The 98,220-nt window shown below is 67.2% G+C and carries 88 protein-coding genes and 2 tRNA genes; 32 read left to right on the top strand and 58 right to left on the bottom strand.

Features of this window, described 5'->3' with window-relative positions; translation table 11 throughout:
- The 10 genes from HYG95_RS14490 to HYG95_RS14445 all read right to left on the bottom strand — a co-directional run.
- The coding region (locus HYG95_RS14490) for a glycogen debranching N-terminal domain-containing protein (protein ID WP_305082199.1) at window positions 1–461 on the bottom strand (461 nt) is incomplete at its 3' end.
- The gene (locus HYG95_RS14485) at window positions 458–1,621 is read right to left on the bottom strand and encodes a glycosyltransferase family 4 protein (protein WP_181698473.1); all 1,164 of its coding nucleotides are present in this window, start codon (window positions 1,619–1,621) and stop codon (window positions 458–460) included. The genes HYG95_RS14485 and HYG95_RS14490, both read right to left, overlap by 4 nt.
- Before the next feature lie 372 nt (window positions 1,622–1,993).
- On the bottom strand, window positions 1,994–3,502 hold the full coding sequence (locus HYG95_RS25160; RefSeq protein ID WP_181698461.1) for a substrate-binding domain-containing protein: 1,509 nt from the start codon (window positions 3,500–3,502) through the stop codon (window positions 1,994–1,996).
- A gap of 86 nt (window positions 3,503–3,588) precedes the next feature.
- Entirely contained in the window at window positions 3,589–4,617 is a 1,029-nt protein-coding gene (locus HYG95_RS14475) for a PHP domain-containing protein (RefSeq protein WP_181698460.1), read from the bottom strand.
- A gap of 2 nt (window positions 4,618–4,619) precedes the next feature.
- Window positions 4,620–5,201, bottom strand: a complete 582-nt coding sequence (locus HYG95_RS14470; protein WP_181698459.1) for a dihydrofolate reductase family protein — start codon at window positions 5,199–5,201, stop codon at window positions 4,620–4,622.
- Window positions 5,202–5,262: 61 nt separating this feature from the next.
- A complete protein-coding gene (gene mutM / locus HYG95_RS14465; protein ID WP_181698458.1) occupies window positions 5,263–6,171 on the bottom strand; it encodes a bifunctional DNA-formamidopyrimidine glycosylase/DNA-(apurinic or apyrimidinic site) lyase in 909 nt (302 codons plus the stop codon).
- A 1-nt stretch (window position 6,172) separates the two neighbouring features.
- Window positions 6,173–6,892, bottom strand: a complete 720-nt coding sequence (rnc, locus tag HYG95_RS14460) for a ribonuclease III (protein WP_225279164.1) — start codon at window positions 6,890–6,892, stop codon at window positions 6,173–6,175.
- Between the two features lie 22 nt (window positions 6,893–6,914).
- On the bottom strand, window positions 6,915–7,097 hold the full coding sequence (rpmF, locus tag HYG95_RS14455; protein WP_022565580.1) for a 50S ribosomal protein L32: 183 nt from the start codon (window positions 7,095–7,097) through the stop codon (window positions 6,915–6,917).
- Between the two features lie 2 nt (window positions 7,098–7,099).
- Window positions 7,100–7,786 carry a DUF177 domain-containing protein gene (locus tag HYG95_RS14450; RefSeq protein ID WP_067493375.1) on the bottom strand — a complete coding sequence of 229 codons (687 nt, stop codon included), beginning with the start codon at window positions 7,784–7,786 and terminating at the stop codon, window positions 7,100–7,102.
- Between the two features lie 76 nt (window positions 7,787–7,862).
- Window positions 7,863–8,636 (bottom strand): DivIVA domain-containing protein, encoded by a 774-nt coding sequence (locus tag HYG95_RS14445; protein WP_067493372.1) that lies wholly within the window; start codon window positions 8,634–8,636, stop codon window positions 7,863–7,865.
- 208 nt (window positions 8,637–8,844) lie between these two features.
- On the opposite strand from HYG95_RS14445, the gene HYG95_RS14440 reads away from it, so the two are divergent.
- Window positions 8,845–9,384 (top strand): GtrA family protein, encoded by a 540-nt coding sequence (locus HYG95_RS14440; protein ID WP_181698457.1) that lies wholly within the window; start codon window positions 8,845–8,847, stop codon window positions 9,382–9,384.
- Window positions 9,385–9,470: 86 nt separating this feature from the next.
- On the opposite strand, the gene coaD is transcribed toward HYG95_RS14440, so the two are convergent.
- Genes coaD through HYG95_RS14425 form a run of 3 tightly spaced genes read right to left on the bottom strand, consistent with a single transcriptional unit; the run spans window position 9,471 to window position 13,918 of the window.
- Complete coding sequence (coaD, locus tag HYG95_RS14435; RefSeq protein ID WP_181698456.1) at window positions 9,471–9,956, bottom strand: pantetheine-phosphate adenylyltransferase; 486 nt, start codon at window positions 9,954–9,956, stop codon at window positions 9,471–9,473.
- Between the two features lie 3 nt (window positions 9,957–9,959).
- The gene (rsmD, locus tag HYG95_RS14430; RefSeq protein ID WP_181698455.1) at window positions 9,960–10,523 is read right to left on the bottom strand and encodes a 16S rRNA (guanine(966)-N(2))-methyltransferase RsmD; all 564 of its coding nucleotides are present in this window, start codon (window positions 10,521–10,523) and stop codon (window positions 9,960–9,962) included.
- On the bottom strand, window positions 10,520–13,918 hold the full coding sequence (locus HYG95_RS14425) for a pyruvate carboxylase (RefSeq protein WP_181698454.1): 3,399 nt from the start codon (window positions 13,916–13,918) through the stop codon (window positions 10,520–10,522). Before HYG95_RS14425 ends, rsmD begins: the two co-directional genes overlap by 4 nt.
- A gap of 272 nt (window positions 13,919–14,190) precedes the next feature.
- Here HYG95_RS14425 and HYG95_RS14420 point away from each other — a divergent pair, with 272 nt between their 5' ends.
- Entirely contained in the window at window positions 14,191–15,615 is a 1,425-nt protein-coding gene (locus HYG95_RS14420) for a short-chain fatty acyl-CoA regulator family protein (protein WP_084456592.1), read from the top strand.
- Window positions 15,616–15,662: 47 nt separating this feature from the next.
- Here the strand turns inward: HYG95_RS14420 and recG are convergent, their stop codons facing one another.
- Window positions 15,663–17,924 (bottom strand): ATP-dependent DNA helicase RecG, encoded by a 2,262-nt coding sequence (recG, locus tag HYG95_RS14415; RefSeq protein ID WP_181698453.1) that lies wholly within the window; start codon window positions 17,922–17,924, stop codon window positions 15,663–15,665.
- Between the two features lie 3 nt (window positions 17,925–17,927).
- Entirely contained in the window at window positions 17,928–20,324 is a 2,397-nt protein-coding gene (locus tag HYG95_RS14410; RefSeq protein WP_181698452.1) for a DAK2 domain-containing protein, read from the bottom strand.
- A 250-nt stretch (window positions 20,325–20,574) separates the two neighbouring features.
- On the opposite strand from HYG95_RS14410, the gene rpmB reads away from it, so the two are divergent.
- From rpmB to HYG95_RS14395, 3 genes are all read left to right on the top strand, one after another.
- A complete protein-coding gene (gene rpmB / locus HYG95_RS14405) occupies window positions 20,575–20,766 on the top strand; it encodes a 50S ribosomal protein L28 (protein WP_011210730.1) in 192 nt (63 codons plus the stop codon).
- A gap of 81 nt (window positions 20,767–20,847) precedes the next feature.
- On the top strand, window positions 20,848–21,321 hold the full coding sequence (locus HYG95_RS14400; protein ID WP_181698451.1) for a GNAT family N-acetyltransferase: 474 nt from the start codon (window positions 20,848–20,850) through the stop codon (window positions 21,319–21,321).
- A 10-nt stretch (window positions 21,322–21,331) separates the two neighbouring features.
- Window positions 21,332–22,105: an enoyl-CoA hydratase/isomerase family protein gene (locus HYG95_RS14395; protein ID WP_181698450.1), complete on the top strand. Its 774-nt coding sequence runs from the start codon at window positions 21,332–21,334 to the stop codon at window positions 22,103–22,105.
- 139 nt (window positions 22,106–22,244) lie between these two features.
- Here HYG95_RS14395 and HYG95_RS14390 read toward each other — a convergent pair whose 3' ends face one another.
- The 3 genes from HYG95_RS14390 to HYG95_RS14380 are packed head-to-tail and all read right to left on the bottom strand — an operon-like array spanning window position 22,245 to window position 24,218.
- Window positions 22,245–22,496, bottom strand: coding sequence for a hypothetical protein (locus tag HYG95_RS14390; RefSeq protein ID WP_225279155.1), 252 nt, complete (start codon window positions 22,494–22,496; stop codon window positions 22,245–22,247).
- Between the two features lie 49 nt (window positions 22,497–22,545).
- Window positions 22,546–23,229, bottom strand: a complete 684-nt coding sequence (locus HYG95_RS14385) for a uracil-DNA glycosylase (protein WP_181698448.1) — start codon at window positions 23,227–23,229, stop codon at window positions 22,546–22,548.
- 11 nt (window positions 23,230–23,240) lie between these two features.
- Window positions 23,241–24,218 carry a thiamine-phosphate kinase gene (locus HYG95_RS14380; protein WP_370465796.1) on the bottom strand — a complete coding sequence of 326 codons (978 nt, stop codon included), beginning with the start codon at window positions 24,216–24,218 and terminating at the stop codon, window positions 23,241–23,243.
- A 147-nt stretch (window positions 24,219–24,365) separates the two neighbouring features.
- Here HYG95_RS14380 and HYG95_RS14375 point away from each other — a divergent pair, with 147 nt between their 5' ends.
- The gene (locus tag HYG95_RS14375; RefSeq protein ID WP_181698447.1) at window positions 24,366–25,040 is read left to right on the top strand and encodes a DUF3515 domain-containing protein; all 675 of its coding nucleotides are present in this window, start codon (window positions 24,366–24,368) and stop codon (window positions 25,038–25,040) included.
- Window positions 25,041–25,173: 133 nt separating this feature from the next.
- Here the strand turns inward: HYG95_RS14375 and HYG95_RS14370 are convergent, their stop codons facing one another.
- Entirely contained in the window at window positions 25,174–26,268 is a 1,095-nt protein-coding gene (locus HYG95_RS14370) for a D-alanine--D-alanine ligase family protein (protein ID WP_181698446.1), read from the bottom strand.
- 44 nt (window positions 26,269–26,312) lie between these two features.
- Entirely contained in the window at window positions 26,313–27,308 is a 996-nt protein-coding gene (locus HYG95_RS14365; RefSeq protein WP_067636818.1) for an NAD(P)H-dependent glycerol-3-phosphate dehydrogenase, read from the bottom strand.
- Window positions 27,309–27,339: 31 nt separating this feature from the next.
- Here HYG95_RS14365 and cofC point away from each other — a divergent pair, with 31 nt between their 5' ends.
- The 3 genes from cofC to HYG95_RS14350 are packed head-to-tail and all read left to right on the top strand — an operon-like array spanning window position 27,340 to window position 31,190.
- Complete coding sequence (gene cofC / locus HYG95_RS14360; protein WP_181698445.1) at window positions 27,340–28,011, top strand: 2-phospho-L-lactate guanylyltransferase; 672 nt, start codon at window positions 27,340–27,342, stop codon at window positions 28,009–28,011.
- Between the two features lie 60 nt (window positions 28,012–28,071).
- On the top strand, window positions 28,072–30,240 hold the full coding sequence (locus HYG95_RS14355; protein WP_181698444.1) for an RNA degradosome polyphosphate kinase: 2,169 nt from the start codon (window positions 28,072–28,074) through the stop codon (window positions 30,238–30,240).
- A 29-nt stretch (window positions 30,241–30,269) separates the two neighbouring features.
- Window positions 30,270–31,190: a bifunctional NUDIX hydrolase/histidine phosphatase family protein gene (locus tag HYG95_RS14350; protein WP_181698471.1), complete on the top strand. Its 921-nt coding sequence runs from the start codon at window positions 30,270–30,272 to the stop codon at window positions 31,188–31,190.
- Between the two features lie 117 nt (window positions 31,191–31,307).
- Here HYG95_RS14350 and HYG95_RS14345 read toward each other — a convergent pair whose 3' ends face one another.
- The 3 genes from HYG95_RS14345 to leuC all read right to left on the bottom strand — a co-directional run bounded on the left by HYG95_RS14345 (window position 31,308) and on the right by leuC (window position 34,190).
- A complete protein-coding gene (locus HYG95_RS14345) occupies window positions 31,308–31,964 on the bottom strand; it encodes an HU family DNA-binding protein (protein WP_181698443.1) in 657 nt (218 codons plus the stop codon).
- A 156-nt stretch (window positions 31,965–32,120) separates the two neighbouring features.
- Window positions 32,121–32,729 (bottom strand): 3-isopropylmalate dehydratase small subunit, encoded by a 609-nt coding sequence (leuD, locus tag HYG95_RS14340; RefSeq protein WP_181698442.1) that lies wholly within the window; start codon window positions 32,727–32,729, stop codon window positions 32,121–32,123.
- A gap of 36 nt (window positions 32,730–32,765) precedes the next feature.
- Window positions 32,766–34,190: a 3-isopropylmalate dehydratase large subunit gene (leuC, locus tag HYG95_RS14335; RefSeq protein ID WP_181698441.1), complete on the bottom strand. Its 1,425-nt coding sequence runs from the start codon at window positions 34,188–34,190 to the stop codon at window positions 32,766–32,768.
- A 63-nt stretch (window positions 34,191–34,253) separates the two neighbouring features.
- Between leuC and HYG95_RS14330 the strand changes: the two genes are divergently transcribed.
- The gene (locus HYG95_RS14330) at window positions 34,254–34,955 is read left to right on the top strand and encodes an IclR family transcriptional regulator (protein ID WP_067493334.1); all 702 of its coding nucleotides are present in this window, start codon (window positions 34,254–34,256) and stop codon (window positions 34,953–34,955) included.
- 42 nt (window positions 34,956–34,997) lie between these two features.
- On the opposite strand, the gene HYG95_RS14325 is transcribed toward HYG95_RS14330, so the two are convergent.
- The 4 genes from HYG95_RS14325 to HYG95_RS14310 all read right to left on the bottom strand — a co-directional run bounded on the left by HYG95_RS14325 (window position 34,998) and on the right by HYG95_RS14310 (window position 37,627).
- Window positions 34,998–35,073, bottom strand: a tRNA-Glu gene (locus HYG95_RS14325).
- A gap of 28 nt (window positions 35,074–35,101) precedes the next feature.
- Window positions 35,102–35,173: transfer RNA gene (locus tag HYG95_RS14320), tRNA-Gln, on the bottom strand.
- Window positions 35,174–35,360: 187 nt separating this feature from the next.
- Window positions 35,361–36,836, bottom strand: a complete 1,476-nt coding sequence (gene gltX / locus HYG95_RS14315; protein WP_181698440.1) for a glutamate--tRNA ligase — start codon at window positions 36,834–36,836, stop codon at window positions 35,361–35,363.
- Between the two features lie 17 nt (window positions 36,837–36,853).
- Window positions 36,854–37,627 (bottom strand): fumarylacetoacetate hydrolase family protein, encoded by a 774-nt coding sequence (locus tag HYG95_RS14310; RefSeq protein ID WP_067493329.1) that lies wholly within the window; start codon window positions 37,625–37,627, stop codon window positions 36,854–36,856.
- Between the two features lie 346 nt (window positions 37,628–37,973).
- On the opposite strand from HYG95_RS14310, the gene HYG95_RS14305 reads away from it, so the two are divergent.
- Entirely contained in the window at window positions 37,974–39,107 is a 1,134-nt protein-coding gene (locus tag HYG95_RS14305) for an MFS transporter (protein ID WP_181698470.1), read from the top strand.
- Between the two features lie 31 nt (window positions 39,108–39,138).
- On the opposite strand, the gene HYG95_RS14300 is transcribed toward HYG95_RS14305, so the two are convergent.
- Window positions 39,139–39,498 (bottom strand): metalloregulator ArsR/SmtB family transcription factor, encoded by a 360-nt coding sequence (locus tag HYG95_RS14300; RefSeq protein WP_181698439.1) that lies wholly within the window; start codon window positions 39,496–39,498, stop codon window positions 39,139–39,141.
- Window positions 39,499–39,597: 99 nt separating this feature from the next.
- Between HYG95_RS14300 and HYG95_RS14295 the strand changes: the two genes are divergently transcribed.
- Window positions 39,598–41,556, top strand: a complete 1,959-nt coding sequence (locus tag HYG95_RS14295) for a heavy metal translocating P-type ATPase (protein WP_181698469.1) — start codon at window positions 39,598–39,600, stop codon at window positions 41,554–41,556.
- 186 nt (window positions 41,557–41,742) lie between these two features.
- Here the strand turns inward: HYG95_RS14295 and HYG95_RS14290 are convergent, their stop codons facing one another.
- The gene (locus tag HYG95_RS14290) at window positions 41,743–42,750 is read right to left on the bottom strand and encodes a 3-isopropylmalate dehydrogenase (RefSeq protein ID WP_181698438.1); all 1,008 of its coding nucleotides are present in this window, start codon (window positions 42,748–42,750) and stop codon (window positions 41,743–41,745) included.
- 115 nt (window positions 42,751–42,865) lie between these two features.
- Window positions 42,866–44,464 (bottom strand): phosphoglycerate dehydrogenase, encoded by a 1,599-nt coding sequence (serA, locus tag HYG95_RS14285; protein ID WP_181698437.1) that lies wholly within the window; start codon window positions 44,462–44,464, stop codon window positions 42,866–42,868.
- Between the two features lie 133 nt (window positions 44,465–44,597).
- Between serA and HYG95_RS14280 the strand changes: the two genes are divergently transcribed.
- Window positions 44,598–45,401, top strand: a complete 804-nt coding sequence (locus HYG95_RS14280; protein WP_181698436.1) for a nucleotidyltransferase domain-containing protein — start codon at window positions 44,598–44,600, stop codon at window positions 45,399–45,401.
- A gap of 58 nt (window positions 45,402–45,459) precedes the next feature.
- Here HYG95_RS14280 and HYG95_RS14275 read toward each other — a convergent pair whose 3' ends face one another.
- Window positions 45,460–45,663, bottom strand: a complete 204-nt coding sequence (locus HYG95_RS14275; protein ID WP_014987157.1) for a cold-shock protein — start codon at window positions 45,661–45,663, stop codon at window positions 45,460–45,462.
- A 398-nt stretch (window positions 45,664–46,061) separates the two neighbouring features.
- Here HYG95_RS14275 and HYG95_RS14270 point away from each other — a divergent pair, with 398 nt between their 5' ends.
- The gene (locus tag HYG95_RS14270) at window positions 46,062–46,844 is read left to right on the top strand and encodes an MHYT domain-containing protein (RefSeq protein ID WP_067636832.1); all 783 of its coding nucleotides are present in this window, start codon (window positions 46,062–46,064) and stop codon (window positions 46,842–46,844) included.
- Here the strand turns inward: HYG95_RS14270 and HYG95_RS14265 are convergent.
- Window positions 46,841–47,047 carry a cold-shock protein gene (locus HYG95_RS14265; RefSeq protein WP_181698435.1) on the bottom strand — a complete coding sequence of 69 codons (207 nt, stop codon included), beginning with the start codon at window positions 47,045–47,047 and terminating at the stop codon, window positions 46,841–46,843. The genes HYG95_RS14270 and HYG95_RS14265 overlap by 4 nt on opposite strands.
- Window positions 47,048–47,236: 189 nt before the next feature.
- Between HYG95_RS14265 and HYG95_RS14260 the strand changes: the two genes are divergently transcribed.
- From HYG95_RS14260 to HYG95_RS14250, 3 genes are read left to right on the top strand one after another with little or no spacing between them, the layout of a single operon-like run.
- On the top strand, window positions 47,237–48,544 hold the full coding sequence (locus HYG95_RS14260) for a hypothetical protein (protein ID WP_181698434.1): 1,308 nt from the start codon (window positions 47,237–47,239) through the stop codon (window positions 48,542–48,544).
- Window positions 48,545–48,584: 40 nt separating this feature from the next.
- Entirely contained in the window at window positions 48,585–49,223 is a 639-nt protein-coding gene (locus HYG95_RS14255) for a hypothetical protein (protein ID WP_181698433.1), read from the top strand.
- Window positions 49,224–49,265: 42 nt separating this feature from the next.
- The gene (locus HYG95_RS14250; RefSeq protein ID WP_181698432.1) at window positions 49,266–49,913 is read left to right on the top strand and encodes a GNAT family N-acetyltransferase; all 648 of its coding nucleotides are present in this window, start codon (window positions 49,266–49,268) and stop codon (window positions 49,911–49,913) included.
- 141 nt (window positions 49,914–50,054) lie between these two features.
- Here the strand turns inward: HYG95_RS14250 and HYG95_RS14245 are convergent, their stop codons facing one another.
- The 8 genes from HYG95_RS14245 to HYG95_RS14210 all read right to left on the bottom strand — a co-directional run bounded on the left by HYG95_RS14245 (window position 50,055) and on the right by HYG95_RS14210 (window position 60,498).
- A complete protein-coding gene (locus HYG95_RS14245) occupies window positions 50,055–50,648 on the bottom strand; it encodes a hypothetical protein (protein ID WP_255495334.1) in 594 nt (197 codons plus the stop codon).
- A 257-nt stretch (window positions 50,649–50,905) separates the two neighbouring features.
- Entirely contained in the window at window positions 50,906–51,613 is a 708-nt protein-coding gene (locus HYG95_RS14240; protein WP_181698431.1) for a DUF6339 family protein, read from the bottom strand.
- A 113-nt stretch (window positions 51,614–51,726) separates the two neighbouring features.
- Window positions 51,727–52,623 (bottom strand): hypothetical protein, encoded by an 897-nt coding sequence (locus HYG95_RS24520; RefSeq protein ID WP_220139433.1) that lies wholly within the window; start codon window positions 52,621–52,623, stop codon window positions 51,727–51,729.
- Window positions 52,623–54,617 carry a hypothetical protein gene (locus HYG95_RS14230; protein WP_181698430.1) on the bottom strand — a complete coding sequence of 665 codons (1,995 nt, stop codon included), beginning with the start codon at window positions 54,615–54,617 and terminating at the stop codon, window positions 52,623–52,625. The genes HYG95_RS24520 and HYG95_RS14230 overlap by 1 nt, the downstream gene beginning before the upstream one ends.
- Complete coding sequence (locus HYG95_RS14225; protein ID WP_220139432.1) at window positions 54,614–55,630, bottom strand: PD-(D/E)XK motif protein; 1,017 nt, start codon at window positions 55,628–55,630, stop codon at window positions 54,614–54,616. Before HYG95_RS14225 ends, HYG95_RS14230 begins: the two co-directional genes overlap by 4 nt.
- Window positions 55,630–58,188, bottom strand: a complete 2,559-nt coding sequence (locus HYG95_RS14220; RefSeq protein ID WP_181698429.1) for a Z1 domain-containing protein — start codon at window positions 58,186–58,188, stop codon at window positions 55,630–55,632. Before HYG95_RS14220 ends, HYG95_RS14225 begins: the two co-directional genes overlap by 1 nt.
- A gap of 164 nt (window positions 58,189–58,352) precedes the next feature.
- Window positions 58,353–59,465 (bottom strand): DNA cytosine methyltransferase, encoded by a 1,113-nt coding sequence (locus tag HYG95_RS14215; protein ID WP_181698428.1) that lies wholly within the window; start codon window positions 59,463–59,465, stop codon window positions 58,353–58,355.
- A gap of 43 nt (window positions 59,466–59,508) precedes the next feature.
- On the bottom strand, window positions 59,509–60,498 hold the full coding sequence (locus HYG95_RS14210; protein ID WP_370465795.1) for a DNA cytosine methyltransferase: 990 nt from the start codon (window positions 60,496–60,498) through the stop codon (window positions 59,509–59,511).
- Window positions 60,499–60,986: 488 nt separating this feature from the next.
- Between HYG95_RS14210 and HYG95_RS14205 the strand changes: the two genes are divergently transcribed.
- The 6 genes from HYG95_RS14205 (at window position 60,987) to HYG95_RS14180 (ending at window position 67,430) form a co-directional block, all read left to right on the top strand.
- Window positions 60,987–62,840: an ATP-binding protein gene (locus HYG95_RS14205; protein ID WP_181698427.1), complete on the top strand. Its 1,854-nt coding sequence runs from the start codon at window positions 60,987–60,989 to the stop codon at window positions 62,838–62,840.
- Window positions 62,840–63,868 carry a DNA cytosine methyltransferase gene (locus HYG95_RS14200; RefSeq protein ID WP_220139431.1) on the top strand — a complete coding sequence of 343 codons (1,029 nt, stop codon included), beginning with the start codon at window positions 62,840–62,842 and terminating at the stop codon, window positions 63,866–63,868. The genes HYG95_RS14205 and HYG95_RS14200 overlap by 1 nt, the downstream gene beginning before the upstream one ends.
- A gap of 994 nt (window positions 63,869–64,862) precedes the next feature.
- Complete coding sequence (locus HYG95_RS14195) at window positions 64,863–65,078, top strand: hypothetical protein (RefSeq protein ID WP_181698426.1); 216 nt, start codon at window positions 64,863–64,865, stop codon at window positions 65,076–65,078.
- Window positions 65,075–66,346 carry a hypothetical protein gene (locus HYG95_RS14190; protein ID WP_255495332.1) on the top strand — a complete coding sequence of 424 codons (1,272 nt, stop codon included), beginning with the start codon at window positions 65,075–65,077 and terminating at the stop codon, window positions 66,344–66,346. The genes HYG95_RS14195 and HYG95_RS14190 overlap by 4 nt, the downstream gene beginning before the upstream one ends.
- A gap of 71 nt (window positions 66,347–66,417) precedes the next feature.
- Entirely contained in the window at window positions 66,418–67,092 is a 675-nt protein-coding gene (locus HYG95_RS14185) for a hypothetical protein (protein WP_181698425.1), read from the top strand.
- A 98-nt stretch (window positions 67,093–67,190) separates the two neighbouring features.
- Entirely contained in the window at window positions 67,191–67,430 is a 240-nt protein-coding gene (locus HYG95_RS14180) for a hypothetical protein (RefSeq protein WP_181698424.1), read from the top strand.
- Between the two features lie 34 nt (window positions 67,431–67,464).
- On the opposite strand, the gene HYG95_RS14175 is transcribed toward HYG95_RS14180, so the two are convergent.
- A complete protein-coding gene (locus HYG95_RS14175) occupies window positions 67,465–68,445 on the bottom strand; it encodes a YafY family protein (protein ID WP_181698423.1) in 981 nt (326 codons plus the stop codon).
- Between the two features lie 61 nt (window positions 68,446–68,506).
- On the opposite strand from HYG95_RS14175, the gene HYG95_RS14170 reads away from it, so the two are divergent.
- Window positions 68,507–69,031, top strand: coding sequence for a DinB family protein (locus HYG95_RS14170; protein ID WP_181698422.1), 525 nt, complete (start codon window positions 68,507–68,509; stop codon window positions 69,029–69,031).
- Here the strand turns inward: HYG95_RS14170 and HYG95_RS14165 are convergent.
- Window positions 69,015–71,486, bottom strand: coding sequence for a tetratricopeptide repeat protein (locus HYG95_RS14165; protein WP_370465794.1), 2,472 nt, complete (start codon window positions 71,484–71,486; stop codon window positions 69,015–69,017). The two genes, HYG95_RS14170 and HYG95_RS14165, sit on opposite strands and share 17 nt — an antisense overlap.
- A 176-nt stretch (window positions 71,487–71,662) precedes the next feature.
- On the opposite strand from HYG95_RS14165, the gene HYG95_RS14160 reads away from it, so the two are divergent.
- The 3 genes from HYG95_RS14160 to HYG95_RS14150 all read left to right on the top strand — a co-directional run bounded on the left by HYG95_RS14160 (window position 71,663) and on the right by HYG95_RS14150 (window position 73,336).
- Complete coding sequence (locus tag HYG95_RS14160) at window positions 71,663–72,118, top strand: carboxymuconolactone decarboxylase family protein (RefSeq protein WP_181698420.1); 456 nt, start codon at window positions 71,663–71,665, stop codon at window positions 72,116–72,118.
- Window positions 72,119–72,150: 32 nt separating this feature from the next.
- The gene (locus HYG95_RS14155) at window positions 72,151–72,591 is read left to right on the top strand and encodes a nitroreductase family deazaflavin-dependent oxidoreductase (protein ID WP_181698419.1); all 441 of its coding nucleotides are present in this window, start codon (window positions 72,151–72,153) and stop codon (window positions 72,589–72,591) included.
- 115 nt (window positions 72,592–72,706) lie between these two features.
- Complete coding sequence (locus tag HYG95_RS14150) at window positions 72,707–73,336, top strand: hypothetical protein (protein WP_181698418.1); 630 nt, start codon at window positions 72,707–72,709, stop codon at window positions 73,334–73,336.
- On the opposite strand, the gene HYG95_RS14145 is transcribed toward HYG95_RS14150, so the two are convergent.
- From HYG95_RS14145 to HYG95_RS14135, 3 genes are read right to left on the bottom strand one after another with little or no spacing between them, the layout of a single operon-like run.
- A complete protein-coding gene (locus HYG95_RS14145; RefSeq protein WP_181698417.1) occupies window positions 73,337–74,695 on the bottom strand; it encodes a VWA domain-containing protein in 1,359 nt (452 codons plus the stop codon).
- Window positions 74,692–75,570 carry a MoxR family ATPase gene (locus tag HYG95_RS14140; protein WP_181698416.1) on the bottom strand — a complete coding sequence of 293 codons (879 nt, stop codon included), beginning with the start codon at window positions 75,568–75,570 and terminating at the stop codon, window positions 74,692–74,694. The genes HYG95_RS14145 and HYG95_RS14140 overlap by 4 nt, the downstream gene beginning before the upstream one ends.
- A 51-nt stretch (window positions 75,571–75,621) precedes the next feature.
- Window positions 75,622–76,338 carry a TetR/AcrR family transcriptional regulator gene (locus tag HYG95_RS14135; RefSeq protein WP_181698415.1) on the bottom strand — a complete coding sequence of 239 codons (717 nt, stop codon included), beginning with the start codon at window positions 76,336–76,338 and terminating at the stop codon, window positions 75,622–75,624.
- A gap of 95 nt (window positions 76,339–76,433) precedes the next feature.
- On the opposite strand from HYG95_RS14135, the gene HYG95_RS14130 reads away from it, so the two are divergent.
- The gene (locus HYG95_RS14130; RefSeq protein ID WP_181698414.1) at window positions 76,434–77,108 is read left to right on the top strand and encodes a hypothetical protein; all 675 of its coding nucleotides are present in this window, start codon (window positions 76,434–76,436) and stop codon (window positions 77,106–77,108) included.
- On the opposite strand, the gene HYG95_RS14125 is transcribed toward HYG95_RS14130, so the two are convergent.
- From HYG95_RS14125 to HYG95_RS14110, 4 genes are all read right to left on the bottom strand, one after another.
- Complete coding sequence (locus HYG95_RS14125) at window positions 77,073–78,431, bottom strand: DUF2252 domain-containing protein (RefSeq protein WP_181698413.1); 1,359 nt, start codon at window positions 78,429–78,431, stop codon at window positions 77,073–77,075. The two genes, HYG95_RS14130 and HYG95_RS14125, sit on opposite strands and share 36 nt — an antisense overlap.
- A 134-nt stretch (window positions 78,432–78,565) precedes the next feature.
- A complete protein-coding gene (ilvC, locus tag HYG95_RS14120) occupies window positions 78,566–79,567 on the bottom strand; it encodes a ketol-acid reductoisomerase (RefSeq protein ID WP_174550273.1) in 1,002 nt (333 codons plus the stop codon).
- A gap of 72 nt (window positions 79,568–79,639) precedes the next feature.
- Window positions 79,640–80,143: an acetolactate synthase small subunit gene (gene ilvN, locus HYG95_RS14115; RefSeq protein ID WP_019048314.1), complete on the bottom strand. Its 504-nt coding sequence runs from the start codon at window positions 80,141–80,143 to the stop codon at window positions 79,640–79,642.
- 76 nt (window positions 80,144–80,219) lie between these two features.
- On the bottom strand, window positions 80,220–82,148 hold the full coding sequence (locus HYG95_RS14110) for an acetolactate synthase large subunit (protein ID WP_181698412.1): 1,929 nt from the start codon (window positions 82,146–82,148) through the stop codon (window positions 80,220–80,222).
- A 304-nt stretch (window positions 82,149–82,452) separates the two neighbouring features.
- On the opposite strand from HYG95_RS14110, the gene HYG95_RS14105 reads away from it, so the two are divergent.
- Window positions 82,453–83,262, top strand: a complete 810-nt coding sequence (locus HYG95_RS14105; RefSeq protein ID WP_370465793.1) for a PH domain-containing protein — start codon at window positions 82,453–82,455, stop codon at window positions 83,260–83,262.
- A 305-nt stretch (window positions 83,263–83,567) separates the two neighbouring features.
- Window positions 83,568–85,409 (top strand): dihydroxy-acid dehydratase, encoded by a 1,842-nt coding sequence (gene ilvD / locus HYG95_RS14100; protein WP_181698411.1) that lies wholly within the window; start codon window positions 83,568–83,570, stop codon window positions 85,407–85,409.
- Window positions 85,410–85,464: 55 nt separating this feature from the next.
- Here the strand turns inward: ilvD and HYG95_RS14095 are convergent, their stop codons facing one another.
- Entirely contained in the window at window positions 85,465–87,084 is a 1,620-nt protein-coding gene (locus tag HYG95_RS14095; protein WP_181698410.1) for an MFS transporter, read from the bottom strand.
- 85 nt (window positions 87,085–87,169) lie between these two features.
- Between HYG95_RS14095 and HYG95_RS14090 the strand changes: the two genes are divergently transcribed.
- Complete coding sequence (locus HYG95_RS14090) at window positions 87,170–87,688, top strand: MarR family winged helix-turn-helix transcriptional regulator (RefSeq protein ID WP_181698409.1); 519 nt, start codon at window positions 87,170–87,172, stop codon at window positions 87,686–87,688.
- A 76-nt stretch (window positions 87,689–87,764) separates the two neighbouring features.
- Here HYG95_RS14090 and HYG95_RS14085 read toward each other — a convergent pair whose 3' ends face one another.
- Window positions 87,765–88,610: a DoxX family protein gene (locus HYG95_RS14085; RefSeq protein ID WP_181698408.1), complete on the bottom strand. Its 846-nt coding sequence runs from the start codon at window positions 88,608–88,610 to the stop codon at window positions 87,765–87,767.
- A gap of 90 nt (window positions 88,611–88,700) precedes the next feature.
- Between HYG95_RS14085 and HYG95_RS14080 the strand changes: the two genes are divergently transcribed.
- Window positions 88,701–89,822, top strand: a complete 1,122-nt coding sequence (locus tag HYG95_RS14080) for a PQQ-dependent sugar dehydrogenase (protein WP_181698407.1) — start codon at window positions 88,701–88,703, stop codon at window positions 89,820–89,822.
- Between the two features lie 126 nt (window positions 89,823–89,948).
- Here the strand turns inward: HYG95_RS14080 and gatB are convergent, their stop codons facing one another.
- The 7 genes from gatB to HYG95_RS14045 form a co-directional block, all read right to left on the bottom strand.
- Window positions 89,949–91,454, bottom strand: coding sequence for an Asp-tRNA(Asn)/Glu-tRNA(Gln) amidotransferase subunit GatB (gene gatB / locus HYG95_RS14075; protein WP_181698406.1), 1,506 nt, complete (start codon window positions 91,452–91,454; stop codon window positions 89,949–89,951).
- Between the two features lie 44 nt (window positions 91,455–91,498).
- Window positions 91,499–92,878: a S9 family peptidase gene (locus tag HYG95_RS14070; protein ID WP_181698405.1), complete on the bottom strand. Its 1,380-nt coding sequence runs from the start codon at window positions 92,876–92,878 to the stop codon at window positions 91,499–91,501.
- A 56-nt stretch (window positions 92,879–92,934) separates the two neighbouring features.
- Window positions 92,935–93,969 (bottom strand): ATP-dependent 6-phosphofructokinase, encoded by a 1,035-nt coding sequence (locus HYG95_RS14065; RefSeq protein WP_067493464.1) that lies wholly within the window; start codon window positions 93,967–93,969, stop codon window positions 92,935–92,937.
- A gap of 28 nt (window positions 93,970–93,997) precedes the next feature.
- On the bottom strand, window positions 93,998–94,885 hold the full coding sequence (locus HYG95_RS14060) for a hypothetical protein (RefSeq protein ID WP_181698404.1): 888 nt from the start codon (window positions 94,883–94,885) through the stop codon (window positions 93,998–94,000).
- 109 nt (window positions 94,886–94,994) lie between these two features.
- Window positions 94,995–95,804: a formate dehydrogenase accessory sulfurtransferase FdhD gene (gene fdhD / locus HYG95_RS14055; RefSeq protein WP_181698403.1), complete on the bottom strand. Its 810-nt coding sequence runs from the start codon at window positions 95,802–95,804 to the stop codon at window positions 94,995–94,997.
- Window positions 95,805–95,876: 72 nt separating this feature from the next.
- Window positions 95,877–96,047 (bottom strand): hypothetical protein, encoded by a 171-nt coding sequence (locus HYG95_RS14050; protein ID WP_166655716.1) that lies wholly within the window; start codon window positions 96,045–96,047, stop codon window positions 95,877–95,879.
- A 68-nt stretch (window positions 96,048–96,115) separates the two neighbouring features.
- Window positions 96,116–97,753, bottom strand: coding sequence for a hypothetical protein (locus tag HYG95_RS14045; RefSeq protein ID WP_181698402.1), 1,638 nt, complete (start codon window positions 97,751–97,753; stop codon window positions 96,116–96,118).
- Window positions 97,754–98,220 lie beyond the last annotated feature (467 nt).

The following is a 98,220-nucleotide window of genomic DNA, read 5'->3' as shown; positions in this document are numbered from 1 at the left end:
CCACCCGCCCGACCCTCCTTCACCGAGAACAGGTCGACGAAGTCGGCGTCGACGTGCACCTCGAGCACGACCGCGGTGGCTTCGCGGCTCATGTTCTCGAGGGTGATCACCTCGTGCATACCCTCGGCGACGAGCCGGTCGCGCACCACGAGCAGGGTGCTGTCGGCCATGCCGGCCTGAGGCGGCCTGCGCAGCACGAAACGCGCTGCGAAAGCCTCCGGGCTCAGCACCGACAGCGGCTCGGGCTTCTTGCCGTCGACCAGCAGTTCCCAGCGTGAGATGACCCGCGCGTCACGGAAGAACAAACCCTGCGGTTTTCCCGGCTCCACGTCGCCGAGCCGGTCCGAGAGACAGAAGGTGCCGCCCTCGACCAGGGTCACATTGCCGCCGTGGCCGCCGAGCCCGGCCGGTTCACCCGCGTTCAGCGGAGTCGGGCTCGGCTGCGCGTCGCTGTGGCTCATGCGCGCCCGGTGGTCGCCGCGACGGACGGCATCGCGAAGGCGCTACCGTATCCGATCGTGGTGCGCGCCAGAATTTCCCGGTACACCTGTTCGTAGCCACGACCCAGGGTGTCGGCGCCGAAGTTCGCCTCCACGTGCGCCCGGCAGGCCGCCGGGTCGTAGGTGGCGACCTCGTGGATCGCGGCGGGCAGTTCGGCGGGATCCTCGCAGATGCGCGCGGTGACACCGTCGACCAGCACTTCGCTCACCGCGCCGCCGCGCAGGGCGACAACCGGTGTGCCACAGACCATTGCCTCGATCATCACCATGCCGAACGGCTCCTCCCAGCGAATGGGGAACAGCAGACACCGAGCTCCGGCCAACAGTTTACGCTTGGCGGTCGCGTCGGCGAGGCCGAATACATGATCGTCCGCGGTGAGCCGCGGGCGCACATATTCCTCGAAGTAGGCCTTTTCCGGCGGTTCGGAGCACTTGCCCGCCAGGATCAGCGGGATACCGGCCTCGTGGGCGGCGTCGAGGGCCAGGTGCGGTCCCTTGTCCATCGAGAAGCGGCCGAGGAACAGCGCGTAGTTGTCCTTCTCCGGCTGGAAGGGCCACTGATCCGGGCGAAGCGCGTTGTGCACGCGACCGGCCCAGCCCAGATCCGGCGCCAGCTCGCGCTGCCGATCGCTGATCGCGATCAGCGAGCACTCCTCACCGAGTTCGCGGTAGTAGCGGTAGCAGTCGTCCTGGACGGGGCCGTGGACGGTGACCACGGTCGGCAGGCCGAGATTGGCGTAGGCGGGGGCGTTGAGCGGTCCGGCGAACGTGTGGTCGTGCACCAGGTCGATGCCCTCGGTGTCGGCCAGTCGCTCGATCGCGCGGCGCACGCGCAGCGCGTGGACCACCTCCGGGAACGGGTCACCGAGCCGCTCGGGCACGATCCGGTCCCACAGCGGGACGAAATTCGCTTTGGTACCGGCCTCACCCGCACCGAACAGGGTGACGTGATGGCCGCGCTCACACAGGGAATCGACCAATTCGGCGACAACAGCTTCCACCCCGCCGTACGCCTTGGGGGGAACATCGAAATACGGTGGCACGACCATCGCAATTCGCAGTGGGCCACCATTGTGCTCGATCGAATAGAGATCAGAACTGGAGAACCCGGTCGGCGACATTGCCGACATATCTGTACTCATGACCTTCCTTCCAGGGACACAACCTCGCAACACTTGCGCGAACAAGAGATGGCCGCCTCGGCGGGGTGGAGACCGAGAGCTTCACCGCCGTCCATGGGGCATGGTTGGCCTGGCCAGGCGCGGAGCGCACCGCTGGGGTGCCCGCCTGATCAGAGGGGCCGTCAAGGAACGTACCCCGCTACCGGAAAGTAAACCAGCATGTTGCTGGTTTTGTTGTACGCGATTCCCTGCCGCGACAGCAGATTCCGCCGTCACGGCCGGTCTACGCCGTACAGAGAATTGTCACGGCCGAGTCGCGCTGCGGACTACCGACGGCCGTAGCGCACTGAGCGACCGATCAGCACACTTCGATTACGGTTCGCATTCTGATCGCCTGGCCAACTCCAGGCAGGCGATGCCACCGAATTCGGCGACGACGAGCCGCCCGTCACCATAGACGAGATAGTCGACGAATTTCGCGGCGAGCGACCCGGCGGGCATGTCGCCGCCCGGGTAGTCGTGGAAGGCGAATTCCACCGAGTAGAACGGGTAGCTGCGGTCGGCCACATGGGTTTTGGTCGCCGGCTGCCCATCGATGGTCACCGCGCGCAGCCCCTCGCCGACGGTCGTCGCCTCGAGGTAGCCCACCGCGCCCGGCGTCGCGGCGACAACCTCGGCCATCTCCCCGGTGGAGCCGACCTCGCAGTGCACAAGTCGCGATCTGCCCGCACAGAATTCGGGCTGGTAGAGCGGGCGCTGCCAGTCGAGCAGGCGGGCTTCGAGGGCGAACCGCGACCCGGATCCGTGCTGGCGATCCACCACGACCACGGGCAGATCCGGACCACCGAGCATTCGCCAGTTGTCGATCTCGCCGCGGAACAGGCGCTGGATCTGTGCGGTCGACAAGTCGGCGATGCCGAGGCCGGGGTGGGTGACCACGGCGAACGGGGCCACCGCGAACGGAGTCTCGAAGAGGTCGGGGAAGGTGTCGCGCTTGGGGCCCTCACCGATGGCGACGGTGTCGGGTGCGGGCTCGGGTTTGTCCAGCACGCGCAGACCGTCGCTCGTGCCGGCGAAGTCGAACGTGAATCCGGCACCGGAGCAGTGGGTTTCGTAGTTCTTCGCGGCCTCGCGAACCATCTTCTCCATGGCGGTGGAGCCGACGACAGTGAGGTTGCCGTCGGCACAGTAGCTCGGTTTGGGATCCGGCCGCACGATCGAGAGAACCAGCTGAACGACCACCACGGCGACCAGAAAGCCGCACAGCGCGAGCATCTTCTTACTCGGCCCGGAGTTGCTCTCTGTCACCGCGACAGAGCCACCCTTGATGCTGCCCTCGACGAACGGAGCTTCCGGTTCACCGGATCCGGTCTCCCGGCGCAGAACCGCGAGAATCTTGTAGTGCTGCCCCCGCTCCAGCGGCACCTTCGGAAGGTCGATGATGCCGCGCGGCTGCGCACGGACGACCTCGTCACGTTGCGCCAGTGCGGAATCGGCGTCGAAATTGTCACGCTGTACACCGTTGGACAGTTCGTTGACCGCGAGCCCGATCACCTTGCGTTCGGGGAAGACCAGATGCAATCCCACCTCGCTGTTGGTGCGCGTCACGTAGTCGTCGTCACCGATGCGCAAGCTGCCCGCGTTCTCGATCCGCACCAGAACCAACGACAGCCGCGCCAGCTGCTCGTTGCCGCCCGCGCCCGTCGTGAGGTTGTGGAGCGCCCCTGCGAGCACCGATTCGGTTTCGCCGGTCACCGGCGTGTCCATCTGTACCCGGTATCCGACGCGTTTGCGACCGACCAGTACGAATTGCAGCAGGAAGGTTGCGGTGGCGACGACGATACCGAGCACCGACAGCACGATCTCGATCGGAAAGTTCACCAGTCCCCCACACCACTCGTCCGAATCGAGTTGTATCAGAGGAGGACCCGCTGCCCGGCCGCCGACATCAGCTGTTGGGCAAACTTTCACCCACCGGATTCCGCCGTCCAGGCGAGCAGGTCGTCCAGCGGCCACGTGTTGACGACCCGATCGGCCGTCACCCCGTGCGCGACGGCACGTTCGCATCCGTAGCCCTGCCAGGACAATTGGCCCGGTGCATGAGCGTCGGTGTCGATGCTGAAGTAACAGCCGACCTCGACCGCGAGGTCGATCAGCCGCCCGGGCGGGTCGCGGCGTTCGGGGCGGCTGTTGATCTCCACGGCTGTGCCGTACTTGCGGCACGCCTCGAAGACGAGTTCGGCGTCGAAGCTGGATTCGGGGCGGGTGCCGCGTCCGCCTTCCACGAGCCGGCCGGTGCAGTGGCCGAGCACGTCGACATTCGGGTCGGCCACGGCGTAGACCATGCGTTTGGTCATGGTCGCGCTGTCGTCGCGCAGGTGTGAGTGCACGCTGGCGACCACGATGTCGAGCCGTTCGAGCAGGTCCGCGCGCTGGTCGAGGGCGCCGTCGTCGAGGATGTCGACCTCGATGCCGGTGAGAATGCGGAAGGGGGCGAGTTCGTCGTTGAGTTCGGCGATCACGTCGAGTTGGCGCAGCAACCGTTCGGCGGACAGCCCGTTGGCGACTTTCAGGCGCGGGGAGTGGTCGGTGAGCGCGCAGTACTCGTGGCCGAGTGCGGCGGCCATGCGCATCATCTCGCCGATCGGGCTGCCGCCGTCGGACCAGTCGGAATGGGTGTGCAGGTCACCGCGGAGGACAGTGCGTAGGGGCTCGCCCGCGGGGCCGATGGGTTCCGCGCCCGTGCGCAGGTCGGCCAGGTAGGCGGGGATCTCACCGGCGCAAGCCTGTTCGATGACCGTCGCGGTCTTGGGTCCGATTCCCTGCAGGTCCTGCCAGCTGTGTTCGGCCGCGCGCGAGGATCTTTCGTCCTCCGACAGCCCCTCGATGACGTCGGCGGCCCGCCGGTAGGCCTTCACGCGATGGGTCTGGGCGCGCGATCGTTCGAGCCAGAACGCGATCTCGCGCAGGGCGGCAACCGGATCGAGGCCCGTCATCGCTACCGGATCCGGCCGTACTTGAGGAAGGCGACACCGTCGGAGTACACCCGGCTGGTGATCACCCGGAAGCGTTCGGGCTCAGGCAGTTTCATGCCACCACCGAACAGCGGCCTGCCGGTGCCGAGCAGCACCGGATACAGCTTCAGGAACACCTGGTCGATCTCGGGCAGCAGGGTCTGGGCGAGTTCACCGCCACCGCAGAGCCAGATACCCAGGCCTGCTTGCTTTTTCAGATCGCGCACCGCCGCGATCGGATCGCCGGATATCACCTCGACGCCGGGTGCGGGCGGCTCGGGCATCGTGGTCGACACGACGAACTGGCGCAGATGCTCGTACGGACTCGCAGTGCCGGTGCGCACCCCGAAGTCGTGGGCCTTGCGCCCCATGATGACGGTGTCGAAGTAGATATTGCCCGCCGCGACCCCGCGCGCCTCGCGCACCTTGGTCGGCAGCGTCTCCGGGTATTGCGAGATGATCGATGGCACGTGATCACCGCCCACCGGGAAGAAGTCCACCGACCCGTCCTCGGCGGCGATGAAACCGTCGATCGTCGATGCCACGAAATACGTCAGCTTGCGCATACCCATCCTCCTGGGACCCCACCTGCGGCAGATCTGTCAGGGAAACGGTATCGCGCCGCGATCAGCGTCGACGCGGCTTCCGCTGACACGTCGGACAGGAAAACGACGACCGATTCATGAACTGTTCACGGATCAACAGGGCACCGCAGCGATCGCACGGTTCGTTCTCGCGGCCGTAGGCGGCCAGTGACCGGGAGAAATACCCGGATTCGCCGTTCACGTTCACATACAGCGCGTCGAAGGAAGTGCCGCCGACGGCCAGTGCCTCGGTCATCACGGCAGTGACCGCATCTAGCAGGGTGCGCAGCGCGGGACGGGTCAGGCTCGCGGCGATCCGGGTGCCGTGCAGCCCGGCCCGCCACAGCGCCTCGTCGGCATAGATATTGCCGATGCCCGACACCACGGTCTGATCGAGCAGCACCCGTTTGATCTCGGTGTTCTTGGCCCGGATCGCGGCGACGACAGCTTCGCGATCGAAACGCGGATCGAGGGGGTCGCGGGCGATGTGGGCGACGGTGTCGGGGACGATGCTCCCGTCGACCTCGACGAGACCGGCCAGCGACCACCCGCCGAACGTGCGCTGGTCGACGAACCGCAATTCGGCGCCGTCGTCGAGGATCGCCCGGATATGGGCGTGCTTCTCGACGGGCGCTGCGGCGGGTTGCACCAACATCTGACCGCTCATCCCCAGATGCACGACCAGGGCCAGATCCATTGCGGCTGCCGACGCGGGGTCGCCGCTGTCGGTCCGGTGTGGCCGGACCTCGTCGAAGGTGAGCCAGAGATACTTGCCGCGCCGGTGAGCGGCGTCGATTCGCAGCCCGGTGAGCTGCGCGGACAGGTCGGCCGGACCTGCCACATGCCTGCGCACAGCACGCGGATGGGTGACGGTCACGTCCTCGAGGACCCGGCCGACGGCGTGCTCGGCCAGACCGCGCCGCACCACCTCGACTTCGGGAAGTTCCGGCACGTCAGGCTTGGGCGGCTTCGTCCGCGGCGGCGGTCTTCTCGGTGAGCGCCTTGTAGGCGGCACCGGCGGCCTTCTGCTCGGCTTCCTTCTTGGAGCGGCCGACACCCGAACCGTACGGATTCCCGGCGATCACCGTGGTGGCGGTGAACTCCTTGTTGTGATCCGGGCCGGTGGAGGTGATCTCGTAGGCGGGCACGCCGAGACCGCGTTCGGCGGTGAGTTCCTGCAAGCTGGTCTTCCAGTCGAGGCCCGCGCCCATGCGTGGACCGCGCTCGAGGAGATCGGCGAACAGGCGAAGCACCACACCACGCGCGACCTCGATGCCGTGCTCGAGGTGCACCGCGCCGAGCAACGACTCCATGCCGTCGGCGAGGATGCTCGGCTTGTCGCGGCCGCCGGTGAGCTCTTCGCCCTTGCCGAGCAGCAGGTATTGACCGAGTCCGCCGTCGCCGAGGCCACGCGCCACTTCGGCGAGCGCGTGCATGTTCACCACACTGGCGCGCAGCTTCGCGAGTTCACCCTCGGACTTCTCCGGGTGCTCGGTGTAGAGGCGTTCGGTGATGCTCAGGCCGAGCACCGAGTCGCCGAGGAATTCCAGGCGCTCGTTGGTCGGCAGGCCACCGTTCTCGTACGCGTACGACCGGTGCGTCAGCGCGAGGCGCAGAAGCTCCGGTCGTACGTCGACACCGAGGGCGGCGAGGAGACTGGCGTGATCGGTCACGTCGCTACGTTTGATCGGGCGATCAGACAGCAGCGGTGACCTGGCGGCCCTTGTAGGTACCGCAGGACGGGCACGCGATGTGCGGGAGGGTCTTCTCACCGCAGGCACGGTTCGGGCAGGTGACCAGGGTCGGCGCAACGGCCTTCCACTGGCTGCGCCGCGACCGGGTGTTGGAACGGGACATCCGGCGCTTGGGAACAGCCACGGCTACTTCTCCTCTTGGTTTTCGCTGACCACACGGGCGTCGTCTGCCCCGGGAGCGGATCGGTCTTGGGGGGTGGAACCCTCGGCGGGATCGCCGGTGCCGGGCGCCTCGGTGGCGAACGATGCCAACTTGGCCCAGCGGGGATCCAGTATCTCATGCCCATGATCGGGACCGGCAATCGCCATCCGCACACCGCATTCGGGGCACAGGCCCGCGCAGTCCGGCGTGCACAGCGGCTGCAGCGGAAGCTCCAGCCCGATGGCATCGAGAATCACCGGCTCGAGGTCGATGAGGTCGTCTTCCATGCGGTAGACCTCGGCGTCCTCGGTCGTCTGCTCGGTCTTGCTGTCCGGATACGCGAACAGTTCCGTCAGACGAACCTCGACCCGGTCTTCGAACGGCTCGAGGCAGCGCGAGCACTCCCCGACCGTCGGCCCGGACACCGTGCCGGTGACCAGCACGCCCTCCGAGACCGCCTGCAGCTGCAGGTCGAGGTCCACCTCGGCGTCGGCCGGGATGGCGATCAGGTCGAGACCCATCCGCTCGTGCTCGGTGGCGGTGCGCCGCACCTCCCGCATGGTTCCCGGCCGACGGCCGAGATTGCGGACATCCAGCACGAAACCCGCGTCGGACACAGGACCGTTGCTGGTCTTGTGCGGACGCGAAGGCGAACCGGAACGGGCGGACATCACAAACTCACTTCTGCTGAGGGGATCGTGGGCAACCACTCAACAGTAATGCAGGACCCCGCCCGAATTCAAAACGTCACCGACGGTGCTCGGCGGCGTATTCGGGATAGTCGGGCGCCGGAGCGCCGCGCATGTGCCTGCGGCCCCGGGTGATCGTGCGCCGGGTGGTGGTGAGCGTCTCCTCGAGTGCGGCGAGTTTGCCGTCGAATTCGGCCATCCGCTGATCGACGTATTCGTCGCATTCGGCGCGGACCCGGTCGGACTCGGCCTGCGCCTCGTCGATCAGGCGCGCGGACTCGGCGTGCGCGGCCCGCACGACCTCGGTCTGCGAGACCAGGCGGGCCTGCTCGGCCTCGCCGTCGGCCACCGAGCGCTCGTAGGAGGCCTTGCCCGCCTCGATGGCCCGGTCGGCGTCGATCTGGGCGCGGCCGGTGAGTTCGTCGTATTCGGCGTTGCCGTCGGCGACCACCTGGTCGGCTTCGGCCTGCGCGGCCGCGACGAGACGGTCGGCGTGCGCGGTGGCCTCGGCGACCATGCGGTCGGCGTGGGCTTTGGCGTCGGCCAGGATCCGGTCGGCCTCGGCGCGCGCGTCCTCGACGGTGGTGCGGGCCTGCTCGTTGGCCGAGGTGATGGTGGTCTCGGCGCCCGCACGAGCGTCGCCGACGATCTTGTCGCGGTGGTCGAGTACGTCCTGGGCGTCGTCGAGTTCGCCGGGTAGGGCGTCCCGGACGTCGTCGAGCAGCTCGAGGACATCACCTCGGGGCACGATGCAGCTGCGGGTCGGCGGGATGCCGCGCGCCTCCTCGACGATGGCGACGAGCTCGTCGAGTGCTTCGAATACGCGATACATGCTCACTACCCTCCTGCGGACTCACGGCGAAAAACGGCTACCGCCGTGCCCAGTCTGCCCGTGATCGGCCGGTGTGCCGAATGTCGGCGCGGTGTGTCGCGACAGTGTCCGAGATCGCACAGATATCAAGTGGAGTGCAACCCTCCACTTCGCTACGATCGAAGGGCACGACAACGGCGTCGACGCCTGTACCGCGATCGGAGCGATCATGACCGTCCTGGAAACACCGAAGTATCCGGTGACGAGCGTTTTCACACCCTGGTTCGCCCCGTACCCGACGACGATGCCCGCCGCACCCGCGGCCCGGCCCCGGCTCGACCGTGCCCTCGAGTACCTACGCGGCGACCATGCCTTCCCCCAGCTCATCCGGTTCGCCCTGGTCGGCGGCGCCAGCAATATCGCCTATGTGCTGCTGTTCTTCACGATGATCGGCACCGGCCCGCTGGTGGCCAATGTGGCCGGCTCGATCGTGAGCACCGTGATCGCCAACGAACTGCACCGTCAGCTCACCTTCCACGCCACCGATCGCGTCGGCTGGTTCACCGCACAGTGGGAAGGTGGTGGGCTCGCCCTGCTCGGGCTGGTCATCACGACCGCGAGCCTCGGCGCGCTCGGCGTCTGGGCCCCCAGCCTCGGCGATGTCGCCCAGGCGCTGGCCGTCCTCACCATCACCGCCGCCGTCGGCGGCCTGCGCTTCCTGGCGCTCAGAGGCTTGTTCCGCCTCTCCGCGAATTCAGGCCAGGCTTAGGCACGGGCGGAATTGCGTCGGCGGCCAGACGAAGGTGAGTGGTCGCCGGAGCCGGTGCCCGGCGAGTTACCCATGTGCTCGCGAGATCAGTTCTTGCGTTCCGCGAGGCGGTCGAGGAGGCGCTTGTGGACCGCGGGTGGGAGCATGTCGCTCACGTCACCGCCCAGGGCCGCTACTTCCTTCACGAGGGAACTGGACAGGAAGCTCAGCGAAGGGTTGGTGGCGATGAAGAAGGTGTCGACACCGGCCAGTTTGTGGTTCATCTGCGCCATCTGCAGTTCGTAGCCGAAGTCGCCCGCGTCGCGCAGACCCTTCACGATCGCGCTCACGCCTTCCTTCTTGGCGAAGTCGACCGTGAGGCCCTGCCAGGAGGCGACGCGCACGTTCGGCAGGTGCGACACCGATTCGCGCAGCAGTTCCATGCGCTCCTCGACGGTGAACATCCCCTGTTTCTTGGGGTTCACGTTGACGGTGACGATCACCTCGTCGAACTGTGCGGCCGCGCGGGCGAACACGTCGAGGTGACCGTTGGTGACCGGATCGAAGGAACCGGGGCACAGTGCTGCAGCCATGACTCAGACGCTAGCACCGTATTCGGCGAGCTCGATCCTGGTCTCCCCGTATTTTCGTGCTTTCAGCACCGAATACCCTGCGGGCCAGGTGATTTCGGGTGAACGGATCGAGCGTTCCACCACGACCAGCGCCTCGGGTGCCAGCCAGCCGTGCTCGGCGAGGGCACGCAGGTCGGCGGTGACGTCGTCGGTGCTTACGTCGTAAGGCGGGTCGGAAAACACCACGTCGTACGCAACGGGAGCCGGACGAGCCAGTACCGAGGCGACGCTGCCGAGCCGCAGTTCGGCGCCGGGCAGGTTCAGCTCGGCGATATTGGCGCGCACCACCGCACCCGCTTTGCGATCGGCCTCGATCAACAACGCCTGGGACGCGCCGCGCGAGAGCGCTTCGAGCCCGAGCGCGCCCGATCCGGCGTACAGGTCGAGTACCCGTGCGCCGTCGAGATCGAGCCGGGCGTCGATGGCGCTGAACAGTGCCTCGCGCACCCGGTCGGAGGTGGGCCGGGTACCCGCGGGCGGCACCGTGAGGCGCCGCCCGCCGGCCACACCGGCGATGATGCGGGTCATTCCGACTCGCGCGCGGCCAGTTCCACCAGCAGATCCCCACCTTCGACCTGCTGCACCTTGGCGGTGGCGATGCGCCGGACCACACCGGCCCGCGGCGCGGTGATGGCCGCTTCCATCTTCATGGCCTCGATGGTGCCGACGGTGTCGCCTGCGTTGATGGTGTCGCCCTCGGTGACCGCGAGAGTGACCACGCCGGCGAACGGGGCAGCGATGTGGCCGGCGTTGTTCTTGTCGGCCTTCTCGGCGGCAGGCACCTCGGAGGCGACCGACCGGTCGCGCACCGCGATCGGGCGCAGCTGCCCGTTCATGATGCACATGACCGTCCGCATGCCCTTCTCGTCCGGCTCGGAGATGGCTTCCAGGCCGATGAGCAGGGTGACGCCCTTCTCCAGCTGCACCCGGTGCTCCTCGCCGCGGCGCAGACCGTAGAAGAACTGGTTCTCCGACAGGCCGGTGGTGTCGCCGTACTTCTCGCGGTGGGCCAGGAACTCGGCGGTCGGGCCGGGGAACAGCAGCCGGTTGAGGGTGGCGCGCCGTTCTTCGGAGGTGCCGTCGAGCCCGGCCTGATCGGCTGTGGTGAGCGGGGTTTCCGGCTTGGGTTCGTTGCGGCCGGCCAAGGCCTTGCTCCGGAACGGTTCGGGCCAGCCTCCGGCCGGTTCGCCCAGTTCGCCGCGCAGGAATCCGATCACCGAGTCCGGGATGTCGTAGCGGCCGGGGTCGGCGGCGAAGTCCTCGATGTCCACGCCGGAACCGACCAGAGCGAGGGCCAGATCGCCGACCACCTTCGACGACGGCGTCACCTTGATGAGGCGGCCCAGCAGCCGGTCGGCCGCCGCGTACTTGGCCTCGACCTCCTCGAACCGGTCACCGAGGCCGAGCGCGATCGCCTGCTGACGCAGGTTCGACAGCTGACCGCCGGGGATCTCGTGGGTGTACACGCGCCCGGTCGGCGCGGGCAGCCCCGACTCGAACGGCGCGTACACCTTGCGCAGCGCCTCCCAGTACGGCTCGAGATCGCACACGTTCTGCAGGTTCAGGCCGGTATCGCGCTCGGTGTGCGCGGCCGCGGCGACGATCGCCGACAACGCGGGCTGCGACGTGGTGCCCGCCATCGCGGCGCTCGCGCCGTCGACGGCGTCGGCGCCTGCCTGCCAGGCGGCGAGGTAGGTGGCGAGCTGACCGCCGGGTGTGTCGTGGGTGTGCACGTGCACCGGCAGGTCGAAGTTGCTGCGCAGCGCGGTGACCAGCTTCGCGGCCGCAGGTGCGCGCAGCAGACCGGCCATGTCCTTGATGGCCAGGACGTGGGCACCCGCGTCGACGATCTGCTCGGCCAGCTTCAGGTAGTAGTCGAGGGTGTAGAGCTGCTCGTCGGGGTTCAGCAGGTCGCCGGTGTAGGACATGGCAACCTCGGCGATCGAGGTGCCGGTCTCGCGGACCGCGTCGATGGCCGGGCGCATCTGGTCGACATTGTTGAGCGCGTCGAAGATGCGGAAGATGTCGATGCCGGTGGTGGCGGCCTCGGACACGAACGCCCGCGTCACCTGCTCCGGGTACGGCGTGTAGCCGACGGTGTTGCGGCCGCGCAGCAGCATCTGCAGACAGATGTTCGGCACCGCCTCGCGCAGCGCGGCGAGGCGCTCCCACGGGTCCTCGTGCAGGAAGCGAAGCGCCACATCGTAAGTCGCGCCGCCCCATGCCTCGATCGACAGCAGCTCGGGAGTGAGCCGGGCGACGTGGCCCGCCACACCGAGCAGGCCGTTGGTGCGCACCCGGGTGGCGAGCAGCGACTGATGCGCGTCGCGGAAGGTGGTGTCGGTGACGCCTACGGCCTTCTGCTCGCGCAGAGCCTTCGCGAAACCTTCCGGTCCGAGGGCGAGCAGACGCTGGCGCGAACCGTCCGGCGGCGGCACCGTCAGGTCGACGGCGGGCAGCTTGTCGTACGGGTACACCGTGGTCGGGCGGTCGCCGTTGGGCTTGTTGACGGTGACATCGGCCAGGTAGGTCAGGATCTTGGTGCCACGGTCGGCCGACCCACGCGAGGTGAGCAGCTCCGGTCGCTCGTCGATGAACGAGGTGGTCACCCGGCCCGCCTGGAAATCGGGGTCGTCGAGCACCGACAGCAGGAACGGGATATTGGTCGTCACGCCACGGATGCGGAACTCGGCCAGCGCGCGGCGGGCACGCGCGGCGGCCGCGGGCAGGTCGCGGCCGCGGCAGGTGAGCTTGACCAGCATGGAGTCGAAGTAGGCGCCGATCTCCGCGCCCAGGTTCGCGCCACCGTCGAGACGGATGCCCGCGCCGCCGGGCGTGCGGTAGGCGGTGATGCGGCCGGTGTCGGGACGGAAACCGTTGGCCGGGTCCTCGGTGGTGATGCGGCACTGCAGCGCGGCGCCGCGGATCGCTACCTTGTCCTGGCTCAGGCCCAGGTCGGCGAGGGTTTCCCCGGCCGCGATGCGCAGCTGCGACTGCACCAGGTCGACATCGGTGATCTCCTCGGTCACCGTGTGCTCCACCTGGATGCGCGGGTTCATCTCGATGAACACGTGGTTGCCGCGCTCGTCGAGCAGGAACTCGACCGTGCCCGCGTTGCTGTACCCGATCTGGCGGGCGAAGGCGACGGCGTCGGCGCAGATCCGCTCGCGCAGCGCCGGGTCGAGGTTCGGGGCGGGCGCGAGCTCGATGACCTTCTGGTGGCGGCGCTGCAGCGAACAGTCGCGCTCGAACAGGTGCATCACATTGCCGTGCTGGTCGGCCAGGATCTGCACCTCGATGTGGCGCGGATTCACCACCGCCTGCTCGAGGAACACCGTCGGGTCGCCGAAGGCCGACTCGGCCTCGCGCGAGGCGGCCTCGATCGACTCGCGCAGCTGCTCCGGCGCGGCGACCCGGCGCATACCGCGCCCACCACCACCGGCCACGGCCTTGACGAAGATCGGGTACTCGAGCTGCTCGGATGCGGCGAGCAGCTCGTCGATGTCGGCACTCGGTTCGCTCGACTTCAGCACCGGCAGACCGGCGGCCCGGGCGGCCTCGATCGCGGTCGCCTTGTTGCCCGCCATCTCCAGCACCTGCGCCGACGGGCCGATGAAGGTGATGCCCTCGCGTGCGCAGGCCGCGGCGAGGTCGGGGTTCTCCGACAGGAAGCCGTAGCCGGGGTAGATGGCGTCGGCGCCCGCGCTCTTGGCCGCGTCGATGATCGCCTCGATCGAGAGGTACGCCCGGACCGGATGCCCCTCCTCGCCGATCTGATACGACTCGGCCGCCTTCAGCCGGTGGACGGAATTGCGGTCCTCGTGCGGGAAGACCGCGACCGTTCCGATGCCGAGTTCGTAGGCCGCGCGGAAGGCACGGATAGCGATCTCGCCGCGATTGGCGACCAAGACTTTCGAGAACATTGGACCACGGTACCCGGCCGCACCGACCCGTCCGGCACGCAAGGTGGGTTCGCAGCATTCTTCACCGCCGCCCCCGCCCACCTGCGAACCGGCGGTTACGCGGCCGTCACATCTCACCGCCGCGCGCCGCCTCCGGTGCGATCGGCGCCCACGATCGCTTCGCATGTTACGCACGAGTAATCCGCGGCAGAATCCCTTGCGGGACTGCACTTCTCCTAGGGCATTCCCCACTTTCAGCGAACATTGCGAACCAGCGGCGCTAGGATCCTGGCGTGCGGAAGATGTACGCGGGGGCCAGACTTCGACGGCTACGCGAAGAACGACGGATGACCCAGGCCGCGCTGGCCAAATCGCTCGATCTCTCGCCGAGTTACCTCAACCAGCTCGAACGCGATCAGCGTCCGCTCACCATTCCCGTTCTGCTGAAATTGAATTCGACCTTCGACCTGGACGTGCAGTTCTTCGCCGCCGATTCCGACGCGCGGCTGGTCTCGGACCTGCACGAGGTGCTCGTCGAGGCGGCGGGCGGCGGCGACACCGCACCGATCACCGAGGTGGAGGAGCTGGCCACCCGGTTGCCGGAGGTGGCGCGGATCGTCATCGCCATGCACCGGCGGCTGCGCGCGGCCACCGATCAGCTCGATCTGCTCTCCTCCCGCGTCGACACCCCGACCGGCGCACCGGGCACACCGCTGCCCTACGAGGACGTCCGGGACTTCTTCTACGACCACCGCAATCACATCGCCACCCTCGATCACGCCGCCGAGCAGCTGTTCGAGGAATCGGGGCTGAGCATCGGTTCGCTGGACCGGCAGCTGGCGCGGATCGCCGAGGAACGCGCGGGCGTCACCGTGCTCGTGCGGGGCGACGGCGCCGACCCGTCCATCCCCAAACGCCACTACGACCCGGACACCCGCACGCTCACCCTGGCCCGGCGGTTGCGGCCCGGGCAGCGCGCGTTCCAGATCGCGTCCACTCTCGGCCTGCTGCTCTACGGCCGCGAGATCGACAATGTGCTCGCCGAATCCCGGGCACTGGTCGGGGAGTCGCGAACGCTGGCGCGGGTGGGGCTGGCCAACTACTTCGCCGGGGCGCTGATCCTGCCCTACGGGCGGTTCCTGCGGTCGGCCGAGGAACTGCGCTACGACGTCGATTTGCTCGGGTTGCGGTTCGAAGTCGGGTTCGAAACGGTCTGCCACCGGCTGGCGACGCTGCAACGACAGGGTCAGCGTGGGGTGCCGTTCTTCCTGGTACGCACCGACCGTGCGGGGAACATCTCGAAACGTCAGTCGGCCACGGCTTTTCACTTCTCCCGCGTCGGCGGCAACTGCCCGCTGTGGGTCACCCACGAGGCCTTCGCCCACCCGGGACGCATCCTCACCCAGGTCGCGGAGATGCCCGACGGGCGCCGCTACCTGTGGATCGCGCGCACCACACCCGCCACGGCACAGGGATACGGCACTGCGGCGAAGAACTTCGTCGTCGCGCTCGGGTGCGATATCGAGTACGCCGACCGGCTGGTGTACTCGCAGGGAATGCAGGTGGACGACCCGAATATCGCCGTGCCGATCGGGGCCGGGTGCAAGGTGTGCGAACGACCTGCCTGCCCACAGCGGGCATTCCCGCAGATCGGACGGCCGCTGGCGGTCGCCGAGCACACGGCGACCGATCTGCCGTACCCGCGTCTGCCGCGGTGAACCCTGGGCGGGCGCGCCGGGCAAACCGCGTGGTCCTCTCGGAACTCCTAAGACTTGGCGAGGTACTCGAGTCGTTCGCCGTCGACAGCGGCGTTCATCATGCCCGCCAGGCCTGGGTGTTTCACCAGGCCGGGGTCTTCGGCGACGATCCGGCGGGCCAGGTCCTGGGCGGCGGTGATGACCTCGAGGTCGTCGAGCAGGGAGAGCAGGCGCAGCGAGCGCGCGGTGCCGGACTGGGCCGAGCCGAGTACGTCACCTTCCCGGCGCTGACGCAGGTCCAGTACCGACAGTTCGAAGCCGTCGGTGGTGGCGGCGACCGCTTCCAGCCGGGCCATGGCGGTGCCGCCGGGTGCGGTATCGGTGACCAGCAGGCACAGGCCGGGGTGTTTGCCGCGGCCGATGCGCCCGCGCAGCTGGTGCAGCTGGCTCACGCCGAACCGGTCGGCGTCGACGATCACCATCACGGTGGCGTTCGGCACGTCGACACCGACCTCGACCACGGTGGTGCACACCAGCACGTCGATCGCGCCGTCGTTGAACTGTCGCATCACGTGGTCTTTCTCGTCGGACGGCAACCGCCCGTGCAGCAGGCCCACGCGCACACCCGCGAGCGGTCCGGTACTCAGCGTCTCGTACATGTCGACCGCGGCCTGGGTCGTGGGGCCTTCCTTCTCTTCGGCCTTCTTGCCCTTGGCCGGTGGCGCGTCCGGATCCTCGCCGATGCGCGAGCACACCACATAGGCCTGCCTGCCCTGGCCGACCTCTTCCACGATGCGTTCCCATGCCCGCTCCACCCAGGCAGGATGCAGTTTGCGCGCGACGACTTTCGACGTGATCGGCGAACGACCCTTGGGCAACTGGGTGAGCGTGGAGGTTTCCAGATCACCCAGGGTCGTCATCGCGATCGTGCGCGGAATGGGGGTGGCGGTCATGACGAGCAGATGCGGACTCACGCCGCCTTTCGCTTTGGCGCGCAGCGCGTCTCGCTGTTCCACGCCGAAACGGTGCTGTTCATCGACCACCACGAGACCGAGGTCGAAGAACTCGACCGCGTCCTGGATGAGGGCGTGGGTGCCGATGACGAGGCCCGCCTCGCCGGTCACCGCGTCGAGCAGCGCGGACTTCTTCGCCGCCGCCGACATGGAGCCGGTGAGCAACACCACCTTGGTGGAATTCTCGGCGGCGCCGAGTTCGCCCGCGGCGCCCAGATCGCCGAGCATCGCGCGCAGCGACCGGTAGTGCTGTGCGGCAAGAACTTCCGTCGGGGCGAGCAGGGCGCACTGGCGACCGGCGTCCACCGCCTGGAGCATGGCGTGCAGGGCGACGATCGTCTTACCCGAACCCACCTCGCCTTGCAGCAGGCGGTGCATGGGGCGGATGCGCGACATGTCGTCGGAGATCTCGTCGATCACCTGCCGCTGCCCTTCGGTGAGTTCGAAGGGCAGCCGCTGGTCGAAGTCGGCGGCGATGCCGTCGGTGCGTGGCGGGCAGGCGGGGGCGGTGCGGCCCTCCACCTCGTGACGGCGTTCGGCCAGCACCAGCTGCAGGGCGAGGGCCTCGTCGAAACGTAAACGGTCCCTTGCCCGCTCGATATCGAGCTTGTGTTCGGGCAGGTGGATCAGGCGAAGCGCGTCCGACACCTCGAGCAGGTTGCGTTCCTCGCGCAGCTCCGCCGGGAGCGGGTCGTCGATCGGGTCGAGCTGGTCGAGGACCTGGCGGATACAGGCGAGCAGATCCCAGCTCTGCACCTTCGCCGTCGCCGGATACACCGGGACGAACTCCCGCTCGAAGAACGAAGCATCCACTCCCCCGGCGCCTTTGGCGCTCTGGGCCAGCCCGCGCAACGCACCGCTGCCACGCACCGAGGTGAGCTGCTCCACGCCCGCCTCGGCTTTGTCGGGCAGGATCAGGTAGTCGGGGTGCGAGAGGTTCCAGCGGTCGGGGCGCCACCAGTGCACGGTGCCCGACATCATCGCCCGCACACCGTCTTTCACCAGGTAGCGAACCTTGTCACCGTTGAAGAAGGTGGCCTCGATGGGACGGGTGGCGCCGGTGTCGAGTTGCACCTTCAGCAGCGAGCCGCGGCGGTTCTTCATCGGGCGCAGTTCGGTTTTGGTGATCCGGCCGATGACGGTGATGTGGGCACCCTCTTCCGGTTCCTCCTCCGTCAGCGGCTGCCCCTGGGTGGCGTAGCGCGCGGGGTAGTGGCGCAGCAGGTCTTCGACGGTGGTCATGTCGAAGGCTTCGGCCAGGCGGTCGGCGGCCTTCACGCCGAGTACGTGGTCGAGCCGGTCGCTCAGTGTCGTCATCGTCTACTCGACCCCAATCTGCACCAGATCCGCTTGCTGCCCACCGGAATACACCACCACATCCACGCCGGGGAATCCGGCGCGCACATGATCGGCGAGAATCTGCCCCAGTTCGTGCCCGGCGCCCGCGCCCATCAGCAAGGTCACCAATTCCCCACCGAGACCGAGCATCCGGTCGAGCAGGATGCGTCCCGCGCCGACCACGTCCGGGTCGATCACCACCACGTCATCGCCGACCAAGCCCAAACCGTCACCGGGAGAACAGGTTCCGACCATCGTCAGCGCACGCACCCGGGCCGCCCGCAGCGCACCCCAGCGGGTGGTCGCCGCCGCCTCGGACATGGCGAAGGCGTCGTCGACGGCGATCCGCCCTCGATCGTGGACCGCGAGCGCGGCGAGCCCCTGCACCATCGAGGCGCTCGGCAACAACAGCACGTCGCGCGAACCGTCACGTGCGGCGACACCGACGGCGACCAGTTCCTGCGCGGGCAGGGCACCGTTGGGCAGCACAAGCACCTCGCGGTGCGGCATCGCCCGGATCGTCCGCAGCAGGATGTCGGCGTCGAAGGCCTCGTCCTCCCGCAACACCACCGCGCCCGCGTCCTCGAAAAGCTCCGCCGCATCGGCACCGGCGACGACGGCGACAACCCCTCGGTCAGCGAGCCCATCGGTGGAAAGGGTGGTTCGCCCCACCGAGCTCGCGTCGACCGGAGCCGACTCCGCGTGGTCGCCGACGCCGTTGTGCGCTGTGACGGCGAAACTTTCGACCCGGATGGCACTCAACGCCCCGACCGCAAGCCCAGCCTCGATCGCCGCACCCGCGTCACGGCAGTGCACATGCGCCGACCAGGTGCTATCCCCGTCGCCGACCACGACGACGGAATCGCCGAGCACCGCCAACCGCTCCCGCAACACCCCCGCGCCCGCGTCGTCGGTGCCGGAGATCACATACATGACCTCGAAATGCGGGTCGGCGCCGCGCCCCCGGTCCTCGTCCACTCGTAGACCGTCGCGTTCTCCGCGCACCCCGTCGCGGCCAGAAAACGACTCGTCCGGGTCGCCGCCCGGCCCGCCCTCAAGCCCGCGCGCCTCGCCATCCCGGCGTCTCGGCACTTCGCCATCCTGGCGCCCCGGCACTTCGCCATCCTGGCGCCCCGGCACCTCGTCATCCCGGCGCCCCGCCGCCTCGCCATCCCGGCGCCCCGGCCCCTCGCCATTCCAGCGTGCCGGCCCCTCGCCATTCCAGCGCCCCGGCGCCTCGTCGTGGTCACCGCACGTCCCGGCGTGTTCGCCGAACCCACGACCACCGAGCGCCGCACCGCGATCACACCGGGCATCGGCTCCACCCGCATGCGCGCCGACCGACCTGGGCAGCTGCCCCTCACCACGTCCGCGCTCGGAACTGCTGATCGACTGCCTGTGCCGACGCTCCGCACCCGTTGCCGGTGTCGCGCCGCCACTTCGCTCACGGGCGTAGGTATGGCGTTCGGGAGCCACACCACACACCTCGGCGACAAGGCAGTCAAGCAGTACCAGCAGACCGCGCGCACCGGCGTCGACCACGCCCGCAGCCCGCAGCACACCCAGTTGGGCGGGCGTCTCGTTCAGCGCACGGGCGGCACCATCGGCCGCTGCCTTCGCCACACTCTCCAGCGAGGAGTCGCCGGACTCGGCGGCAGCGACGGCGGCCCGGTCGAGCACCGTCAGAATCGTCCCCTCCACCGGCGCACTCAACCCCTGCCGCACCAGCACCGCCGCCCGCCGCAACGCCACCCGCAACCGCTCCCCGGTCAACGGCCCGGACACCACCGCCTCGGCGATCCCCCGCAATACCTGCGAAAGAATGATCCCGGAATTGCCCCGCGCCCCGGCCGTGGCGCCACGGGCCAGCGCCTTCGCCACCTCCCCGGCCCGACCATCGCCCAGCGCGCCGCCGCCCGCGATCTCCGATCGCTCCCCGGGAACCGGCGTCTGCACGCCACGATCACCTGGCACCGCATCAGCCGACTGCGCGCCGGTCGAAGCCGGCACACTCGGCGAAGAGTCGGCCGACATGGCCTCAGCCGCCCCACCCGAAACCGCTCCACCCACTGGCGCGACGGCTACCGAGTCGGTCGCATGACGCGTCTGCCCCAGCTCGGGCTGCACGCGCGACCACTCCTGCGCACCGTCGTCGGCCTCGGCGGCAGCGAGGGCGGCCCGCATCGTGGCCAGGAGGTTGGTTCCGGTGTCGGAATCGGCGATGGGGAAGACGTTGAGGGCGTCGATCTCGGATCGGCGGGACTCGAGGCCCGCGCGGCAGGACCTGGCCCATGACAGCAGCGCGGCGCCGTCGAGCGCCTCGGGCACCTGCGTCACCGTCACCTCGTTCCCCGTCGGCCGTGCTCGACCGCCGAGCATCGCAGCCAGGTTAGCGCCAGCGACCGACAGCAGTACCCTGACCACGGGCGCACCCCGTGTCCGCGTCGTCGAGCAGGACACCCGGTTTGGAAGTTCCCGGCCGGGCCCGCTACGCTTGCAGGGTTGCCTCGTGCGGCCTCGACAGGTCTGCGCTGGCCGATGCAAGTCGGCAAGGCATTTGACGACATCAGTTTCCGGTTCAGCGGCACACGTGCGCGCTGACCGCTTATGACATGAAGGAGCTCGCGACATGGCTGCCGTTTGCGACGTCTGCGCCAAGGGCCCCGGTTTCGGGAAGTCGGTCTCGCACTCGCACCGGCGCACCAACCGTCGCTGGAACCCGAACATCCAGACCGTGCGTGCGCAGGTTGCCCCTGGCAACACCCGCCGGATGAACGTGTGCACCTCCTGCCTCAAGGCGGGCAAGGTCGTCCGCGGCTGATTTCCGGCCCGTACATTCTGCCGACAGTGCCCCGGCACCCTTCGTGGGTTGTCCGGGGTTTTGTCGTCGAACGGGTGATTCGTGATTGAGTGGCGGATCGGCCCGGCGAGCGCCGCGCACATCACCGCGCTCGCGGCCTGCCACATCGCCAGCTGGCGGGAGGCCTACGACTCGCTGGTCCCCGCCCACCTGCTCGCCGCGTTCGATCTCGACAGCTCGGCGATCACCTGGGAACGCCGCCGCACCGACGGTCGTTATCGGCTGCTCGTCGCCTGTCACGGCGACGACCTGATCGGCTTCGCCGCCGCGTCACGGCAGCCGACCGGCAGCGAGCTGGAAGCGCTGTATGTGCGCGCCGCCTGGCACGGCACCGGCGTGGCCGACGACCTGCTCGCGGCCACCGTCCCCCACGCGGCCTGCAGTCTGTGGGTGCTCGGCAACTATCCGCGCGCGCACGCCTTCTACCGCAGGCACGGTTTTGCCGATACGGGTCTGCGCCGCACCGACCCGTTCACGCTGCTGCCCGAACAACACTGGCGGCGCGCCCCTAGCTAATGTGACGGGCATGAGTAGCGAACCGGTCGTCGTCGACGGCGTACTGCACCTGACCATCGCGACCGCGGCCGCGGGCACCTCGCTCGATTTCGACCTGATCAACGCGGGCACCGCCGCCCTGCGTTCGCTCGGCGACGAGGTGGGCGCGATCCTGATCACCGGTGCGGGCGCCAACTTCTGCGCCGGCGGCAATGTCCGTCACTTCGCCGGTGCCGACGACCGAGGCGCCTTCCTGCACGAGCTGGCCACCCAGCTGCACGACTTCGTGCGCGCCCTCGCCGCCGCCCCCGTCCCCGTCGTCGCGGCGGTGCACGGCTGGGCGGCCGGTGCGGGCATGAGCCTGGTGTGCGCGGCCGACATCGCCATCGGCGGTCCGTCGACCCAGATGCGTCCCGCCTACCCCGGCATCGGCTTCACCCCCGACGGCGGGATGTCGTGGTCGCTGCCGCGCATCGTCGGCGTGAGCCGGGCCCGCGAAATCCTGTTGACCGACGCCGTGATCGGCGCCGAACAGGCCGAACGACTCGGACTGCTCAGCCGGATCGTCCCCGACGACGAGATCCGCACCGAGGCCCTGCGCGTGGCCACCGACTTCACCACCGGCCCCCGCGCCGCCTACACGGCCATGAAAAAGCTGCTGGCCCAGTCGCCGACGGCAACATTGGACCAGCAGCTCGACGCGGAACGCGACAGCATCGCCGCCGCCGCGAACAGCAGCACCGGGCGCGAAGGCGTCGACGCCTTCGTCGCCAAGCGCAAGCCCGACTACACGAACCTCGCCTGACCGGCGCTCACGCCGGAACTCCGCCACCACGGATTTTCGGCCGCCTCGGATCCGAGGGGCGAGACGTAACGGCGAAGCCGAAGTATCGCCCCTCGGATCCGAGGCCCTCAGGGCCGAAAATACCGCGGCGCCAGCCGCTTTAACACACAGCGCCCAGGGCGCTGAAAGTGTTCTGCAGGATGCAGGTGACCTTGGCGTTGACGCCGGAGGAGATGGTCGAGGTGCCGGTGGAGGTCCATTCCTCGCCGACGGGGCTGGTCGCGACCGGGGTCGCCTGCTCGTTGTAGGGCTCGAGCTGCAGGCCCGCGGCCGAGGCCGAGCCCGCGCCCGCGGTGATGGCGGCGGCGACGGCGGCGGTCGCGAATGCGGCGCGAACGGTTGTGGTGTGCATCCGGTTGTGCTCCTTCATCATTTTCTTCTCGTGCGGGCGGCACCCCGGGTCAGGGCAACCGCCAGTCGACAGGATCGGCGCCGAGTTCGTCGAGCAGTTCGTTGACCCGGGAGAAGGGTCGTGACCCGAAGAACCCGCGTGAGGCGGACAGCGGCGAGGGGTGTGCCGATTCGATGTAGGGGATCTCGGCGGCGACCAGGGTCGGCTTCAGCGAGCCCGCGTCCCGGCCCCACAGCACGGCGACGAGCGGTTCGTCGCGGTCGACGAGCGCACGAATCGCCTGCTCGGTCACCGCTTCCCAGCCCTTGCCGCGATGCGAGGCCGGGCTGCCGGGCGTGACGGTGAGCACCCGGTTCAGCAGCAGCACACCCTGATCCGACCACGGGCTCAGGTCGCCACACTTGGGCGTATCGAAGCCGAGGTCCTTGGTGTACTCGGCGAAGATGTTGGACAGACTACGCGGGATCGGCGAAACATCCGGCGCGACAGAGAAACTCAGTCCCATCGCGTGGCCGGGAGTCGGGTAGGGATCCTGGCCGACGATCAGCACACGCACCGCGTCGAACGGGCGCCGGAACGCGCGGAGCACGTTCTCCCCGGCGGGTAGATATCCGCGTCCGGCGGCGTTCTCCGCGCGCAGGAACTCACCCATCTCGCTGATGCGGTCGGCAACCGGTTCCAGGGCCCGGGCCCAGCCCGGGTCGATGATCTCCGACAGTGGTTTGGCACCCATGACCGCACAACCTATCGTTCGCCGGGCGCGGCCGTGGCGCCTGCCCCACGGAACGATTCCCACCCGGTGGCACCGGCGGGCCGCGCACCGTCGACGGTGACGCCGCTGCCTGCGGCAACGACCCCGATGGGCCGCCAGCCCGGCGGCAGCGCGGTCGCGGGCGACCAGGTGCCGACGAAGGCGTGGTCCTCTCCCCCGGTCAGAATCCATTGCCCCGCATCGGCTTCGAGCCGGGCGGCGACCACGTCCAGTTCAGGGTCGGTGAGAGCGGCGGCGTGCACGTCGATCGCGACGCCGGAGGCGGCGGCGAGGTGGCCGAGGTCGGCGAGCAGCCCGTCGGAGACATCGGTGAGGGCGTTGGGGATGTGGACGCCGAACACGTCGATCACCTCGGCATAGGGCGGCTGCGGAACCCGGTGTGCCGTAAGCGCGTGTGCGAAGGCAGGATCGGAAACATCTGCTCCGCTGGACAATACGGCCAGCCCTGCGGCCGACCAGCCGAGTTCGCCTGCGACAGCGACGATATCGCCCTCGACCGCACCGGAGCGGGTGAGCGCACCCTGCCCACCGAGGTCGCCGAACGCGGTCACCGAGATCACCAACTGCTCGCTGAGCACCAGGTCGCCGCCCGCGATGGAACCGCCGGCACGCACGGCCTCGGCCCACATCCCGTCGGCGATACCCTCGACGACCCGTACCGGAGTGTCGGCGGGACAACCGAGCGCGACGACGAAACCGGTGGGCCGCGCCCCCATCGCCACCACGTCGGCGGCGTTCTGCGCGATCGCCTTGCGCCCGATCTCGGTCGGCGTCGACCAGTCGAGCCGGAAGTGCCTGCCCTCCACGAGCATGTCGGTGCTCACCACGAACCGGCCGTCGGGCGCGGCGAGCAGCGCGGCGTCGTCGCCCGGGCCGAGCAGCACGTGCGCGGCCTGCTCGCGACCGGCGTTGATCCGGTCGATCAAGGCGAATTCACCCAGCTCACGCACCGTCTGCGAACGGCTGTCCTCGCTGATGACCGACTCCTTCCCGCTGTGCTCCCGACCGACGAAATCGCCACGACGGTACCCTTTCGGAGGCGATCGGGCACCACCGACGGTGCGCGGCGCAGGCGACGAGGAAAGGACCACGCGGCTATGGCGGAATCGTCGGACCCGACAGCGGACGATCGCGACGAGGCGACCGGGCCCGAGGACACTGCCGAACCGTCAGCCCCCCGCAAGGCCCCTCCAGGAGCGGAATTGGCCGACGACGAGAGCCCTGACGACAAACCGGCCGCCGACAGCCAGTACTCCCCCGCGCTCATCGCCACCGCCGTGGCGCTGCCTATCGTGCTGATCGTCGGCGTCCTCGTGGCCGCCTTCCTGATCCTGCGCGCCCCCGTCGAACGCGAACCGCTCCCGCTCGGCCCGGTCCCCGCGCCCGCCGCCGACGGCCCCGCCTGCGCGGCCCTGCTGCCTGCGCTACCCGCCGACCTGGGCGACTACACCAAATCGACCCTCGCCGAACCTGCCCCGCCCGCCACCCGCGCCTGGCAGCTGCCCGAGGGCGGGGAGCCGATCGTGCTGCGCTGCGGCCTGGACCGGCCGCTCGAGTTCAACCGTGCCTCACCGCTGCAGGAGGTCAACGGGGTGAAGTGGTTCCAGGTTCGCGACGAGACGGCCAAGACGGGCACGTGGTTCGCCGTCGATCGCGAAACCTACATCGCCCTGACAGTGCCCGACGGGTCGGGCACAGCCGCTGTGCAGACGGTCTCCGACACGATCACCGCGAACCTCCCCGCCCAACCGATCAACCCTGGCGAGCTGTAATTTTGGCGGCTGGCGCCGCGGGATTTTCGGCCCGGAAGGCCTCGAATCCGAGGGGCGATACTTCGGCTTCGCCGTTACGTCTCGCCCCTCGGATCCGAGGCGGCCGAAAATCCGTGGTGGTTCCGCCGCCGGGTCAGCGCAGGCCGGTGCCTCGGGCTACGGCGGTTTCGATGAGGGTGGACACCAACGTCGGGTAGTCGATGCCGGTCGCTTCCCACATGCGGGGGTACTGGGAGATGGGGGTGAAGCCGGGCATGGTGTTGATCTCGTTGATGACCGGGCCGTCGGCGGTGAGGAAGAAGTCGACTCGGGCCAGGCCCTGGCAGTCCAGGGCGCGGAAGGCACGCACCGACAGGGCGCGGATCTCGTCGGCGACGGCGTCGTCGAGCTTGGCGGGTACGTCGAATTCGCACACGTCGTCGAGGTATTTGGTGGCGAAGTCGTAGAACTCGGGGGCTGCGGCGTCGGCGTCGGGCATGCGGATCTCGGAGACGACGCTGCCCCGCACGTCACCGTCGGCGAATTCGAGGACACCGCATTCGACTTCGCGGCCCACGATGCCCGCCTCGACGATCACCTTGGGGTCGTGGGCGCGGGCGGTGGCGACGGCGTCGTCGAGGGCCGACCAGTCGGTGATCTTGGTGATGCCGATGGACGAACCGCCGCGCGCGGGTTTCACGAAGGCGGGCAGGCCGATGCGGTCGCGTTCCTCGGCGGTCAGGGTCTGGGTGCCGGGACGTAACACCACCTGCACACCGACCGGAAGCGATTCGGCGGCCAGCAGTTTCTTGGTGAATTCCTTGTCCATCCCGGCCGCGCTGGCCAGCACACCGGCGCCCACATAGGGCACCCCGGCCAGCTCGAGCATGCCCTGCAGCGTGCCGTCCTCGCCGAACGGGCCGTGCAGGATGGGGAAGACCACATCGACGGTGCCGAGCGTGGCGGTCGGATCGTCCAGGGCGACGAGCGCGCCGGAACGGCCGGGGTCGGCGGCCAGGGTGAGCGCGGTGCCCGTGGCATCGACGGCGGGCAGTTCGCCGTGGCTGAGCGTGAGTTCGCCGATCCCCTCGGCAAGCACCCAGCTGCCGGTGGTGGTGATCCCGATGGGCACCACCTCGTAGCGTCGCGGATCGAGGTTGCGCAGGACGCTGCTCGCCGACACACACGAGACGGCGTGCTCGCTGCTGCGCCCGCCGAACACCACAGCTACCCTGATCCGTTCCGTCATGAACGTCACCGTAGTAGGTTCGCGCCGCCGCGGCGGCATCGGCCTTATTCGGGTTTCATGCGCCTGCCGAGCAGGCTGCCGACGGCCTCGTTCACCGAAAGCCCCTCGTGGCACACCTTGTGCACCGCGTCGGTCAACGGCATCTCCACCTGGTGTTCGGCCGCGAGTGCCCGCACCGATGTGCACGACTTCACACCTTCGGCGACCTGACCGTTGGTCGCCTCCTGCGCGGCCTGCATCGACCCGCCCTGTCCGAGCACATACCCGAAGGACCGGTTGCGCGACAGCGGCGAGGTGCAGGTGGCGACGAGGTCGCCCACGCCGGCGAGTCCGGCCAGCGTCACCGGTTGCGCGCCGAGCGCCACCCCGAGCCGCATCACCTCGGCCAGCCCGCGGGTGATGAGACTGGCCACGGAGTTGTCGCCGAGTCCCATGCCCGAGGCGATACCGCAGGCCAGGGCGATGACGTTCTTACACGCGCCGCCGATCTCACAACCCACCACATCGGTATTGGTGTAGGGCCGGAAATAGCCGGTGGCACAGGCATGTTGGGCCTGCTGTGCGCGTTCGGTGTCGGTGCAGGCGATCACGGTGGCCGCGGGCTGACGTTCGACGATCTCGTGGGCGAGATTGGGCCCCGACAGCACCGCGATGCGGCCCTGTTCGGCGCCGGTCACCTCCGCGATCACCTGGCTCATCCGCAGCAGCGTTCCGGTCTCGATGCCCTTGGCCAGGCTCATCAGCGTGGCGTCGGCGCCGATGTCGTCCTTCCAGTGGCCGAGATTGGCCCGCAGCGACTGCGACGGCACCGCGAGCACCACCAGATCCGCGCCGTCGAGCGCGATCCGGTGATCGTGGGTGGCCCGGACGGGCGGCAACTGCACGCCCGGCAGGTAGAACGGATTCTGATGCTCGGTGTCGAGCGCGCGAGCCACTTCTTCGCGCCTGGCCCAGATCGTCACCTCGGTACCCGCTTCGGCCAACACCTTCGCGAATGCCGTGCCCCACGACCCAGCACCCATAACCGCAGCCCTCGTCATCAGCCCAATATGCCATGCAAGGATCGAGACCATGCACACCGTGCACGCCGTGATGGCGGTCAAGCACCGAGACCGGGCCAAGAGCCGGTTGTCGGCCGTGCTCAGCGCCGACCAGCGCGCCCGGCTGGTGCTGGCCATGTTCGCCGACACTGTCGAAGCGGCCGCCGCCGTGCCCGCGATCGGTTCGCTGACCGTCGTCACCCCCGACGCCGTCGTCGCCGCCCGTGCACGCGAACTAGGCGCGCACGTTCTGGCCGAGCCGCCCGCCGACCGCGACCCCCTCAACACCGCACTCACCGCCGCGGCCGACGACGTACGCCACCGCAGTGGTCCGGTCCGCCTGCTCGCCCTGCAGGCCGACCTGCCTGCCCTGCGCACCGCCGAGCTCGTCGACTTCCTCGCCGTCGCGCCCGCCACCCGCGCGGTGGTGATCGATCACACGGGGACCGGCACTTCGGCATTGCTGGCCGGTACCGCACCGGACGCGCTCGCACCACGCTTCGGCCCCGATTCGGCCCGCGCCCACCGCGAACACGGCGCCGTCGTCGTGCCCGGCCACTGGCCGGGCCTGCGCTGTGACGTCGACACACCCGAGGATCTGGACGCCGTGCGCGCGCTCGGGGTCGGCGTCCACACCGCCGACGCGCTGCGGGAGTTCGGAATCACCACCCACCGAACCGATCCCGTCCGCACGGTGTGCTAGCCGGTCGCCGCACCAGGAGTTCACCCGATGTCATGCTGCGGACCACGCGGTCCGTAGGGGATGATTGACAGCGTGAGCGACACGGAAACCATCAAGTCCCTGCCCCCGATTTCCCCGCCACCTGCGGCCGCCATCGCCTCGGGCGCCGACGGCAGTTCGCAGCGATTGCCACGCGATCGCTACCTCAACCGGGAACTGAGCTGGCTGGACTTCAATGCCCGCGTGCTCGCCCTCGCCGAGGATGCCTCCCTGCCGTTGCTGGAGCGCGCGAAGTTCCTCGCGATCTTCGCCTCCAACCTCGACGAGTTCTACATGGTCCGGGTCGCCGGGCTCAAACGCCGCGCCGAGACCGGGCTCTCGGTGCGTTCCGCCGACGGCCGCTCACCGTCCGAACAGCTCGAGATGATCACGGCTCGCGCACAGGAACTCGCCGAGCGGCACGCGAAGGTCTTCATCGATTCGGTGAACCCGGCGCTGGCAGGCGCGGGCATCGACATCATCGGCTGGTCGGGCCTCGACGAAGCCGAACGGCAACGTCTTTCGAACTATTTCACCGATCAGGTCTTCCCGGTCCTCACACCGCTGGCCGTCGACCCGGCCCACCCGTTCCCCTACATCTCCGGCCTGAGCCTCAATCTCGCCGTGACGGTGAAGGACGCGGGCACCGGCGGCGAGCACTTCGCCCGCGTGAAGGTGCCCGACAACGTCGACCGGTTCGTCCGCGTGCGCCGCACCGGCGCGCCGTCGGCCATCGCGGCCTTCCTGCCGATGGAAGAACTCATCGCCGCCCACCTCGATCTGCTGTTCCCCGGCCTGAACGTGGTGGAGACCCATTCGTTCCGGATCACCCGCAACGCCGATTTCGAGGTCGACGAGGACCGCGACGAGGACCTGCTGCAGGCGATGGAACGCGAACTGGCGCGTCGCCGTTTCGGCAAGCCGGTGCGGCTCGAGGTCTCCGACGACATGACCGAGCACATGCTGGAGTTGCTACTACGTGAGTTAGAGGTCGACCCCGCCGATGTGATCCAGGTGCCCGGCCTGCTCGACCTGTCGTGCCTGTGGCAGGTCTACGGCGTCGACCGGCCCGAACTCAAGGACGCGCCCTACGTACCGGCCACCCCCGCCGCGTTCGGTGAGCGCGAGACCCCCCGCAATGTCTTCAGCGCGCTGCGCGAGGGCGACGTACTGGTGCACCACCCCTACGACTCGTTCTCCACCAGCGTGCAGCGGTTCATCGAACAGGCCGCCGCCGATCCGCAGGTGCTGGCGATCAAGCAGACCCTGTACCGCACCTCCGGTGACTCCCCCATCATCAACGCCCTGATCGAGGCCGCCGAGGCGGGCAAGCAGGTGGTGGCCCTGGTGGAGATCAAGGCACGTTTCGACGAGCAGGCCAACATCAAATGGGCGCGGGCGCTGGAACAGGCGGGCGTGCACGTGGTCTACGGCCTCGTCGGCCTCAAGACCCACTGCAAGACGTGCCTGGTGGTGCGCCGTGAGGGATCGACCATCCGCCGCTACTGCCACATCGGCACCGGCAACTACAACCCCAAGACGGCGCGCCTGTACGAGGACGTCGGGTTGTTCACCGCGGCACCGGAGATCGGCGCCGACCTGACCGACCTGTTCAACTCGCTCACCGGGTACTCCCGCAAGGAGGACTACCGCAATCTGATGGTCGCCCCGCTCGGTGTCCGGGCGGGCATCATCGAACGGATCGACCGTGAGATCGAGCTGGCACGTGAGGGTTTCGACGCTCGTATCCGGCTCAAGGCCAACGCGATCGTCGACGAGCAGATCATCGACGCCCTCTACCGCGCCTCTCAGGCAGGCGTGCCGGTGCAGATCGTGGTGCGCGGCATCTGCGGCCTGCGCGCGGGCGTGCCGGGCCTCAGCGAGAACATCGAGGTGCGCTCGATCCTTGGCCGCTTCCTCGAGCACTCGCGGGTACTGCAGTTCCAGGCCCAGGAACAGACCTGGATCGGCAGCGCCGACATGATGCACCGCAATCTCGATCGCCGGGTGGAGGTGATGGTGCAGGTGAAGGATCCGCGTCTGACCGAGCAGCTCGGTGTGGTCTTCGATTCCGCGCTCGACCCCATGACGCGCTGCTGGGTGCTGCTGCCCGACGGTTCCTGGCAGGCGAGCCCCACCGACGCCGACGCCAACCAGGTGCGCGACCACCAGGAATTCCTCATGCGGTTGCGTCGTCCCGAACAGCCGTGAGCAAGCACGCACAGGAGAAGCCCGAACCGATGCGCGACCCGCGGGTCCGGCCCAATATCCATGCCGCAGGGGCGGTTCTGTGGCGTGCGGGCGCCACCGGACCGGAGATCGCGGTGATCCACCGGCCCAAGTACGGCGACTGGTCACTACCCAAGGGCAAGCTCGATCCCGGCGAGACACCGGTGGTCGCGGCAGTGCGCGAGGTCGGCGAGGAGACCGGCCTGCCGTGCACGCTCGGGCGTTATCTCGGCCGGGTCACCTACCCGATCCCGGGGCATCGCCAGCTCAAGCGGGTGGACTACTGGGCCGCCGAGGCGGCCGAGGGCGAGTTCACCGAGAACTCCGAAGTCGACCAGCTGCGCTGGATTCCGCTCGACGACGTGATGGACGAGCTGTCGTACCCGATGGACCGCCAGATCGTGCGCGTCTTCGCCCGTCACCCACCGAAAACGGCCACCGTGCTGCTCGTCCGCCACGCCAAGGCGGGCAAGCGCTCCGAGTTCGACGGTCCGGACGACCAACGCCCGCTCGAGGCCGCCGGACGACGGCAGGCCGCGGCTCTCGTCCCGAATCTGCTGGCGTTCGGAGCATCCCGGATCTATTCGGCCGATCCCCTGCGCTGTATCCAAACCGTTACCCCGTTGGCGGAGCATCTGAACGCCGAAATCAATTGCGAGCCAATGTTTTCCGAGCAAGGTTACGATTCAGCGAAAGATGCGGCGCGGCAACGATTTCTGTCGTTGGTAACAGATCGGGGTGTACCGGTGGTCTGCAGTCAGGGCGGCGTGATTCCCGATCTGACACAGTGGCTGGCGCAGCGCGACGGACTCACCCTGCCGCCCGCTCGTAATCGCAAGGGCAGCGTCTGGGCTTTGTCGTTCATCGGGGACCGATTAGTCGCGGCGAACCATATGGATCGTGCGTTGTCTACGGGAATCGTCACCGGCTGAACAAAAGTTACCCCGCACAGCCGAAACGGCCCCGGAATTCCGGGGCCGTTCTCGGTCCAGTGGTGGGTGATGCGGCTTTACGTGCACATTCCCCGACCTGATCCCGCTGCGGCAGGATCAACGAGCACGACGGGTGGCTGTCTTCTTCGCAGCAGTCTTCTTAGCAGGAGCCTTCTTAGCAGCGGTGGTCTTCTTGGCCGCCGTGGCCTTGGTAGCGGTGGTCTTGGCGGCGGTGGCCTTGGTGGCAGTCTTCTTGGCCGGAGCCTTCTTTGCCGCCGTGGTCTTCTTGGCGGCGGTGGCCTTGGCCGCCGTCGTCTTCTTGGCGGCGGGAGCCTTGGTCGCGGCCTTGCGGGCCGTGGTCTTGGCCGGACCCTTCGACGGCGTGGCCTTCTTGGCCGCGGTCTTCTTCGCCGCGGTCTTCTTGGCTGCCGCCTTCTTCGCCGCCACGGGCGCATTCACGCCACGCTTCACGGCAGGGCCGGACGCGGCCAGCTTCTGCTTACCCGCGATCACCGCTTTGAACTGAGCGCCCGGCCGGAAGGCAGGCACCGAAGTCGCCTTCACCTTCACGGTTTCACCGGTACGCGGGTTACGGGCAACCCTGGGAGCACGCTTGCGCTGTTCGAACACACCGAATCCGGTGATGGTGACGCTTTGACCTTTGTGCACGGCACGGACGATGGTGTCGACCACGTTCTCGACAGCCGCAGTAGCCGTGCGCCTGTCCGTACCCAACTTTTCGGTCAGAACGTCGATCAGTTCCGCCTTGTTCATTGAATCCTCCGCAGACTAATGGCCCGTCGTCGGACCGACTAGGTACCACGGTAAACCCAGTTTGAGCAAGAGTCTATGTGCCACGCCAAAATTCATGTGGTTTAGCACACGTCCAGCTACCGCTCCCAGGGAAGCGCCCCTAAGCGCCCCAGCCGATTACGCCGGTGAAATAGGCTCCGGCAGCGTCACGGGTTTCCATGACGGCCTTCCCTTTTCGAACTCGGTGATCGCGTCGCCTTGCCGCAGCGTGAGGCCGATGTCGTCCAAACCCTCCAGCAGACGCCAGCGGGTGTAGTCGTCAATATCGAACGGCAACACGATGGTTCCCGCCGTGACGGTGCGCGCCGACAGGTCGACAACCAATTCGAGGCCGGGTTGTTCCTCGATGAGCTTCCAGAGCATTTCGACATCGTTCTGTGACATCTGCGCGGCCAGCAGACCACCCTTGCCCGCATTCCCACGGAAGATGTCGGCGAAACGCGAGGAGATCACCACTCGAAAGCCGTAGTCCGACAGCGCCCACACCGCGTGCTCACGCGAGGAACCGGTGCCGAAATCCGGCCCGGCCACCAGAACGCTGCCGCCGCGGTACGGCTCGGTGTTGAGAATGAAGTCCGGATCGGTACGCCAACCGGCGAACAGACCGTCCTCGAAACCGGTACGAGTCACGCGCTTCAGGTAAACGGCGGGGATGATCTGATCGGTGTCGACATTGGACCGGCGCAGCGGTACCCCGATGCCTTTGTGAACAGTGAAGGCTTCCATAACGATTCTCCTTCGATCGTGGTGGTTCGGGGCCGCTCAGGCCAGATCGGCGGGCGAGGACAGGGTGCCGCGCACCGCCGTGGCGGCGGCGACCAGCGGCGAGACCAGGTGGGTACGCCCGCCCTTGCCCTGTCGGCCTTCGAAATTGCGGTTGGAGGTGGAGGCGCAGCGCTGACCCGGTTCCAGCTGATCCGGATTCATCCCGAGGCACATCGAACAGCCCGCCTGGCGCCATTCCGCACCGGCCGCGGTGAAAATCTCGCCGAGTCCTTCTTTTTCCGCCTGCGCGCGCACCCGCATCGAGCCGGGTACAACCAGCATTCGCACACCGTCGGCGACGCGGCGGCCCTTCAAAACATCGGCGACGGCACGCAGATCCTCGATGCGGCCATTGGTGCAGGAACCGACGAAAACGGTATCCACGCTCACCTCACGCAGCGGCATTCCCGGCGTCAGGTCCATGTAGCGCAAGGCCTTCTCGGCGGACTCGCGCTCGGACTCGTCGGCGATCTGGGCCGGGTCGGGCACGTTCGCGCCGAGCGGCAGGCCCTGACCGGGGTTGGTGCCCCAGGTGACGAACGGGGTCAGCGTGCCGGCGTCGATGTGCACCTCGGCATCGAAAACCGCGTCCTCGTCGGTCTTCAGCGCCTCCCAGGCGGCCACGGCGGCGTCCCAGTCGGCGCCCTGCGGTGCGTGCGGGCGGCCCTTCAGGAATTCGTAGGTCACCTCGTCGGGGGCGATCATGCCCGCGCGGGCGCCCGCCTCGATCGACATGTTGCAGATCGTCATCCGCGCTTCCATCGACAGTTTGCGAATGGCCTCGCCGCGATATTCGAGCACATACCCTTGGCCGCCACCGGTGCCGATTTCGGCGATCACGGCCAGGATCAGGTCCTTGCTCGTGACGCCGGGCGCCAATTCGCCGTCGACGGTGATGGCCATCGTCTTGAACGGGCGAAGCGACAGCGTCTGGGTGGCCAGCACGTGCTCCACCTCGCTGGTGCCGATGCCCATGGCCAGCGCGCCGAACGCGCCGTGGGTCGAGGTGTGGCTGTCGCCGCACACCACGGTCATGCCCGGCTGGGTCAGCCCGAGCTGCGGACCGACCACGTGCACGATGCCCTGTTCGGCATCGCCCATCGGGTGCAGGCGCACACCGAACTCGGCGCAGTTGCGGCGCAGCGTCTCCACCTGGATGCGCGAGATCGGATCGGCGATCGGCTTGTCGATGTCGGCCGTTGGGACGTTGTGGTCCTCGGTGGCGATGGTGAGGTCGGGCCGGCGGACCGGCCGTCCGGCCGCGCGGAGCCCGTCGAAGGCCTGCGGGCTGGTCACCTCGTGCACGAGGTGCAGATCGATGTAGATCAGGTCGGGTTCGCGGGAAGTGCCGTCACCGTTGCCGGGGACGACGACGTGCTGTTCCCACACCTTCTCGGCCAGTGTGCGGGCGCGCTCGGCCATTGCTTGATCACCTTTCGACGGGCATACTTGGTATCTCAACATATGAGAAGTTAGTATCGTTCTATGAGACAGCATAGCGGTATCGGTGTTCTCGACAAAGCCGTGGCGGTGCTCTACGCCGTCGCCGACGAGCCATGCGGTCTCAACGACCTGTGCACCCGAACCGGCCTGCCACGTGCCACCGCGCACCGGCTGGCGGTCGGGCTGGAGACGCATCGGCTGCTGGCGCGCGACGCCAACGGCCTGTGGCGGCCGGGGCCCGCGCTCAGCGAGTTGTCGGCGGGGGCCGCCGATCCGCTGGTCGAGGCGGCAGGAGCCATTCTGCCCCGGCTGCGCGAGATCACCGGTGAGAGCGTCCAGCTGTACTGCCGCGACGGCAATGCGCGCGTGTGTGTGGCCGCGCTCGAGCCGCCCGTCGGCCTGCGCGACACGGTGCCCGTCGGCTCGCGGCTACCGCTCACCGCGGGCTCGGCGGCGAAGGTGTTGCTGGCATGGGCCGACCCGGAGCTACAGCGCACCGTCCTGGCCGACGCCGTGTTCGGCGAGCGGGCGCTGGCCGAGGTCCGCAGGCGGGGGTGGGCGCAGAGCGCGGCAGAACGCGCACAGGGCGTGGCGAGCGTCTCGGCCCCGGTGCGTGACGCCTCGGGCGTACTGGTGGCGGCGGTGTCGGTATCGGGCCCGATCGACCGGATGGGCCGCAGGCCGGGCGCGCGCTGGGCGGCCGATCTGGTGGCGGCGGCGGAGGCGCTGCACAAACGGTTGTGAAACGAAGAAGGCCCCCGGTCGGATTCGACCGGGGGCCTTTCTTGGTAGCCCCGACGGGATTCGAACCCGCGCTACCGCCTTGAGAGGGCGGCGTCCTAGGCCGCTAGACGACGGGGCCAGGACGATTTCACCGAAGTGAAACCTTGCTGGGGTACCAGGACTCGAACCTAGAATGGCTGAACCAGAATCAGCTGTGTTGCCAATTACACCATACCCCAAGGATGGAAACGCTCGGCCCTGCGCTCACCGAGTGGTTGTCGGTGTTGCGAGGCCGTGTTCCGCGGCGATGAGAAGATTACCAAACAGCAGGGGGTAAACTACAAATCGCCTGGTCAGCGGCCACTTTTCGAGCGATTTCCGGCCGCCGGGCGGGTGCGGCGCGTGCCGCACCCGCCTGCCGTACGGCTACTGCGCGGTGGGCTGCCAACCGCGTGCGGCACGCAAACGGTCGAGCGAGACCTCGCGGCCGAGCAATTCCATCGATTCGTAGAGCGGTGGGCTGATGTGCGAGCCCGTCACCGCGACCCGCACGGGCGCGAAGGCCTTGCGTGGCTTGAGGCCCAGATCGTCGATCAGCGCCTTCTTCAGGGCCTCTTCCAGGGCCGGTGTGGTCCATTCGGCCAGCGGCTCCACCGCGGCGATGGCGGCGTCGAGCACCTGGTCGGCCTCGGCACCGAGGTTCTTCGTGCCCGCGGCCTGGTCGATCGCGAACTCCGCCGGTGCCACGAAAAGGAACTTCAGCAGGTCCCAGGCGTCGCCGAGCACGACGATCCGGGTCTGCACGAGTTCGGCGGCGGCCAGGAACGTCTTCTCGTCGATTTCGGCACCGATATGCCCCTGCGCGGTCAGGAACTCACGCAAACGGTGGCCGAAATCACCCGGCTCGAGCAGACGAATCTGTTCGGCATTGATCGCGTCGGCCTTCTTCTGATCGAAACGAGCCGGATTCGAATTCACGGTGGAAATGTCGAAAGCGGCGACCATTTCCTGCATGGAGAACACGTCGCGGTCCTCGGCGATACTCCAGCCGAGCAGTGCGAGGTAATTCAGCAAACCCTCGGGAACGAATCCCCGATCGCGGTGCAGGAACAGATTCGATTCCGGGTCGCGCTTGGACAGCTTCTTGTTGCCCTGGCCCATCACGAACGGCAGGTGACCGAACTCCGGCGTGAAGTCGGCAACACCGATACGCTGCAGCGCGGCATACAGCGCGAGCTGACGCGGGGTCGACGAGAGCAGGTCCTCGCCGCGCAATACATGGGTGATCTTCATGAGCGCGTCGTCGACCGGATTCACCAGCGTGTACAGCGGATCACCATTTCCACGGGTGAGCGCGAAATCGGGAACAGTGCCCGCTTTGAAGGTGGTTTCCCCGCGAACAAGATCATTCCAGCCGAGGTCGGAGTCGGGCATGCGCAAACGCACCACCGCGGGCCTGCCCTCGGCTTTGTAGGCGGCGATCTGCTCGGGCGTCAGATCGCGATCGAAATTGTCGTAACCGAGTTTCGGGTCGCGACCGGCGGCGCGATGGCGGGCCTCGACCTCCTCGGGCGTGGAGAAGGCCTCATAGGCCTCGCCGGCCTCGAGCAGCTTGCGCACGACGTCGAGATGCTGGTCGCGGCGCAGCGACTGCCGGTACGGCTCGTACGGGCCGCCGACCTCCGGGCCCTCGTCCCAGGTGAGCCCGAGCCAGCGCAGCGCGTCGAGCAGCGCGCGGTAGGAATCCTCGGAATCGCGTGCGGCATCGGTGTCTTCGATCCGGAACACGAAGCTGCCGCCGTGATGGCGGGCGAACGCCCAGTTGAACAGCGCCGTGCGGATCAGGCCGACGTGCGGCGTGCCGGTCGGCGACGGGCAGAAACGGACCCGTACTTGTGTCATGACTCTCTTCTCCGCTATCAGCGCTTGGTGGCAACAGGATTGGTGAGGGTGCCGATGCCCTCGACGGTGACCGACACGTTCTGCCCGGCCGCCAGCGGGCCGACGCCTTCCGGTGTGCCGGTGAGGATCACGTCGCCGGGCAGCAGCGTCATCACCGAGCTGATCCATTCGATGATCTTCGGGATGTCGTGCAGGAACAGCGACGTGCGGCTGCGCTGGCGGACTTCGCCGTCCAGCTCGGTGGTGATCTCCAGATCGCTTGGGTCGATGGCGGTTTCGATCCACGGGCCGAGCGGGCAGAACGTGTCGTAGCCCTTGGCCCTCGTCCACTGCCCGTCGTGGCGCTGCTGGTCGCGCGCGGTGACGTCGTTGGCCACGGTGTAGCCGAGGATCACATCGGCGGCCTTGGCTGCGGGCACGTCCTTGCAGGGGCGGCCGATCACCACGGCCAGCTCGCCCTCGAAGTCGACCTGAGAGGAGCTGGGCGGCAGGATGATCGGGGCGTTCGGCCCGACGATCGAGGTGTTCGGCTTGATGAAGATCACCGGATCCTTCGGCGCCTCACCACCCATTTCGGCCGCGTGGGCGGCGTAGTTCTTGCCGATACAGATCACCTTGCTGGCCAGGATCGGCGCCAGCAGGCGGATGTCGGCCAGCGGCCAGCTCCGCCCGGTGAACGTCGGCGTGCCGAACGGATGTTCGGCGATCTCCTTGGCGACGGCGTCGCTTCCGTCGCCTTCGATGCTGACGAACGCGACTCCATCGGGACTGGCAACTCGACCTAAGCGCATGCCCGGGAGTCTATCGAGGCGGGCCCACCTGCCCGAACGCGCCCGTGATCGCCTCGCGCGGCCGAACCGGCAGGGCGAGCGAAGTCACATTCGTGTGATTTCGAACCTGCTGCCCGCGTTCGTGATTCGCATTACGCACAGTCGCCGCCGGATGTGATCCGTCAGACACCGACGCCAGGCACCGGAACCCGGGGTCACCGGTGTAGCGTGATCTTCGATGTTCACAAGATGAGACATCGATCTCAAATAATGAGATGCAATCGTGCAATTCGGCGAGGTGAGTATCGTGACGAAGGCGCGGCCGACGGCCGGGGTATCCCAGATCAGCAACGGCAGACGCTGGTCGATGCTCGCTCTCGGTGTGCTCGCGCAGACGTCGAGTGCCACTTTCGTGCACGGCACCCCCTTCCTGTTGCCCGCGCTCACCGATCGCGGTGATTCGCTGGCCGCCGCGGGTGCGCTCGTCGCCCTGCCGACCGTCGGCCTGGTGTGCACGCTGATCGCGTGGGGTTATGTCGTCGACCGCATCGGCGAGCGGATCGTGCTGGTCGCGGGCACCACACTGATGTTCGCCGCCGGCGTGGGCGCCGCCCTGGTCGAGGATCCGATCGCCTTCGGCGTGCTGCTCTTCCTCGGCGGTGTCGGCGCGGCCAGTTCCAACGGTGCGAGCGGGCGGGTGATCGTCGGCTGGTTCCCCCCGGACCGGCGCGGGCTGGCCATGGGCATTCGACAGACCGCCCAGCCCCTCGGTGTCGGCGTGGGCGCGCTGACCATCCCGTGGGTCGCCGACCGGTACGGCATCGCCGCCGCCCTGCTGGTGCCCGCGCTGCTGGCCGCCGCGGGTGCGATCGGTTGCCTGGCAGGCATTGTCGATCCGCCCCGGCCGCCCACGAAAGCTGCCGACCGGACCAACCCCTACCGTGGCGACTCCACGCTGTGGCGCATTCACGCGGTGTCCATCCTGCTGGTCTTCCCACAGGCCACCCTGTGGACGTTCGGGCTGATGTGGTTGCACCGCGATCTGGGCTGGTCGCCGGTGGCGGCGGGCGTACTGATGACGGTCACCCAATTGCTGGGCGCCGCTGGACGAATCGGCGCGGGCGCGTGGTCGGATCGGGTCGGCAACCGGCTCGGGCCGCTGCGTCAGGTCGCCGTCGCCGCGGTGTTGTCGATGGTCGCACTTGCGGTCGCCGCGGGGACGGGCTGGGGGTGGATCGCCGTGCCTCTGATGGTCGCGGCGTCGGTGATCTCGGTGTCGGACAACGGATTGGCGTTCACCGCGGTCGCCGAGATCGCGGGACCGTTCTGGAGCGGACGTGGTCTCGGCATTCAGAACACGGGCCAGAACCTCGTATTGGCCGCCATCCCACCGGCATTCGGCGCGCTGATCTCGGTGAGCGGGTATCCGACGGCGTTCGCGTTCGCGGCAGTGGCAGCCATGGCGGCGGTGCCTCTGGTACCGAGGGGCACCGGAAGGTAGGCGCCCGATCGAGGTTGTCCGGCCCGGCGGATCAGGCGGTGCCGGAGCGGTCGGACAGACCGAGGCGCAGGTGTTCGCTGTGGTAGACGGCTTCGTCGAGCAGTTGGGCGACGTGGTTGTCGTGCAGGCTGTAGACGATGCTGCGGCCCGCGCGGGTGCCGACGACGAGGCCGAGGTTGCGCAGCAGGCGCAACTGGTGGGAGACGGCCGACTGTTCCATCCCCACCGCCTCGGCCAGTTCGGTCACCGGGCGCGGTCCCTGCCGCAGTTCCGACAGGATCAGCAGCCTGCTCGGGGTGGCGAGGGCCTGCAGGGTGGTCGCGACGTGCGCGGCCGTATCGGCGTCCAGCCGGGTGGTCGGCCGGTCGCGGCCCTCCACACCGTGTCCCATGGCAGGAGTCTAACCGACCCGTTGAAATGAAGACCTCTTCATATGTTCTGTTATTCTCGGGTTGTTCCGTTCCCCGTCTCACGGAGGTTTCCCGTGGCCATGCCCACCGCCGTCGCGGTCCGTCCCGGCGCCGCCGCTCCCCCGCGCTCGCGACGGACCCGGCTGTTCGAGATCGCCGAAATCCGCTGGGCGGCCGCCTCTCTCGTGCTGTTCCTGGTCGGTCTGGCCGCGCAGCTGTCCGGGGCGCCGTCGTGGTCGTGGTGGGCGCTGTATCTGGTGTGTGCCGTCACGGGCGGTTGGGAGCCCGCACTCGGCGGGTTGCAGGCATTGCGGGAGAAGACGCTCGATGTCGATCTGCTGATGGTTGTCGCGGCGATCGGCGCCATGTCGATCGGGCAGGTGACCGACGGTGCGCTGCTGATCGTCATCTTCGCGACCTCCGGCGCGATGGAGGCGCTGGCCACCGCGCGGACCGAGGACTCCGTGCGCGGACTGCTCGACCTCACCCCCGATGCCGCCGTCGTCCTGCGCGACGGCGACGAACAGACGGTGGACGCAACAGATCTCGTCATCGGTGACGTGGTACTGGTCCGCCCGGGCGACCGCATCGCAGCGGACGGGACCGTGGTCGGTGGGGCGAGCGAGGTCGACCAGGCCACCATCACCGGCGAACCGCTGCCCGTCGACCGGACCGTCGGCGACGAGGTTTTCGCGGGCACCCTCAACGGCACCGGCACGCTGCGGATCCGGGTGGACCGGCGGGCGAGTGACTGGGTGGTCGCGCGGATCGCCGGCCTGGTCGACGAGGCCGTGCGCACCAAGGCGGGCACCCAGCTGTTCATCGAGAAGATCGAGCAGCGCTATTCGATCGGCATGGTGGCCGCCACCATCGCCGTGTTCGTCGTGCCGCTGCTCTGGGGTGAGCCGGTCCGCGAATCTCTTTTGCGCGCCATGACTTTCATGATCGTCGCGTCCCCCTGTGCCGTGGTTCTCGCGACCATGCCGCCGTTGCTGGCCGCCATCGCCACGGCAGGCCGCCACGGTGTGCTGGTGAAGTCCGCCGCCGTGATGGAACAGCTCGGTACCACCACGCGAGTGGCGTTCGACAAGACCGGCACGCTCACCCGCGGCACCCCCGAAGTCGCCGAGATCCGCGTGCTGCCCGGTACCGCACTCACCGAGGACACGGTCCTGCGGCTGGCTGCGGCAGCCGAGCACGGCAGCGAACACCCGTTGGCCGAGGCCATCGTGCGAGCGGCTCGTCAGCGCGGCCTCGGCTTGCCCGAGGCCGTGAACTTCACGTCCGAACCGGGGCGCGGCGTTTCCGCCACTGTCGACGGGCACGCGATCCGAATCGGTTCGCCCACAGCGCTACTCGCCACACCCACCCCGGATCGAGCTGTTGCCGTGGAGGTGACGACTCAGCAGTCGCGTGGCCATACCGCGGTGGTCGTCGTCTGCGACGGCTCCCCGGTAGCGGTCCTCGGCATCACCGATCGCGACCGCCCTGAATCAGCCGCCACCGTCGCCAGACTGACCGAATCGACAGGCACCTCACCGGTTCTGCTCACCGGCGACAGTCACGCGACCGCAAGCCATCTCGCCACCCGCGTCGGAATCACCGACCTGCGAACAGACCTGCTCCCCGAGGACAAGGTCACCGCCATCCGGACCCTGCAGTCCGGCGGCGACCGCATCACCATGGTCGGCGACGGCATCAACGACGCCCCCGCCCTGGCTACCGCCCACGTCGGAATCGCCATGGGCCCCACCGCCTCCGACCTCACACTGCAAACCGCCGACGCCGTGGTGGTCCGCGACGACCTCACCACCATCCCCACCGTCATCGCCCTGTCCCGACGAGCCCGCCGCCTGGTAGTCGCCAACCTCGCCATCGCCGCCACCTTCATCGCGATCCTGGTCACCTGGGACCTGGTCGGCCACCTACCCCTTCCCCTCGGCGTAGCAGGGCACGAAGGATCGACCGTGATCGTCGCTCTCAACGGGCTCCGCCTCCTCAGCTCCTCCGCTTGGCGCCGCGCCCAGTCGGGCCGCTAGCCTTCCGCGACCAAGGGACCTACCAAAGCAGCGCCGGACGATCCGCGAAGCTGAAAGACGCTCAAGACTTACGGATCCTTCGCCGCCGCAGCTGTTCACTGCACGAATGTCTCTCGGGCCGATCATCACACACAAAAGGGCCCGCACCGGCAAAGTTGCCGGTGCGGGCCCTTCTAGTCGGTTTCCTCAGACGGTGGCGGCGATGCGGTCGCCGATCTCCACGGTGGAGGCGGTGCCCGTGCGGGCGGCCAGATCCTTGGCGACGGCGGATTCGATGCGGGCGGCGCCTTCGGTGTTGCCCAGGTGGTTGAGCAGCAGGGCGACCGAGAGGATGGCGGCGGTCGGGTCGGCCTTGGACTGGCCCGCGATGTCGGGGGCGCTGCCGTGGACCGGTTCGAACATCGACGGGTTCACACCCGAGGCGTCGATATTGCCCGAGGCGGCCAGGCCGATGCCACCGCTCACGGCGGCGGCGAGGTCGGTGATGATGTCGCCGAACAGGTTGTCGGTGACGATCACGTCGAAGCGACCCGGATCGTTCACCATGTGGATGGTCGCGGCGTCGATGTGCTGGTAAGCCGTTGCCACATCGGGGAATTCGGCGCCGACCTCGTCGACGGTGCGCTGCCACAGCGACCCGGCGAAGGTGAGCACGTTGTTCTTGTGCACCAGGGTGAGGTGCTTGCGGCGGGCCTGCGCGGCGGCGAAGGCGTAGCGCACCACGCGCTCGATGCCGAAGCGGGTGTTGTTGGAGACCTCGGTCGCCACCTCGTGCGGGGTGCCGACGCGGATCGCGCCACCGGTACCGGTGTACGGGCCTTCGGTGCCCTCACGCACGACGACGAAGTCGATGTCCGGGTTGCCGCTGAGGGGGCTGGTGACACCCGGGTACAGCTTCGAGGGCCGCAGATTCACGTGGTGGTCCAGCGCGAACCGGGTCTTCAGCAGCAGCCCACGCTCGAGCACACCGCTGGGCACCGACGGGTCGCCGATCGCGCCGAGCAGGATCGCGTCGTGCTGCTTCAGCTCGGGCAGCACCGACTCCGGCAGGATCTCCCCGGTGCGGTGGTAGCGGGCGGCACCGAGGTCGTATTCGGTCTTCTCGACACCGGGCGACACCACGTCGAGCACCTTGAGCGCCTCGGCGATGACCTCGGGACCGATGCCGTCACCGGCGATGACTGCGAGTTTCATGAACAAGCTCCGTTCGAAGCCGGGGCGGTTCGCCACCGGGATACGAGCGCGCGCCGCCACCGTGGGGTGACGGCGCGCAGCTGCCGATGTCCCGGCGGTACCGGGACGTCACAACTCAGGCCAGGTCTACCAGCACGACCTTGGACGCACCGACGGCTTCGCCGATCGCGGTCTGCACCTCGGCGGGCACCTCGCGGTTGACGCGCAGCACGACGGTTGCGCCTTCGGCATCCACGTCCTGGCTCAGCTGAGCGGCCAGGATATCGATCTCGGCCTCACCGAGCAGCGTGCCGATCTTGCCGAGCGCGCCCGGCTTGTCGCCGTAGTTCAGCACGGCCAGGTTCAGGCCCTCGGCGCGCATGTCGTAGTTGCGGCCGTTGATGTTGACGATCTTCTCCACCTGGGCGGGCTCGGTGAGCGACCCGGCCACGTTCAGGGTGGAGCCGTCGCCGAACACGGCGCGCAGGTCGACCATGCTGCGGTGGTTGGGGCTCTCGGTGGCGGTGGTGACGGTGGCGGTGATGCCACGCTCCTTGGCCAGCGACGGCGCGTTGACGAAGGTGACCTGGTCCTCGACCAGCGCCGAGAACACACCGCGCAGCGCCGACAGCTCGAGCACGGCCACGTCCTGGGCGGCCAGCTCGCCGCGCACCTGCACCTCGATGCTGACGGGCAGCTCGCTGGCGATGGCGCCGAGCAGCGCGCCCTGCTTGCGGACGACGTCGAGCCAGGGGGCGACCTCGTCGTTCACGGCACCACCGGTGACGTTCACGGCGCCGGGCACGAACTCACCGGCCAGCGCGAGCAGCACCGACTTGGCGACATCGGTGCCCGCGCGGTCCTGCGCCTCCGAGGTGGACGCACCGAGGTGCGGGGTCACGACGACCTGCGGCAGGTCGAACAGCGGCGAGTCGGTGCACGGCTCGGTCTCGAACACGTCGAGGCCCGCGGCACGCACGTGACCCTTGGTGATGGCGTCGGCCAGCGCCTGCTCGTCGATCAGCCCACCGCGCGCGGCGTTGACGATGACGACGCCCGGCTTGGTCAGCGCGAGACGCTCGGCGTTGAGCAGGCCCTTGGTCTCGGGGGTCTTGGGCAGGTGCACCGAGATGAAGTCGGCGCGCTGGAGCACCTCGTCGAGCGAGAGCAGCTCGATACCGAGCTGGGCGGCCTTGGCCGGCGACACGTAGGGGTCGTAGGCGACGATCTTGGTCTCGAACGCGGCCAGGCGGGCGGCGAACAGCTGACCGATGCGGCCGAGGCCGATCACGCCGACGGTCTTGCCGAAGATCTCGACACCGTTGAACTTGCTGCGCTGCCAGGTCTTCTCACGCAGCGTCGCGTCCGCCGCCGGGATCTGGCGGGCGGCGGCGAGCAGCAGGGTGACCGCGTGCTCGGCGGCGGTGTGGATGTTGGAGGTGGGCGCGTTCACGACCATCACGCCACGCTCGGTGGCGGCGGGCACATCGACGTTGTCGAGGCCGACGCCGGCACGGGCGACGATCTGGAGCTTCTTGCCCGCGTCGAGCACCTCGGCGTCGACGGTGGTGGCGGAACGCACGAGCAGCGCGTCGGCCTCGGGGACCGCGGCGAGCAGCGCCGGGCGGTCGGGGCCGTCGACCCAGCGAACCTCGACACCGTCACCGAGCGCGTCGACGGTCGACTGGGCGAGCTTGTCGGCGATCAGAACTACAGGACGGCCTGCTTGGCTCACTGTGGGGTACTCCTGGGGAAGAAAGGGGTCGGCAGTTACCGCGGCCCAGAATAGTCGCCGGGGTTCGGGTCCCCTTACCCCCCTGCCCGAAAACCGGGTGAACCCTGGGAGCCACACCACTTAACATCACCGCATGTCGCTGCGCACCGTCCCCGAGTCGATGGATCCGGTCGTGGTGGCCGCCGTCGACGCCGAGCTCGACCGGGTCGCTGCCGAGCACGGTGTGCGCATCCGCCTGGCCATCGAAAGCGGCAGCCGCGCTTGGGGTTTCCCCTCACCCGATTCCGATTACGACTGCCGTTTCGTCTATGTCGCGGGCCTGGAGACGTATCTGTCGCCGTGGCGTACCCGCGATGTGATCGAGACGCCGCCGGCCGGCCTGCTCGATGTGAACGGCTGGGATCTGGCCAAGGCGCTGCGGCTGTTGGTGCAGGGCAACGCGGTGCTCGTGGAGTGGTTGATGTCACCCATCGTGTACCGCGGAGACGAGGATTTCCGCGCCCGTCTGCGTGAAGTCGCAGTTCAGGTGGCTGATCGCGACCGCATCGCCCGTCACTATCTACACCTGGGTGCCCGCCAGTGGGGGCTCTACGCGCGCAACGGCGGTTTGAAAAAAGTGTTCTACTCGCTGCGCCCGGCGATGGCGCTGCGCTGGTTGCGCGAGCATCCCGGCGCGGCGGTGGCACCCATGCACCTGCCGACATTGATGGCGCAGTGCGAGCTGCCCGCCGATCTGGTCGCGGCCATCACCGAACTCACGGACCTGAAGTCGCGCACCCGCGAGATGGGGGCCGGTGCACCGCCTGCCCTGATCCCGGCCTTCATCGACGACGAGTTCGCCAGGGCCGCAACAGAGTTCACCGCACGCATGCCGCGCGACCTCAGCACGGCGCGGGCGGTGACCGACGAGTTCTTCCGCGCGGAGGCCCTGAAATAGCAGAAACTCCGCACCATCCGGTGCGGAGCTTCACGTTCGTACGCTGGTTCGCGCAGAATCAGAGGACGCGAACGTCCTGAGCCTGGGGGCCCTTCTGACCCTGGCCGATCTCGAACTCCACACGCTGACCCTCATCGAGGGAGCGGAAGCCCGAGCCACTGACAGCCGAGTAATGCACGAAGACGTCGGGGCCTCCGCCGTCTTGCGCGATGAAGCCGAAGCCCTTCTCGCTGTTGAACCACTTCACAATGCCCTGAGCCATTTCAAAAACTTTCCTGTAGACGAGCCAGGTCCTAATAGTCCGGTCCCGGTCTCGCTGTTCAACAATGCCACGGTTTCGGAAATTCCTCCACACCTCCACCGGGGCGCTGTGAGCAAGCCAACCCTCGTAGCTGCCAGTTGGTGCTGTCACATAGTCGGCGAGGTGGATGCTGCGTGGATGCCGATGTGGTTGCCACAGGGATGCGGCGAATTGTCCGGAACACGAACCGAACCGACTGGCACGCATCACCATCGATAACCCTATTGCGCGGTGACCGACCACCGTCAGCGACCCTATACATTTTCGATAAAACCAGTACGGCAAATTTCCTACCAGCGTATTTTCCGTTTCGTGAGGGTGCACCCATCCCGGACGAGAAAACGCGCAAGGAGCTGAGCGTGCTGAACATCAACCATTTCACTTACGGCTGGCTGACCCCGTTGCTCGCCTATCTCATGTCGGTCCTCGGCTCGATGCTGGCACTGCGTTGCATGGTTCGCTCGCGCGCCTCCGGCATCCACGGCGGATGGCTCACCGCGGCCGCCATCGCACTCGGCGGAACCGGCATCTGGGTTATGCACTTCATCGCGATGCTCGGTTTCTCCGTGCAGGGCGCGACCATCCGCTACAACGTGCCGATCACGCTGTTCAGCGCCGCTGTCGCCATGGCCGTGGTGTGGCTCGGCTTGTCGATCGTCGTGCGCCGCAGCTGGGACACTGCCGCGCTCCCGGTGGGCGGCGCGATCACCGGTCTCGGCGTGGCAGCCATGCACTACGCCGGGATGTATGCGATGAAAACCGACATCGAGATCGTCTACGAGCCGACTGTCGTGGTCGCCTCACTGGTGATCGCCGTGGTCGCCGCCACCGCCGCCCTCTGGTTCGCCCTGCACATCCACGGTTTCCTCGCCACCATCGGCGCGGCCCTGCTGATGGGCGTCGCCGTCACGGGCATGCACTACACCGGCATGTTCTCCATGAGCGCCCACACCAGCGCGCACGTCGCCCATGCCACGGGCGCCACCGCGTCACAGCTGCTCACACCGCTGATCGTGGCGATCAGCATGGTCACCATGATCCTGCTCATGCAGGTCGGCATCACCGAGGCCGAGGATCCGAACCTGACCCGCCCGATCCACGGGCAACGCGCCAGCCGTTTCTGGCCGAGCGGCCAGAACTAATCGACGGCACGCACCCGCTGCGCCTCGGGACCGCGTCGCGTCTCGTGCACCGCGAATTCCACGCGCTGACCGGCCCGCAGTGTCCGGAATCCTTCGCCGACGAGTTCGGTGTACTCCACGAACACCTCCGGCCCGCCCGCGTCCGGGGTGATGAAACCGAACCCCTTGCCGCCGTCGAACCAGCTCACCACGCCGCCGGTCATCCACCGACCTTCCTAATCATTTGCCTGACATGCCGATTCGTTCATGGTCGCATGCCGGCGAGCGCGACACGAAAGCGCACGGACCGGTCGACGCATCCGAGCTGGATAAACTCCAGCCAGGCTCGTCCGCGAGAACGGAGATCCGGTGTCTCACCATCCTGCGCGACCCCCACTCCGACACGGCTGCTCATGATCCGCGTCGCGGCGAGGCCCGCCGCCGAGGCACTCACGGTCGTCGTCGCCACCTCCGTGGCGGTGCTCGCGATCATGATGCCGATCAGCTTCGCCGATCTGGGCGAATCCGCCCACGACGATCTGCTGGTGTTCAACATCCCGCGCGCGATGACCGGCGGCGCGTTCATCGCGGTCATCACCGCCGCCGTCACCGTGGCGGTGGGCAGTGTGCGCACCGCCCGCTGGACCGCACTGCTCGCGCTCGCCGGGATCCTGCTGAGCCACCTGCTCGCCGCGGGCGACAGCAGCGACGGCCGTCTCGACAGCGGTGTGTCCCTGGCGACCCTGAACTTCGTCGACGCGCTGCTGGCCGGGATGGCGCTCGGCGCCACCGCGGTGGCGGTGTGGAACGAGCCGAGGCTGCGCATCGCCTACCTGTTCGCCGCGATCGGCGCCACGGTCCTCGGTGACCTCACCCAGACGCCGACCGACGACACCACCGGCGGTTTCGACGGGGCGCTCGCGGGCTCCCTGCCGCTGTGGTTCATCGGGGCCAGCGTGCTCGCGCTCGCGTATTTCGCGGTCACCAGTGCCACGCCCGCCCCGGCTCACACCGATTCCGCGATCCCGCTCGCGCCGGTACTCGCCGCCGTTTTCGTCTACTCGGCGATCATCTTCACCTCGCTGAACGTGTCGCACCACAAGACCAGCCTGCGGCACGTGGTGATCGCCTCGATCATCGTGCTCGCCGCCACCGCGGCCGCCGCTTTCGTGCTGCCCGAGCGTGACGGCGTGCTCACGGTGTTGATGTCGTCGTTCTCGGTGGCGGGCAGCCTGGTCATCACCCTGCCCCGCAACGGCTGGGTCGATCTGGGCACCCTCGTCGCCATCGCCATCGGTCTCGGCCTCGGCATGCACCGCCCACGCCCCCTCGCCGCCGCCCTCTGGATCGTGGCGCTGGCCGGCCTCACCCTCGCCGCCGACATGACCGCACCCCCGGCGACCCTCACCGCCGCCGTGGGCTGCCTCGCGCTCGGCGCCATCTGCGGTTACGGCGTGGGCAGTGCGGTTCCGGTCAACTCCTCGTCGGCGGTCGTCGGCTTCTGCGTGCTGTTCGTCCCATCCCTCGGAGTCGCACTGAGCGACACCGAATTCGGCCACCTCGCCTACTCCTCGGCCTGGTACCGCACCGCCGAGGTGGACCGTGGACCCGTGCCCGGCACCGTCGCGGTGATCATCGCGCTCGTGTGCACGGCCATCGTCGCCCTGATCCTGCGCCGGCGTCAGCCCTCCTTGCCGGATTCGGGCCCCCAGTCCCTCTAGTCAGGGCCTGCCGCAACAGCTTTCGGGGTATACCCAGTTCATGAGTTTCCCGGTGTCCTTCGGGCTCCCCCAGATCGGCCTGCTCGTCCTGCTCGCGGTGGGCCTCGTCCTGCTCGTCGCGGCAGCCCTGCCAACCACCCGCCGCCGCGGCCTCAAATCCGTTCTGGGCCGCGCGATCCCCGGAACCGCCCTCCTCCTCGCCGCCACCCTGCTCCTCTGGATCGCCACCCTCCTCCAGACCTACCTGGGCCTCACCGGCGAGATCAAAGCCGCCCACGTGATCGCGAAAACCGTCGGAGACCAATCCCTGGAACTCGACGTCGCCACCTTCGACACCGACGGCACCGTCACCGACCGCACCACCCACCGCATCGAAGGCGACCTGTGGGTGATGCAAGCGGCCATCGTCGAACTGGAACCCTGGGTCAACGCCCTCGGCTTCCACTCCGGCTACACCCTCACCCGCCTCTACGGCCAGCGCCTCGACGGCCGACCCACCACCCAATCCCACATCTTCCTCAACGGCTCCGACCGCGACTTCTTCGAAGACATGCGCGAAAACCGCTGGTACACCTCCCCCTTCATCCGCTCCGCCTACGGAAACGCCGTCATCGCCTCCCCCGGCGAATACGACATCTGCATCTCCCGCGACGCCATCAAGATCTGCCCACCTCGCTGAAACCTCTGAGTCCGCAGGGTCTTTCGTGCGTACATTGGATCAGTGGAGATCCGCAGATACACCGAGGCCGACCGTCCCGAACTGACGGCCCTGGCCTCCCACGTCGGCGAGGGTTCCCCCACGGCAAGCCTCTGGGGCCACCCCGAATCCGAGAAAGCCGTGTACCTGACCCCCTACATGGACCTCGCACCCGACTCCCTCTTCCTCGCAGTGGACGACGGCCGCCTCGTCGGCTACCTCACCGGCTGCGTCGACAGCACCACCTTCCCGACCGAAGAAGCCCGCCTCGAATCCGCAATCCGCGACCACCGCCTGATCTTCCGCCGCAAGCCCGCCACCTTCTTCGCCCGCGCCCTCACCGACACCGCCCTCGCCAAACTCCGCCACCACCCCCTCGCCGCCGAACTCACCGACCCCCGCTGGCCCTCTCACCTCCACATCAACCTCGCCCCGTCCGCCCGAGGCACAGGCGCCGCCGACGCCCTGATGCACCAGTTCTTGGACCACCTGAGCGCGAGCGGCTCCCCCGGCTGCTACCTACAAACCCTCGTCGAAAACCCGCGCGCCGTCCGCTTTTTCGAACGCCACGGCTTCACCGCCCACGGATCCCCTGCCGCAGTCCCCGGCCTGCGCTACCAAGGATCAAAGGTCCACCAACAGACCATGGTCCGCCCAACCCCGTCCCTCTGATCACGAACTACTCTGCCAATCACATTCGGGCCGCTTCGATTTCATCGGCCAAGCGCCTGTCCAGATCAGCCGCATGCACATCGACTGGGCACCCGAGCAGATCGCGGAGCTCGGAGTCCAGGTCGAGGATGTCGAGTACCGTCATCCACCGTTCGCGGTTGATGCGACGGGGTTCGGGTTCGAAATCACGCCGAAACCCACGTTCTGAGGCAGCCACAGCCCGTCGCCGACCGGCAACTCACCGATTCGAACCCCGAGGTCGTTGCGGGCGCATTCGTAGAAAGCATTCCGTTTGTGCCCGGCTGCTTCGAACGCACGGATGTAGTCCTCATGACTGATTTCGGCGCCACGCGCCACAAGGCTCAACTCCCACACTGCCTTGTTCCAGGCCCGCGCGGCTGCCACAGCTTCGGGGGACCCGAGGAGCAACACCATCTCCCACTTCAGTGTCTTCTCGGAGTCGGCCTCGAGCAGCAGACCTTCCCCTTCTTCAGCCGGGATCGCCTGCCCAGAGCTCGGAAAACCCCTGGCGGCAGCCATCCGCATAGACACCACCGAATAATTCTTCAGCGCATGCGCGAACTCGCTGTAGGCAACCAGCCGCCGATCGTCCCACCGACTCTGCTGAGTGCGACGCCACTTCGCCCGTTCCGTCAAGGCAGCCCCCGCAAAGGTTGCCCCTGCACCCAGCAGTACACCGGCAACAGTAATCAGTTGCTGCACAACACTATTCATGAATCTATTATGCGCCGCATCTCATGCGCCGAACCGTTGAACAACTAGGACGCCGTCTTCTCCGATCACACCCTGACCAGTGCAGGCCAAACCAGATCGCGTCGGCGTGAGTTCGAGTCCCTTTCATCGACAGGCTGCCCGGCGCAACGATTAGAGGGCGGTCCCATCACCATCAGGTAATAATGCCGTAGCGGGACGAATCGAGTGGCTCGGCGAACAGATTGGAACCGCCAGCCGCACGACGGCGATCATGCGCCTCAGGAACCGGCGGCGAAGACCTGGGCTGTTCGGGCCCCGATCTCGTTCGGAGACACCCGACCACCGGACGACAAGTAGCCGATCACCGTTTCCTTGGCGATCTCGAGGAGTTCCTCGTCAAGTGCTCGACTATCGAGCGCTTCGAAAAGCATCAGAGGCGCGAGTCGGAGAAGACGTTTCAGGAAGTCTCGGAGTATGTCTCGTTCGGTGATATCGGGCCCCGCGAAATTCATCTGTTTCCAGGTGCGCAGGATCGACTGGATCAGATGGGGGCTGCCGCCCAGGGCCGCACGGCGCGCGTAGATCTGGTCGAACGCGGCCTCACCGAGCACATGGAGCGCAGCGTAGGGATCTGCATCACCGGGCGCGTATACGAGTTGGGATCGCCACCACATCCGTCCGAGGACGTGGCGGGTGAGGTCAGAGCCGAGCACTCGATCTGTCGGGGGTTTGGGATAGCGCCAGTGCGCGACATCGGGCAGGACGATCAGCGCGAGAAATGCCCAGACATCGCCGGAGGCTGCCTCGGCGGGCGAGATTCGCATCTCACGGTGCAGAGCAACTGCGAGTTGCAGGTCGAAGCTGGTCTTCTGCTTGGCGTCCGGGGGTTGCGGGAAACCGGATTCCTTGGCCAAGTCGACGACGATGTCGCGCAGGAGCTGGAGCTTGGCCGGATCGACACGCGTACCGCCGGTCGCGACGAACACAGCAGAACTGTCCGAGAGAGAGCAGCGGCTACTCAACTCGATCGGGCCGAGCTCCCGGTATTCCGCGGCAAGAGGTTTCGCGCGATGTCGGAGCAGTCGCGGATAGAGAAGTGTCATGCGATCCCCTCGAAGATCTTGACTGCCGCCTGCAGCTGCGAGGCGAAGAGATTCGGGGATTCCTGCGCGGCAAGGCGGACGTCTGTGATGGATCGACCGGGAAACAGGCGGCCGAACAGTTCCTGGAGAGTGGCTCCCAGAGTCTCGTCGAGATAGGTCGCGTCGTCATTGAATTCGCTGATGCTCAAAGCATGATCCACCATGGTTCGTGCCACGTCTGCGTAGAGCATGGACAGCGCCAGCTTGTCCTGCAGGCGAGGATTTGCCGCGCGCTGCAGTGCTTCTGCAATCAACGTCTTCTTCTCGTTGACCAACAGCAGCAGTGAACCCATTGTGGCAACGTCGAGGTCGCTGCCGATCTCGAGGTGCCAGGCGGCATCACCCGGATAGTTTGTCTGGTCGAAATCGACAATGGCGATGGGAAATTGCGGCGCATCGCCCTGCAGCCGGATTTGCGTGCGATCGCTCCACAGCACCGACCCACCACGACGAGGGGCCACCGGCCGATCGGTGCCGTGTCTGCGTCGCGCCAGCACCAGTGCAGTATCGAGCACGACAACCCCGCCGAGATCAACGCCGGCGAGTTCTGCCCGCAGCTCGACCTCACCGTTGGCGGGAACGATTACGCGAGACAGCGTCCCACGTAGCTTGGATCCAGTCGACGTCCAGACCCCCGCCAACGCCAATTCGGTTCCAGGTGCGAGGGTCGACTCCGCCAGTGCACGCTCGAGGTCGACGTGTACGACCCTGCGCAGTACCAGATTCGTCTGATAGTCCCAATGCGGAAGGTGGTCCGGTAATGAGATCTCCTCACCACCTATCGTGAGCAACCAGTCCCCAGCCTTGACAACGCCGGCGGTCGGCTTCCTATACGGCAGAACGCGATTAGGCATCAGGCAACCGCCGTTGTGAACAGAACGATGTCGGTCATCGTGTCAGCGGCAGGCTTGACAATCGCTTTCCACACTCGGCCGTCGCCGCCCTCGATCACGTATGTCGGTGTCTGATGAACCTCCCCGGCTGGATCCTCCCACCCCACAAGGTTGGGTATCTCGGCACCGGTCGGCGGATCCATTTCCAGACCACCATCACTGGCCAACGCGACGGCGACGTCAGCGCTGACCCGCTGGAGGACCGCGACCGGCAACTTGAACCGCTGCACCACAACACCGTGCCCCCACAGCTCGTCAGGTTCGGGGTCACCGACGTACTCGATCTTGGGACGGCGCCGCCGTGCCGCGGACTGCTTTGCACGAGATTCGAGCACATGGCCGTTCTCGCTGCCTCCGTAGGCATCACCAGCTCCGGAACCTAGATCGCCAAAGCCCTTGGACTCGATCGCATCGTACGATTCGAGGTCATCGGACTCCGCAGGATCCATTCGCCGACCACTGGGCCGCCGCTGCGGCGCAGGCCGTGGAGGTGGCGCAGTATCACCGGGCCTGCCGTAGTCGGTGGCCGAGCCGATGCCCCATGCACCACCGACCAGTGGAGACAGCCTGTCACTGGCCGCACCGAGCGACACCTGCGCAACCTCGACCCCGCTACTGCCACGAGGACCGATCACCTTGTCGATCTCTTCCTTCATCCTCGTGAACGCCATCTTCACGAACGAATATTCGGGGTGGTCGAGCGACTGATAATTCCAGTTGTCGTGCGTTGGGGGCTCAGCTCGCGCGAAAGCTACGTCGACCTCTCTGTCAGCGCGGAAAACAGCTGCGTAAGCAGATATTTCGCTGGCAGGCTTCGGACCGGGCCAATAGGTCACAACGAGTTCAGCAGGACGCATGAGACACACATGATGCACCATGCCGGTCTCGAAACCAGCCATGTATTCTGCCTCGCTCGGTTCGAATCGAAGCGCAACCGTCTGCTCGATTCCGAAGCGGCCGAGCAACTTCTTTGGGCGTCTGCAATACAGCTCCTCGGCGTCACTTCCGACCATCTTTCGATACGCATGGACGAACAGCTTCAGTGTCTTCATTTGCGCAGGGTCAGGCACGGGGTAGTCGATACCGTCACAGGTGACCGAAAACCGCATCGGAACGACACCATTACTGTCGGCCAGCATTTTCGGCCAGAGCTGGTACACGATGGTTTCGGCCAGGTAGCGAGCTATATCGGCCGGTTCTCCACCCTCGAGGTTGGGATCGAGAATGGAGATCGTCGTTCCGGTTTCGGTGGCACCGAACGGCCGCAGACCGAGTTTGCGGGCCATGTCATCCGCGTCCGCTCCCACCAGAGGTTCGATGACGTCGCCCGATACGTCGCCCCACCAGTGACGGCCGGTGTAGCGACGTTCGCGGTCTCCTTCGGTAGCGTCGTAGCTCTTCCAGAGCGCCGCCGCCATCAGTCGCGTCTCGAACCGACCCTCGTAGTGGCACCGCGTGTGGACAAGGATGGTGCCCGACCCTGATGCGAGATAGAGGATTCCCTTGCCGAACCCGTAGGTTCCACCGCCCAATTCCCGCTCACGCGGCTCACCGATATTGCGAAGGAACGCTACGAAGTCGCGACCTCGGTCGGTGACTGCGTCTGCTCTCGTCGGTCCACCGAGCCCACGAGTGCCGCGGTCGGATATCGAGAGAACTCGGATTGTGGGCTGTTGCAGAGCTTCCCGGAGCGGAAGACGATTCTTGGCCGGCGCCTTTCGCAGGAGGTTCTCACGCCACGCAGGCGCATCGGCCGCACTGACCGTCTGGAGATCGATCCGGTAGTCGACGGGGATTCCGTCGCCCTGGCGAGCGTCCCAACTGTTCTGTGCCGATTCGCGGACCAGGATCGTCAAGTGATCCAACTCGGGTTTGCCGAGCTGGTTCCTGATGCCTTCGGCCGCACTGGCGCCCTCGGGCGGAAACGGCTGGGAGACCCACGCGGGAGCCGTCATCGGAGTTCCTCCAGCATCGCTGTGATATGTCGCTCGACGTCGTGGGTCTTCATCGGTGCGGGAGAATCCCCTGACAGGTCGATCGTGTAATCGACGTTGTGTACGTTGGTGGAAATTGCCGCTGCTGCCAAGTCGACCGTTGTGAGCCTCGGAAACGCGACATCGACGTTGTACCAGCGTTGTTCGATGATCGAGTAGCGCGAGTGCGTGTAGTGATCGTTGTCCGCGGCACGATATCCGACCGCCGCCAACCGGGTCAGGGTTTCGCTCTCGTCGTCCGAAAGCTCCAGCACACGCTTGATCATGTCGAGGAAGCCGATGCCGCCCTGAACATCCATCTCCAGGCGTAGCCAAACCAAGCCGAGTTCACCGTCGAGCGGTGGCTCCAACTGGTCGAGGCCGTGGACACGCACTGATCGACCGTCCGGGTTCGTCGAAGTCTTCACCTCCAATGCACCCGCGCCCGTGGCGAAGTCGTGTCGATGTCCAGACGGACCTTTCCACGTTTTGATGGCACTGCTGTCGTGTTCGAGAAGGAGTTCCAGGACCACCAGCTCGCCGAAAAGGCCGGCGAGCTGCTGTGCTCCCAGTGGTGGGCCGGGACTGAGGAACAACGCCCGCCAACGGTCGAGGACCCGGTGCAGCACCTTCACCGGATTGTCGGGCGACTCCTCGGTCGCGCACAGGATGTCGGCACAAAGGGTCGCGAAAATATCGTTCAGGTCCGGTCGAAGGCACACGAGGTCGGCGAAGTCCTGAAGCTTCGAATCATGTTCCAGCGTCCGTTTACTCAGGCGCAGCACCGGGCCGTTCAGTCCTTTGCGGACTACCTGGTGCGCGCCGATCGGAACGAGCAGGTGCCGGTTCCCCTCTCCGTCCAGGCCGGCAACCAACGGCCCCTTCGGCGTTGGCACCGGCAGCTCGGAGACGATGACCACCGAGGAGTCAGCGCGCGGACGCCGTTGCAGCAGCCTCCAGTTATCGTCGAGAACCATCTTGAGGTCGTTCAGCATCAGACATCCTCGGAGTCGAGAGGGCTCAAGTCCTCCTCCTCGATCTCGACGCCGGACAGATCCGCAGAAATATAGTCGGACTCCCACGCGACGGTGCTGTCGTTGTCGGCGGGCGACGGAAACACGAGCCCGACACCGATCACGTGCTCCGGCGCATTCAACGGCACACGCTTGTCTTTGGCCGGCTCAGGCTCCGATACCTTGTCGATCGGATACAACACCAACAGACCCGCATCCGGTTGCTGAGCCTTGCGAGCGGTGACGATATCGACCTCAGTGCTTGTGCTGGTGATTCCGTCGAGATCCAAGCCTGCGTCTCGACGGCTCATCAACGTCTTTATATCGACGTGGTCAGGCCCGGAAGCGAACTGGGAGCGTGTGATTCGACCTACGCTCACTTGCGGTGCGAACTCGAACAAATCCTGTTCCGCCACAGCAGGTTTACCCAATACCGCCACGTTCCACCGGCGAAGCGTTCCCGCGTTTCGGATGCGCTTCTCGATGTAGCCGGACATCAAATCTGCGTCGCATTCAGTCGACTTCTCGTGGAATCGGTAGTTGCGCAGAAAGTCCAGGATCAGCTCGCTCGAAACGTCACGAATCAGATAGCGACCATCAGCTCCGTTTCCTTCGGCTCTGCTGACCGCGAGTGCCGAGGCCACAAGGGTCCGCGCCGCCGCTTGATTGTCCAACAGCCAGTCAGCGTCCTTATGGAAATACCGAGTCTGAACTCGCTGCCCACCGTAGGACGACTGTGCCCGCACCGCATCCTTCATCTTCGCTGCGGCGGTGACGCGCAGCGACGGGTGCGTCCGCAGGCGCACCGCGAACGTCATCGGCGTCTTGCCCTCGGTCATGTACACATCGATGTCGCGGCGCATCTCGGTCTCGACCGTGGCAAGGTGGCGGAACCAATCCTCGAGTTCCTCTGTCATCCAGATTCGGGGCAAGTCCGCGTATCCGCTGCGGTAGCCGAACCAACGACCCATCTGCAGCAGCGTGTCGTAGGTCGAAACTGCCCGAACGAAGTAGCTGACGGAGAGCCCTTCCAGGGTGAGTCCACGCGATAACGTGTTGCCGCCCACCGCGATAGCGACGACCGGCCCGTTCTCGTAGTCGAGACGATCAGTGCTCTGGAAGTTGTCCATGACGACGCGGCAATCGCGCAGCACGCCGGGGAGTTCCGTCAAGAGATCGTCGAACTCGACTGTCTTCTCGCCGAATTCAGCGGCGGGAACGCGCGCGGTCTCCGCCTCCCACAGCTTGCGCAGCTCGCGACGAAGGTCAGAATCAGTGAGGTTGCTGCCGACCTTGGCGCGAAGCAACATCAGCGGGTCACGGAAGCTGTTGTGCACGGCTGTTCGCACGCTGGTGTGAATCAGCATGGTGGAGTGCGGATTTCCCGTACCCCGCACTCGTCGAGCGGCTGTCGTCAACCAGAAGTACAGGACAGCACGCCGCAGCGTCTCAGTGATCGACGGATAGAAGTCTTCGGCATCGGCCCTGGTCTTCGGCCTGACCAACGCCACATCGTCGTCAGGCACGTTACGGATCATGTCATAGCCGTCATCGACCTCGTTCGGATCCTCCCCATCCAGGGCATATCGACCGAAGAGGACCTCTGTGCCGAAATGCCCATGCGGTTTGGGCAAGTTGACGATGAAGTGCTCGGGATAGAGGTCGTCTGCGGACGGATCGATGAGCAGATTGGCAAACGGCGAAGCGGTGTATCCAACATAGGCAGACTTGGGCAGTGTGTTGAGGATTCCGCGAATCAACGGGTTGATCGACTTGGTCGCCACAGTCGCCTGATCAGCCTCGTCGTCGATGATTAACGCAGGGCAATCCGCCAGGTACTCCGACGCATCGTCCAACCACTTGACCAGCTTCCGCAGGACCGTCGCGTTCTTCTTGACCACACACAGGACATGAGTCTTGTTCGACTTCCCGAAGAAACTTGCCGGGTTCGCAGTCGGCGAGAAGTCGCGATCGAGGTCGGTGATCTGCGTCCAGAGCGTCGGGTTCGGTTGCACCAGTTGCTGAATCAGCCGTGCCTGGGTTTGCCTGCGCAGCCCGTTGTGGATGCCGGCCAACACGATGAACAGCTTGTAGCCGCGGTCAGCAGCCTTCGCCATGACGGCGGTGAAGTTCGTCGTCTTTCCGGACTGCACGTAGCCGACCACTAGACCGCGTGTCGAGAATTCGCTCTTACGCGGGTGCTGCAGCAACGACACGATTCGCGTGGACGAGTCATCCAGGCTGTTGATGGCCGGATCCCTCGGCCAACCCTGTTTGACGAGGTCCCTTTCGATCGCAGGCCACAGCTTGTCGCCGGGATGCGGCCCGGCATACCAAGTTTCGTAGTTGTCGATGACCACGGTATGCGGCTCTCGCATCTCCTTGATCCGAACCATGTCTGCGTCGTAGCGCTCCATGATGCGCTTGATGACGTCATCCGACTTCTCGAACGTCCGGAGCAATTTGATCGCCTCGGCCGGGGAGTACTTGTCGAGGAGCGCCTTGTACACCTCGTACTGCCCATCAATCAGATCAGTCATCGAACTCCCACCTGCGCACAAACCACTCTGTCGACGATAGGAGGTTTCGCCCCCCTACCCTGTGGGTAACAGTATCGGCTCGATACGACCAGTTGGAATCGAGTTCACGAGTTGTTACCCGGTCGATGAGAGCTATCGGCGTGCAACGGCGAGTCGCTACACCCTCAGCTGAAGAGCAGGCCCATCCGCTGCAGGTGATCGAGAGGGGCGGAGTCACGGGTGTCGAGCCAGGGACGATCGACGACCTTCCTCGCATCCTCGGGGCTTATCTTGAAGCCGAGCGCGGCGGCAAGCACGTGCAACGCAAGAACTGGCGGAACCGCGTTGCCGATCTGCTGGGCGACATCCTTGCCCGACCAGGGATAATCAACGGGAAAGGTCTGCAACCGACCGGCTTCGTGCAAAGTCATCCGATTCAGCGGATTGTCGTCGAGGTCGACAACTCTGTTGCGCGACACTTTTCCCGTAACAGTCGCCGACGGCTCATCGAAACGACGAGTGCCTCTCAACTTCGGGTCCCCACCAGTGCCGTAATTCGAGATGACTCTGAACGGCCCACCGCGGTTCAACGCCTCACCCATCGATTCCCACGGGAACAGCTCCGGATCGCCCTCCAATTGGCCGACCCCCTTGCGGTACCGGCGGTGGGTGGCTTCGGGCAACTCCCGTTCGACTCCGAGGCTTGCGATGAGGATCGCCCGACGACGGGTCTGCGGCACACCGTGCTCCTCAGTACGGAGGACGCCGCAAACGGCGCGGTAGCCGAGCTTGTCTTCGAGGACGCGAGCCATGGCCTTCCACACGGGCAAAACCGCTTGGACCTGCTCCAACACGATCAGTTTGTAGGGATTCTCGGCCTTATGCGCTTCGATTGCCCAACGAAGTGGCTCGAGAACCAAGCCTGTTCGCACGTCGTCGAGCTGTGCGACCTCCTGGGTCACTGTCTCACCGTTCCCCATGCGCCGAACAAAAGACAGCACCTCGTCGAGCGCTCGTCGCCCTGCACCGGAGCCGGCGACTGTGAACGTCTGGCACGGCGGTCCGCCAGCCAGGATCCACGCGCCGGGCACGTCTGCGGGACCGAAGTCCCGCACATCGTGAGGTACGGAATTCAAGCCCGCTGCTGCCCGCGTCTCACACGCGTTCGGGTCCCATTCGAATCCATAGACATCCAGACCCAACCATCGCGCAGCAACGTCTAGCCCACCAGGGCCGGCAAACAGATCGACGACGTCCACTGACGGGATGGACAACTGCTCGTCGACATCTGATTGCATGGTTCGAGATCTTAGCCGGCGGATGAGCGTAGGGACACCGCGATCAGCTGTCCAGGGTTGCTCGAATGGCCACACCCAGAGCTCTCGCCACGGGCGGAGGGGTCGCATTCCCTAGCTGCCTGTACTGCTTCGTCTTCCGGCCGGCGAACATCCAGTTGGAGGGGAAGCCCTGGAGGATGGCGATCTGATCCAACGTGAGCTTCACCATGTCTTTTGCGTGGCAATACGGATCCCAAGCAAAGTCCGGTCCAGGGTACTCGTCCCCCACCGACGATCCGTTGACCGCGAACTGCTGTGCCCACTTCTTCTTCGAACCGGTTGGCCCGAGGTCGGCACCACCCCGGTCATATGACCCGCCCACGATCGTCGGAGCAACCTGGTCGGCATAGGCGGCCCACGCGTTCGCGTGGGGCCAACCGCGGCTACCCATCGACTGCCTGAGCGCAGAACCCACTGTCAAATGTGGCGATTGCTCGACGGGTCGTAGCTCCGTTTTGAATTCCGGAATGCCGCCATCTCGGAATGCGACAAGAATTCCGGACGCGCGGTCCTGCGCGACACCGAAATTCTTGGCATTCACAGCGAGCCAACCAGGCTCGTAGCCAGCCTCTTTCAGACTCTGGTCAATACTGTTCCTGATCGGAAGGTAATCATCCCCGTGCGCGAGGACAGCAACGTTCTCAATGAGCACAGCTCGAGGTCGAAGGTCAACGACTAGTTGGACCGTCTTCTCCAAGAGCTCGAACTCGATCGAGTTGCTGCGCTCGCGAGAAGCGGTTGCAGCCGACTTGACTCGCGGCAAACCGGCCGATAGCAAATCGATATCACCCCGGAGTGCAGCGTCTGGATCGAACCTCAGCAGGTCCATCTCTCGGACATCCCACTTCGGTCGGTTCATCCTCAACGTCTCGCACGCGATATCACGATTCTCGACCAGGATGAGCGGGTCGAACCCTGCCTGCTCCAGTCCCAGAGCAGACCCACCTGCGCCCGCGCACAGTTCGATCGATCGCATCCTGTTGGTTTCCGACACCTTGCTACCCCTCCACGAATGGTCGTCCACACGGAAACCCGCGAGCGTTCACTCCGACCACACGGAACGAATCCTACACGAATACCGTTGCACCGCAGCCCTATTGATCGCGCACAGAAGCGAGCAACACTCGTCACTTGGCGCGGACACCACCCCTCCTCCATCACGCCCAACGCCTATGACGTGACCCAAGCCCATCCCAGGCCGAGCAGTTCGCGACGGGTTTGCCAAACACGATAATCAAAGTGAATGACCGATCGGCGGACCGTGTGCGCCTGGCGGCCTCCTTCGCTCTCACCGCGGTTTGACGACACCCTCGAAGCAGACACCCGTCCCTCGGTGGAAGTTCGAACCGGCGAAGGCGCAGCGCGTCTCGGTCAGACAGAGGGTCGGAACGCCGAATGCCGTCGCTCGGAGGCACTTTCAAGCCAGTTTGCACCGGCATTCGGCTGCCAGGTGTACCTTCATGATCGCCATCCACTGCTGAGATGGCCAGCTTGATGGATCCAGGGGGCGTGATGCATTCGACCGTGCACGACACGTTGGCGCAGATGTGGAGGAAGGACGCCTTCGAGCCCGCCTTGACCCACATCCGGTTTCCGTTGTTCAGGAACCTGTCGACGAACCTGCGCATCGAGTTCAACCATCCAGTCACCGCCATCACGGGACCGAACGGTGCCAATAAGTCCGCGATCCTGCGGGCGTTGCAGGGCTGCCCTCGTGGCAATGACCCGGGGAACTACTGGTTCGGTACCGCGGTCGATCAGATCCCTCAGTCGGAGCGCCACCGCTTCATCTACGGGCGGCGCTCACCAACGACCGAGGGCGTCGTCGAGGTGATCAAGACCCGAATCGGCCGACGGCGCGCGACCAAAGATGGGCCGGTGCCCGATCCAGATCTGTTCGAGCCGAGTCGCCCGCTCACAAGCGAACCGGACTGTATGGAAAAATTCCCTGCAGAACTACCAAAAAAGCCAGGCGATGCGTCTCAAACGCGATGGTCGGCGATATCCAAGGACGTACTCTATCTCGACTTCCGATCGCAGTTGTCGGCTTTTGACTGGGCGATGAACCACTCGGAGGTTACTTTCGAAATTGGTAGCCAGCACGAAGAACTCAACCTGGTCAAAGCCCGCAAGAAGCGCATTAGATCTCGGACAGCAGCACTGTACAAGGCCATTTCTGAGACGCTAGTCACCGACAAATGGCACGTAAATGAGCGTATCGTAACACCAATCCATGAGATGACCGATGAGGAGCGCGGCTGGGTCGAGCGAATACTAGGCCGCGAGTACAAACGAATCCGCTTATTGCGACACCGCTATTTCGGCACAAAAGTCAGCGGGTGGACGGTACTGCTCGAGACGCCAGGGCTCCAATACTCCGAAGCCTTCGCCGGTAGCGGCGAATTCGCCGCTGTTTTGCTCGTGTATCAAATCAGCCGAGCGAAGCCGAAGTCGCTGGTGCTCCTCGATGAACCGGAAGTATCACTTCATCCGCGCGCGCAACGAGAGCTCAGCCAGTTCCTTGCCGACTCAGCCAAGCGTCACAAGCACCAAATCGTATTCACCACGCACTCACCGGAGATGATTCGTTCGCTTCCCGCGGCCGCGGTGAAGGTACTCACCTTCAGAGCTGATAACGGGCAGGTCGACTTGCCCATACAGGACTCCCCACCACAGTTCGCGTTCGACGCGATTGGCGCCGAGTACGAGCACCCAACAGTCGTAGTCGAGGACCGGCTCGCGAAGGACTTGGTCGAGCGCGCCCTGGCCAAGCACCCTTGCGAAACAACCGTCCATGTGAGCTACCTCCCCGGTGGTGCAGACACACTGTGGAGCTACTACGCGCCAATGTGGTCGCAGGAGAAGCGCACAAACATTCTATTGCTGCTGGACGGCGACCAGACACGGGAGGCGCCGCGGCCGGTGGACGAGATTCCGCCGAACGAGCTAGAGGCCGAGCTACGAAAAACCTTCCCAGGCAAGGACGGCCCTCACCTTAGCTTCAGCAGGTCCGATGTCGGGAGCGCCGGGCATCGGGAGGTTGCCGTCAAGGAGGTTCTCGAGTGGCGGCGCAAGTTCGTGCGATTTCTCCCCGGCTGGACACCTGAAAGGATCCTGTGGGATTACCGCATACGTGGCCCCGAGGACGAAACCGACCTTCCCGAACAAGACAACGCCAAAGATGCCTGGTGCAGGTACACCCATGCACAGACCGGGGAAACTGCGGGTGAGCGCATCTATACGTTCCAACTCCAAGCGCTGCAGCAGGTTCCAGACGACTGTGCGATACTGGCCACCATCACGTCCACCATCGACGATTTCGTCAGGAGTTTGTAATGGATCCGAAGGAGCTGTCGGTCATCGACTTCTTCTCCGGGTGCGGCGGTACCAGCCAGGGCTTCAAGGACGCTGGAATGAACATCGTCGCCGGGATCGACTTCGACGCAGACTCCGCGGCGACCTTCCGGACGAATTTTCCTGGAGCGGCATTCATCGAGGCCGACATTCGCACCGTAGAGATCGACCAGGTGCGCGCGCTCATGCCGAACTCGCCAACACTTTTCGCTGGATGCGCTCCTTGCCAGCCGTTTTCGCGCCAGAATAAGACGACAACAGCCCAGGATCCACGACGGAATCTGCTCTATGAATTTAGCCGGTTTGTCACAGAACTGCGACCCGAACTAGTAGTAATCGAGAATGTCCCCGGATTGCAGAATCCCAAAAAAGGTGGCCCTCTCGAGGATTTTCTCGCCGCCCTCGCCGCCGAGAAGTATGCCTACAAAGTTAAGGTACTTCGCGCACTAGAGTACGGCGTACCACAGGAACGGAAGCGGCTGGTTATCGTCGCCTCTCGCGTCGGCGAACCAGTCTTACCTGAAGCCACACATGTCACCAATGGCGTACCAGCAGCAACGGTAGGCGAGTTCATCTACGGCCTGCCCGCGATCGAAGACGGCCAGGTCCATCCCGATGATCCCGACCACGCGACTATGCGTCTGTCGGAGCTCAACAGAAAGCGCATCCGCGCCACTCCAGAGGGCGGTGATCGCCGAAACTGGACCAAGGACCTGGTACTGGAATGTCACACCAATCACGGCGGCCATACCGACACCTATGGCCGGATGTGGTGGAATCGCCCGGCCTCTGGCCTGACTACCCGTTGCATTTCGTACTCTAACGGCAGGTTCGGACATCCTGAGCAGCACCGAGCAATCAGCGTGAGGGAAGCCGCTCTGCTTCAGACTTTCCCTCGCGAATTCCGATTCTCCGGCACGATGACCTCAAAAGCCCGGCAGGTGGGAAATGCTGTACCACCGCTGATGGCGCAACGGATAGGTGACGCGCTCGTTGCCGGTGTGGGCTGATTCGACAACAGTACATACGACACCCCGGGGAGAGCACGGAATACGGCTGGCTTTGTGCTGCGATCCGGTCCGGCATCCATCGACGCCCGACGCTGCCGCAGTAACTGCAACTGGACCAAACAGCAGCGGCCGACGACCCACAAAGACAGTACGACTGGGCATACTGTGACCCGTGAACGATTGGGTGCCGACGCGGTACGTGTCGCCGGCGGAGTTGACTGCGAAGCAGACGGCGAGTGGTGGGTACACGAAGGCGGTATTGGCGCGGTGGGGTGTCCCCTGGCCTCCGCCCAAAGGGTGGAAAAGTGCTGTGTCGGACCGGGATCGATGGTCGGCGGATCTGACGACGTTTCTCGGATAGCCGACCGCTATGGTAGCGTCGCTCACACAAGTCAGGCCCCGGAGGTGCTACCAACACCGCCGAGGCCCTGGGCGAGAATCTGGGTTCAGCAGACTCACCGCCGTAGCAGGAGCCTACCGATGATTCTGGCGTCTCCGCCAATCTCCCCCTTGCCGCTGTGCGCCCGTAGCGAGCGAACGGGTGATGCGCCTTACTCGCGTAGTCGTCGCCCGTCAGAGGGGCCGCCGCGACTATTCCGATGACACAGGATCGGCCGGTAAAGGCGGACTCGGACGGCTCCACTGTTGTGGTGGCATGGATACCAGGGCTTCCCTGGGCGTTCCTGATCCTGTCCAGAATCCCAGTCCCGGCCCCGCCGAATAATTCCCGGATGGGGCGTGCATACCGAGCGACCGAGGCGACCGACCGACCGGCGGAACTCGCGTCATGGGCGCATCCGTATCTCGCGGTACGGGGGTACGCCTTCGCTCCCTCCGCTCCCTTCGCTCCCAGCGGTGCTCGCCCGTAAGCGTGGGTTACATGTATTTGGGCACGCATTTTCAGTGCTGCACACAGCTATTCGCGCAAACGCTGTCCGACACCGAGGTTAAGGCGCATCCTCGAACTGGTAGGACTGTGTATTGGGGAGCTCGTATGACCATCCGTCGTGGGGATGATGAGGGTGGGTCGGCTGGGTTGCCTGCGCTGCAGCGGTTGCCAGTGCGCGAGGCCAGGGATTTGTTCGAGCTGGTCAGCGCGGCGGGGGCGTTCGAGGCGGCGACTATGGACAGGTCGATCGACTCGTTGGTGGGGGCGTTGCCTCGGCCGTTGCGGCGGGTGGCCAAGAAGATCATGTTCGGTGGGCGATGACGGATCTGACTACGCGGGCGCAGTTGATTCTGCTGGCGCGGACGTTGCATGTGCATCCGCAGCGGGTGCATCATCTGCGGTATCTGGGGGCGGCGCGGTTGCACGAGTTGCAGGCGCAGGTGTCGGCGGTGTTGTTCGATCAGCACGCGACGACGTTTCGGCGGATCAGTGCGCTGGTGCCGTATATTCCGCTGACGATTTCGATTCCGTTGGTGCAGAAGCTGGTTCCACCGATGATGACCGGGCGGGCGGCGGGGGCTGTGGGGGTCGAGCATCCGCAGAAGGCTGTGGAGACCTTGGCGATGCTGGACACGAGCTACGCGGCGGATTGTGCCCCGTATCTGGATCCTCGGGCCATCGCGCAGCTGGCCGATCAGGCGCCCGCGCGGCCGGTGGTGCGGATCGTCAACGAGTTGTTGCGGCGGCGCGACTATGTGACGGCGGGGCCGTTCCTGTCCTGTGCAACAACGGAATTGATCGCGGCGGTCGAGGCCGGGGTGGGTGACGATGCGGGGCTGATCTACTCGGCGGCGTACTCGTTCGATGCCGAAGTGTTGAGTGCTGTTGTGCGCCAGCTACTCGACGGGCCGCATCACCGGATCCCGCGCATGCTGCAGACGGTGCTCAACGGGCCGCCAGGGTTGCAACATGCGGCGCTGTCGGTGTTTTCGCGTTGCGAGGACGACGTGGTGCGCCGTGTGGGCGACGTGCTGTTCGGCAATGCCCAGCCTGCCGACGTCACCAAGCTGGTACGGAACGCGCTGACAGTGGGTGCCGTCCCCGAATTCCTCACGCTGGTAGGGCATCTGACACCGCTCGGGTTGTGGTCGCTGGTTGGGAACCGGGTGTTCGACGAGCCGGGCGTCGGCGCGCGAGTGGTGTCGATGTTGGAACACCGCGACGATGTCGAGAGTTGGCGTGGGCTGTTCACCTTGGCTTCGCGCATGGACGAGCGGGCCAGGAACGAGGTCGGCAATACGCTGGCAGCACTGTCGGATACAGCGGTCGCGGAGCTGCCCGCTCGGGCGACCGAAACCGGGTGCTGGCCCGCGCTACTCGATCTCGTCGCCGCGTCGGGGCCCGAGGCGCAGAATCGTTTCGGGAAGGTGTGGGGCGGGCTGGGACCGGAGCGGCGCGCCCGGCTGCACCGGTGCATCACCGAGCATCGGTACGACACCAGGCTCGCGGAGATCACGGCGATGGTGGAACCGGTGGAAGTGGATCAGTTGTTCTTCGAACGGCGGCGGACGCAGCGGCATCGGGGGTGAGCGCGATGCGTGGCGCGACAGCGCGACGGGTATGAGTCAGAGTGGTGGCAGCCGACTCGAGGAGGACCCTGATGTATCCCGCGCCAGTCCAACGACCGCCCAGCGGCGGGACGGCGATCGTCGCCGGGATATCGGCACTGGTCGGCGGGCTCCTCGGAGTCGTCGGGATGATCGCCGCGATGGTGCGGATGGTGACGTCGGACTACCCGCTGTTCGCGTGGGGGTACGCGCCCGCGTGGGTTTCCATCGTCTCGGCAGTGCTGTTGGTGGTCGACGTCGTGGCGGCGGTGCTGCTGTTGATCGGTGCGATCATGCTGTTCCGGCGCGGGAAGTCCGCGCCGACGATGGTGGCGTTGGGCTGCGCGGGGGTCATCGGCGCCTATATGGCCGGGGTGATCACCTCCGTCGCACAGTTCGGGCACTTCGATATGGGCAGCCGTATCTTCCGTGAGGTGGTGTTCGGGCAGTCGGCCGTGAACTCGCTGCTCGGACCGCACGTCGATCTGCCGTGGTTCCTGCCGATCCTGCTGCTCGTGTTCCCCGCGGTGACGTTCCTGCTCGCTCTCCTGCCGTCGACGCGAAAGTGGTGCGGACGAGGGAATCAGCGGCCGACTTGGGCACCAGCCGCGCCCCGGATGCCGTATCAGCACCCCGGCATGCCGCAGGCGCCCGGATACGCGCCACCACAGGCACAGTGGGCACAGGGACACCCGCAGGCCCCGCGGCCGCAGGACGGATACCGATAACGAGCGCATTCCGGGTCCACCCCACTGAACATCGCGCGACAACGGCGACGAACTAGGCGAGAGTGGGTCCGAAGGCTTTCACCCGAGAGGATCTGCCCATGTTCGCCCGTTCTCCGCACCGCACCGCGATCCGGGTCGCCGTGATCGGTGCCCTCGTCGCCGCTCCCCTGGCCGGCGTGACCGCCCAGGCTTCGGCTGCGCCCGAGACACCCTCGCAGTCCATCGAATTCGTCGATCGGAACGGTCATCACGACAACGGCCTGCACCTCGGCCACCACCCGCTGCGAAAGCTGCTGCACCACCTGCTGCCGCACGGAGCCTTCGGCAGCGTGGACTGACCCACCGGGATCCGTGGGACAAGACCCGCGATCCTCATGCCGTCCCGGCCCGGTCCGGATCTGTCGCGCGGACGAACCGGGATCCCCAATCGCTCACGACGGCAATGAGTTCCGGCGGTCCGATGACGGTGAACTCGGCTTCCACCCGGCCGAGGAGGTAGGTGGGCCAGTCGAGGGAGTCGACGGTCTGCTCGACGCGGGTGCGGTTGCCCGGCAGAGGTGTGATGGTGCACCAGCGGCCCACCCGTGAGCGGACGTGCTCGGGAGGCGCTTCTATCTCGGCGACCACCGTGTAACCCGTTCGCGCACCGCCTATTCCGTTGCGAACGAAAGTGGCCGCATCGGGAGCGGGCAGCTCGCGAGAGCGGAAGTGGATGCCGGTGGCGTGGGAGTCGGTGAGGCGGTCCACGCGGAAGGATCGCCAATCGTGGCGGGTGAGGTCGTAGGCGACGAGGTACCAGCGGCGGCCGAGGGAGACCAGGCGGTGGGGTTCCACTTCGCGGGTGCTCGTCCGGCCGTCGGCGGCGGTGTAGGTGAAGGTGAGGCGCTCCTCCCGACGGCAGGTGAGGGCCAGGTCGGTGAGGACCGAGGGGTCGACGTCGGAGAGCGGGACGGCGTGCCAGCCGGCGGAAACGGTCATGGCGCGCAGGGCGTCGACGCGGCGGCGCAGCCGGGCGGGCAGGACGGTGCCGAGTTTGCCGAGAGCACGCACGGACGGTTCGGCAAGGCCGTCACCCGCGCCTTCGGAACCGGCCTGTAGACAGACGGTGATCGCGACGGCCTCGTCGTCGTCGAGCACCAGCGGGGGCATGGCCGCGCCCGCGGCGAGCTGGTAACCGCCCTCGATGCCGGGGCGAGCGTCCACGGGGTAGCCCAGGTCGCGCAGGCGGTCGATATCGCGGCGCAGGGTGCGCGGTGACACCTTCAGCCGCGCCGCGAGTTCGGTGCCCGGCCAGTAGCGGTGGGTCTGCAGCAACGACAGCAACCGCAGGGTGCGTGCACTGGTATCAGCCATATTTCCAGTATCCGTCCATTGCGGACAGAAACTGACCGCAATACCTTCTACCTTGGGATTCATGACCGAAACAGTGCTCGACACCGAACGCGCCGACCTCCTCGAGATGCTGGCCAAGCACCGCTACTTCCTGCGCAACACCACGCGCGACCTCAACGACGAACAGGCCGCGCTGCGCACCACCGTGAGCGAACTGTGCCTGGGTGGGCTCATCAAACACGTGGCCGCGGTGGAAGCGAACTGGGCGAAGTTCATCGTCGATGGCCCCGCGGCGGGCCCGAGTTTCGACTCGATGACCGAGGAGCAGCTCGCGGAATGGAGCAATGCCTTCCGCATGCTGCCGGGCGAGACGCTCGCGGGACTGCTCGCCGAATACGACCAGGTCGCGGCCCGCACCGATGAACTGGTGCGCACGCTGCCCGACCTGAACGCGACCCAGCCGCTGCCCGAGGCGCCCTGGTTCGAACCCGGTGGGCGGTGGAGCGCGCGACGCACGTTCATGCACATCATGACCGAGACCGCGCAGCACTCCGGCCACGCCGACATCATCCGGGAGGCCCTCGACGGGGCTAAGTCGATGGGCTGAGTTCGCTCAGCAACTCCTCGGCTGCCGCGCGATGCTCTTGCGCGGCAGCCGGATCGGTGTGGTCGAGGACATCGGCGATGCCCTGGTTCGCTCGGGCCTGCTCGAACCGGTACCCGAGTCGTGGTGCGAGGTCGAGGGTTTCGTTGTATAGGCGTAGTGCCTCGTCGGAAAGCCCTGCCAGTCGGCATGTTTCGGCGTAACCGTTGAGGAAGTGGATCTTCCAGTGCGGCTCGAACAAGTCGTCGAGCAGGGCGAAGGCCTCGCGGTGGCTGTCGAGGGCCTCGTCGTAGCGGCCCATTTCCCGCAGGGCGACACCGCGACAGTTCAGGCACCACGCCTCGTTGTGTTTGTGACCGTCGGCGCGGGCGGCGGCCAGCGCGCTGTCCAGATGCCGCAGGGCCGCGTCGGGTTCGTCGGGGGCGATCGAGACGCCGAGGGCGATCTTGGCCTGCAGCGACGGCGGCTGGTCCGGGTCGTCGGCGGAGATGTCGAGCGCGCGTCTGGCCAGCTCGGCCGCCTCGTCGCGTTTGCCGAGCTGCAGCATCGCCCAGGCCTCGCCCGCGAGCGCGTCGGCGGCGCTCATCGGACAGCCGCTGCGCGTGTACAGGTCGTGGGCCTGGCGGAACAGTTCGAGCGGTTCGGTGACATCGCCTTCGTCCCAGCGCAATTGGGCGCAGCGCATGGTGAGTTCGGCGCGGGGCAGTGGGTCGCCCGCCTCGGCGACCAGTGGGGCGGCGGCGGCATAGGCGGCGGCCGCCTCGGCCATGCGGCCGGCGTTGTAGCGGGCGAATCCCAGATCGCTGTGGGCTTCGGCCAACTGGCGCGGATCGCCGAGTCGCTGTGCTGCGCTGAGGGATTGCTCGAACAAGGCATTGAGGTGGGTGGTGCCGCAGCGCCGTGCGAAGAAGGTGCGCAGGAAGCGTGGCAGTTCGCAGACGTGCTCGTTGGCGCCGATCTCCACGGCGGCGTAGAACACCGCCATCAGATTGGTGTACTCGCTGACGAACCAGAAGAAGGCGACGTCGCGATTCGGGAAGTGCGGCAACGCTTTCGGGGCGGGACCGGCCGACACGGGACGGGTCGGTGACAGGAACGGCATGGCGGCGTCGGCGGCGGCCGCGGTGTGCACGTAGTAGTCGAGGATGCGGCGCAGTGCCCGTTCGCGGTCGGCGTCGGTGTCGTGTTCGGCGCTTGCCTGACGGGCGTGCCTGCGCACCAGGTCGTGCAGCCGGTAGCGACCCTCGGCGGGTTGCTCCACGAGGTGGGCGTCGAGCAGGTCCTCGAGCATGTCGCGCGCGGCGCGCAACGGCACATCGGCCACCGCCGCGGCGACGTAGTCGGTGAAGGTGGAGCCGGGCACCAGGCCGAGCAACCGGAACAGGCGACGCTGGTCGCGATCGAGCTGACGCACCGACATGCCGAACGCGGTGTCGAATTCCGTTGCGCCTTCGGCCATTCGCTCGACCAGGATGCCCACCGACCAGCCGGGCCGATGCCGCAATCTGGCTGCCGCGAGCCGCAGGGCCAGGGGCAGATTGCCGCACAGCCGCAACACTTCCGCCGCCTGCTCGGGTTCCCTGGCCAGCCTGCCGTCGGGGCCCCGCGAATCGCCGCTGGCGCGGGCGAGCAGCTCGGCGCTCTCCTCGGGTGTGAGCACGTCGAGGGTCACCGGCGGCACCTCGTCGAGTTCGAGCAGGCGGTTGCGGCTGGTGATGATGGCGACCGATTCGCCTGCGCCGGGCAGCAATTGGCGCACCTGGGCGGCGTCGACGGCGTTGTCGAGCACGATCACCGCCCGCAATCCGGCCAGTTCCGAACGCCAGCACGCCGCGCGCAGTTCGACTCCGCCGTCCTGCGGCACCTTTTCCGACGGGACGCGCAGCGCCGAGAGCAGGGCGCGCACGGCGGCGTCGGGGTCGAGGGGCTGACGGCCGTCGGTGAAGCCGTGCAGGTCGAGATACAGCTGGGCATCGGGGTATTCGGCGGTCAGCTGGTGTGCGGCGTGTACGGCCAGCGACGATTTGCCGACACCGGCCATGCCGTCGATGGCCACCACCCGATTCGTTCGGACGGCGGCGAGCACCTCGGCCAGAGCTTCTTCGCGACCGGTGAAGTCGGGGACGTCGCGGGGCAGGTCGTTGCGTGGGGGGACGGCTTCGGCGGGCAGGTTGGGCGGGGCCACCTGGCGGCTCGTCTTGGGCGGCGCGGGCAGCGGGTTGTTGGCGCGCTCCCACAGCGGGCGCAGCGGGCGCGGGTCGCGCTTCACCAAGCGGCACAGTTCCAGCACGGCAGGCCACGGCGGCACGGTCTGCCCGTTGAGATAGCGCGACAGCGACGACGAACTCAGTCCCGTGTCGCGCGCCAGCGCCCGCACCCCGCGCCCGGACAGCTCCTGGAGCATGCGCAGCCGCGCGGCCAGCTCGTCCTGCGGGTATGCCCGCTGTTGCACCACCACTGTTCCGCACTCCGTGTCCCGGTATGAAACGACAATTTTCCCGCCGGAAATCCGAAGGTCAGAGCCGTTTTCCACTGTCCCAGAGTGTCCCACAGACCTCGTTTCGAAGCACGCGGCGGGCTGTTATGGAGGCACACCGCGAACAGCGGAAAGCAAGCGAAACCGAGGAGAACATCATGCAGTCCCGTATGCAGAACCCCGCGATGATCCTGACCGGCGCGATGGGCCCGATCCAGGAGATCTTCGGCGCGATCAACAGCGGTGGCGTGGAGGGCGAGATCCTGGAGCTGGTGCACCTGCGGGTCAGCCAGATCAACGGCTGCAGCTCCTGCGTCGACGCGGGCACCAAGACCGCACGCAAAGCCGGTGTCAGCGAGGAGCGCCTCGCCACCGTCGTCGCCTGGCGGGAAACGCCCTACTTCAGCGACGAGGAACGCGCCGCACTGGAACTGGCCGAGGCCGCCACCCGGATGGCCGACCGCCCCGACGCCGTCACCGACGAGGTCTGGGACCACGCCGCCAGCTACTTCGACGAGCGCCAGCTCGCCGCCATCGTGCTGATGATCGGCATCACCAACATGTTCAACCGGCTCAACGCCACCACCCGCCAGATCGCCGGAGCCTGGGGCTGAGCCCCCTCACACCACCCGAAAGGACCACTGCGATGAGCACCAAGCAGCAGACCCACAGCGGATTCTCCCGTTGGATGCAGCACAAGATGAACGCCCGTATGAACCGCAAGATCCGTGGCGGCAACGGCACCTTCATGGGCATGGACGTGCTCATCCTGCACACCGTCGGCCGCCGCAGCGGCGAGCCGCGCCAGACCCCGATCTCCTGGTTCGCCGACGGCGAGGGCGGGTGGCTGCTCGTGGCCTCCGGCAGCAAGAACGGCGACCCCGACTGGTTCCGCAACCTGATGGCCCACCCCGAGCACGCGACCATCGAACTGCCCGGTGACCAGCCGATTCCGGTCACACCGCGTGTGCTCACCGGTGGCGAGCGGGCGAGCGCCTGGGCGGCGATCACCACCGCTGCGCCGCGCTACGGCAAGTACCAGGACAAGGCGGGCCGGGAGTACGCGGTCGTCCGGCTCACCGCGTGAGGATGCGGTTGCGCAACGAAACCCCGACGGCCCGTCGACCGGTTCTAGACTGATCGAGGGGCCGGGGCCGGGTGCCCGAGACGGACGCACCGGTGACACGAGGCCGGAGGCGATCGTGGGCTATCCAGGATATCCACCGGGCGGACCGTATCCGCCCCGCCCGTCGCCGTGGCCGTGGATCCTCGGCGCGCTCGTGGTCGTGGCCGCGCTGGCGGTCGGTGTGATCGCGGCGGGCATCTTCGTCGTCACGCAACGCGACAAGAACACCGAGGCAGCAACCGTCCCGCCCCCGAGCGCGCAGACGATCGCCGCAACCAACGCACCCCCGGAAGCCGCCGTCGACCCGCAAGCCGCGGCGTTCGCCACCTTGCGCGCCCGCGCCGACAGCGACCGGCCGTTCGTGAGCGTGAACCTGAGCGAACGATGGGTGCCACAGATCTCGGCCAAACGCACCGGACTTGTCGCGCCCGATGTCGACGGACGGGTTGTCACCTGGACGAACACCGAAATTCTCGCCCAGCATCAGCGGCTGCGTCAGCAGTACCCCGGGACTCGCCTGATCTGGAGCGACGAGTGGAACACCTTCGATCTGCGGGGTTGGTGGGTCACCCTGGCCGGTGCCACCTTCGCCGAACCCGACTCGGCCAACGCCTGGTGCGATGCGATGGCCATCTCGGCCGACGAATGTTTCGCCAAGCTCGTCAGCAATTCCCGCGGCCCGGCGGGCACCACGAAGTACCGCTGATCAGGCGGGCAGCAATCGGGAGATCACCTCGGTGAGCTGACGGACATTGCGGCACTCGTGCATGGTGACGATGTCGGTGTAGGTGTCGGCGGCCGAATCGCCCGTCGACCACGAACTCGACGGCTCCGGATTCAGCCAGTACACGGCCTTGGCGCGCTCCGACATCGCTTCCAGCGCAGCCAGATTCGGGTCGGTGCGGTTGGTGCGGGCATCACCGAGGATCAAAACGCATGTCCGCGGGCCGAGGGCGTCGAGATAGTGGTCGACGAAACCCTGGAAGGCCTCGCCGTAGTTGCTCGACCCGAACCGGGCCACCCCACCCTCGCGCACGATGTTCTGCGCGAAACCGGACGGCGGGGGCTCGCCGGGGGTGAAGAAATGGGTGATCTCGGCACAGGTGTCGACGAAACCGAAACTGCGGACCTTGCTGAACTGGTCCTGCAACGCCTGAACCAATTGCAGAGTGAACTCGGAGAACCCGGTCACCGAGCCCGAAACATCCGCCAGCACAACGAGATCGGGGCGACCGTGGCGGCGGGCGCGCAGCACCGGGTCGACGGGCACGCCACCGGTCGCCATCGAACGGCGCAGGGTGCGGCGCAGATCGATCTGACCACGCACCGCCTTCTTGCGGCGCACCGCCAACCGGGTGGCGAGTTTGCGAGCCAGCGGGTGCACGAGCCTGCGCATCTCGGCGAGGTCCTGTTCGCGGGCACCGAGGAAATCCGTTCGGTCCGCGGAGTTCTCGACACCACGGCGGGCGATGTAGTCGGTGCCGCGCAGCTCGGCCGAGCGCAGGCGGGCCTCATTCTGCACCGCCGTCCGGAACTGGTCGACACGGCGTCGCGCTTCGATGGTGTGCACGGCCGTATCGAATTGCCCTGTGCCACCCATTGTCTGAGCTACTTGTTCGGAGATCTCCTCGGGGCGTAGAGATTTCATCGTCAGATACGACGACCAACCCGCACCCGACGCCTGCGTCACCCGGCCCGCGCTCTCCCCCGCCCCGCCGTAGGCGCCGAAGGTGTCGAGGGCTTCCCTGGCCAGTTCCGCCGTGTCGGCGCCCTGGACGAGGGTGGCGATCAGGCGGTCGCGCAAGGAATCCTGGTCGTCGCTCGGACGCGGCGCGGGGAGTTCGGTACCGAGGAAATACAGGTCGAAGAGCTGGTCGAAGACCGAACGCTGACCGTTGCGGCGCAGCAGGCAGGCGGCCAGGCCCGACCGCAGGCGCGCGGTGTCGTCCATGCCGAGGGCGACGATCGCCGAGGCGGCGTCGACGGTCTCGCTCGGACCGGCGAAGATGCCGTGCTCACGCAGCAGACCGACGAAATCCACCAGGCGATCGGTGGGCGCGGTCATGGGCGCGGACTCTCCCCGTCCAGAGCCAGACGGTCGACGGCGAGGCGATGGTCGGACTGATATTTAAGCAGCACACCGAGCGTCGAGCGCACCACCGACGAGGTGATCTCTCGGGTGCGCAACGCCACCAATGTCTTTGCCCAATCCACTGTTTCGGCGATCGACGGCGCTTTGCGCAACGGCAGCTGACGCAGCGCGGCCACTGCACGAACCACGGGCTCGGCCAACGTCTCGTCCAGTTCCGGCACCTTCAAGCGGACGATCGAACGCTCCAGCTCCGGGGTCGGGTAATCGATGTGCAGATACAGGCAGCGCCGTTTCAGGGCTTCGGACAGGTCGCGGTTGGCGTTCGACGTCAGCACGACGAACGGGCGGCGCACGGCCTTGACCGTGCCCAGTTCGGGAATCGAGATCTGGAAATCACCGAGCACCTCGAGCAGCAGACCCTCCAGCTCCACATCGGCCTTGTCGAGTTCGTCGATGAGCAGGACGGTGGGGTCCGGATTGCGGATGGCCGCCAGGAGCGGCCGGGCAAGCAGGAACTCCTCGGAGAACACATGATCGCGCGTACTGTCCCACCCCTCACCCGAGGTGGCGGTGATGCGCAACAGCTGCTTGGCGTGATTCCACTCGTACAGCGCGCGGGCCTCGTCGATGCCCTCGTAGCACTGCAGCCGCAGCAGATCCGCGCCCGCCGCGGCGGCGACGGCCTTGGCCAGCTCGGTCTTGCCGACACCGGCGGGGCCCTCGATCAGCAGGGGCTTGCCGAGGTGATCGGCGAGGAAGACCGCCGTCGCGATGTCGAGGGACGGCAGATAGCCGGCCGCTGCCAGCCGGTCGGTCACCTGGTCCACCGAGGGAAAGAAGTTACTCATCAGTAATGAGTATATCGAGGGGTTTCCGACGGCTGCGGCAGCGGCCCGGAGTCACGCCGACCTGGCGATGGCGGCGGCGATCCCGTCGAGGATCAGCTCCAGACCGAAGGTGAAATCGTCGTTCGCCGATTCGTCGTCCGGCGGGATATCGGCGAAGGCCTGGGCGGTGAAGAGAGCCGCAATCTCGGGCAGACCGGACAGGTCGACGGCCGACACATCGCGCTGATAGGCGTCGAGGTCCTGTGCCTCGCTGCGCTGGTCGGCGCCACGCCGTTCGGCGATGCTCCGGTCGGTGACGAACGCCTGGCGCACATATCCACCGACGACGGTGATCGCCCCGATCTTCGCGCGCCAGTCCAGGCCGGTGTCGCGCAGCGCGGCGAGCCCGGCGTTCATCCAGGCCAACGCGTTGCTCCCGCGCGGCGGTCCGGTGACGGGGATCCGAGTGATCCAGGGGTGGCGGGCGAAGACGGCGCGCTGGCCGTTTGCCCACTCTCGCAGGGCCGGACGCCAGTCACCGGCAATAGTCGGCGGCGGGCCGAACGCGGTATCGACCATCAGGTCGGTGAGGCCGCCTTTGGAACCGATGTGGCGGTAGAGCGACATCGGGGTGACGTCCAGCGCGGCAGCGACTTTCGTCAGCGATGCAGCACCCAAACCCGCCTCGTCGGCGAGGGCGATGGCGGTCGCGACGATGCGCGGCGCGTCCAATTCGGCTGGACGGCCGACGCGTGGTCGTGGCTTGCCGGTCACCGTCTCCTCATTCATCTGGGCAACCGCCAATTTAACATAGGCCTTATAGTTTAAGGCTTATACTAACGTGGTGGCCGGGGCATACGACCTGGCAGTGAGGTCGGATAGCTATGGGTATCAGGACAATTCAGCGCATCACCGGCGCCGCCGCAGTCGCCGGCGCGGGATGTACCGTGGGCGTGCTTCCGCTGTATTTCGTCTACTCAGGGGCGCCCCCGGACGCCAATGTGCTCACCAGGTGCCTGCTCGGCCTGATCGGCGCGACCCTGTTCCTGGTGTTCATGAGCGGATTCGCGTACCTGGTCAAGCAGCGCGATCCGGAACGGGAATGGTTCGGATCACTGGCCGCCGCGGCCGGAACAGCATGGCTCGTAATCGCTCTCGTCTCGACCGGACTCGAGATAGGTGCGGTCATCGCGGCTCCCGACCCGATCGACCCCACGATCACCGTCAGTGGAACCTACGTGCTCTACGGGTCCATCTCGCGACTGCTCGAGGGGTTGTTCCTGGTGGCGTTCGCGATCGCGGCCGCGCGGTTGCTCCCCCGCTGGTGTCGCGTCGTCAGCGGGGCGCTCGCGGCGGTGAATTTCGCCTTCGTTCCGTCGTTGTACTTCGGGAACACACCGGCCGAGTTCTACGCGGCCAACGGGTGGGGCACCACCGCGACCGTCGGTGGTCTCATCACGCTGTGGTTCCTCGCGATCGGCATCGCACTGCTGCGGTCGACGGACGCCGATCGACCTGGACAGTCAGTACGGGTCGGCGGCGGCCGGTACCCGGCCTGAATCGATCGCGGCGAGTAGGGAATCGCGGTCGGCGGCGGTCTGGTCGGCGTAGGCGAGGGCGAATTCGCTCATCGCCTTGTCGAACTTGTCGCTGTCGCCGAGATAGGCGTTGATGGCGAGGGGGTCACCGGAGCGGGCGTGAGCGCGGGCGAGCACGCCACCGCACAGGGCGGCGTACCCGGCGAGCTCGTGGTGGGTGAGGGCGCCGATGTCGACCGAGCCCTTCATGTCCTTGAGCTGACGCCAGTAGAAGTAGTTGCCCGCCGGACCGGTCGCCCAACCGAGGAAGATGTCGCTGGCGGCCTGCATCAGCCGCTGCCCCACCACTACCCGATGGCCCTGGTGCTGATACTTGCTCGGCTTCGTATGCGCGGCGAGCACCGACTTCTCCGCCTGCTTGACCTGCAGGAACAGCGGGGCGCCCGATTCCTTGTCCATGAAGAGCACGATGAAACACCGGGTACCGACGCTGCCGACGCCGACCACCTTCATCGCCATGTCGACCACGGTGTGGCGATCGAGCAGGATGCGGCGTTCGTCGGGCAGGCTGCGGCGGTAGTCGTTGAGGACCTCCTTGACGTCCTTCTCGGTGAGTGTCTCGATGGGGACGAGCAGCGGCGGCTGATTCTTGATCCGAGGGCGGCCGTCGGAATCGGGTTCGGTGAGCTTCTCCAGCGCGTCGAGGCTGGTGCGGGTGCGGGCTGATTTGATCGTCTTCTCTGCGATCTTGCGGCGCTTCTCCTTCGGGATCGTCGCGGTGACCTCGTCCGCGTCGACGCGTTCGTACCAGATGGACAGCGAATCGAGCTCGGCCATCGCGGCGATCGCCTCCCGGTACCCGCGCGCGGCGGCCTCTGCGGCCCGCCCGGCCTGATGATCCGGGCACTCGTTGTCGCGGGCGGCGACGGCGACGCTGGCAGCCAAGCGTTTGACATCCCATTCGAACGGACCGGGCAGGGTTTCGTCGAAGTCGTTCACGTCGAAGACGAGATTGCGTTCCGGCGAGGCGTACAACCCGAAATTGGACAGGTGCGCGTCACCACAGAGCTGCACGGTCAGCCCGGTATCCGGACCGCTCGCCAGGTCGGCGGCCATGATCGCGGGCGCCCCACGCAGAAAAGTGAACTGCGAGATGGCCATTCGCGCATACCGGATCGGCAGCAACTCCGCCACCCGCGACTCCCCCTGCCGCTCCAGAATCGTCACCGGATCCTCCCGCCCCGGCCCCGCACCCCACTCCCCCAACCCCGACCGCGAAACCATCTTTCGCGCCGCACGCCCCAACTCCACCGCATCACGATCGAATTCCTCGACGGTTGTCATCGGGCAAGTCTGCCGCTACCTGCCCGCGACGGCAAGGACCAGTGCTCCGATACCTCGATCCTCGACCCCGCAAACCTCATGCAAACCGAAAGGGCCCGTCCGCATTTCGGCGGACGGGCCCTTCACGAAACGACTTACGCGGTTTCGGTGATGGGGCGGTCGACCCAGCTCATCAGGCCGCGCAGCTTGGCGCCGGTGACCTCGATGGGGTGCTCGGCGTTGGCCTTGCGCAGGCCCTCGAGCTCGGTGTTGCCGTTCTCGACGTTGGCGACCAGGCGCTTGACGAAGGTGCCGTCCTGGATGTCGGACAGGATCGCCTTCATGCGCTCCTTGGTGCCTGCGTCGATGACACGCGGGCCCGACAGGTAGCCACCGAACTCGGCGGTGTCGGAGACCGAGTAGTTCATGCGGGCGATGCCGCCCTCGTACATGAGGTCGACGATCAGCTTCAGCTCGTGCAGCACCTCGAAGTAGGCCATCTCGGGGGCGTAGCCCGCCTCGACCATGACCTCGAAACCGGTCTTGACCAGTTCCTCGGTGCCACCGCAGAGCACGGCCTGCTCACCGAAGAGGTCGGTCTCGGTCTCTTCCTTGAAGGTGGTCTTGATGACGCCGGCGCGGGTGCCGCCGATGCCCTTGGCGTAGGACAGCGCCAGGGCCTGGCCCTCGCCCTTCGGGTCCTGGTCGACGGCGATCAGGGCCGGAACGCCCTTGCCGTCGGCGAACTGACGACGCACCAGGTGGCCGGGGCCCTTCGGGGCGACCATGGCGACGGTGACGTCGGCCGGGGGCTTGATCAGACCGAAGTGGATGTTGAGGCCGTGGCCGAAGAACAGCGCGTCGCCGTCCTTCAGGTTGGGCTCGATGTCGTTGGTGAAGATCGACGCCTGGGCGGTGTCGGGCGCCAGGACCATGATCACGTCGGCCCACGCGGAAACCTCGGCGGGGGTGCCGACGGTGAGCCCGGCCTCTTCGGCCTTCGGGCGCGACTTCGAACCCTCGGCCAGGCCGACGCGCACGTCGACACCCGAGTCGCGCAGGCTCAGCGAGTGCGCGTGACCCTGGCTGCCGTAGCCGATCACGGCGACCTTGCGGCCCTGGATGATCGACAGGTCAGCGTCGTCGTCGTAGAACATCTCGACTGCCACTTGATTGGTCCCTTCTGATGATGGTTAAGAAAAGTTATCGCGGAGGTCGCTGAGGTCGGCTCAGCGGGTGGCGGTGATGGACTTGGGACCGCGGCCGACGGCCACGACACCGGACTGCACGATCTCGCGGATCCCGTACGGCTCGACCATGCGCAGCAGCGCGTCGAGCTTGGAACGAGTGCCGGTCGCCTCGATGGTGAGCGCGTCGGGCGACACGTCGATCACCTTGGCGCGGAACAACTGCACGGCCTCGATCACCTGCGTGCGCACCGAGGCGTCGGCCCGCACCTTCACCAGGATCAGCTCGCGGGCCACCGACGCGTCGGCGTCCTGCTCCACGATCTTGATGACGTTGATCAGCTTGTTGAGCTGCTTGGTGACCTGCTCGAGCGGCAGATCGTCGACGGTGACGACGATCGTCATGCGCGAGATCTCGGGAATCTCGGTGCCGCCGACGGCAAGAGACTCGATGTTGAAGCCACGGCGCGAGAACAGGCTCGCGACACGCGCCAGCACGCCCGGCTTGTCCTCGACGAGAACGCTCAGCGTGTGGGTGGTGCTCATGCCGCCACCTCGCTGTCGCTCGGCGTCGGCACGATCACCATCGTGGCTGTGCCCATTCGGCGCTCGCTGCGCTCGCTCATGCTTCGGTGCCCTTCTCGAATGCCGCCTGCTCACGTTCCATCGCCTCGTGGATGACGGCGGGTTCGGAGACCTGCTCGTCGTCGTCGAACAGCGGGCGGATACCGCGGGCGAACATGATCTCGTCGTTGCTGGTGCCCGCGGCGACCATCGGCCACACCTGGGCGTCCTTGCCGACGATGAAGTCGATCACCACCGGGCGGTCGGTGATGGCCTGGGCCTGCCGGATGGCGTCCTCGACCTCGTCTTCCTTCTCCACGCGGATGCCGACGCAACCCAGCGCCTCGGCCAGCTTGACGAAGTCGGGGATGCGCAGGGTGTGCGTGCCAAGATCGGTGTTGGAGTAGCGCTGTTCGTAGAACAGGGTCTGCCACTGGCGGACCATGCCGAGGTTGCCGTTGTTGATGAGCGCGACCTTGATCGGCACACCCTCCACCGCGCAGGTGGCCAGCTCCTGGTTGGTCATCTGGAAGCAGCCGTCACCGTCGACCGCCCAGACCTCCTTCTCCGGAGCACCCATCTTGGCGCCCATGGCCGCGGGCACCGCGTAACCCATGGTGCCGAGGCCACCGGAGTTGAGCCAGGTGCGCGGCTTCTCGTACTTGACGAACTGCGCGGCCCACATCTGGTGCTGACCGACGCCGGCGCAGTACACCGCGTCGGGCCCGGCCAGGCGGCCGAGGGTCTCGATGACGTATTCCGGCGACAGCGAACCGTCGCTCGGGGTCTTCCAGCCCAGCGGGTAGTTGTCGCGGATGTCGCTGAGGTAGGCCCACCACTCGGTGAGGTTCAGCAGCGGCGCCGCACCGGACTGCGGGTCGGCCTTGAGGGTCTCGATGAGCTCGATGATGACCTCGCGCGCGTCACCGACGATCGGGACGTCGGCGTGGCGGTTCTTGCCGATCTCGGCCGGGTCGATGTCGGCGTGGATGACCTTCGCGTCGGGCGCGAAGGAGTCCAGCTGACCGGTGACGCGGTCGTCGAAGCGGGCGCCGAGGGTGATCAGCAGGTCCGACTTCTGCAGGGCGGCAACAGCACCGACGGTGCCGTGCATGCCGGGCATGCCCATGTTCAGCGTGTGGCTGTCGGGGAACGCGCCACGCGCCATCAGGGTGGTGACCACCGGGATGCCGGTCAGTTCGGCGAGCTCGAGCAGTTCGGCCGAGGCGTCGGACTTGATGACACCGCCGCCCACGTAGAGCACGGGCTGCTTGGACTCGAGGATCATCCGGGCCGCTTCGCGCACCTGCTTGCCGTGCGGCTTGGTGACCGGACGGTAGCCGGGCAGACGCATCTCCGGCGGCCACGAGAACGTGGTCTGGGCCTGCAGCGCGTCCTTGGTGATGTCGACAAGCACCGCACCCGGACGACCGGAGGCGGCCAGGTAGAACGCCTCGGCCAGGATGCGCGGGATGTCGGCGGGATCCTTGACCAGGAAGTTGTGCTTGGTGATCGGCATGGTGATGCCGGAGATGTCGGCTTCCTGGAAGGCGTCGGTGCCGACCAGGCTCGACGGCACCTGGCCGGTGATCGCCACGATCGGGACCGAGTCCATCTGGGCGTCGGCCAGCGGGGTCACCAGGTTGGTCGCGCCGGGGCCGGATGTGGCCATACACACACCGACCTTGCCGGAGGCCTGCGCGTAACCGGTCGCCGCGTGACCGGCGCCCTGCTCGTGGCGCACCAGCACGTGGCGGACCTTCTTCGAGTCGAAGAGGGGGTCGTAGACGGGAAGGACCGCACCGCCCGGAATACCGAATACGGTGTCGACGTCGAGCTCTTCGAGGGACCGGACCACCGACTGCGCGCCGGTGACGCGCTCGGGCGCGACCTGGCGACGGGCGGGGGTGGTCGCCGGGTTAGCGGCTCCCGTTGAAGGCGCTGACCTGCGGGCCGATGGCCCGGGTCGTGCGGTAGGTGCACTCACCGTCTTCGTTCCTAACTGTGTTGTTCTGACTCCGGACTGGCGCGGAATTCGCCGGAACACAAAAAAGCCCCCGATCAGCGCATGGCTGTTCGAGGGTGGCGCGTCGCAACGCGAGCTGACGTATTCGACTCAGGCAGTCAGGCTCAACGCTGGACGCGCCGGCCGAGTACGAGCTCGCTTCGATTCACGGCTACGACGTTATTCGTGTGTGAACCGATGAGTCAAACAGGCTACCTTTCGTGTCCCATTATGTGGGACACGAGTGGTTGCGTGGGTCCGTATACCGAGATGCGAGGATGGTGGGGTGTCATCACCGCATCAGTCCGTGCCACCGGCTAAATCGTCCCACACCGCCGACGAGACGACCGCGACGGGTCGGCCCGCGCGACCCGGTGGCCTGCGCGCCGCCGGTCCCGGCAGGCTCGCGGCCATCGCCGCGGTGGTACTGGCGTACCTGATCTTCGTTGTCGTCGGCACCGTGCAGGACTGGTCGCTCGGGCTGCGGATCGGGCTCGTCGTACCCGCGGCGGTCGTCGTGTGGTTGCTGATTCCGCGCAAGGAGAACCAGCCGACGCCGGGTGTGCACGTGATCGGGGTGCCGCGGCTGGCCTACATCGGCGTGCTCGTGCTGGCGTTCTGCGTGTTCTTCGCGTTCGTCGGCTGGCCGATCGCCCTGTGGTGGCTGCTGCTGGCGCCGGTGATCGCGGTGTGGTGGGTGATGCGCACGCACACAACGGTTTCCGATGCGGGGCTCGACCTCTCCACGATGGTCTCCTCGAAGCACCTCGACTGGGCACAGGTCAAGGGCATCAGCATCCCCAAGCGTGGTTACATCCGGGCCCGGCTCGTCGACGACTCCGAGGTGAAACTGCCCGCCGTGGGTTACGACCGGTTGCGTGAGCTGATCGAGGCATCCGAGGGCCGGCTGCCCGATGTCTTCGCGGCGGCCGAGGAGGCCGAGGCCGAGCGGATCGCGGCCGAGCGGGCACAGGCCGAGGCGGATGCGTCGACGGATGTCGCCCCCGCGACAGAGTCGGCGGCTTCGCCCGACACCGACCCCGCGCCCGAGAAGAAGGCCGGTGCCGAACCCGAGGAGCCGGACGCGCCACGGTGACGTCGGCGGTATGACCGCGAGCACTGTGGGAATCCACACGATGCCGCACAGAGTTGCACCGGTAAGCTGACGGCACCGGGCACCCTCGCGCCGACGGCACCACCGCGGCGACACCCTCCGGAGCGACACTCCCGCCTCGAGCCCGGTTCCCCACCCCAGCACCGACGACCGGCGCGACGCGACCACCGCCCGCCGGAGTAACGTGCAGGGTTGCCGGACGCACCGCGCCCGCGCTCTGTGCCGCGCAGGTCAGCCCCCTGCGCGCCCGCCGCGAGCGCACCCAGCGACATTTGACGAGGACTCCCATGCCACCGCTTCGCTCACGCACCACCACCATCGGCCGCAATGCCGCGGGCGCTCGTTCGCTCTGGCGCGCGACCGGCATGACCGACTCCGATTTCGGCAAGCCGATCATCGCGATCGCGAACTCCTACACCCAGTTCGTGCCCGGCCACGTGCACCTGAAGAACATGGGCGACATCGTCGCCGAGGCCGTGCGCGCCGCCGGTGGCGTGCCGCGTGAATTCCACACCATCGCCGTCGACGACGGCATCGCCATGGGCCACGGCGGCATGCTCTACTCGCTGCCGTCGCGCGAGATCATCGCCGACTCGGTCGAGTACATGGCCAACGCGCACACCGCCGACGCGCTGGTGTGTATCTCCAACTGCGACAAGATCACTCCCGGCATGCTCAATGCCGCGATGCGCCTCAACATCCCCGCCGTGTTCGTCTCCGGTGGACCGATGGAGGCCGGTAAGGCCGTGGTCGTCGACGGTGTGGCGCACGCACCGCTCGACCTGGTGAGCGCGATCTCGGCGAGCGCGAGCCAGGCGGTGTCCGACGAAGGCCTCGACGAGGTCGAGCGGTCCGCCTGCCCCACCTGTGGTTCGTGTTCGGGCATGTTCACCGCGAACTCGATGAACTGCCTCACCGAGGCGCTCGGCCTCGCACTGCCCGGCAACGGTTCCACTCTCGCGACGCACGCGGCGCGCCGGGCGCTGTTCGAGCGGGCGGGCACCGTGATCGTCGATATCGCCAAGCGCTGGTACCAGGACGACGACGCCTCCGTGCTGCCCCGAAACGTCGCCAACGCCAAGGCCTTCCGCAACGCGATGGCCCTGGACGTGGCGATGGGCGGTTCCACCAACACCGTGCTGCACACTCTCGCCGCCGCTCAGGAAGGCGAGATCGACTTCGATCTGCAGACCATCGATGAGATCAGCCGCCGGGTGCCGTGCCTGTCGAAGGTGTCGCCCAACTCCGACTACCACATGGAAGATGTGCACCGCGCGGGCGGCATCCCCGCCATCCTCGGTGAGCTGCGCCGCGGCGGGCTGCTCGAGCTGGACGTGACCACCGTGCACACCGCGAGCTACGAGGAATTCCTCGACACCTGGGACATCCGCTCGGGCAAGGCATCCGAGGAGGCCCTGGAACTGTTCCACGCCGCCCCCGGCGGGGTGCGCACGGTCGAACCGTTCTCCACCAGCAACCGCTGGTCCTCGCTCGACACCGACGCCGCCGGTGGCTGCATCCGCGACATCGAGCACGCGTACACCGTGGAAGGCGGGCTGTGCGTGCTGCGCGGCAACATTGCCCCCGACGGCGCGATCCTCAAGACCGCGGGCATCGACGAGGAACTGTTCACCTTCGAGGGCCCGGCCGTGGTGGTCGAGTCGCAGGAGGAGGCGGTGTCGATGATCCTCGGCAAGAAGATCCAGCCCGGCGACGTGGTCGTCGTGCGCTACGAAGGCCCCGCCGGTGGTCCCGGCATGCAGGAGATGCTGCACCCCACCTCGTTCCTCAAGGGTCTCGGCCTGGGCAAGGTGTGCGCGCTGATCACCGACGGCCGCTTCTCCGGCGGCACCTCGGGCCTGTCGATCGGTCACGTCTCCCCCGAGGCCGCCTCCGGTGGTGTCATCGGCCTGATCGAGAACGGCGACCGCATCCGCATCGACGTCCACACCCGCGCCCTCGAGGTGCTGGTGTCCGACGAGGTGCTCGCCGAACGCCGCGCGAAGATGGAGGCCTCCGAGCACCCGTGGCAGCCGGTGAACCGTGACCGCCCGGTCACCACCGCTCTGCGCGCGTACGCCGCGTTGGCCACCTCGGCCGACAAGGGCGCAGTCCGCCAGCTGCCGTAGTCGAAACCAGTCAGGCCCCTCACGGAGTCCGTGAGGGGCCTGACTCGTTCCCACCCTAGGCGAGGGCGGGTTGTTTCGGTTGCGTCGGCGACTCGTCGTCGCGGCCGGTTCGGGCGGGGATCAGGGCGGTGGCAACCAGGCCGAGCAGGACGAAGCCCGCCGCGAGGTAGGCGCCGGTGTGCACGCCCGAGGTCATCGCGGTGCGACCGACTTCGGCCACCTGCTGTGTATCCGGTTGGGCGGCAAAGCCTTCGATCGCCGCGCCCGCACTGCCGGTGACGGCGTGGGCGTACTGCCGAGCTTCGGCCGCGGGCACGCCGGTTGCGGTGAGGTCGTCGTCGACCCGCGCGCTCAGGGTGGTGAAGAAGACCGTGGTCAGCAGGGCGATGCCGAGGGCGGAGCCGAGTTGACGGAAGGCGCTCTGGATGCCGGAGGCCTGACCGTTGTCGGCTTCGGGAATGTCGGCCAGGACCACATTGGTCACCTGGGCCGTCGCGAAACCGACGCCGATGCCGTACAGGAACAGCACCAGCGCGACCGACCACCACGAACTGTCGGTAGCGGCGAAGAAACCGAGCGCGGCCAGCCCGATCACCTCGAGTCCGAGGCCGAGCCGGACCAGGTTCAGCGGTGACGCCGACCCGGCCATGCCGAAGCTCACGCCGCTGGCGACGAAGCTGCCGATGGCGATCGGCACCAGGGCGAGTCCGGCTTGCAGCGCGCTGTAGCCGAGGGTGAACTGCATCCACAGCGGCAGCACGGCGACGATGCCGAACTCGCCGAGACCGATGATCAGGGTGGCGATATTGCCGTTGCGGAACGAGGCGAGCGCGAACAGGCTCAGGTCCATCAGCGCCTTGTCGGCATTGCCGGTGCGGCGCAGCAGCACCTGTCGCACCACGAATCCACCCAGCGCGAGCGCACTGAGCACAAGTGCGACCAGAACGGGCGAAGGACCGCTGCCCCAGCTGAATCCGCCGATCTCCATCGGCTGCACGGTGCTGATCCACCCGTAGGTGCGGCCTTCGATGAGACCGAAGGCGAGCAACCCGAGCCCGAGCACCGACAGCAGGGAGCCGAACACATCGAGGCGGCCCGCCACCTTCGGCGACGGCGCGATACACGTCAGCACACCGATCACGATCAGCACGGCCAGCGGCACGTTGATGCCGAATGCCCAACGCCACGAGGCGTGTTCGGCCAGCCACCCACCGAGCAGCGGGCCGAGTGCCGCCGCCGCACCGATCGTGGAACCCCAGACGGCGAACGCCTGACCACGCGCTTTGCCGGTGAAGGTGGCGTTGAGCAGGGCCAGCGAGGTGGGCAGGATCATCGCCGCGCCCGCACCCTGCAGGAACCGGGCGACGACCAGCAGGCCGCCGTCCGGTGCGAGCCCGGCCAGGATGCTCGTCGCACCGAACACCACCACACCGGTGACGAACATCCTGCGCGCACCGACGATGTCGGCGACCCGGCCCACCACCAGCAACAGCGCCGCGAAGACGATCGCGTAGGACTCCTGAATCCATTGCGCCTCGGCAGAACCCGTCCGCAGGTCTTCGATGATCGACGGGATGATCACGTTCACGATCGTGGTGTCGACCACGATCAACGCCACGCCGAGGGCGATGGCGATCAAGCCGAGCCATCGGCGAACGGACGAATCCTGACTCATCGTCACTCCTATTTCCATGATGGAATATTTCCATCATCAAAGTAGATTCTGGGCAATAGGATGTCAAACGATGCGAAAGGAACCCATGAGCCAGTCGGAGGCGTACGGCCGGTACGAACGGATCCACGAGGGCATGCGGGCGTACGGCGCGAACTATCGTGAGTTCACCCGCCGCTTCGCCGGCTGGCTCGGGTTGCACTCCACCGACGCCGAGGCATTGATCGAAATCCTCAGCGCCGAGGAACGTGGCAGCACGTTGTCACCGGCGCGCCTCAGTGAGCGGATCTCGTTGTCCAACAGCGCGACCACCGCGCTGCTGAACCGGCTCGAGCAGGCCGGTCACATCGTCCGCAGCCGCGAACACGACGACCGCCGCGTCATCACGCTGCGCAGCACCCCACGCATCCACGCCCTCGCCAACGACTTCTTCGGCCCGCTGGGAACGAAGGTCGAAGAATCGGTCATGGGAAAGTACTCCCCCGAGGACCTGCGCCGATTCGAGGCGTTCCTGGCCGATATCCACGCCACCATGACCGCCCACCTGTCCGAACCCGCTCCGCCGCCTCCAGGCAAGGACATGGGTAACTCACCGGGTACCGGCTGACTCCACGCACCTCCTGCGGCCGCGTACCGAATCAGACCTGAGTCCGGATCGAATTGGACCAGCGAGGCGTATCAGCTCAGAAGGGGCCGATGCCCTTCAAGGGGTTGCCGCCGTGGAGGAACCAGTAGGTGCCGATGGCGGCGGCGATGGCCAGCAGGACCACCACGAAGGAGCCGTACGCGGGGCGCGTGGCCCAGCCTCGGGTGCGGTCGAGGGACCAGCGGCCGGGGCCCGTGAGAATGATCGCCAGGGCCGCGCCGGCGAGAATGGTGTCGATCTCCACGCCGGACTTGGTCGCCGCGTTGTACTGGAAACCAGGGATCATGCCCTGCTTCCACATCCAGGCGTTCGAGATGGTCGCGAGGACGGCGCCCGCGGCGAGCGGGGTGGCCAGGCCGAGGACAAGCAGCACGCCGCCGCCGAGTTCACCGGCGATCACCAGGGCGGTGGCCAGCGACGGGTGGTCCCAGCCGCCACCGGCCATCATGTCCTTGGTTCCGTCGATGCCGGGACCGTGGAACCAGCCGGTCAGCTTCTGCAGACCGTGGTAGATGAAGGTGCCGCCGACCACCAGGCGCAGCACGAACAAGCCGAAGTCGAGGGTGCCGCGCCGGGCCTCGCGGTTACGGCGCTGCAGGCGAACCGATTCCGCCGATGCCGCCGTCGCAGGTGGGATCGTCGCGTAGCCGTAGTCGTCGTCGCGGTCGGCGCCGGTCTTGGCGCTGCTCGCGGTGGGGACCTCGTCGCCGGGATCCAGGCCGAGGTCCTCGTCGGTGCGCGGCACGTCCTTGGGGTCGGGCTTGCGCATCTGCGTGGTCGGCGAATCGTAGGGGCTGGTCACCGGCCGACCCGCCGCGGATACGGCCTCTCCGGCCCGCGCCGTCGCGTCGTCGGGGGAAGTGTCGTTCGACTTGTCGGTCACGGTCTCACCTTAGGACGTGGGCTCGCGGTGCGCCGCCCTTCGCCGCATCAGGCGTGTCAGCCCCGCTCGACTGCCGGTAACGTCTGCACCATGAGTTCGGTATTCGCGGGCCGCGTGGCAGTCGGGTTGGCGCTCGGCACGATTCTGGTCGCCGGGTGTGCCCGTTTCGACGAGTCGGCGTCGAGCCCGTTCACCACCGAGCCGTCGATCGGCGGTGCCAACGCGGAACCGAAGCCGCCACAGGACTCGCCCTCGCAGGCGCCGCGCCCGACCGGACCGTGTATCGACCCCGATCCCAATGTCATCGGCACCTGCCTCGATTCGGCCGCCGGACTGATCGCGGTGGGTGACAGCGCGCTGGTCGCCGAGCGCCGCACCGGTCGCATCCTGTCGGTGACGCCGGTCGACGCGAGCACTCCGCAGCCGCCGCCGGAGGAGGTCGCGGTGCTGCCCGTCGACGGGTCGGGCGACGGTGGCATCTCCGATATCACCTTGTCGCCCACCTTCTCCGAGGACGGGCTGATGTACGCCTACATCACCACCGGCAGCGACAACCGGGTGGTCCGCCTGTCCCGCGACGGCGCGCCGAAGGAGATTCTCACCGGAATCCCCAAGGGCGCCACCGGGAATCGCGGCGCGCTGGAATGGGCGACACCGAACCAGTTGCTGGTCCTCACCGGTGACGCGGGCAACCCCGGCGCCGCGGCCGATCCGGGCTCGCTCGGGGGGAAACTGTTGCGGTTGGACTCACCGTCCTCGGGCGCTAACACTCCGCAGGTGGTCGCCTCAGGCATCGGCAGCGCCGGTGACCTGTGCCGTGACGGCAAGGACGGCATGTGGGTCACCGACCGCACCGCCGCCGAGGACCGCCTGCAGCATCTCGGCACCGACGGCACCGTCACCGTGTCGTGGACCTGGCCCGACCGTCCCGGTGTCGGCGGGTGCGCGGCGACCACCGACGGCGTGGCCGTCGCCCTCACCGAGGGCAAAGCACTGGCCGCCGTCACCGCCGATCCGAGCACCTTCGCGGTCACCACGGCACCCACCCTGATCGCCCAGGACAAGTACGGCAAGCTACTCGGCGCCACCGCCGGTGCCGACGGCAGCGTGTGGGTGAGCACGGTCAACAAAACCGACGGCACCCCGGGCGAATTCGACGACCGCGTGGTGCGCATCCCACCGCCGCAGGGCGGTGCGGGCGGCCCGGACTAAAGCGTTCCGCGGCCGACGGGGCGTGCCGCCGAAAGCCGCACGCCCTGGCGACACACGCGTCCGGTCGACGGCAGGGCGCCCAACCCCCTCACCTGGACGGTGAGAGTAGTTGGGCTACCGCGGTTTTCAGCTGCAGGCGGCGAGGACCAGTTCGCGGACCTTGGCGGCGTCGGCCTGGCCACGGGTGGCCTTCATGACGTCGCCGACGATCTTGCCCGCCGCCTGGACCTTGCCCGAGCGGATCTTGTCGGCGATATCGGGGTTGGCGGCGAGGGCCTTTTCGACCTCGGCCTGCAGGGCGGTGTCGTCGCTGACCATGCCGAGGCCCTTGGCCTCGACGATCTGAGCGGGTTCGCCCTCGCCGGCCAGCACGAAGTCGACGACCTGCTTGGCGACCTTGTTGTTCACCGTCTTGGCCTCGACCAGGGCGATCACAGCGGCCACCTGGGCTGGGGTGATCGGCAGATCGGCGAGGGCGACCTCGCGTTCCTTCGCCTTCTCGGTGAGGTAGGCGACCCACCACGAGCGCGCCTCGTTGGCCGGGGCACCAGCCTCGACGGTGGCGATGATCAGGTCGAGCGCACCGGCATTCACCAGGTCGCGCATCACCTCGTCGGACAGGCCCCAATCGGCCTGGATGCGCGCGCGGACCAGCCACGGGTACTCGGGGATGGTGGCGCGCAGTTCCTCGATCCACTCGGCGGCCGGGGCGACGGGCTCGAGGTCGGGTTCGGGGAAGTACCGGTAGTCCTCGGCGGTTTCCTTGCGGCGACCCGCCGACGTTGACCCGTCGGCCTCGTTGAAGTGGCGGGTCTCCTGCACGATCTCCCCGCCCGCGGTGAGCACCGCGGCCTGACGGCGCATCTCGTAGCGCACCGCGACCTCGACGCTCTTGAGCGAGTTCACGTTCTTGGTCTCGGTGCGGGTGCCGAATTCCTTGGCACCGATCGCCATCAGCGACACGTTGGCGTCGCAGCGCAGCGAGCCCTGCTCCATCTTCACGTCGGACACGTTGAGCGAGCGCAGCACCTCGCGCAGCGCGGTGACGTAGGCGCGAGCCACCTCGGGGGCGCGTTCGCCCGCCCCGGTGATCGGCTTGGTGACGATCTCGATCAGCGGCACACCCGCCCGGTTGAAGTCGAGCAGCGAGTGGCTCGCGCCGTGGATGCGGCCGGTGGCACCGCCCACGTGCAGCGACTTGCCGGTGTCCTCCTCCATGTGGGCGCGCTCGATGTCGACGCGGAATGTGCTGCCGTCGTCGAGCACCACGTCGAGGAAACCTTCGGTGGCGATGGGCTCGTCGTACTGGCTGATCTGGTAGTTCTTCGGCTGATCCGGGTAGAAGTAGTTCTTGCGCGCGAACCGGCCCCACGGGGTGATCGAACAGTTCAGCGCCAGGCCGATGCGGATGGCCGACTCGACGGCCTTCTCGTTCACGACCGGCAGCGAGCCGGGGAGCCCGAGGCACACCGGGCACACCTGGGTATTGGGTTCGGCGCCGAACTCGGTGGGGCAACCGCAGAACATCTTGGTCGCCGTGGACAACTCGACGTGGACCTCCATGCCGAGCACCGGCTCGTACCGGGAGATGACATCGGCGTAATCCATCAACTCGACCGTGGGTGCGCTCATGCCTAGCAGTCTATGTAAGCCGCTCACGGCGGCGGCCGGTGGTCCTAGCGCGGCGGGACACGGCGGGTGAGCCAGTCGGTGACGTAGGTGAGAACGGCCGGATCGACGGTGGTTTCGATGCTCGAGTATTCGCTGGGGTTGCCGGTCTCGGTGGGCTGCATCAGGTGGTTGAGGCCGGGGAAGGTGTGCACCGTCGGGTCGGGCGCGCCCGCCAGCGCCTCGCGCATGGGCCCCTCGCTCTGGGCGGCGGGAACCTGCAGGTCCTTGCCGCCGAAGAAGGCGAGCACCGGCACGCGCAACGCACGCAGTGACGGCTGTGGGTCGAAGGTCATGAACGAGGTCATGTAGGGGGTGTTGAACGAGTCGACGGCTTCCTTCGGTGCGCGCTCGTTCTCGGGTAAGGACTCGTTGTGCTGCTGGGAGTACACCTGGGCGCCCTCGAGGTCACCGGCGCGCAGCATCGCGGTCCACTTCGTGAGGTAGTCGACCTGCTGGTCGATCTTGTCCTGGGGCGCGCCCGAGGCGGCCATGATGACCTTGTTCTGTTCGATCAGCACGTCGGCGCCGGGCACCGACGGGCCCGCCATCAGGATCGCGAAAGCGATATCGCTGCCGGGCCGAGCCGCGACCAGCGGTGCGAGGTAACCGCCCTCGCTGTGGCCGAACAGGCCGACCTTCGCGTCGTCGATCTCGGGCCGCTCGCGCAGGAACGCCGCACCGGCCGCGGCATCACCGGCGAGGGTGTCGTAGGTGGCGTCGTCGAGTTTGCCGCCGGTACCGCCGACGCCGCGGTCGTCGGTGCGCAGCACGGCGTAGCCCGCGCGGGTGAGGGTGTCGGCGAGCACCAGGAACGGGCGGTGCCCGAGCAGTTCCTCGTTGCGGTCCTGCGGGCCGCTGCCGGTGATCATCAGCACCGCCGGGAAGGGGCCTGGCCCTTCGGGTTCGGTCAGCGTGCCCGCGATGGTGATGTCGCCGCTGCGATAGGTGACGTCCTCGCTGCGGTAGGGAAACGGCGGCTTCGGGTCCTGCGGACGGGCGACGTTCTCGATCTTGCCGCGCCGCAGCGTGAGTGGCGCCGACTGGCCCGATTGCGACCAGTCACCGGTGATCTGCTCCCCCTCGAGCTTGCCGCGGAACCGAGGGTCGCCCGGCGCGTCGGGGAGGGCGAACTCGACTCGATCCGGCTCGGCGACAACATCTTTCAGCGGCGCGTCACGCAGCCCCTGGATGGGGATGTCGAGGGTGGCCGAACCGTCTTCGGCGAAACTCACCCCGATCGGGATCGTCTGCCCCGGCACCTCGATCCCGCCGTTCCAGTTGCCGTGCACGGTGGTTTCCCCGGAATCCGATGTGGACCCGGAGCATCCGCCGACCAGGGCGGTGAGGACTGCAAGAACCGAAACGAACACTCGACCGGTGCGCATGAAACCACGGTACCGACGCCCACCGACAACTCCACGCAACGCCTCGCCAGGCAGCCTCAGCCGAAGAAGGCCTGCGCCTCGCTGAGCCGTTCGGCCGGAACCCGTTTGAGCTGCTTGGTCGCCTCCGACAGCGGGACCAGACCGATGGTCGTGCCGTGCAGGGCGACCATCATCCCGAAATGTCCGGCATGCACGGCCTCTGCCGCGTGCACGCCGAAGCGGGTGGCCAGGATCCGGTCGTAGGGTGTTGGGCTGCCGCCGCGCTGGACGTGGCCGAGCACGGTGGTGCGGACTTCTTTGCCGATCCGGCGCTCGATCTCGGAGCCCAACTGCTGGGCGACACCGGTGAACCGTTCGTGCCCGAATTCGTCGATCCCGCCTTCCCGCAACGTGAACCCGGAATCCGGTGCGGGGTGGGCGCCTTCGGCGACGACACAGATGAAGCTCTTCTCGCCGCGCTGGAAGCGGGACTTGATCATCGCGCACACCTGCGCGACATCGAAGGGCTCCTCGGGTACCAGCGTCAGGTGCGCACCCGCGGCGATGCCGGAGTTCAGGGCGATCCAGCCCGCGTGCCGTCCCATCACCTCGACGAGCATCACCCGCTGATGCGATTCGGCGGTGGTGTGCAGGCGGTCGATGGCCTCGGTGGCGATCGACAGCGCCGTGTCGTGGCCGAAGGTGACATCGGTGCAGTCGATGTCGTTGTCGATGGTCTTGGGCACGCCGACCACCGGCACACCCTCCTCGGCCAGCCAGCTGGCCGCGGTGAGGGTGCCTTCGCCGCCGATCGGGATCAGGGCCTCGATGCCGTTGTCGTCGAGGGTCTGCTGGATGCGTGGCAGCCCGGCGCGCAGGACGTCGGGGTTGGTGCGGGCGGTACCGAGCATGGTGCCGCCCTTGGTGAGCAGCCGGTCGGTGCGGTCGTCGTTGTGGATGCGGATCTTGCGGTCCTCGAGTAGGCCTCGCCAACCGTCCTGGAACCCGACGATCGCGTCGCCGTAGCGGCCGTTCGCGGTTCGGACCACCGCCCGGATCACCGCGTTCAGCCCTGGACAGTCTCCGCCTCCGGTCAAGACTCCGATGCGCATGGCGTTCATCTTGCCGCACCGGGACGGATCAGGGGCAGTGGCCTCCGGCGAGCTCGTCGAGGTGACCCGAGAGCAGGGTCGCCAGCTTGTCGAGCATGGTCATACCGTCGGCGAAAGCGCCCGAATCGGGTTTGGCGGCAAAGGCAACCGCGATGCGGCCCGAGGGCGAATCGATCAGCCCGAACTGGCGGACCAGGTATTTTCCGGCCGTATCCGGTCCCCACCCGCCTTTGAACTCGGCGCTGGTGAATGCCCCGAGGCCCCAGCGGTGGCTGACCACGATCTGCTGCATCAAACCCACCACCCGCTCGCTCTGTGGCAGGCACGGCAGCTGGGCGGCGAACCGGACCTGATCGGCCAGCGCCCACTCGGCCTGGCCGTAGATGGAGGCGTCCGAGCGGGTACGCACGGTCGGCACGGTCGTCGTGGCGTCGCCGCCCTCGCGCAGGACCCCTTCCACCGCGGCGGCCGCGTCGGCGTTGTCGCCGAAGGTCGACCACAGAGCATCGGCGGCGGCGTTGTCGGAGGCGGTGATGGCGGCATTCACCGACGAGTTGTAGGCGCTGCTGCGACGCGAGACCGCGATGGCGAGCGGCACCTTGATCGTCGACCAGGCGGGGCCGGTCGTCCAGTCGCCGAAGGTGACCATCTTGGTCCCGGCGACCGGCATGATCGCCATCCCCACGCTGCCGCGGAGCCCGCGTTGCAGATCGGCGAAGTCGGCGGCCAGGCTGCCTGGCACCGCGACGGAGACCTCGGCTGTCACCGGACCGCCCGGCAAGGTGGCCGGGCTCTTCGTGGTGACCTGCGGTGCGGCGGGGCTGCTGTCGGAACCACAGCCCGCGGTGACCAATACGGCAACGCCCAGCAGTGCTGACAGCGCCACCCGTATCGGGTGGCGTCGGTTGTTCGTCATGATGTGAAGCATTTTCGTTTGTGAACTCCCCCGGGCTTTCGGTGCTGGGTAGCCGTGTCCGACACCGTACTGGGCTGTATGGCCCAACGCCCACTTCGTCCGTAAACCGTCAGGTCACACGGTTTTCACCCGAGTAGATGTTCATCGATTCGCCACGTACGAATCCGAGCAACGTCGATCCGGACTCCACGGCGAGGTCGACGGCGAGGGCACTCGGCGCCGATACCGCGGCCAGCATCGGGATGCCCGCCATCACGGCCTTCTGGACCAGTTCGAACGAGGCCCGGCTGCTCACCACGAGCACCAGGTCGTGCGCGGGGATCCGGTTCTCCCGCACCGCCCAGCCGATCACCTTGTCGACGGCGTTGTGCCTGCCGATGTCCTCGCGCAGGGCGAGCAGCGTGCCGTCGGTGGTGAACAGGCCCGCCGCATGCAGGCCGCCGGTGGCGTCGAAGAGTTTCTGACCTTCGCGCAGCAGGCCGGGCAACCGCGTCAGCACCTCGGTGCCGATGGCCGGAACCGCGGGCGGCAGCGGGAAGCGGGTGTGGGTGCGCACCTCGTCGAGGGCGCTCTTGCCGCACAGGCCGCAGCCGCCGGTGGTGACGAGGTTGCGCGGGTGCAGCGGCACGGGATCGCGCAGTCGCACGTCGAGCACGTTGTAGGTGTTGCGGCCCTCGCTGTCGGTGCCCGCGCAGTAGCGGGCGGTGACGATGTCGTCGGCGGCGCCGATGATGTTCTCACCGAGCAGGAACCCGTGCACCAGGTCGATGTCGTTGCCCGGTGTCCGCATGGTGACCGAGAGCGACTGCCCGTCGACCCGGATCTCGAGGGGCTCCTCGACCGCGAGGGTGTCGGGGCGTTCGACCCGCCCGGCCGGTGACAGCCGGACGGTCTTGCGCCGTGCGGTGACTCTGCTCATCAGGTGTGCCGATCAGTCGGTGACGAGTGGTGCTCGTCGTCGCCGGAACGACGGTAGGCGAACCGGCCGGGTCTAGTCGTCTTCGTCGTCGGCGGCCTTGTTGCGTGCCCGCGCGATCTCGAGCGCCCGCTCGGCCGTCGCCTGGTCCGGGTACGGCCCCATCCGATCGCCGTACCAGCAGGACTTGCCCTGCTCGGCCTTGTGATGCTTGAGGCAGTAGTACCACTGGTCGTCATCAGCCATACCGACAGTATGCAACGATTCGCATATCTGCGTCCGCAGGTCGGCGCGGCGTGGTGCGAAGCCGGTCGTCAGTACACGTAGACGACCGCGTTCTCGCCACCGGTGCAGGTGACGAGCTTGCCCGCGGGCGTGCACGTCATCGTGTAGGTGCGTCCGGTCACCGGGCTGGTCGCCACCACCTCGCGGGCGCCGCTCGCGCTGCCACCGCCCGCGTACGCCTCGCGGACAGCCTGTGCGAACGGGCAACTGGTGACGGTGTTGCCGACCGCGGCCTTGCTGAAACTGCCACTGGCTGAGCCGGATTCGCACGGTTGCGCACCCGCGGGCAAGGTGACCGGGCCGGCCGAGGTGGTCGGTGCGGCGGTGGTCGCCCGTGGCGCGGTGGTGCCGGTGGGTCCGGCGGGTACCAACGCTGTGGACGGCGCGCCCGCGGTGTCACTGGAGTCGGTGGCCGACATCAGCCGCCAGCCGATCGCCCCGCCGATGGCGACGACGATGACGGCGAGCACGCCGACGAGGACCGGCAGCAGCATGGATCGACGGTTCGAGTCCTGTTGGGACCAGGTGGGTTCCGGGACATAAGCCGGTTCGGGGCCGTAGGGGCCGTCGTTGTCGCGGTAGGCGTGGTCGCCGTAGGCCTGCTGGTCGTCGTACTGGGAGTAGGCGGCCTGCTCGTTGTACGGATTCGCCGGGTCGACGGCATTGTGCGCACCGAAGGGCGCCGCGCCACCACGGTATTGGTGGGTGGGCTGGGAACGCTGGGGATCCGGGTCGTCGAAGCCGTAATGCTCGGTCGGCTGAGAGCGCTGTGAGTCAGGCCCGTCGAATCCGTAGTGCTCGGTCGGAGCAGAGCGGCGCGCCTCCGGGCCACCGGGGTAGTGCTCGGTGGGCGCGGAGCGTTGGGCGTCCGGGTAGTGCCGGGTCTGCGCGGACCGCTGGTCACCGATGTCCGCCGGGTCGAATTGTTCGGTGGGCGGGCTGAATTGATCGTTCTGGCCGTAGTGCTCAGTGGGCGCCGACCGCCGATGCTCCGGACCGAATACTTCGGTGGGCGGGGCGAAGTGGTTGCCGCTGCCCGGCTGGGCCGGGTCCCGACGGTCCCCGGGCCGGTCTTTTCGCTGGTCGTCGGCGGACCGTGGGTCGTACTGCTCGGTCGGCGGACCGAAGGCGTCCGGACGCCGCGGCACTCCCGAAGCCGGGTCGTCGTCGGGCGAGAACCGGTCACCACTGTCCGGACCGAACCGATCACCACCGTGCGCCGAACTCGCCTCCGCCGCATACGGACCGAACGGATTGGCCGCGCCACCGGACCGGGAATCCGGTGCGTGATCGGACCCCGGGAATCGCTCGTCGTCGAATTGCCCGGCGGCAGGGCCGAATCGATCCGCGTCGAACTTCTGGGTCGCGGGCGCGTTCGAACTGTCGCCCGGTCGCGGCCCGTACGGCTGACCCGGACGTGGTTCCGGGCCGTTCTCGGCACCGAAAGGGGCTGCGGGAGAGCCGAAGCCGGGGTTGCGATCGGGGAGTTCGGTGCCGGGGAGCGGGTTCGGCCCGGTGCCACCCGGGACCGGCGGGGAGACCAGCCGGGCAGGTGGAGCCGGACGGTCACCCGGGCTCTGGTGGGAACCGAAAGCAGCGGGCGGCTGCCCACCCGGCACCGGGTACTCCCCGGAGTAGCGCTGGGTCGGTGCACTGCGCGGCGGCACCAGCGGGCCGCGCTGGGCGTCGCCGGGACCACCGAATTGCGGGACAGGCGAAGAGGTTTCACCAGGACGACCGCCGCCGTAAGCAGGACCGGAATGAGAAGCGCCGGGTTGCGGGACCGGCGACGAAGTCTCGCCCGGCCGACCGCCACCGTACGCGGGACCGCCGGGATGGGAGCCCCTCGCGGCGCCGGGGAGCGGGACAGGCGAGGAGGCTTCGCCCGGTTGACCGCCGTACGCGGGACCGCCGGGGTGCGAGCCCCTCGCGGCCTGCGGGACGGGCGAGGAGGTTTCGCCTGCTTGGTTGTCGCCGTAGAGGTGCTGGCGCCCCTTATACACATCTGACGCTGCCCACGAATAGAGAGGTGTATACATATCTATGCGAATACGTAAAATACATCTGCTAGAGACACGTTCTAGCAGCCACAGTAACATACACAAATACTCTGGTGTATGTTACATAACTCATT

Source organism: Nocardia sp. GTS18 (genome assembly GCF_013839555.1).
In the GTDB taxonomy this organism is placed as follows: Bacteria; Actinomycetota; Actinomycetes; order Mycobacteriales; family Mycobacteriaceae; genus Nocardia; species Nocardia rosealba.
Note: the sequence above shows the minus strand (reverse complement) of the source record. Positions and strands in the feature narration are given on the sequence as shown.

What these genes read in the sequence shown, in the direction of transcription:
- cofC (WP_181698445.1), top strand. Translation starts at nt 27,340, where the DNA reads ATGCACACCGTGCACGCCGTGATGGCGGTCAAGCACCGAGACCGGGCC.
- HYG95_RS14215 (WP_181698428.1), bottom strand. Translation starts at nt 59,465, where the DNA reads ATGCAATCAGATGTCGACGAGCAGTTGTCCATCCCGTCAGTGGACGTC.
- HYG95_RS14200 (WP_220139431.1), top strand. Translation starts at nt 62,840, where the DNA reads ATGGATCCGAAGGAGCTGTCGGTCATCGACTTCTTCTCCGGGTGCGGC.
- HYG95_RS14305 (WP_181698470.1), top strand. Translation starts at nt 37,974, where the DNA reads ATGCTCGCTCTCGGTGTGCTCGCGCAGACGTCGAGTGCCACTTTCGTG.
- HYG95_RS14300 (WP_181698439.1), bottom strand. Translation starts at nt 39,498, where the DNA reads ATGGGACACGGTGTGGAGGGCCGCGACCGGCCGACCACCCGGCTGGAC.
- HYG95_RS14065 (WP_067493464.1), bottom strand. Translation starts at nt 93,969, where the DNA reads ATGCGCATCGGAGTCTTGACCGGAGGCGGAGACTGTCCAGGGCTGAAC.
- HYG95_RS14375 (WP_181698447.1), top strand. Translation starts at nt 24,366, where the DNA reads ATGGCGGAATCGTCGGACCCGACAGCGGACGATCGCGACGAGGCGACC.
- HYG95_RS14485 (WP_181698473.1), bottom strand. Translation starts at nt 1,621, where the DNA reads ATGTCGCCGACCGGGTTCTCCAGTTCTGATCTCTATTCGATCGAGCAC.
- HYG95_RS14060 (WP_181698404.1), bottom strand. Translation starts at nt 94,885, where the DNA reads ATGACGAACAACCGACGCCACCCGATACGGGTGGCGCTGTCAGCACTG.
- HYG95_RS14185 (WP_181698425.1), top strand. Translation starts at nt 66,418, where the DNA reads ATGTATCCCGCGCCAGTCCAACGACCGCCCAGCGGCGGGACGGCGATC.
- recG (WP_181698453.1), bottom strand. Translation starts at nt 17,924, where the DNA reads ATGACGACACTGAGCGACCGGCTCGACCACGTACTCGGCGTGAAGGCC.
- leuD (WP_181698442.1), bottom strand. Translation starts at nt 32,729, where the DNA reads ATGGAAGCCTTCACTGTTCACAAAGGCATCGGGGTACCGCTGCGCCGG.
- HYG95_RS14205 (WP_181698427.1), top strand. Translation starts at nt 60,987, where the DNA reads ATGGCCAGCTTGATGGATCCAGGGGGCGTGATGCATTCGACCGTGCAC.
- HYG95_RS14330 (WP_067493334.1), top strand. Translation starts at nt 34,254, where the DNA reads ATGAGACAGCATAGCGGTATCGGTGTTCTCGACAAAGCCGTGGCGGTG.
- HYG95_RS14365 (WP_067636818.1), bottom strand. Translation starts at nt 27,308, where the DNA reads ATGACGAGGGCTGCGGTTATGGGTGCTGGGTCGTGGGGCACGGCATTC.
- HYG95_RS14475 (WP_181698460.1), bottom strand. Translation starts at nt 4,617, where the DNA reads ATGACGGGCCTCGATCCGGTTGCCGCCCTGCGCGAGATCGCGTTCTGG.
- HYG95_RS14425 (WP_181698454.1), bottom strand. Translation starts at nt 13,918, where the DNA reads ATGTTCTCGAAAGTCTTGGTCGCCAATCGCGGCGAGATCGCTATCCGT.
- HYG95_RS14050 (WP_166655716.1), bottom strand. Translation starts at nt 96,047, where the DNA reads ATGGCTGATGACGACCAGTGGTACTACTGCCTCAAGCATCACAAGGCC.
- HYG95_RS14445 (WP_067493372.1), bottom strand. Translation starts at nt 8,636, where the DNA reads ATGTATCGCGTATTCGAAGCACTCGACGAGCTCGTCGCCATCGTCGAG.
- HYG95_RS14155 (WP_181698419.1), top strand. Translation starts at nt 72,151, where the DNA reads ATGAGCACCAAGCAGCAGACCCACAGCGGATTCTCCCGTTGGATGCAG.
- HYG95_RS14440 (WP_181698457.1), top strand. Translation starts at nt 8,845, where the DNA reads ATGACCGTCCTGGAAACACCGAAGTATCCGGTGACGAGCGTTTTCACA.
- HYG95_RS14125 (WP_181698413.1), bottom strand. Translation starts at nt 78,431, where the DNA reads ATGACAACCGTCGAGGAATTCGATCGTGATGCGGTGGAGTTGGGGCGT.
- HYG95_RS14160 (WP_181698420.1), top strand. Translation starts at nt 71,663, where the DNA reads ATGCAGTCCCGTATGCAGAACCCCGCGATGATCCTGACCGGCGCGATG.
- HYG95_RS14190 (WP_255495332.1), top strand. Translation starts at nt 65,075, where the DNA reads ATGACGGATCTGACTACGCGGGCGCAGTTGATTCTGCTGGCGCGGACG.
- coaD (WP_181698456.1), bottom strand. Translation starts at nt 9,956, where the DNA reads ATGGCTGCAGCACTGTGCCCCGGTTCCTTCGATCCGGTCACCAACGGT.
- gatB (WP_181698406.1), bottom strand. Translation starts at nt 91,454, where the DNA reads ATGAGCGCACCCACGGTCGAGTTGATGGATTACGCCGATGTCATCTCC.
- HYG95_RS14095 (WP_181698410.1), bottom strand. Translation starts at nt 87,084, where the DNA reads ATGAGTCAGGATTCGTCCGTTCGCCGATGGCTCGGCTTGATCGCCATC.
- HYG95_RS14390 (WP_225279155.1), bottom strand. Translation starts at nt 22,496, where the DNA reads ATGCACACCACAACCGTTCGCGCCGCATTCGCGACCGCCGCCGTCGCC.
- HYG95_RS14470 (WP_181698459.1), bottom strand. Translation starts at nt 5,201, where the DNA reads ATGCGCAAGCTGACGTATTTCGTGGCATCGACGATCGACGGTTTCATC.
- HYG95_RS14140 (WP_181698416.1), bottom strand. Translation starts at nt 75,570, where the DNA reads ATGAGTAACTTCTTTCCCTCGGTGGACCAGGTGACCGACCGGCTGGCA.
- HYG95_RS14295 (WP_181698469.1), top strand. Translation starts at nt 39,598, where the DNA reads ATGCCCACCGCCGTCGCGGTCCGTCCCGGCGCCGCCGCTCCCCCGCGC.
- HYG95_RS14355 (WP_181698444.1), top strand. Translation starts at nt 28,072, where the DNA reads ATGATTGACAGCGTGAGCGACACGGAAACCATCAAGTCCCTGCCCCCG.
- HYG95_RS14450 (WP_067493375.1), bottom strand. Translation starts at nt 7,786, where the DNA reads ATGTCCGCCCGTTCCGGTTCGCCTTCGCGTCCGCACAAGACCAGCAAC.
- HYG95_RS14230 (WP_181698430.1), bottom strand. Translation starts at nt 54,617, where the DNA reads ATGACGGCTCCCGCGTGGGTCTCCCAGCCGTTTCCGCCCGAGGGCGCC.
- HYG95_RS14275 (WP_014987157.1), bottom strand. Translation starts at nt 45,663, where the DNA reads ATGGCTCAGGGCATTGTGAAGTGGTTCAACAGCGAGAAGGGCTTCGGC.
- HYG95_RS14070 (WP_181698405.1), bottom strand. Translation starts at nt 92,878, where the DNA reads ATGCGCACCGGTCGAGTGTTCGTTTCGGTTCTTGCAGTCCTCACCGCC.
- HYG95_RS14310 (WP_067493329.1), bottom strand. Translation starts at nt 37,627, where the DNA reads ATGCGCTTAGGTCGAGTTGCCAGTCCCGATGGAGTCGCGTTCGTCAGC.
- HYG95_RS14345 (WP_181698443.1), bottom strand. Translation starts at nt 31,964, where the DNA reads ATGAACAAGGCGGAACTGATCGACGTTCTGACCGAAAAGTTGGGTACG.
- HYG95_RS14170 (WP_181698422.1), top strand. Translation starts at nt 68,507, where the DNA reads ATGACCGAAACAGTGCTCGACACCGAACGCGCCGACCTCCTCGAGATG.
- HYG95_RS14370 (WP_181698446.1), bottom strand. Translation starts at nt 26,268, where the DNA reads ATGACGGAACGGATCAGGGTAGCTGTGGTGTTCGGCGGGCGCAGCAGC.
- HYG95_RS14290 (WP_181698438.1), bottom strand. Translation starts at nt 42,750, where the DNA reads ATGAAACTCGCAGTCATCGCCGGTGACGGCATCGGTCCCGAGGTCATC.
- HYG95_RS14225 (WP_220139432.1), bottom strand. Translation starts at nt 55,630, where the DNA reads ATGCTGAACGACCTCAAGATGGTTCTCGACGATAACTGGAGGCTGCTG.
- rsmD (WP_181698455.1), bottom strand. Translation starts at nt 10,523, where the DNA reads ATGACCCGCATCATCGCCGGTGTGGCCGGCGGGCGGCGCCTCACGGTG.
- fdhD (WP_181698403.1), bottom strand. Translation starts at nt 95,804, where the DNA reads ATGAGCAGAGTCACCGCACGGCGCAAGACCGTCCGGCTGTCACCGGCC.
- ilvN (WP_019048314.1), bottom strand. Translation starts at nt 80,143, where the DNA reads ATGAGCACCACCCACACGCTGAGCGTTCTCGTCGAGGACAAGCCGGGC.
- HYG95_RS14255 (WP_181698433.1), top strand. Translation starts at nt 48,585, where the DNA reads ATGAGTTTCCCGGTGTCCTTCGGGCTCCCCCAGATCGGCCTGCTCGTC.
- HYG95_RS14180 (WP_181698424.1), top strand. Translation starts at nt 67,191, where the DNA reads ATGTTCGCCCGTTCTCCGCACCGCACCGCGATCCGGGTCGCCGTGATC.
- HYG95_RS24520 (WP_220139433.1), bottom strand. Translation starts at nt 52,623, where the DNA reads ATGCCTAATCGCGTTCTGCCGTATAGGAAGCCGACCGCCGGCGTTGTC.
- HYG95_RS14220 (WP_181698429.1), bottom strand. Translation starts at nt 58,188, where the DNA reads ATGACTGATCTGATTGATGGGCAGTACGAGGTGTACAAGGCGCTCCTC.
- HYG95_RS14130 (WP_181698414.1), top strand. Translation starts at nt 76,434, where the DNA reads ATGGGTATCAGGACAATTCAGCGCATCACCGGCGCCGCCGCAGTCGCC.
- HYG95_RS14350 (WP_181698471.1), top strand. Translation starts at nt 30,270, where the DNA reads ATGCGCGACCCGCGGGTCCGGCCCAATATCCATGCCGCAGGGGCGGTT.
- HYG95_RS14175 (WP_181698423.1), bottom strand. Translation starts at nt 68,445, where the DNA reads ATGGCTGATACCAGTGCACGCACCCTGCGGTTGCTGTCGTTGCTGCAG.
- leuC (WP_181698441.1), bottom strand. Translation starts at nt 34,190, where the DNA reads ATGGCCGAGCGCGCCCGCACACTGGCCGAGAAGGTGTGGGAACAGCAC.
- HYG95_RS14410 (WP_181698452.1), bottom strand. Translation starts at nt 20,324, where the DNA reads ATGCTCGGCGGTCGAGCACGGCCGACGGGGAACGAGGTGACGGTGACG.
- HYG95_RS14090 (WP_181698409.1), top strand. Translation starts at nt 87,170, where the DNA reads ATGAGCCAGTCGGAGGCGTACGGCCGGTACGAACGGATCCACGAGGGC.
- ilvD (WP_181698411.1), top strand. Translation starts at nt 83,568, where the DNA reads ATGCCACCGCTTCGCTCACGCACCACCACCATCGGCCGCAATGCCGCG.
- HYG95_RS14195 (WP_181698426.1), top strand. Translation starts at nt 64,863, where the DNA reads ATGACCATCCGTCGTGGGGATGATGAGGGTGGGTCGGCTGGGTTGCCT.
- HYG95_RS14395 (WP_181698450.1), top strand. Translation starts at nt 21,332, where the DNA reads ATGAGTAGCGAACCGGTCGTCGTCGACGGCGTACTGCACCTGACCATC.
- HYG95_RS14135 (WP_181698415.1), bottom strand. Translation starts at nt 76,338, where the DNA reads ATGAATGAGGAGACGGTGACCGGCAAGCCACGACCACGCGTCGGCCGT.
- HYG95_RS14245 (WP_255495334.1), bottom strand. Translation starts at nt 50,648, where the DNA reads ATGAATAGTGTTGTGCAGCAACTGATTACTGTTGCCGGTGTACTGCTG.
- gltX (WP_181698440.1), bottom strand. Translation starts at nt 36,836, where the DNA reads ATGACACAAGTACGGGTCCGTTTCTGCCCGTCGCCGACCGGCACGCCG.
- HYG95_RS14280 (WP_181698436.1), top strand. Translation starts at nt 44,598, where the DNA reads ATGTCGCTGCGCACCGTCCCCGAGTCGATGGATCCGGTCGTGGTGGCC.
- HYG95_RS14260 (WP_181698434.1), top strand. Translation starts at nt 47,237, where the DNA reads ATGATCCGCGTCGCGGCGAGGCCCGCCGCCGAGGCACTCACGGTCGTC.
- ilvC (WP_174550273.1), bottom strand. Translation starts at nt 79,567, where the DNA reads ATGTTCTACGACGACGACGCTGACCTGTCGATCATCCAGGGCCGCAAG.
- rpmB (WP_011210730.1), top strand. Translation starts at nt 20,575, where the DNA reads ATGGCTGCCGTTTGCGACGTCTGCGCCAAGGGCCCCGGTTTCGGGAAG.
- HYG95_RS14265 (WP_181698435.1), bottom strand. Translation starts at nt 47,047, where the DNA reads ATGACCGGCGGCGTGGTGAGCTGGTTCGACGGCGGCAAGGGGTTCGGT.
- HYG95_RS14080 (WP_181698407.1), top strand. Translation starts at nt 88,701, where the DNA reads ATGAGTTCGGTATTCGCGGGCCGCGTGGCAGTCGGGTTGGCGCTCGGC.
- HYG95_RS14385 (WP_181698448.1), bottom strand. Translation starts at nt 23,229, where the DNA reads ATGGGTGCCAAACCACTGTCGGAGATCATCGACCCGGGCTGGGCCCGG.
- HYG95_RS14145 (WP_181698417.1), bottom strand. Translation starts at nt 74,695, where the DNA reads ATGACCGCGCCCACCGATCGCCTGGTGGATTTCGTCGGTCTGCTGCGT.